The organism is Haloarcula sp. MBLA0138, assembly GCF_055632455.1.
The window spans coordinates 720,262-831,101 of record NZ_CM145746.1; the positions used below are offsets into that span (position 1 = coordinate 720,262).

Here is a 110,840-nt window from a genome sequence, read left to right on the forward strand (position 1 = left end):
GCGCCAACTTCAACTACCACCTGCAGAAACTCACCGGCCACTTCATCAAGCAGACCGAAGACGGCTACGAGTTCCGTCACCCCGGTCGGAAAGTCGTCAGCTCGATATTCGCCGGGACGCTGACGGACCGCGCCCAACTCGGCTTCTTCCCCGTCGCCGGTGCCTGTCACTCCTGTGACGCGGACCTCCACGGGTGGTACGTCGACGAAGTCCTCACGATTGCCTGCGTCGACTGCGGGACGGTTCTCGTGAAGTATCCGTTCCCGCCGGGGGGCATCGACGAGCGAACGCCCGAGGAACTCCTCCAAGCGTTCCACCACTACGTCCGCCACCACTACTGCATGGCCGCCGACGGCGTCTGTCCGGAGTGTACCGGGCCCGTCGAGACGGAACTGGTCCGCGACCCGACGGAGAGCAACGACTTCGACGCGACCGTCGAACACACGTGCCGACGATGTGGCTACGAGCTACAGTCGAGCGTCGGTGTGAACCTCCTCGACAACGCCGAGGTACTCCTGTTTCACTCCGAGCGCGGTATCGACCTGAGTACGGAACCGTTCTGGCACTTCGATTGGTGCGTGAGCGATGCGCACACGGAACTCGTCTCCGAGGACCCGCTCCGCCTGCGAATCGACATCCCGTGTGCGGGAGACGAACTGCGCGTCGTGCTGGACGACACCCTCTCGGTGACCGAGACGGCGAGACACGAACAGCTCTCGTACTGACCGCTGTCGTTTCGGTCCCCCGATTCGGCCCCGGTCAGCCGGGAGGCCTATGTTGATCCCCGCATAGTATCAGACGATGGACGATACCTCCCTTCAAAAGCGGCTTGACATCGCTCTCGTCCTATTAGTAGGAAATCTGCTGCTATTGATGGGTATCGGACTTCAATATGCGACCGAAACATCGGTCGGCATACTTGTGCTTATGCTCTTGATTGGATACGGGTTCCTACGGGGGGACAGTAGCCCAGAGGATGAATAGTTAATCCTGCTACTGTAATGATCAAACAGATGCTAAGGCCCCGTGAATAGAATCGCCCTATTCACAACAACTGATATATCGCGTACCGAACCGTGACCGGGCTCGGGCGGTCACCCTGTCCGAGCGCGGATAGCGAAACTGCCCCGACGAACGACCGGACGCGCCGATAGCCACTCGTCACCGGCGGGACGACCCTCCGCAGCGCGGCCGCCGGACGGGCCCCGGTAACCGGCAGCTACGGACGCGAATCCCGCCGGCGTACCGCTCAGACGCCGCTCGGTGTTCCGGCCGGCTTCCGTACGGCGCGGCCGCGCCTTCGAGGGCGGTACCGACAGTCGACCGCGTTCCAGTGTTGACCACAGAGACCGTCCACGCACCGAGTACGGCGTTTCGCTCTCGACCCGGCGTCGGCTATAGTAGCCATTGAAAATCAATACACACCCGACCGCACGACGGCAGTGCGGTCGGTGTGTAAATCGTTTCAATTGTTACTATAGTCTGCGCGTATGCGACACAAGGTTGCGATGAACTATACCCGCTCTGTGTGGCAGCTAGCAGTACTCTCTTTCACGCCGATGTCCGACCCGAACCGACAGTCCGAACCGATATACACGGAGCCTATCGAGTACGCGGACCCCGAAATCGACAGGCGAGCCCGTCGACTCGACGCACAGCCTATCGCCGACCGGGCCCGCCTGCGCTCCCGCACGTGGCCCCGGTTGGCAGCACTCGTTCTGGGGTACGCGGTCGTCATGCTCGTGAGCGTCACCGTCACCGGCAGCGTCGGGATAGGGGCCGTCACGAGCCTCTTCTTCCCGGCCGTTTTGCTGGCGGGGTTCGCCTTCGAGACGCTCGACTCCGCTTCCGGGATGGGGTTTGGCACGTCGCTGGCTCCGCTGCTGTTCTCGATGGGGTACACGCCGTTGGAAGTCGTTCCGACCCTGTTCCTGACAGAGACGGTCAGCGGCCTGCTCGCCGGCGGGCTCCACCACGAGTTCGAGAACGTCCGGTTCTCGGTGACGCCGCCGCTGACCGAAGCGACGAAGGCGGTCGTCTTACTGGCCGGCGTCGGCATCGTCGGCACGCTGGTTTCGGTTCTCGTCGCCTATCTTCTCGTCGACCTGCCCGAACGCGCCATCGAGTTCTACGTCGCCGGACTGGTCATCACGATGGGAGTCGTCGGACTCCTCCGGCAGTTCCTGCCCCGAGGACAGACGTATCGTCCACGCCGACTCGCCGGGTTCGCGCTGCTCGCCGGTGTCAACAAGGGTATCTCGGGAGGCGGATACGGCCCCGTCGTGACGCTCGGGCAGATATTCTCCGGCGTCTACGAGAAGACCGCCACCGCCATCTCCTCGCTCGCCGAGGGCCTCGTGTCTGGCGTCGGCGCACTCGCGTACGTCGGACTGCTCGCCGCGGGGTTCCCCGTCGAGTACAGCCTCTTTCCGTCGCTCTTTACCGGGGCGTTCTTCGCGGCCATCGTCGCCCCGTACCTCGTCCGCGTGCTTCCCGGGCGCGTTCTGGAGTACGTCATCCCGGTGTACGCGTTCGGCATCGGCGCCGTTGCACTCCTGCAGTTGCTCGGCTGAGTCGCAGTTCCGTCGGTCCGACCGGGACGAACACGCCGATGTACCGACGCCGGTCTCCGGTCACTGTCGTACGCCGAAACGGATTCGACCGGTGATGCCCACGGTCGAAAACAGGGAGTTTGCCTCTCGGCGGGTCGCCTATTCGAACAGCTGCACGGCCTCGTCGTACCGGGAGCCGGGTTCCTCCCAGTCGACGACCTCGAAGAAGGCGTCGATGAAGTCGCCGCGGGCCGGGCCGTAGTCGTAGTAGTAGGAGTGTTCCCACACGTCGAGCGCGAGGACGGGGTGGCTACCCCAGAGCGCGCCTTGGTCGTGCTTGTCGACCGCGACGTTGCGCAGTTGGTTGCTGACGCTGTCGTAGACCAGCAGCGCCCAGCCGCCAGCGGCGGACGCGGCGGCCTCGAACTCGCCCTTCCAGGCCTCGTAGGAGCCGAAGTCCTCCTCGATGCGGTCCCGGAGGTCGCCCGTGGGCTCGTCGCCGCCCTCGGGGCTCATCGACTGCCAGAACAGGTCGTGGAGGATGTGCCCGGAGCCGTTGTGGGTTACGTCCCCGAGCGCGCCGGCCGTCGAGGAGAAGTCGCCGGACTCGCGGTTCTCCGCGAGCGTCTCCTCGGCGCTGTTCCAGCCGTTGACGTAGCCCTGATGGTGGGTGTCGTGGTGCCACGTCAGCACCTGTTCGCTGATGTGCGGTTCGAGTGCGTCGTAGTCGTACGGGAGCGGCGGAAGTTCGTAGTCTGCCATTGGTATCGACAGTACAGACCACGGGCGAGAGGGACATGAGCGTTTTCTGTACTGCGATACGGTAGCGCTTCTATCACGTCTCCGAAACCCGCGGCCGTCCGCGCGCCGACGGTTGTGTCGGGCCCGTACGGTGGTGTCGATTCGAGCGACGCCGCGAGACGTACGAGCGGGAGCGCCGGCGAACTGATGCGGAACTCGGTCGTGACCGTCATCGAGCGGCGGGTCGCTCCACGCGCAGTTAACGCTCTGGATGCGCCGGTGGCTGCGACGACTGGGGTTCGGAACGACGCCGTCCCCTCTCGGCCGGGCAACCGGACCCCGGAACCGGGACGGGCCGCGCCGAGAGCCGCAAATCGGGCGGAACGCGGCCGCTGTTCCGGACCCGCTGACCGCCCATTGGTATATTTGTTATCGTCACATGCGATTTACGAGATGCGCCGCAACCGCGTTCGGCCCGCGAGGGACGCCAAACGGTAAGTCGTCGGGAGGCGTCCGGTCGGCCATGACACTGCGGGAACCCCCGCTCACCGCCGTCCACGGCGACGCCGGCGCGACGTTTACGGACTTCGGCGGCTGGGAGATGCCGGTCGAGTTCGACTCCATCCGTGCCGAACACGAGGCCGTCCGGACCGCGGCGGGCAAGTTCGACGTCTCGCACATGGGACAGGTCACCGTCGACGGCCCCGACGCCGCGGCGCTGATGCAGTCGCTGACCACCAACGACGTGACCGAACTGGACCCCGGCGAGGCACATTACGCCGCCATCACCGACGAGGCGGGCGTCATGCTCGACGACACCGTCGTCTACCGGCTCCCCGACGCCGACCCCGCGGCGTTCCTGTTCGTCCCCAACGCCGGCCACGACGGGGAGATGACCGACCGCTGGACCGACCACCGCGACGAGCGCGGGTTCGACGCGACGGTGACGAACCGGACCGAGGAGTACGCGATGCTGGCCGTTCAGGGACCGGACGCCCCCGACGTGTTGGCTCCGGCGACGGACGTGGCGCTGGGCGACCTCGCGCGGTTCGACGTGGTCGCCGGCACCGTCGCCGGGACGGACGCGCTCGTCGCGCGTACGGGCTACACGGGCGAGCGCGGGTTCGAAGTTCTCGCGCCGTGGGCCGACGCCGAGGCGGTCTGGTCGGCGCTGGACTGTCCGCCCTGCGGGCTCGGGGCGCGGGACACGCTGCGACTGGAGATGGGCTTTCTCCTCTCCGGACAGGACTTCCACCCCGAGGACAACCCCCGGAACCCCTACGAGGCGGGCATCGGGTGGACGGTCGACCTCGACACCGAGTTCGTCGGCCGCGACGCGCTGGAGGGGGTCGACGTGGAGGGGCCGGCCGAGAAACTCGTCGGCCTCGAACTGGTCGACCGGGGCGTCCCGCGCCACGGCTACGAGGTGCGAACGCCCGACGGCGACCGCTTGGGAACGGTCACGAGCGGGACGATGAGCCCACCGCTCGGCGAGGCCATCGCCGTGGCTTACCTCCCCGCCGAGTACGCCGACCCGGACCGGTCGGTCCGCGTGGTCGTCCGCGGCGAACCGAAGAAAGCACGTACCCGGACCACGCCATTCCTCGATAGATGAGCTTCGACGTACCCGACGACTGCCGGTATCTGGCGTCCCACGAGTGGGTCCGGGTCGACGACGGGACCGCCCGCGTCGGCGTCACTGACTTCGCGCAGGACGAACTCGGCGACGTGGTGTTCGTCGAACTGCCCGACGAGGGCGACGCCCTCACCGCCGACGAGGAGTTCGGCGTCGTCGAGTCGATAAAGGCCGTCTCCGACGTGTACGCGCCCGTCTCGGGGACCGTCACCGCGGTCAACGAGCGCCTGTTCGACGAACCGGAACTGCTCAACGACGACCCCTTCGGCGATGGGTGGATGCTCGAACTCGACCTCGCCGACGAGGGCGAACTCGACGACCTGCTCTCACCCGCGGCGTACCGCGACCAGATCGCCTGAGACCGGCGCGAACGGTCTCGCCGCGGTCCGGGCAAGGAGTAGGCTAATGTAGGCCCCGTCGTTACCCTCGTATCATGTTCGTCCGCGCGGTCGGACGCTGTCACCAATGAGCGAGAGAGACACATCCAAGCGGAGTCCGTACGCCCCGCACACGCCGGCTGAGACGGCCACGATGCTCGACGCCGTCGGGGCCGACGACGTGGCGGAACTGTTCGACGTACCCGACCCGGTCGCCTTCGACGGTGAGTTCGGCATCGAGCCCCGGAGCGAGCGCGAGGCCCGGCGCGAGGTCGCCGGCCTGCTCCGGCGCAACGACGACCTGACGGAGTTTCTGGGCCGGGGCCACTACGACCACTACGTCCCGTCGGTCGTCGACGACCTCGCCTCGCGCTCGGAGTTTCTGACCTCCTACACGCAGTACCAACCGGAGGTCGCACAGGGGTTCCTGCAGGCGCTCTTCGAGTACCAGTCGATGCTGGTCGAACTGACCGGGCTGGACGTGGCGAACTGCTCGATGTACGACGACGCGACGGCGCTGGGCGAGGCCGCCACGCTCGCCCGGCGCGTCCGGTCGGTCTCGGGCGACCGGGTGCTGGTCCCCGACCACCTCCGGACGGGGAAACGCGCCGTCTTGGAGAACTACGCCGACGGCCCCGGCCTCACTGTCGAGTCGTATCCGATGGCCGACGGCGCGGTCGATACGGACGCGCTGGCCGCGGCCGTCGACGGCGACACCGCGATGGTGTACGCGGAGACGCCGACGGTCCGTGGCGTCGTCGAGGAGTCGCTCTCGGCGGTCGGCGACCTCGCGGCCGCCAACGACGCCCTGTTCTGTCTCGGCTCGGACCCGGTCGCGCTGGCGCTGCTGGAGCGGCCCGCCGACGTGGGTGCCGACGTGGTCGTCGGCGACGCCGCCTCGCTGGGGACCGGCACCGCCTACGGCTTCGGTCTCGGGATGTTCGTCACCCGCGAGGCGCACCTCCGGCAGGTGCCGGGCCGCCTCGTGGGGGCCAGCGAGGACGCCGACGGCCGGCGGGCCTACACGCTGACGCTCCAGACCCGCGAGCAGCACATCCGCAAGGAGCGGGCCACCTCGAACATCTGTACGAATCAGGCGTGGGTTGCCCTGCGGGCGGCGATGCACGCGGCGTGGCTCGGCCCCGACGGCCTCGTCGACCTCGCCGAGGACTGCGTCGCTCGCGCCCGCGCCATCGCGGCCGAACTGGACGCCATCCGCGGCGTGCAGGCTCCGGTTCACGACCGCCACCACTTCCGGGAGTTCGTCGCCCGGACCGACCAGCCAGCCCCGGCCATCGCCGACGACCTCGCGGCGCGGGGCTACGCCGTCCACGCCGTCGACGACCACCTCGTGCAGGTGTGTGCGACCGAGACGACCGCCGAGGCCGAGGACGCCTTCGTCGAGACGTTCGCGGAGGTGGCCCGATGAACTACGACCAAGCGCGCTGGACCGACAGCGAGGAGCGGTACGAGCCGCTTCTCTCGGAGAAGGGCGCTCGGGAGGTCAGCGTCGAGGACGGACCGCTGCCCGACGACCTGACCCGCGACTCGCTGACACTGCCCGACCCCGCGGAGCCGGAACTGGCGCGTCACTACACCCGGCTCTCGCAGATGAACTACGGCGTCGAGAGTGGCCCCTTCCCGCTTGGCTCGTGTACGATGAAGTACAACCCCTCCTTCACCGAGGACATCGCCGCCCGGCCCGAGGCCGCCGTCCACCCGGATCGGCCCGACAGCACGGTACAGGGGACGCTGGCGCTGTGTCACCGCCTGCAGGACTATTTGGGGCGCGTCGGCGGGATGGACGCCGTCACCCTCCAGCCCCCAGCCGGCGCGGCCGGCGAGTTCACCGGCATCCGGATAGCGAAGGCCTACCACGAGCACAACGGCGACGACCGCTCGGAGGTGGTCATCCCCGACTCCGCCCACGGCACCAACTTCGCCACGGCGGCCATGGCCGGCTACGACGTAGTCGAACTCCCCAGCGGCAACGACGGCCGGGTCGACCTCGACGCGCTCGAAGCCGCCGTCGGCGACGAGACGGCGGCGCTGATGCTCACGAACCCCAACACGCTGGGCCTGTTCGAGCGCGACATCGAGGCCATCGCCGACATCGTCCACGACGCGGGCGGGCTGCTGTACTACGACGGCGCGAACCTCAACGCCCTGCTGGGGCGCGCCCGGCCGGGCGACATGGGCTTCGACGTGATGCACTACAACGTCCACAAGACGTTCGCCACGCCCCACGGCGGCGGCGGGCCGGGCGCGGGTCCGGTCGGCGTCACCGAGGAACTGGCCCCGTTCCTGCCCGCCCCCCACGTCCGGGCAGTCGACGGCGGCTACGAGCACTACGACCCCGACCGCACCATCGGGAAGGTCCACGGCTTCTACGGCAACTGGCCGGTACTGGTCAAGACCTTCGCGTACATCGCTCGACTCGGTGACGACGGCCTGCGCGACGCCAGCGCCAAGGCCGTCCTGAACGCCAACTACCTCGCCGAGCGAATCGACTACGAGGTGCCCTTCGGCCCGTTCCACCACGAGTTCGTCGCCAGCGCGGGCGAGCAGGACGCCGCCGACGCCGCCAAGCGGATGCTCGACTACGGCGTCCACCCGCCGACGACGAAGTGGCCCGAAATCGTCGACGAGGCGCTGATGACCGAGCCGACCGAGGCCGAGAGCAAGCGCTCGCTGGACCAGCTCGCGGCGGCGTTCGACGCCGTCGCCGCCGAGGACGACGCGACGCTGGCGGCCGCCCCGGAGCGGCCCGCGGCCCGCCGCATCGACCAAGTGAGCGCCGCCCGGGAGCCCCGGCTCTCGTGGCAGACCCTCGACGACCGCTGAAGACCCCGCATTCTCGGGGTCAGGCTCGCCCCAGTTGCCAGCGCTGATAACCGACCGCAGGGCTTACCTTATCCGCCGCGTTAACCGTGATAGTTCGATACGAATGCCCGGTGCCACTGCAGTCGTGTACGTCCGTCCGGACACCGCTGGCGACGGTGCCCCGCCGCGCTCGCTCGGCGACGGCGGGCGGCTCTCCGTGACGACGGTAACGTCTCCCGACGCCCTCTGGGACGCGCTCGGCGACTCGAACGCCGTCGTCGTCTGCGAACAGGACCTCGGTGACGGGCCGACCGGTCTCGACGTGTTGGAGGCGGTTCGGGAGCGGCGGCCGTCGCTTCCGGTCGTCCTCTGTACCACCGAGCCCGACGGTACCGTCGCCGCCGCGGCGACCCGCCTCGGCGTGACCGAGTATGTCCCGCGGTCCGAGGGCGACCTGACCGACCGCGTCCTCGCGGTCGCGGCCGACCACGCCGACGACACTCGGAGCGAGCGCGGTATCCGCGCGAACAACGACTCGCTGCAGGCGCTGACGCGCCTCACCGCGAGAGAGGACCTCTCGAACGCCGAAACCATCGACCGCGTCCTCGAACTCGGGGCCGACAGGCTCGGGATGTCGCTGGGGTATCTCACGCGCGTCGACGGCGACGAGTACGAGGTCGAACGGGTCGTCGGGGAGCACGAACTCATCACCCCCGGGCAGTCGACGGACGTCTCGAACACGTACTGCCGCCGCGTCGTCGGTACCGACGAACTGCTGACGATACGGGACGCGCCAGCCGAGGGGTGGGCGGAGGACCCCGCCTACCAAGCCAGCGGCCTCGCCTGCTACGCCAGCGGTGCCATCCGCGTCGACGACGAGCTGTACGGGACGCTCTGTTTCGCCGACTCCGAGCCCCGCGAGGAACCGTTCACCGAGTCCCAGCGGACGTTCATGGAACTGCTCGTCGAGTGGGTCGGCCGCGAACTCGAACGCCGCTCGCGCGAGGCGGAGTTAGAGCGCTACGAGAACATCATCGAGGCAGTCGACGACGGCGTCTACGCCCTCGACGACGAGGGCAACTTCACGTTCGTCAACGGCGCGATGACGGACCTCACCGGCTACGACGAGGACGCCCTGTTGGGCGAGTACACCGGCGTCGTCAAGACCGACGAGATAGTCGCCCACGCAGAGTCGGTCCTCCGGGAGATGCTGTTTGGCGACCGCGACGACGAGGCGACCTTCGACCTCGAACTCCAGCGCAGCGACGGCACCGGCTTCCCGGCCGAGGACCACATGACGCTGCTGTACGGCGAGGACGACGAGTTCGTCGGCAGCGCCGGCGTCGTCCGGGACGTCACCGAGCGCAAACAGCGCGAACGGAAGCTCCGAGAGGCCCACAACCGAATCGAGCAGATTCTCGACCGCATCGGCGCGGCCTTCTTCGCCGTCGACGACTCGTGGGAACTGACCTACTGGAACCACCGGGCCGAGGACGTGTTGGGCCGGTCGGCCGAGGAAGTGATGGGGGAGAACCTCTGGGACGTGTTCCCCGACGCGGTCGGGATGACGTTCCACGAGGCCTACCACGAAGCGATGGAGTCGCAGGAGCCGGTCGCCTTCGAGGAGTACTACCCGCCCGTCGAGAAGTGGTTCCGGGTCAACGCCTATCCATCGGAGAACGGCCTCTCGGTGTACTTCCACGACATCACTGACCAGAAAGAGCGCGACCAGAAGCTCTCCGCGCTGCTCGACACCACCCGGTCGCTGATGCAGGCCCGGACGCCCGAGGCCGTCGCCGGGACGGTCGTCGACGCCGCCCGCGACGAACTGGGGTTCGCCTACTCGCTGGTCCGACTGCACGACCCCGACGACGACGCGCTCGTCCCGGTGTCGAAGACCGACGACGTCCCCGACCGGCCGATATACGACGCCGACGAGGCGTTCCCCGGCGAGGCGTTCCAGCGCGACGAGACGCTCCTGCGGGACTTCGCCGACGTCGACGGCTACGACGACCGGGACATCGAGAGCGTCATGTACGTCCCCATCGGCGACCACGGCGTCCTGAGCGTCGGCTCGCCGGCCACAGACGCCTTCTCCGAGGCGGACGTGTCGGTCGCGGAAATCCTCGCCTCCAACGCCGCAGCCGCGCTCGACCGCGTCGAGCGCGAACAGGAGCTCCTGCGCTACGAGACGGTCGTCGAGAACGTCCGCGACATGGTGTACGTCCTCGACGCCGACGGGCAGTTCCGGCTGGTGACCGACCAGCTCGCCGACTGGCTGGGCTTCGACCCCGAGGCGATGCTGGGCTCTCACCCCGGAAACGTTCTCGACGCCGCGGCCGTCGAACACTTCGAGGACCAGATACGACAGCTCAGGGCCACCGACACAGACGGGACGAAAGTGGAGACGGAACTGCGGACCGCCGACGGCGAGGACCGGCCGGCCGAGATAGAGATCTCGCTGCTCGACGGCGAGGTGTTCCGCGGGACGGTCGGCGTCGTCCGAGACCTCACCGAGCTAAAGCGGGCCCAAGAGCGGCTCCGCGACGAGCGCGACCGCTTCTCGTACCTGTTCAACAACCTCCCCGACCCCGTCGTCGAGTCCTCGTTCGGCGAGGAGGGGTCGGCCGTGCGCTCGGTCAACCCGGCTTTCGAGGAGGTGTTCGGGCTCAGCGCGGCCGAGGTGGTTGGCGAGGACCTCGACGACTACTTCCTGCCGCCCAACGAGGCGGCCGTCGAGGCGGCCGAACACCTCTCCGAGCGGGCCGCCGCGGGCGAACCGACGGAGGCCGAGGTCAGGCGTCGGACCGACGACGGCTTCCGGGACTTCCTGTTTCGCGGCGTCCCGTACCGGCGCGAGAACGACGGCATGCACAGCTTCGGCATCTACACCGACATCACCGACCAGCGCGAGCGCGAGCGCCGGCTGGAGGTCCTCAACCGCGTCCTGCGCCACAACCTCCGCAACGACCTGACCGTCGTCATCGGGCTGGCCGACGAGGTCTCGGACCGCCTCGACGACGACGCGCTGGTCGACCTGCTCGACCGCCTCCGGACGAAGGCGACCGACATCTCGTCGCTCTCGGACCGCGCCCGCGAGATAGAGCGCTCGGTTCGCCGGGACGACCACGGGACCGACCCCATCGACGTGCCGACGGCGGTGGCCGACCTCGCCGAGACGTATCGCGAGCGGACCGGCGTCGCGGTCGACACGTCGCTGCCCGACGCGTCGGTGACGGCCGGCGACGGGCGGTTCCGGCGCGTCCTCGACGAGCTGTTCGAGAACGCCGCCGAGCACACCCCCGACGGGACGACGGTTACCACGACCGTCAGCGTCGAACCCGAGACGGTCGCGGTGACGGTCGCCGACGACGGGCCGGGCATTCCCGCCCACGAGCGGGCGGTCCTGACCGGTGACGAGCCCATCACGCAGTTGAGCCACGGGAGCGGGCTGGGGCTGTGGCTCGTCACGTGGGTCACGGAATCCTACGGCGGGACGGTCGAGTTCGGCAAGTCGGCGGCCGGCGGGGCGGCGGTGACGCTGCGGCTCCCGCGGACGACCGGTTAGACGGCCTCGCGGACGTGGTCGGCGAGGACGCCGTACTGCTCGGTGCCGGTCCCCTTCTGGACGACGCTGGTAACCCCGGCGGCCTCGGCCTCGGACGCGACGTCCTCGCGTTCCCGGGCGGTAAACAGGAAAAACGGAACGTCCGGGTGGGTCTCTCGGAGGGCGCTACACAGTTCGAAGCCGTCGAGGCGCGGCATCTTCAGGTCGCTGACGACCGCGTCGAACCCTCCGCTTCGCGCCCGCTCCAGCGCCCGCTCTGGGTCCGGCTCCGCGGTGACGTCGAAGCCGTCCTCCTGCCCGAGGAACGTCCCGACTATCTCGAGTACGTCCTCGTCTTCGTCGACCAGTAGTACCTCGACGCTCATTACCTACTACTGTGGCCGTCGTCTGTTAAAAACCACGGTTACCGGGCGTCGTGCAGGTCGACGACGACGTCTCGGTCGACGCTCAGCCACGTCGACATCCGCGCGACGCTCGACAGCCCCGGCGGGTAGACGGTGCAGCGGTCCGGGCCGTCGCTGTACTCCACGACGGTCGACTCAAGCCTGACCCCGTTCGTGGCTCCCCCGTCCCGACGGTCGCCGTCGGCGACCCAGTCCGGCTTCGTGCTCATTGTCTCCACGTGGGCGCTCGACCGAGGCCGGTAAAGATGCTGCTAAGAACTCTCCCGAGCGCTATTGAGAACTCCGTTCAGGCGGCCTGTCCGGTGTCGACCTCGCTGTCGATGCGGACGAACCCGTAGTCGCACTCCGGGCAGTGCCACTTCACTTTCCGCCCCAGATGCATCGACGTGCTGGCGACTTTCCAGAACTCGCGGTACTCCTCGCACTCCGGGCAGTAGTGTTCGAGTTCGAGGCTCATACGCGGTCTTTTCGGCCGGCGCAATTGAAGCTCCCGGTTTCGCCCGCGCCGACGGACACAAACCCGTCCGGTCCTTCCCTCGCCCATGCGCGACTCCGAGACGGCCGACCGGCACACCGCCGAACTGGAACCCGACGCGACGGCACCGCCGCCCGGCGAGACGGCCACCGCGACGTTCGGCATGGGCTGTTTCTGGAGCCCGGACGCTCGCTTCGGCGCGACGCCGGGCGTCGTCCGGACCCGTGTCGGCTACGCCGGCGGCTCCGACCCGGACCCGAGCTACTACGCGCTTGGCGACCACACCGAGGTCGTGCAGGTCGAGTACGACCCCGACGCCCTGTCCTACGCCGACCTGCTGGAGCCGTTCTGGGCGAACCACGACCCCTTCTCGACCCCGCACAAGCGCCAGTACCGCGGCGTCGTGTTGGCCCACGACGACGCCCAGCGCGCGGCCGCCGAGCGCTCCCGGGACGCACTCGAAGACAGGACCGGGACGACCGTCCGGACGCCGGTCGAGTCGCTCGACGGGTTCACGCTCGCGGAAGACTACCACCAGAAGTACGAACTCCGGTCGACGCCGGTCGTCGGCGACGAACTCGCCGCGCTGTGTGGCGACGCCTTCGTCGACTCGACGGTCGCGGCGCGGCTCAACGGGTTCGTCGCCGGACACGGCGACGACCGCCAGCGACGGGCGTTTCTCGCCGACGTGGCGCTCTCGCCGGCGGCGCTCTCTGAGGTCCGCCGGCGGCTCTGAGGCCGCCCGTCGGTGTCCCGGTCCCGCCGCGGTGCCAATCCGTTTCGCCCACGGCTATAAGAGCGTGGCAGTGCCACGTCCGGTATGACCATCTACACCGGGCGCGGCGACCAAGGGCAGACGGACCTCCGGACCATGGACCGCGTCTCGAAGGACAGCCGGCGCATCGAGGCCTACGGCACCGTCGACGAGGTCAACGCCCTCGTCGGCGTCGTCCGCCCGACCGGCTACGACGACATCGACGACAACCTCCGGGCGATACAGAACCACCTCCACATCGTGCAGGCCGACTTCGCCAACCCACAGCCCGAGGAGGGCGACCCCCGACTGACAGAGACCCACGTCGACGCCGTCGAGGACATCATCGACGACGCCGACGCCGAACTCGACCCGCTGGAGTCGTTCGTCCTCCCCTCGGGTTCGGAACCCGGCGCGAAGCTCCACCACGCGCGGGCGGTCTGTCGCCGCGCCGAACGCCGGGCCGTCTCGCTGGCCGCGGAGGAGGCCGGCGTCAACGAGACGGCCATCGTCTACCTCAATCGCCTCTCGGACGCGCTGTTCACCCTCGCCCGCCTCGTCAACAAGCGCGAGGGCGTCCGCGAGGAGAACCCCGAGTACTGACCCGCGACGCCGGCGGTTCGCGCGGTCACTCCTCGTCGTTCTCGCCGTCAGCCGTGTCGTCGTCCTCGTCCAGCGACGCGAAGGGGTCGTCTGCCCCCTCGCTCGCGCCGTCGTCTACCGTTCCGGCGTCCTCGTCGAGTTCGCTCTCGAAGGGGTCCTCGTCGCCGTCGGTGTCCGCCGCCTCGCCGAGTGTCTCGAAGGGGTCGTCGCGCGATTCGTCCCCGCTCGGTTCCTCGCTGTCGCCCAGTTCCGCGTCGAACGGGTCGTCGGAGTCGGCCGCTGCGTCGCTGTGGCGCTCGTCGGTCGCCGCACCGTCGGCGGTATCGCCGTCGCCCGGCGCTTCCTCGACCGCGTCGCGCTCGGCCTCCCGTGCCGTCACTTCTTCGCCGTCCGGCGTGACACCCCCGTCGTCGGCCGGTGTCTCCTCGCCGTCGTCGTCCCACGCCTCCTCCCAGTCGTCCGCCCCGTCGGCGGCGTCCGCGTCGCCGTCGGCCGCGTCCTCGGCGGTCGTCGCCGCCGGGACTGCCGGGATGTCGAGGGCGTGGAGGTCGGCCCCGTCGCTGCCCGCGCCTTCGACGACGAGCGCCCGGAGTTCCTCGCTCAGTTCGTCGAGCCTGTCGGCGACGGCGTCGAGGTCCAGCAGCCGCGGCGCGAGCGTCAGGTACTGGTCGCCGTCGTCGGTCACGAGGTCGGCCTCGGTCAGGCGGAGGCGGTCGGCCGCGTCGGCGTCGAACCCCTCCGCCGGGCCGAACCCGCGGACATCGACCGGGGACTCCAGCGTGACCGAGCCGTTGGCGATGGCCTGCGGGAGGACGACGGCCGCGTCGTCGAGGGTGGCCTCGGTCTGTGACTTGAACGTGTGACAGACCGTCCCCGACAGGTCGAGCCGCCGTTCGCCGCTGACGACGCCGAGGACGGTGCAGTCCGACAGCCGGACCTCGGTCCCGACGACGTTGCCGCGGACGACGCAGTCCTCGAGTTCGACGTAGCTCCCGGTGACGGTCCCGTGGACGTGGGCACCCGCCCCATCGACCGTTCCCGGCGTCCCCACGTCGCCGTCGACCTCGCAGCCGTCGAGTTCGACGCCCTCGCTCGCCATCACCGACGCGCCGACGACACAGTCCCCGAGGTCGACCGTCTCACCGTAGACGCCCCCGGTGACGACGGCCCCGTCGCCGACCCGGACCGGCCGGTCGAGTTCCGCCTGTTCGGTCGGGATTATCTTCCCGCGGTAGGTCTCGTCGGCGTCGACGAGCGCCCGCGTCTGCTCTATGGTCGCCATCTCACTGCTCCTCCTGTATCGTCAGGCCGTCGCCGGTCGCCCCCTCGAAGGCGCTCTCGTAGGACACCAGCCCGAACAGCCCGTCGCGGCCGTACTCCTCGACCGTCGAGGCGACGAGGTGGTCCTGTGCCTTCCGTGGGGTGGCGTCGTCGAGCGTGGTCTCGGCGACCCGCTCGGCGGGCGTCTCCAGCCCGTCGACGGGGTCCAGCGTCGCCCCGAACCAGCCGTCGTCGCTGGCCTCCACGTCTGCCGGCGGGACGACGACCTCCTCGTAGACGCCGTCGCGCTCGACGCCGACGACGTAGAAGGGCACTTCGACCGGTTGGGGCTCCTCGGCGTCGGTCATCACGTCGGTCCGGTGCTGGTCGATGTCCGAGAGGAGGCGCTCCCGGTCGTCGACGAAGCCGTCTATCGCCGACCGCGCGCCGTCGAGGGCGGCCGTCAGACCCGCGGCCCGCTCGTCGCCGGTGCGCTCGGCGTGGCTCCGCAGGTCGCTCCACGTCCCCGAGACGTGCTCGACGAACGGCCGCTCGATGCCGTCCTCGAACTCCTCCTCGTCGACGCGGAAGATGTGCTCGCCGAGGTCCCGTATCCGGCGCTCGGCGCGCTCGTTTAGCTCCGCGTGTTTCTCCGCGAACCGTTCCCCGATGTGGTCCAGTTGCTCGTCCAGTTCCCGCTTTTCCTCCGCTATCTGGTCGTGCTCGGCCTCTATCTGGGGCTTGATGCTCGTCACCTCCGCCATGTGCTCCATCAGCTTCAGCTCCGCTTGGGCCTGCGTGTTCCTGTCGACGGCCTCCTGCACGTTCTCGAAGCCGAGCTTGAGCGTCTCGATGACTTCGTCGAACCGACCCTTGATGGCCCGAAGTTCCTCGACGACGGTCCCGAGCCGGTTCGAAATCTGGCGGGTCAGCGCGTTCTCGTCGGCCATCCTACTGCTCCTCCTGCTGGGTGGCCCGCAGCATCATCTCGTTTTGGGTGTGAATCTGCTCGGCGACCATCGCCGTCGCCTTCGCGTCCATCAGTTGCGCGGCCGTCGCCTCCCGGTGGCGGCGCTCCTCCTCGGCCCGCCGGAGTTGGGCCGCCTCCTCGACTTCCTCCTGTGCCTCCTCTAGCTTCTGTTGGTTCAGGTTGCGCGTCTCCTCGATTATCTCGTCGGTGCGTTCGCGTATCCGCGCGCGCTCGGCTTCGACGTCGTCGACGAACTGCTGGCGGCGCTGTCGTCCGAGGTGGTCGTACTCGACCATCTTCGAGGAGATGGCGTCGATAGAGCCCTCGCCGGCCTTGGCCTGCGTCTCGAGATCCCGAATCTTCGAGCGCACGTCCTTGATACGGTCCCACGCCGTCCGTATCTCCTCGCGGCGCTGCTCGAACTCCCGCTCTTCGAGGTCGGACTTCTGGTCCTCGATGTTCTCGTACACCTCGCGGCGCTGGTCGTCTTTCTCCACCCACAGCGCGTCCCAGATGTCCTCGACGAGGTCGTCCCGGACCCGGTGTTTGGCGATGACGGCCTCCTCCTCGAACTCCTCGTGGCAGGTCGTACAGGACCACGTGACCGTCTCGCCGGCCCGCACGTCGAGCGTCGAGTCGACGCCGTCCTCGTGGCAGTTCGGGCAGTAGAAGACGTACGTCGGCAAGGAGAGCGTGTTGCTCGCCGAGCGTATCTGCTCGTCCAGTAGGTCGACCGCCTCCGACTGGGCCTCAGTCAGCGTCTCGACGGTCTCCTCGGAGGTCTCCTTGACGGATTCGAGGGTCTCCTCGGTGTCGTCCTCGACCACCGCCCGCTCCAGCGTCTGGAGCTTCTCGACCTCCGCGGCCGCGCTCTCCTCCGTCGCGTCGTCTCGGGCCGCCGTCGGTTCGGCGTGGCGTTCGAGGCGGCGCAGTCCGCCCGCCAGCGCGTCGTCGCTCGCCACGAGCGGGGCGGTGACCTCCGTCTCGTCGGCCGCCTCGACGACCGATTCCACGTCGGCGAGCGCGTCGCGGACGGTCGCCTCGATGTCGTCGTCACGGGCTTTCACCATCGGGAGGTCGTCGGTCGCGTCCAGCGACGACGCGGCGGCTTCGAGCGGGTCCCGGTCGGGAATCCGCCGGAGCGTGAACGACGAGTCCGAGAGGACGCCCTCGCCGTCGTAGACGACCGTCCCGTCGGCCGTGGGGAACAGGTAGCCGGTCCAGTAGCGTCGTTGGACCGACTCGACGCTCACGTCCGGTTCCTGTCGGCGCGCGTACATTCCGACGCCGCCCCCGGTCACGACGCCCAGCAGCGCGATTCCCAGCCCCACCGACGCCGGGCCGAGACCGACCACGAGCAGGCCGAGTACGAGGCCGGCGACCCCCACGCTGACGGCGACGGAGAGGAGTCGCCGCTGTCGGTCGAGGTGGTCGTCGATGTCGTCTGCGATGGCCATACCGACCGCGAGTCCGACCTCGCTGCCGTGGTCGAGGGGCCCCCGGTCCGAGAGAAGCGTTCCTGTCACTCGCATTCGTACTTGTCGTGTATGTGTCGTATCACGAATAAGAGTACCGACGCCGTTCGCAATTGCAAAGTAACCGGCCCGGAACGGTGGGATATGAAGGCGACAGCGAAGGCCCACCCGATTCAGGGGTTGGTCAAGTACCACGGGATGCGCGACCCGGAGCTTCGGCTCCCGTATCACGACAGTATCTCCGTCTGTACGGCACCGAGCCACTCGAAGACCACGGCGGCCTTCGAGCCCGACCGGGACGAGGACGTCTACGTCATCGACGGCGAGACAGTCGATGGACGGGGCGCAGAGCGCATCGACGCCGTCGTCGACCACGTCCGCGAACTGGCCGGCATCGACCACGGCGTCCGCTTCGAGTCGGCCAACGACTTCCCGACGAACATCGGCTTTGGCTCCTCGTCGTCGGGCTTTGCCGCCGCCGCGATGGCGCTGGTCGAGGCGGCCGGCCTCGACATGACCCGGCCCGAAATTTCGACGGTCGCCCGTCGGGGCTCCTCGTCGGCCGCGCGGGCGGTCACGGGGGCGTTCTCCCACCTCCGAACGGGGATGAACGACAAGGACTGCCGCAGCGAGCGCATCGAGACCGACCTCGAAGACGACCTGCGCGTCGTCGCCGGGATGGTCCCCTCCTACAAGGAGACCGAGGAGGCCCACGCCGAGGCCGCCGACAGCCACATGTTCGAGTCCCGGATGGCCCACATCCACGGCCAGATCTCGGACATGCGGGACGCGCTGTACGACGCCGACTTCGAGCGGACCTTCGAACTCGCCGAACACGACTCCCTGTCGCTGGCCGCGACGACGATGACCGGCCCCGCGGGGTGGGTGTACTGGCAGCCCCGGACCATCGAGATATTCAACGCCGTCCGCGCGCTCCGGAACGAGGAAGACGTTCCCGTCTACTTCTCGGTCGACACCGGCGCGAGCGTCTACGTCAACACCACCGCCGACCACGTCGACCGCGTCGAGGGCGTCGTCGCCGACTGCGGCGTCGACACCCGCGTCTGGGAGGTCGGCGGCCCCGCGCGGGTCCTCAACGACGACGAAGCGCTGTTTTGAGCGTCGCCGTCGAGTTCTGACGGGGCGCGGACAGGGTTTTCCCCGTCCGGCCCGACAGTCCGGTATGCGCGTCGCCGTTCTCGGTGCCGGTTACGCCGGCCTCACACTCGCCCGGAAACTCGACCGAACGCTCCCGGACGACGCGGACCTCGTCGTCGTCGACGAGGCCGCCGACCACGTCGTCCAGCACGAACTCCACCGGGTCGTCCGCCGGCCCGGTCTCGCCGACGAGATAGCGGTCCCGCTGGCGGACGTACTCGACTGCGACCGCCGGCGGGCCGAGGTGGTCGACGTGGACCCGGACGCCGGCGTCGCCGAACTCGCCGGCGGCGACCGCCTCGACTACGACGTGGGCGCGGTGTGTCTCGGCGCTCGAACGGCTTTCTACGACCTCCCCGGCGTGCGCGAGCACGCCACGCCGCTGAAACGGCTCGCCCACGCCGAGCAAATCCGCGCGGACTTTCTCGACCTCGACGACGGCGACCGCGTCGTCGTCGGCGGCGCGGGCCTCTCGGGCGTACAGGTCGCGGGCGAACTCGCAGCGCTGGGCGACGAGCAGGGGATCGACGCCGAGGTCGTCCTGCTCGAACAGGCCGACGCCGTCGCCCCCACCTTCCCCGAGGCCTTCCAGCGCGCGGTCCGCGACGCGCTCGTCGACGCCGGCGTGACCGTCCGGACCGGGACCGCCGTCGACTCGGCGGACGCCGCGGCCATCGCGCTCGCCGACGGCGAGTCACTCGACTACGGCCAGTTCGTCTGGACGGGCGGCATCGCGGGGTCGCCGGCGCTCGACGGCGAGCGACCGGTCGTCAGGGCTGACCTCCGCTTGGGCGAGCGGACCTTCGCGGTCGGTGACGCCGCCCGCGTCGTCGACGGCGACGGGCAGGCCGTGCCGGCCAGCGCCTCGGCGGCCATCCGCGCGGCCCGGGTCGCGGGCGAGAACGTCACGGCCATGGCCCAACACCTCCGCGACGGCGACGACGGCTTCGAGCCGCGACTGGCCCGCTACACGTTCGACGTGCCGGGCTGGCTGGTCTCGGTCGGTGACGACGCCGTGGCGAAGGTCGGCCCGACGGTACTCACTGGCCGGCCGGCGCTGGCGCTGAAGACGACGGTCGGCGCGGGCTATCTCTCGACGGTCGGGGCCGTGGAAAACGCCGTCGACCTCGTGCGCGAAGAACTGGGCGTGGCCGTCGACGCGGACGCCGCGCCCGACGACCTCGGCGACGGCGAGTGAGTCAGTCCTCGCCGTCCTCGGCGGTCGCCTGTCGGAGCGCGTCGTCCGGTTCGACCCAGATGACGAACTGCTCCTCGTCCTCGCGGTCGACGACGCCGTTGATGTACTCCGCGTCGACCGGCGGGACGTTGACCTCGTCCTCGTAGACCGGGACGACCTGCCGGACCTCGTCGACTATCCAGCCGACTGCGCCCTGCTCCTCGAAGATGTCCGGGTCGAAGACGACGACGAGGTTCTGGTCGCCGGGTTCGTCGATGTCCATCATCGCCGTGGGGTCGAGGATGGTGGTAATCTGGCCCCGGAGGTCGACGACGCCCTCGACGTAGTCGGCGGTGTTTGGGACCCGCGTGATGGCGTCGCGCTTGACGATCTCCTCGACGTACTCGATGTCGAGACAGTAGTACTCCTCGCCGAGCGCGAACTCGAGGACGCGGGCCACCTGCTCGCGCGATTTGGTCTCCTCCTCTTGGACCGCCGCCGCGCGAGCGCCGCCCTCGGTCCCGGCCGCGCCCGTCGCCATCGCCTCGTCGAGCAGCTCTTGGTCGGGGAGCGCCACCCCGGTCGGCCCCTGCATCGGCTGGGCCGTCGCGGAGACGTCGCCGGTCTCGGTCGACCCGCCACCGGTCTCGCCGGCGGTGCCGGTCACCTGCGCGGCGGCCTCCGCGGCCCGCTGTGCGGCCGCCGCCGCGTCGGCGCTCCCCTCGTCGACTGTCTCGTCGGCCGGCGCGTCGCCGGTGTCGTCGGCACCGGCCACGGCGTCGGGTCCGTCCGACGCGGCGTCGTCGCTCGTGTCGGTGTCGTCTGCCGCATCGGCCGCGGCAGTCGACGTGGCGTCGGTGCCGCCGGCGTCGGTGTCCGCGGTCTCGTCGGGACCGCCGTCGGCGACGCTCTCGGCGTCGTCGGTCTCGTCTTCGTCTCTGTTCCCCTCGCGCATCTTGCGGATGCGCTCCGCTCGGTCCATACGGTCGTCGTCGTCACTCATGCTGTCACCTCGGTGTCGGCGAAGCCGAACTGCCTGTCGCACTCGGCGGCGATGTCCTCGAAGACGGCCGCCATGTCGCACTGCTCCTCCGTGGCGAAGACGGACCGCCCGGCGCTGAACGCCCGCTGGAGCGCGACGCGCTTGCGGACCTCCCAGACCGGGCTCTCCGGGAACGCCATCTCGAACCACTCGAGCATCGTCTCGTCCTCGGCGGTGGTCTCGACGCGGTTGGCGACCACGCCGAGCGTCCCGACGCTGATGCCGGTTTGGGACTCCAGCGCGGCCATCTGGTCCATCAGGAGTTCGATGGCCCGCTCGGAGGTGGCCTCCGTCAGCGCGGGAATCAGGATGCGCTGGGCCGCGTAGACGCCCGCGTCGGTGAGTTTACCGTAGAACGGCGGCGAGTCGATGACGACGTAGTCGTAGTCGTCCTCGACGGTCGCGAGCGCGCGGTCGAGCACGTCCAGCGCGTGGTCGCCCGTGACCGTCTCCGGTCGGACGTTGAGGGCGAACGAGGCCAGCGCCTCGGGGTCGATATCGCGGTTCCCGGCGCGGACGCGGGCGATGAGGTCCGCTATCGTGAGTTCGTGTTCCGCCTGCAGCATGTCGATGCTCGCTGGAATCACGTCCATCTCCGGGTGGTCGACGACGAGGTCGCCCGCCAGCGCGGGGTCGTCGGTCAGCGCGTCGAACAACGTCGGCGGCTCGGCGTCGTAGGCGTCGACGAGGCCCAACCCCTCCGTGGCGTTGCCCTGCGGGTCGAGGTCGACGAACAGCACGTCCCGTCCCCGGTCGTTGAGCGCACCGGCCACGTTGATGGCTATCGTCGTTTTGCCGGTCCCGCCCTTCGCGTTGGTCACGCACAGCCGCGCGGTCCCGGACCCTGATTGCCGGCTCATCGTCGAACTGTCCGCATGTCCGTCCCGCCCACTCTTAAAAATACGCCCCCGATTATCAACCGCGTAATTCGGTGCCGCTGCCCCGACGCAGCCCAGAACCGGCGAATGCGCGTCTGACGACCGTCGGACGCGGTGCAAGATTTATCAGCTAGCAGTAGAAACAAGGAGGTATCATGACCATCAACCCGCGCGACTACGACTTGGACGAGTTGCGCAAGATGGCTCGCCAGCGCGGCGAGCGCGGCAACGGGTTGGCCGACGACGAGGACATGCCGGACCCCGCGAACATCGACATGGGACTCGACGACGAGGACGAGGAGGTGCTCGCCGGCAGTTCGTTCCGGGCCGGGCTCTACCGCGAACTGCTCCCCTTCCTCGGCGGCGACGCCGCCGAGAAGCCGTACCTCGACCACCTGCCGGAGAACTACGCCGCCGAGTTCGTCGTCTTCGAGTGGCTGGAGTTCCTGCTGATGCACTCGGGGTATCAGGGGGCCGACGAGGCGCTGGAGTACTACGCCTCCATCGACTGGATAACCGAGGGCGTCCAGTCAGACCTCTCGGACTACCTGCTGGGTATCGACGAGTCCGCGACCAACGACGACAACGACCTCGACGTCGACGACCACATGCTGAGCCTCGTCTACGTGGCGAAGCTCACCGGGATGCAGTAGCCGGGCGGCTATCAGAGCTGATTCTTGACGAGAGGTTATATACCGGGGCGGCGTCAACACGCCACCGTACATGAGTGACGACGACGCTGCGGACGCGGCCGAGGACGAGCCCTCGACCGGCGGGGCGACGGTGCCGGTCGGCGTCAAGCTCGGCAGCACGCGGACGGTCATCGCCCTCCCGGACGACCACGGGACCGAGAACCGCATCATCAAGACGCTGACCTGCATGGCGACCTACGAGGACGCCCTCACCGGTGAAGAGAAGGTCCTCTACGGCGAGGAGGCCGCGCGGGAGTACCCCGACCGGGTCCAGTACATGCTTCGTTCGGGGCTCCCCGAGGACGAGGACCGCGCCGAGATGACCAAGACGTTCTTCGAGGCCATCATCGAGGAACACGACATCCCGGCCGACAGCGGGGTCGTCTACGCCATCCCGACCATCGACAACCCGCAGGGATTGGAGAACCTCCGCGGGGTCATCGAGGACTCCAGCATCGGTCTCTCGCTGGTCGAGAGTTACCCCGAGTCCCTGTGTGGCTCGATACCGGCCTTCGGCGACGACCTCGAAGCCATCGACGAGATATTCCTCGCGGTCAATATGGGGTCGACGAACCTCGAAGCCTCCGCGTACCGCCGTGGCGAACAGCTCTCGCCGTTCACCACCGGGGCCGTGACGGGCAACGAGGTCGACCGGATGATAGCAAACTACGTCGAGGAGGAGACCCAAGGCCGGGTCAACATCGACACGCAGACCGCCCGCGAGTACAAGGAGGAACACGCCGACTTCGTCGACTTCGAGCCCTTCACCGACATCATCCAACAGCCCGGCGGCGGCTCTCACGAGTTCACCATCGAGCGGTCGGTGATGGACGCCGTAGACGAGTACCTCGACGACGTAGTCGACGAACTCGCCAACACCTTCCTGCCGGAACTGGCGAACGACTACATGAAGGTCTATCAGCTCGCGCTGGACCGGCCCATCGTCCTCACCGGCGGGATGGCCTGCATCCCCGGCGTCGTCGAGGAGTTCGAGGAGCGGCTCAGCGCCGAACTCAACCGCGAAATCGAGGCGATAGCCGCCGACCAGCCGGACGTGGCACCGACGGTCGGCGCACAGCGCATCGCCGCGCGTCTGGCCGGCGACTAACCGCTCCAGCAGTCCAGCCAGCGCTCGATTCTAGACTGTTTCCCGCTCCCGGCCGCGTGTGCGGTCCTCGAGAGGACGGCGAACACGTCCGTGTCGATGCGGGCGATGTAGTCGTCCGACCGGCCCCCGGCCAGCGACTGATCCGGCTCGCGGCGATGGGTCTCCTCGGCCGTCCGCTCGGCCACGTCGAGTCGTACTCGCGGCATGGACTGGCGTTCGACGGCGTGATTCCTAAAGCTCAGTCAGACGCCCGTCTGCCGCTCCCGCTGTAGCCCCGTCGCGCCTCTGTCGCCCGCGCTCGCCGGCAGCCGAACGTCGCGCTATCGTCTCCCGATAACGGGGCCGAAGGCTTATGACTCGGCGCGGAGTATAATTAACTATAATGTCGTACTGCCCCACCTGTGGGACGCGGATGACATACAACGACGAGACGACGAAGCTCACGGAGTTCGTCTGCCCGGCTTGCCACGAGACGATCATCGACTGGAAGGCCGAGGCTCGGGGCGAGCGACTCGCCTGACGACGCCGGTCCACAGGTTCCCGTTCGCGGCCAGCGATTCGCGGTGACTCGCGGCATCGGCCGGCCGCCGCGACACGTTCGCGCAGGAACAAGCACGAACGATTGCCGAATGTTTTTATATTCGAGGGGCAGAGAACCGTCCGATGAACGCGTCGCCCCGAGCGGGCTGTCTGTTCCTCGACTCGGTCTCCGACGAACAGCGGGCCGCCTACGAGTGGTGTGAGACGGTCCTCGACGCCGAGACGGTCGCCGTCGACGCCGTCGACCCGTCCTCCTACGACGTTCTCTGGTGGCACCGAACGGAACCGCTGTCGGCCGACGTCCTCCCGGCGGCCGCGTGGGACCGCCTCGGCGAGTGGGTCCGCGACGGCGGCGGGATGTTGTTGACCCTCGGCGCGCTGACGGCGGTCGAGGCGCTGGGGTTCGACACCGTCGGCCCGGACGCCGTCGGCTGGGAGGAGGCCGACGTGCCGGTCGGGCCGCTCTGGCGGTCGCTGTACGACGACCACCCGGTCCGCAACCCGTTCGACACCCTGCGCGTCCACACCCGCGGGCCGGGCGTGACCGTCCCCTACGCCCGCTACGAGCGGGTCGCCCCCGCCGAGGGCGACCTGCTCGCGAGCACCGTCTGGGGCGACGCCGACGTGGTCAAACAGCAGTCGACGGTCTCGTGGCAGCCCGGCGACGGGATGGCCCTCGGCGTCGGTGCGGCCGTCTCGTTCCGACAGCCGACCCACGAGGTCTGTCGGTCGAACCGCGAGTCGCTCGTCGCCGGCGCGCTCGACTACCTCGCGGCCGGCGAGCCACACGCCCTCGTCGGCCGCCCGAAAGACGCCGCGGCCTTTGCCGAGACGCGCGCCCGGCTCGCCGACGACTCGCTGCGCCCGAGCTACCACCTCACGCCGCCGGCCAACTGGCTCAACGACCCGAACGGCCTCATCCACTGGAACGGGCGCTACCACGTCTTCTACCAGTACAATCCGGTCGGCCCCTTCCACAACACCATCCACTGGGGCCACGCGGTCAGCGACGACTTAGTCCACTGGGAGGACCGCCCCGTCGCGCTGTCGCCCGACCCCGACGGCCCGGACAGAGACGGCTGCTGGTCGGGCTGTGCCGTCGACGACGACGGGACGGCGACGATTCTCTACACCGGCGGTCGGGACAAACACCAGTTGCCCTGTATCGCCACGGCGGCCGACGACGAACTCACCGGTTGGGTGAAAGACCCCGCCAACCCGGTCATCGAGGAGACGCCCGCGGAGCCGGAAATCCTGCGGACCGAGGACTGGGAGGGGGAGTTCCGCGACCACTGCGTCTGGCGCGAAGACGACACGTGGTACCAGCTCATCGGCGCGGGCATCGAGGGCGGCGGCGGGGCGGTGTTGCTCTACGAGTCCGAGAACCTGCGGGACTGGGAGTACCGCGGCCCCATCCTTACGGGCGACCGGGACACCGCCGGCACCGTCTGGGAGTGCCCCGAACTGCTCGATTTCGGCGACCGACAGCTACTCCACGTCTCGAACTACGAGGACGTGGTCTACTTTCTGGGCACCTACACCGACGGCTCCTTCGAGGCGATGCGGCGGGACAAGCTCGACCACGGCGATTTCTACGCCCCCCAGTCGATGTGGACCGACGACGGGCGCGTCCTCACGTGGGGGTGGGTGCCCGAGGCCCGCGACCTGAGCGCCCAGTGGGACTCCGGTTGGGCGGGCGCGATGTCGCTGCCCCGAGAGCTGTCGCTGGCCGACGACGGCGGACTCTGTCAGCGCCCGGCCCCGGAACTGACCGCGTTGCGCGGAGCGAACACGCACCGCGACCGCGTCCGACTGGACGACGAGCGCCGCGAACTGGATGTGACAAGCGACGCGTTCGAACTCCGGGCGACGGTGCGGTTGGAGGACGCCGAGGCGGTCGAACTGTCGGTGTTGGAGACCGACGACCGCGCCGAGCACACGCCGATACGCTACGGCCGGAACAGCGAGGTCACCGTCGACCGCGCGCCGGCCAGCGCCGACCCCGAGGCGACCAGCGACACCCAGCGGATGCGGGTGACGCCCTACGACGCGCCGCTGTCGCTGCGGGTGTTCGTCGACGGCTCTATCGTCGAGGTGTTCGCAAACGAGCGTCACTGCCTGACCAGCCGCGTCTATCCGACGCGGGACGACGCCGCGGGCCTCTCGCTGGCCGCCGACGGCGGCCGGGCGACCGTCGCGTCGCTGGACGTGTGGGAACTCGACGACGCGTGGTCGCGGTGAGCGCTCGTCGTTACTCGTCCGTTCGAGCCCCGTAGCCCGACGTCGGCGCGTCCTCGGTGCGGCGCTTTCGGCGCCGAATCAGTACCCGGTCGGTGGGGGGCAGTTCCTCGCCGGTCGTCGGCACCTCCCAGTGGCCGAGTTTGCCGACGATGCGGGTTCGTGCTCCCTCGGCGTCGAGGCGTAGCGTCGGTGCGAGCGTCCCGCCGAAGCGCCGCATCTGCTCGGACTCGGGGAGGTGGGCTATCTCGTCGAGCGTGTCGCCAGCGAAGTCGAAGTAGTTGAAGAAGCTCTGGACCAGCACCTCGCCGCCGTGGGGGAAGGCCATCCACGAGTACGACTGGAAGGGCGCGTTCGCGGGGTTGGTCACCACCAGCCCCGACTCGTTCAGCGGGACGTAGTCTCCGCGTAGCTCCTCGGCGACGAAGCCGTAGAGGCCGTCGAACCCGTCCAATCCGGGCGCGAACGTGTGGAGGTGGCTGGAGACGAAGAGGTAGTACAGGCCGTCGCGGTAGACGACGTGGGGGCGTTCGAGTTCCTGATTGACGCAGACCGCGTCCAGCAGCGGGTCGGACAACTCCCACGAGAGCGGGTCGCCGCTCGGTGAGCGCGCGAGGCCGACGCTCCCGTTGAACTCCCGTTGGGCGGCGTCGCCGCCGCAGGCGTCACTGTCGTCGGGAACCGGAGTGTTCGCTTCGAACAGGAGCCACGTCTCGCCCGTCGCGGGGTCCTCGAAGAACCACGGGTCCCGGAACGTGTATATCATCCCGCGGGACTGCTCCTCGCGCTCGTAGCGCTCGCCGTCGGGCCGGAGGAGTTCGTGGTGGCTCCACGGGCCGCGCAGGTCGAAGCCGCCGGCGGTGTCGATACTGCCGCCGCCGGCACCGACGATGCGCTGGGTGTAGGTCAGGTCCTCGGCCCCCGCCTCGCCGGCGGCGGTGTAGTAGACGTAGACGTCGCCGTCGTCGTACAGGGCCGACCCGGCCCACTGGCGCTGGCCCAGCGCCGACTCGAAGACCGGACCGGCGTCGTGCCACTCGCGGCCGTCGGGGGAGTAGAAACAGCGGATGGTCGCCACGTCGTGGCGCTTGCCCGGTAGGAGGTCCGACGGGGCGGTGAGCGAGAAACAGACCCGGTAGCCGTCGACCGACGCGAGCGTGCCGTCCCGCTCGCGAAGGAACCACGTGTCCCAGATGTGGACCTCGGGAATCTGGTCGTCCTCGGGCGGGTAGACGACGGGTGCGACCGTCGCCGCCGTCCGCTCGATTCGCCCCGCCTGCTCGCGTGTCCAGCCGGCGCGGGCACCGAAACCGGCCGCTCCCGGGCCGAGTGACTGGTCGTCCATGCTACTCCGTCCGTGGACCACCGACAAAAGTGTTTGTAACGGACTACTACGGCTGTTGTATGAGATTTAGCGTACTGGTTCGTCGCCGGCGTGGCCCGCTCACTCGCTCGACGTGTCCTCGTCGCTCTGGAGGTCGACGCCCTCGGGCGCGCTGATGTCGAGCGGGCGTATCCACTCCATCCATATCAGGACGACGCCGAGCCCGTAGCCGAGCGCCCAGACGGCGCTCCCGACCGTCGGGTAGCCAAGCGCCCCGATACCCCAGTTGGCGAGTCCGGGGACGACGACGATGGCCAGCACCGTCGCGCCGAAGGCGACCGCTTCGCGCCCGTTCATCCGTCGGTCACCGCCGCGGACAGATAAATCATGGTCGTGGGTAGGGACGCGGGTCGCTTAGATGTGCTGTTTCGGCACCCGTAGCCGTCCCATTTTTATCACAGTACGCCCTACGCCGGGTGTCGGGAATGTCTCAGAACCACACTGACCGGTCGCCCCCAGACGACATCGAGTGGTGCTACGACGCCGTTCATCGAGTGTCGCGGACGTTCAGTCTCACGATCGCCGAACTCGACGAGCCGATGGCGCGCAACATCTGCGTCGGCTACCTCCTCTGTCGCGTCGCCGACACCATCGAGGACGCCGGTCACATCCCGCCCGCGGTCCAGTCCGAGCTACTGCGGACCTACGACCGGGTCCTCGACCCCGGCGCGGAGACGACCGTCGGCACCTTCCGCGAGGCGGTCGACGAGTGGATTCCCGCCGACCGCAACGACGACTGGCGGGTCGTCGACCACGCCGACCGAGTCGTCGACGTGTTCCGGACGCTGGACCCCGATTCGACGGGGACCATCCGGGGTCCGGTGAGCGAACTCGTCGACGGAATGGCGATGTTCGTCGACCGGTACGCCGACCAAGGGGGCCTCCGAATCAAGACGCTCGAAGAACTCGAGGAGTACTGCTGGTACGCCGCCGGAACCGTCGGCACGCTCGTCACCGGGTTGGTCTCTCACGACGCGACCGACGAGCAGGTCGCACAGATGGAGGCAAACGCCCGCGCCTTCGCCCTCCTGCTCCAGTTGGTCAACGTCGCCAAGGACGCGGCCGCGGACAAACAGGAGGAGGACAACGTCTACCTCCCGCTGGAACTGCTCCGCGAGCAGGGCCTCGACCACGACGATGTGGGACGGGCCGCCAACGCCGAGCGCGTGGTGCCGGTCATCGAGCAGGTGACGGCCCGCGCCGAGGGCTACCTCGACGGCGCGCAGGCGTGGCTCGAAGCGATGCCCGAGGCCCGCGGGAACACGCTCTCGGCGTGGGCTATCCCCTTCCTGCTCGCGGTCGGTACTATCCGCGAACTCCGGGAGCGGCCCGCCGACGTGGTCGAGCAGGGCAACGTCAAGATAACCCGCGACGAGGTTCACGCCGTCTGCCAGCAGTTCGTCGGGAGCGACACCCCCGACGTGGCGACGCTCCGCCGGCGGATTCGACAGCGTCCCCTCCACGAGTACTGACGCCCCGCGTGGTTCTGGGTCCGTTCTCGTTTCTCCCCGTCGTCCGCCGACGGGCTGAAACCGCTGGCGGTCGTACGTTGGGTGTGACCCGCACGCTGGAGCTTCCGAACGGCGACGTGGTCGACGCCGACGACGTGTTCCTCTACAACGGCTACCCCTACCGCGTGGTGTGGGCCGACGACCCCGAGTACGCCTTCGAACTCTCGCCGCTGTATTGGAGCGGGGGCGGGATGGACGTGCCGTTCCACGACCGCGAGGCCCTCGTCGACCAGTGGGAGACGGACTCGCGGGGGCTGCTCGACCCGGCGGCGTGGGACCGCTGGCTCGACGAGGCGGCCGACGACGACCGGTTCGACGACGAGGAGGTCGCGGCCCTCGCCGCGGAGCTACCGACCGACGCGGCTGGCGGCGACGCCGACACCGGCCGCGGCCTGCTCGACCGACTCGGCTTCTAACCGCGCGGGCTTACCTGACCGTCGTCCGACCCGCCGCCCACTCCCAGGCGAGTTCCAACGCGAGCCACAGGGCGACCCACGTCGCCACGAAGGCGAAGACGAGTACGGTCGTGGACAGCCACTGTAGGCCCGCCGTCAGCGCCAGCAGGGTGGAGTAGAGCACCACGAACGACGCGACGGCTAGCAACATCCCGGCAAGCCCGCACGTGTAGTGTTCGACGGCCGGAACCGTCGAGCCCGGCTGTCCGACTTCCTCCTCGCCGAGCGGTCTGCCCGGGCCGGGTGACTCCTGTGCAGCCATGGTTGGTAATACCTAGCATAAAATCGAGGCAGCGGCGGCTTATGTGTTACTGTTTTTTCAGGATTCCGAGAAAGCGAATCTTCCGGACCGCTCAGGTGTGCAGCGCCGGCCCCGGCTTCCACGTGTTCCCTTCGAGGACCACGAGGTCGTAGCGTTCGAGTACCTGCATCGTCTCGACGACCGCCTCGGCGTCGTACTCCACCGCCATATCCGACGGGAGGTGGTCCGCGATGGCGCTCCGGGTCCCACCGTCGATGCGGACGACCGTCTCCAGCAGCGTCTCGACGTCGTCGGCCAGTGGGACCAGCGTGTCGGGTTCGGACTCCTCGTCACGGAGCTTCGATACTACGTCGCTGTACGGTCCCGAAAGCTCCATCGACACGGTCACTTGGTCCGCGTCTGCGTCTGTCTCCTCTGACATACGACCGAGTACAGACGTTGTGACCAAAAAACCTCCCATCCAATCACGGATTCCCGGTCACCCGTGGCGGATGTCGCCCTCACTGCCGGCAGTCACAGCCGCCGCGGTCGAAGAACTCCGCGACGGCGTACTGCGTGCCACACTCCTGACAGAGGACTTGGAGGTCGAACAGTATCTCGAACTCCCCGGCGTCGATGCGGTCCGTGTCCCGTAGCTTCTCGATGCGCCCCTCCGCCACCGACTGCGTTCGCGTCATCAGTCGCTGGATGCTCTCTAGGTCCTTCTGGACCTTCTCCGCGTCGGAGACGCCCTCGTACTCGGCCCCGCGGTAGGACTTCAGGTACGACCGTATCGCTTGATACGTGACGAAATCGTCCTCCAGCGCGTCGGTGTCGATGTCGTTCTCCGCGAGGCGATTCCGCGTATCGGTCGCCACGCCGGCGCTGACGTCCCCGTCGGTGAGGTTCTGGTAGACCGTCTCGACGTCCCGGTCGAGCGCCCCCATCCCGGCTTCGAGCAGTCGGGCTTCGAGCAGCCGCTTGTTGAAGTGGTCCGCGAGGTCCCGCAGACTCATTCGCTCGACGCCGTCGCCGGTCCAGCGCGCCTCTAGCTCCGCGCCGAACCCGTCGAGTTCGTACTCCTCGATGAGCCGCGCGACCTTGCTGGAGGGGCGTCCGTCTGTCGTGTTTGCCATGGTGTGTCAGAGCCGTCAGATTTCCGTGATTCGGGTGTACTGGTCGTCCAGCGCCTGCGCGTCCTCCGGGAGGAGCGCGACGACGAGGTACTGGGCGTAGTCGGCGAAGTAGTCGACCAACGCGGCGATGCGGTCGGAGTCGATGGCCTCCAGCGAGTCCAACAGCATGAACGGGACGGTCTCGTGGAGGTCGTGGACCAGATAGCCCGCGAGCGCGAAGATGAGCCCGGTCACCTCGCGCTCGCTCTCGCTCAGGTGTTCGATGGTGTCCTCGTAGGCCGCGCCGCCCTCGGTGGTCCGGACGATGTGGAGTTCGAACACCGTCTTGTCGACCTTCTGTCGTCCTTCGCGGACCGTCTGCTCGACGCGCTCTATCCAGATGCGGTCGAGGTTCTCGTAGCCGAGGATGTCGAGGATAGCGTCCATGTGGTCGTTGAACGACTCGACCGCCTCGGCCTCTATCTGGTCTATCTTCGTGCGCTTGTCGGTCAGTTCGTCGACGAGTTCGTCCCGCTGTTCGCGGAGGTCGTCGGCCTCCGCCACGAGGTCCTCTATCTCGCCGATCTCGGTGGTCACGTCCTCCAAGTCGGATTCGAGGCTGTCTATCTCGAACTCCAGTTGGTTGGCCTCGCGGTGCAGCGAGAGGACGTCGTCGAAGTCCTCGGATTCGAGGTCGTCGACGGTCGATTCGAGCCGCTCGACCTCCTCGGTCAGCTCCTCGCGCTGGCTCTTCAGCGACTCCGTCTGGTCCTCGCGGCGCGCTATCTCGTCGGCGAGTTCGTCGAGTTGGCGCTCGATCTCCTCCCGGCGGTTCTGTGCCTGTTCGCTCTCGCGCTGTTCGGACTTGCGGGAATCGAGGTCCGACTTGACCTCGTTGAGTTCGCTCACCCGCTCGCTTCGCAGCGACTCCAGCCGATCGACTGTCTCCTCTATCTGGTCGCGGTCGACCGTCGAGCCACAGGTCCAACAGACCACGGAGTCCTCCTCTGCCGTCACCAACTGGTCGGTGACGCCGCCGGCGGCGTCCGCGTCGCCGTCCTCGGCGTCGCTGAGCGTCTGTAGCACGTCTTCGCTCCCGTCCTCCAGCTGTTCGCGGTTGTACTGGATGAGGTTCTGCAGCTCTGATATCTCGGTGTTGAGGCGCTGTCTGCGGCTCCGGAGCTCCTCGATCTGCGCTTCGAGTTCTCGGTGCTCTCCCATTGGAGCGTCCGGTAGGTCGTCGAGTTCGCTCTCCAACTCCGAGCGCTCCTGCTTGAGTGAGGCGACGCTGTCCTCCTGTCGCTCGATACGCGTCCGAACGGACTCGATTTCCGAGCGTGTGTCCCGAAGCTCTTCGAGCTTCTCCTCTAGGTCGGCCTTCTCTTGTCGACTCTCTTCTATATCTCTACTTTCCGACTCTATATCCTCTTCTTTTTCTGCTAGCTCTTCCTTTTTCTCTTTTATCTCTTCTTGTATATTGTTCTTTTTCCGTTCGAGGTCCGGGAGGTCTCGCTTCCGGTCTTCGATATTGGCAATCCGCTCGTTTATATCGCCTTTCTCTGATTCGAGGTCGCGTATCTCCCGGCGTATCTCGTCGGTGTCGACCGGGCGCATGATTATCTCCCGGAGGTCGTCGACGCGGGCGACCGAGCGCCGGGCCTCGTTGTTCTCCAAGAGGAACGCGAAGAGGTCACCGACCTCGGGGTCGTCGAGGTAGCTCTCGCCGTCGAACTGGATGGCGTTGCCGGCCCGCTTCAGTGTCCGCTCGTACGTCTCGCCGTCGATTTCGAGTTGGACGCGCCCCTCGTCGGCGTCGCCCTTGAGCGTCGCCTTGTCGCTGCCCATCGCGGCCATGACGGACTGCAGGAACGACGTGCGGTTGGTCGCGTTCTTCCCGGTGAGGACGGTGACGCCCGGCGGTAAGTCCAGCGACGTCTCGTCGATACCGCCCACGTTCCGCACCGCAAGGTGGGCTGCCTCGGTGGTCGGTTCGGCCGTTGTCATTACACGCACTTACCCACGTGTTCTGATAAATATTTCCTCTCGACTGTATCAACTGTTTCCCGCCGTTCGGTGGCACTTCGCCGCCGCGCGTACGGCGCACCTGTCGCCCGGGGGCTCACACAATAACCTTCGTACATCTGTTATTTTGTCCCGCTTTATGCCGCGCAGCACCGCTGGCACCCACGTGTCGCCCGTGTTCTGGACTCGGCGAAACGAGCTCTACGCTGTCCGATAATGCACGTATAGCTTCGAAATCTATTCCTGTAATAGCCAAATATGGTAGTAAAATACAAAACATAATGATGGAGGTGGCACAGTTAGATAAATAGATTCCAGTACGGGCCAAAAAATGCATTTATGGACAGGGAATATCTATTACGAACACAAGTATCGGGGATATAGTGATAGAGGTGCCGGAGAGCTGGCGTCGAGCGGCCGCTTCTCGTCCGCACCGCCCCATTCCGCCCTGTTTATTCGGTAGTGACGAATATCGGGGTACGCGACTGTCCCATCGTGCAACGTCCGAGTGGGACGATACGTACGTCGTCTCGAACGGTTCACCACTCACCGAGGTTTGCCCACCGGTAGGTACCGGAGGACCACAATCCCTTTGTATATTTAGGCTGGCCTAAACAATATGGCGCGTGACTCACCGCAACGCGAGGCTCCGACGCGGCGTGAATACGTGAGATACGGCGGCGCAATCGTCGGTGGCGGTTTACTCGCCGGCTGTTCGGGTGGTGACGAGAGGGGGACCGAATCCGCGGACACGACGCCCGACGCGGGGACCGAAGATGCCGCCTACTCGGCGACGTTGGCCCCCGCGGGCGAAGTCGACTTCGACGGGCCCCCGGAGGAGGTGTTCACGATTCTGGCTCACCACGCCGACATGGCGCTCGCGCTCGGCTACGGCGACGCGCTCAACGCGATGCACGCTCCGGAGTACTATCAGCCGCTGTGGCGGACGGTCACCCACCACCTCGACGGCGTCTCCGTCGACTGGGAGGGGCTGTACTCCTCGTGGCCGCCCGACACGGAGACGCTCTACGAACTCGACAGCGACGTTCACCTCGCCGACGCCGTCACCGGCGAGTTCGACGCATGACCACGTCCGCGACGACCGAACGCGGGCCGTTCGACCGCGATGTCGCCGTCGTCGGCGGCGGTCCGGCGGGCTGTGCCGCGGGCGTACTCACCGCTCGGTACGGCCTCGATACGTGTGTCTTCGACCGCGGGCGCTCCTCCATCCAGCGGTGTGCCCACTTGGAGAACTACCTCGGGTTCCCCGCGGGCATCGACATCGAGACGCTCTACGCGCTGTTTCACGACCACGCGACGACGGCCGGCTGTGACATCGCAGCCGACCACGTCGAGTCGGTCGAGCGCACCGCCGACGGCGACGGGTTCGTCGTCAATCCGCAGGAGGGCGGTCGGGTCACCGCACGCCGCGTCGTCGCGGCCACGCGGTACGGCGGCGAGTACATGCGCGGGCTCGGCGACGACGCGGCGATGTTCGAGACCCGCGAACACGACGGCGAGGTGACCGAGAAATTCGACAAGCACTACGCCGGAAGCGACGGCACGACGCCGGTCGACGGGCTCTACGTCGCCGCGCCCTACGGCGAGACCGGCTATCAGGCGAGCATGGCCGCCGGACGCGGTACCCGGGTCGGGATAACGCTCGTCGAGGACGTGCGCCGGGACCGGGGCTACCCCGAGACCATGCAGAACTACTACGACTGGATGCGTCGGGAGGCCGGACTCGACGACGAGTGGCGCGACCGGGACCGCTGGCGCGAGCACTTCCGCGAGCGGTTGCCCGACGACCACGGCCTCGACGACGACCGACTCGCCGACCTCCGCGAGCGGGAGGTCGACCGCCGGCTCGATACGTATCTCGCCCGCGACGAGGTCGAACGCCGGCGCGAGCGAGGCCATCGACGACTCCTCAACCACATCGACGACGACCTCGTCCTTGAAGCCGCGCGCGAAATCGAGGCCGAGCGCGAGGCGGCGGGACCCGAGTGAGTGCGGCCGGCGAGGCGCGGCGGGCGCGATTTCGCCCCGCCACCGGCGCTCAGCGCTGGACCGGGAGCGAGATACGCGACGCCCGGTCGGGAGCGTGGTGGAGCGTCTGTGTCGCCGTCTCCATGTCGGACGCGGTCGCTTCGGCGACGGGCATCATGACGTTGGGGTTGCGGTCCTGTTTCGGGAAGTTGCTGCTCGTGACGTCGACCCGAACGCGGTGGCCGGCCGGGAACGTGTGTGCGACGTCCCGGAGGTCGATTTCGAGTTCGTAGACCTGTCCGGGAGTGACGGCCGCTGGCTCCTCGAATGAGTTCCGGTAGCGCATCCGAAGCGCGCCCTCCGTGATGTTCGCGGCGTACCCGTCCGGGTCGACATCGACGAGTGTCACCATGAAGTCGGTGTCAGTCCCCGTCGTCTCGACGAACAGCGACGCGGTCACGTCGCCCGCCAGCGTGAGCGGTTCGGACAGTTCGTCGGAGGTGTACACGAGCACGTCGTCACGCTCCTCGACCGGCGTCTGGTCGCGGACGCCGGCCGTGAGCGTCCCGCCCATGTGGAGCGGACCGCCCCGCGTCGGCACGGGGTCGCTGGGGTCGTAGTCGTAGCTATCGCTGGTGTCACCCGCCGGTTCGGCCGTGGACAGCACCCCGTCGCCGCTCGCCGTGTTCGCGTTCCCGTCGCTGTCGAGATAGTAGTTCGTCGGCGTGACGCCGGCCGGCGGCCACTGGTCGGCGGACCGCCACTCGTCGTCGCCCATCTGGAAGTACTGGACGGACGGAGCCGACGTGATGCCGGTGTCCCGGTCCTGCAGCCAGTGGTCGAACCACGGGAAGACGAGTTCCCCGGCGATGTCGTATCCCGCGTTCGCACCGAAGTCGCGGTCGCCGACCGGCTCTGCGGAGGGGTAGGTCGGATGCGACCACGGACCGATGACGAGTTTCTGGTTCTCCCGGACGACGTCCGTCCCCTCTTCCTCGATGGTCTCGTAGCCCCACACGTTCCCGCGGAGGAAGATGTCGTACCACCCGCTTGCTTGGATGACCGGAATCGAGATGTCGGGAATCTCACTGAGGACATCGAGGTTCTTCCAGAACTCGTCGTAGGTGGGGTGGTCGTGCCAGTCCTGCCAGAGGGGACCGACGCCGTCGTCGAACGCGGGCTGGTCGATGGTCGGCAGGCGGTCCGCGCTCTCGGGGAGATTGCCGAGGAGCGCGCCGAGTTCCGCCCGGAGTTCCTCGGCCTCCGCTTCGGAGACGTCGAGACGGGGAATCTGCGAGAACGAGTTCGCGGCCAGCCACGCCAGCGAACTGCCGTAGTTGTCGGCACCCCCCATGTACTGGAGGTCGCCGTAGAAGTTCGTCGGCGAGACCAGCGGCGCTGCCGCGACGAGCGGTGACGGGTCCTCCTTGATGGCCTGCCACGTCGCCATCCCGCGGAAAGAGGTGCCGTACATGCCGACATCGCCGTTGCTCCACTCCCGCTCGGCGATCCACTCGATGGTGTCGTAGCCGTCGGCCCCCTGATCGAACCCTTGGAAACTGCCCTCGGAGGCGAACCGGCCGCGGAAGTCCTGTTGGACGACCGCGTAGCCGGCGTCGACCGCGGCTTGAACGCCCCCGATGGGTTCCTCGTCGGCCTTGTTGTACGGTGTCCGATTCAACAGCGCGGGGAACGGCCCGTCCCGGTCGACCGGCCGATAGACGTTGGTGGCGAGTCGGACGCCGTCCCGCATCTCCACCATGACGTCCTCCTCCGCATCGTACGACTGCGCGTCGGTCGCGGTCTCGGTGGCCGTCTCGGGCGCGTCGGCAGTCGGTGGAGCGGTCGTCCGTGGTGTGGGCGTGTCGGTATCGGATAGCTGGTCGCAGCCCGCGAGGCCGCTGACCGCGGCGGCCGCGATAGCGAGGAAGGCTCGCCGTTCGAGGTTTGTGTCATCGCTTGGCATGCACGTCCGACTCTAGGATGAACTATTATAAACATTGCCCGGAAATTAGGAAACAATGTTAGCTATGAACTGAGTAAGGGACACATGTACTATCTTTCGCCCCGGACGGCGCTTCATCGAGAGTCGCGCGGTGACAGTTCGGCGGCGTTGCGCTCGGTCCGAGCGCACTCGCCTCGACCACTTCGCCGAACGCTCGCAGGTCCTCCACTGCGACGGCCTCGCTCGGTTCGAGATAGACGACGAACACGCGGGCGTCGTGTTCGAGACAGAGCCCTGTACACACTCGAACTGGTTCGTGTCGAGCGACTCTGCGAGGCTGGCGGAAGGGATGGTGAACCGATGCGAAACTCGGTCGTGACTGTCATCGGTGCAGTCCACGGAGTTAGCGGTTGTCGTGACGGCGGTCCGAGGCGAGCGCTCAGTCACGCTCGGCAGTTCACACGTGATTTACGTCACTCCCCGGAACACGCCGCGTCTTCCTTTCGATTCGGGAAGAGAACGGATGGGTTGGGGCGGATTCTCACCGACTGAGGACTCGCTTCGCTCGTCCTCCGGGGTCCGAATCCGCTGGACCATTCTGCTCCTCACGTCCGTTCGTCGCAAGAATGGGTTGGGGCGGATTCGAACCGCCGACATCCTCCGTGTGAAGGAGGCATCATAACCGGGCTAGATCACCAACCCGACACTCGTGGCTATTCGACGGGATGTCTTAAGAATTGCTTTCCGGTTACGCCTCCGTCTTCGAGTTCTGCCGGTAGGCCTCTATCTTTTCCCGGGCGTCGGCGATGGCCGTCTCGGCCTCGCCCTCGGCTTGTTCTTGGAGGTCCTTCAGGTCGGCCTTGACGCGGTCGAGCCGGCCCGGCTCGGGCGCTCGCTCCCGGCCGGTCAGTTTGCGGAACCGCTCCTCGACGGGGTCGAGTTCCTCGCGGACGCCTTTCGTGGCCGTCTCGCCGGCGCGCTTGAGGTAGTACCGTGCGTCTTCGAAGTGCTTGTTCATATCTGTCCCTTCGCCGAGGTCGGATAAATCCTTTGTGCCCGGCCGGTGTGTAGTCACCCCGGACTCGCTGGCGGCGTGTCGGCCGGACGTCTAAACGAAACACAACCGGGTGCGCGTGTGCGAACTGTTTTCAGCGGTCACGGAGTACACCGGCGGTATGTTCACACGGCTTTCGATACCGACGCCGTTCCAAGTCGGGCCGGTCAACGCGTACGTCGCTGGGCGGACCATCGTCGACCCCGGTCCGGAGAGCGAGGAAGCGTGGTCGCGGTTGCTGGAGACGCTGGAGGCACGCGAACTCGGGCCCGGCGACGTCGAGCAGGTGCTCATCACGCATCCGCACCCGGACCACTTCGGCCTCGCAGCGCGCTTTCGCCGGGCGGGCGCACGGGTGCTCGCCAGCCCCGGCGCGGCCGACATCGTGGCCGACTTCGGCGCGCGCTTGGACCGCGAGCAGTCGTACTTCGCGGACTTCTTCGAGCGCTGCGGAATGGGCCGCGAGACGGCGGCGACGGTCACACAGCTCCCCGAGGCCTTCCTGACCTACACCGAGGACGTGACCGTCGACCGGGAACTCGACGCCGGCGACACGGTCACCGTCGACGACGAGGCCCTCACGGTCGACGCCGTCGCGGGCCACGCCGTCGGCGAGCGGATATTCAGCTACGACCGCGAGGGCCGGCGCGAGGCTATCGTCGGCGACAACGTGCTGGGCGACATCACGCCCAACCCCTTCCTCCAGCCGCCGGTCGACGCCGGGGGACAGCGCCCCCGCGTCCTCCCGGCGTTCAACGACTCGCTGCGGTGGCTGCGTGGGCGCGGTCACGACCGGTTCCTGACGGGTCACCGCGAACCGGTCACGGACCCGCCGGCGCGCATCGACGCGATACTCGACGAACACGACGGCCGAAGCGCCGAGGTCCGCTCGATAGTCGCTGAGGGGCCGAAGAACCCGGTCGACGTGATGCACGCGCTGTTCGGTGACCTCCCGGCGACGGAGTACTTCGCGGGGATGAGCGAGGCCGTCGGCCACCTCGACGTGTTGGAACGACGCGGCGCGGTGACGCGCCGCGACAGCGGCGGCGTCTTCGTCTACGAACGAACAGAGTAGGACCGCGTTACAGCAGCGCGACGGCGCGGAAGGCCAGACTCGACACGTAGTCGAAGCCCGGCACCAGCAGGACCGTCACGATGGCCGCGGTGACGACGGCAGTGTACAGTCCCGTCGGGTAGGACTCGATGGACCGCTCGCCGTTTGGCTCCTCTATCCACATCGCCTTGACGACCCGCGAGTAGTAGTACAGGCTCAGCGCGCTGTTGACGACCAGCGCGGCCGCGAGCGTCCACGCGCCGACGCGCACGGTGGCGAGATAGAGGTAGAACTTCGAGAAGAACCCGGCACCGATGGGGAGGCCGGCGAGGCTGAACAGGAACACCGTCATGGCCGCACAGGCCAGCGGGGCCTCTCGTCCGAGACCGTTGTAGTCCTCGAAGCGGCGGCCGACGCCCCAGTACTCCGCCAGCGCGATGAACAGGAACGCGCCGGTGTTCATGAAGCCATAGACCAGCAGGTGACTCATCCCGGCCGAGAGGCTGAAGGCCATGTCACCGCCCGCCGACAGCGCCGCGAGGCCGATGAGGACGTAGCCCGCGTGGCCGACGCTGGAGTACGCCAGCATCCGCTTGACCTTCTCCTGTTTCGCGGCGGCGAAGTTCCCGACGAACATCGTCGCGATGGCCAGCACTTGGAAGGCGACGACCCAGTCGATAGCGCCCGTATCGACGAGCGAGGAGATCGGGAAGGCGACGGCGAACGCGCGGAACGCGAGCACGAAGCCGGCGGCCTTCGACGCCGAGGAGAGGAACGCGGAGACCGGAGCGGGCGCACCCTCGTAGGCCTCCGGGGCCCAGAAGTGGAAGGGGACGGCGGCTATCTTGAACGCGACGCCGCCGATGAACATCAGGATGCCGACCCCGAGGATGGACATCGGCACAGCCGGCTCGCCGGCTTGGGCCTGAACCGTCCCGTCGACGACGGTCTGTGCGGTGCCGCTGGTGACCGCCGCCGCGACGCCGTCGAACCGGAGGACGCCCGTGGCGGCGTACACCAGCGAGATGCCGTACGCGAGCACGGCCGAGGAGACCGCGCCGATGAGGAAGTACTTCAGCGCCGCCTCGACGCTGCCGCGGTTCGTCTTGAGGAACGCGACCAGCGCGTAGGACGGCAGCGAGACGAGTTCGAGTGCGACGAAGGCCGTCGCCAGCGAGTTCGCGGCGCTCAGGACGGACATCCCCGTCGCGGCCAGCATGACCAGCGAGTAGAACTCGGCTTGGTAGCTGTGGTCGGCGACGTAGTCGTAGCTCGCCAGCGTCACGAGGGCCGTGACACTCGCCACGATGACCATGAAGAACAGGGCCAACTGGTCGACGACCAACTGGCCGCTGAACAGCCGCGTCGCGACCTGTCCGCTCTCGTCGGGCAGGCCGGTGCCGGCGACGACGTACCACGCGGCGAACGCGAGCGACGCCAGCGAGCCGACCACGGAGATGCCGGCCAGCAGGTTCGTGTTCGTCACGTCGGGGTCGACGCTGTCGACGAGCAACAACACGAGCGCCGTGACGCCAAGCGCCAGCGCCGGGGCGAGCGACGCCCACAGCGGGAGTTGGGCCATCTATACACCACCTCCGAGTTCGAGAACCGGCACAATCGAGTCCTGTATCATCGTGTAGGAGAGGTCGGGCGCGACGCCGAGCAGGATGACCAACAGGAGCAAGACGACCAGCGGAGCCACGTCGTGGAACGCGGCCGGGGTCACCTCGTAGTCGGTCTCCGAGCGGAACGAGCCAAACAGCGTGCGCTGCATGGCCCACAGCAGGTAGCCGGCGACGACGACGATGCCGAACATCGCCGCCGCGGTCAGCACGGGTGCGGCACCGCCCAGCGTGGCGGCGTCGAACGAGCCGACGAACACCAGATACTCGGCGGCGAAGCCGGACATCAGCGGCAGGCCCATGTAGCCGAAGGCCGCGGCGACGAAGACGCCGACGGTCCACGGCATCCGGTCGGCCAGCCCGGACATGTCCCCGACCATCCGCGTGTGCGTCGTGTTGTAGATGACGCCGACGGACATGAACATCAGCCCCGAGATGAGGCCGTGGGATATCATCTGGAAGGTCGCCCCGCCCATGCCGTGGGGGGTGAACGCGACCAGTCCGAGGATGACGTACCCCATCGAGGAGATGGAGGAGTAGGCGACGATGCGCTTGAGGTCGCGCTGGGCCAGCGCCAGCATCGCGCCGTAGATGACGCTGACGACGCCGACGATGGCGAGGGGAACCGCCAGCGCCCGGGCCGTCTCGGCGAGCATCGTGAAGTTGAACCGCAGCAGGGCGTAGGTCCCCATCTTCAGGAGGACGCCGGCCAGCATCACCGACACCGGCGTCGGGGCCTCGACGTGAGCGTCGGGCAGCCACGTGTGCAGCGGGAAGACGGGCACCTTCACGGCGAAGCCGAAGAACATCAGGACGAACGAGACTGTCGCCAGCCCGACGCCGCCGATGGTCGGGAGGTTACTCGCCGACCGGAAGGCGTCGGCCATCGCCGGCAGGGCCAGCGAGTCCAGCCCCGTGGCGAACACCAGCGCGAACAGCCCGGCGAACATGACCAGCGAGGCCACGTTCGTGTAGACGAAGAACTTGATGGCGGCGTACTTCCGCCGGGGGCCGCCCCAGACGCCGATGAGCAGGTACATCGGGATGAGAACGCCCTCCCAGAAGACGAACCAGAGGAAGAAATCCAGCGCCGCGAAGACGCCGATGAGGCTCGTCTCCATGAACAGCATCAGCCCGTAGAACTGGGACTGACGCTCGTCGATGGGCGTCCACGCCGACACGATGGCGAGCGTGGTCAGCACCGTCGTCAGCACGAGCAGCGGCATGCTCACGCCGTCGAGGCCGACGTAGTACGACACCGACAGGCCGCCGAGTTCGAGCCACGGAATCTGCTGGGCGAAGGCGATGTCACCCGGCGAGAGCAAGGCGTTGCCCGTCCCGGCGAACTGCGTGGTGTACACCCAGTACATGTAGAGGCTGGCGAGCGCCGGGACGGCGCTGACCGCGGCCGCGAGCTTCCCGGCGTGGCGGTCCGGCGCGAGGAAGACGACGCCCGCGCCGGCGAGTGTCACCGCGAGGAGCGCGGCGACCCACATTCAGAACCACCCTCCCATGAGGCCGAAGGCGGCGAGCAACAACACGAGCCCGAGCGTCAGCAGCGTCGCGTAGTTGCTGACGACCCCCGACTGGATGCGCCGGATGCGGCTCCCGCCGAACAGGCTGACGCTGGAGACGCCGTTGACGACGCCGTCGACGACGCCTTGGTCGAACTTGTCCATCGCGCGGGCGAGCGGGTAGGTGACCCCGGTCGCCAGCCACACCTGATACTCGTCCTGATAGTAGTTGTGCATGAGTAGCGTCTTCAGACCGCCCAGTTTGTCCGTGTGCTCGACGGGTTCGGCACCGCCGTAGAGGCTCCGGGCCAGCAGGACGCCCGCGAGCGCGAGGCCGAGCGAGACGGCGGCCGACGCCAGCAGCGTCGGGACCTCGCCGCCGAGCGGATAGCCCGCGGTGACGTGTGAGACGTCGTGGAGCAGCTCTTCGTAGCGGACGAGACCGGTCCCGAGCTGCGCCGGCCAGCCGCCCTCGTCGGGCCCGTGGAGCCACGCGTGCAGGAAGTCGATGTGCGCACCAGTCAGCGTTGCGACTGGCTTCATGTTGATGAGCCCGACCGTCGCGGCAAGTACGCCCAACACTGACAGGGGTCCCTTGACGTTCCAGCGGACCGGTTCGGGGTCGCGCGCCGTCTCGGAGCGCGCGTCGCCGTGGAAGGTCAGGTAGACCATCCGGAAGGTGTAGAAGCCGGTGAAGAAGACGGCCAGCAGCCCCATCGCGTAGGCCAGCAGGTAGGCCGTCCCCAGTCCGCCCTCGCTGCCGAAGCCGTGGATGAGCGCCTCGTACAACACCTCGTCTTTCGACCAGAAGCCGGCGAAGGGGACGATGCCGGCAAGCGCCAGCGACCCCGAGAGGAACGTCCAGTAGGTCACCGGCATCCGCTCTTTCAGGCCACCCATGTCCCACATGTTCTCGTTGTGGTGCATGGCGATGATGACCGACCCGGCACCGAGGAACAGCAGCGCCTTGAAGACGGCGTGGGTGGTGAGGTGGAAGACGGCGGCGACGTACCCGCCCGAGCCCAGCGCGAGCATCATGTAGCCGTACTGGGAGATGGTGGAGTACGCGAGCACCTGCTTTATCTCCTGTTTGACCAGCCCCATCGTCGCCGCGAACAGGGCCGTGAAGCCCCCGACGAGCGCGATGACCGCGAGCGCCGTCGGCGAGATGGCGTAGAAGCCGTACATGCGCGCGACGAGGTAGACGCCGGCCGCGACCATCGTCGCCGCGTGGATGAGCGCGGAGACGGGCGTCGGACCCTCCATCGCGTCGGGGAGCCACGTGTGCAGCGGGAACTGCGCGGACTTCCCGATGACGCCGCCGAGCACCAGCAGCCCCAGCACCGTGAACCACGCCTGCGGGGAGAGCCCGACGGTGTCGAGCATGGCGATGCCGGCGGTCTCGCCGTCGACGACGGCGTGTTCGGCCAGCGTCGGGAAGCTCTCGGCGACCACCTCGCCGCCCTGCGTGATGGGGGCGAACAGGCCCGTCCCGAAGGTGGCGAAGATGCCGACGACGCCGATGAGGAAGAAGTAGTCACCGAAGCGGGTGACGAGGAACGCCTTCTTCGCGGCCGACGGCGGGCCGTCCTCGCGGAACCAGAAGCCGATGAGGAGATACGAACACAGGCCCACCAGCTCGAAGAACATGAACGCCATCAGGAGGTTGTTGGCGACGACGAACCCGAGCATGCTCGCCGTGAACAGGCCCAGGCCGGCGTAGTACCGCGGGAGCCCGGTCTCCCCCTCGTCGTTCATGTATCCCAGCGAGAAGACGTGGACGAGGAAAGAGATGAGCGTCACGATGAGCAGCATCAGCGCCGACAGCGGGTCGAACAACAACCCGAAGTTGAGTGTCACGGACTCGACGCCGGCCACCCACGTGTAGAGCAGTTGGTTGTACGACGTGGCCGGACCGATGACGCCGGCGACGGTCAGCGCGACCCAGATAGAGAGCAGGAGCGAGCCGCCCGTCGCGGTGATGCCGGCGAGCGCGCCGCCTTTCGGCATCCGGTCGCCGGCAAACAGCGCGACGAGGAACGATACGAACGGTAACAGGACGATAGCGGGAGCGTATGTGTATGCAGACATGGTGTTACCACCTCATCGTCGTCGCTTTCGTCACGTCCACGTCGGTGAAGTTCCGGTACAGCACGAGGATGATACCGATACCGATGGCGACCTCCGCGGCGGCCAGCGCCATCGTGAACAGGCTGAACACCTGCCCGGTGAGGTTGCCGTGCTGGAGCGAGAACGCGACGAAGTTGATGTTGGCCGCGTTCAGCATCAACTCGACGGACATCAGGAAGACCAGCGCGTTCCGTCGCGTGAGAATGCCGAACAGCCCGATACAGAACACCGCTGCCGAGAGCAACAGGTAGGTCTGGGCGGGAATCACGCCCCGTCACCTCCGTCGTCGGCCCGCTCGCCGCCGTCGGCGGCGACAGCCGGGTCGTCCTCGTCCTCGACGCTCGTGCCGAGGCTCACCGTCTCGCCGTGTTCCTCGCGGCGGGCGAGCATCACCGCGCCGACGAGCGCGGCGACCAGCACGACGTCGATTATCTCGAACGTGACGAGGAAGCCCTCGCCGGGCACCGCCGTCTCGCCCTCGCCCATCAGCTGACTGGGGGCGATGTCGAACATGGCTGCGCCCAGACTCTTCGTGATAGCCGCGGACTCGCCGAAGCCCGCGGGTGTTGGAAACGACGTGGTCACGAAGACGGCTCCGAGCACGACGAACAGCGCGACGGCCGCGAGGCCGGCCACGAAGTTCCCCTCTCGGGTGAGCTCTGGCTTGGTCGTCATGGTGTCACCTCGACCACCGACTCGTCCTCACGGGTCAACATCACCGCGAAGGTGATGAGGATGAGGACGCCGCCGACGTACACCAGAATCTGCATCGTGGCTACGAAGGCAGCCTGGTTCATGACGTAAAACACCGCGACGCTGACAAGCGACACGCCGAGCATCAGCGCCGAGTGCCAGACGTCCCGAAGTAACACGACGCCCGTCGCGCTGCCAACCGTCACCATGGCGAACAGCGCGAATGCGATTGACTCGTACAGTCCCATCTTACTTGAGAACTCTTGCCGGCGGCCCTTTGAAGATTCCTCTTTCGTCTCGTCAGCGTTGCCGGTTTGTCAGGCGATGACACCGGAGCGAACGGTGGCTGGACGGGCGAGGCCGACCGCTCGGCGCGCCACACACGACGTAAAAAGGCGGCGACGAACGTAGTTCGGGACCGAACGCTGTATCTCCGAGGCCGACGACTACTGGTAGTCGACTTCGCCGTCGCCTTCGCCGATCCACGCGCCCCGGTCGGGTTCGCGGGACTCCAGCGGGTCGATGTCCTTGTACCACGGGACGTTCTTCAGTTGCTCCTTGTTGTAGGCGAACTCGTCTTTGGTGTCCGCCGTGAACTCGAAGTTCTGGGTCAGCAGGATGGCGTCGGTCGGGCAGACCTCCTCACAGAGCCGGCAGTAGATGCACTGGCCGATGTGGAGGTTGTACTGCTCGCCGTTGCGCTGCTCGTCCATCACGATCTGGATGGTGTTGTTCGGGCAGACGTTCTCGCACTGCCGACACCAGATACACCGCTCTTGGCTCCACTTGTGGACGCCGCGGAAGCGGGGGCTCACCTCGGGGGCCACGTCCGGATACTCCACCGTGAACGTCTCCCCGTCGAGGGCGTGTTTCATCGTCGTCGCCATGGATTTGAGGATTCCAATCATTGCGTGTCACCTCGGAGGTCGCGGCCGCACGCGGTCATCAGGCGACCACCCCGACGATGACCGCAGTCAGCAGGAGGTTCGCCAGCGACAGCACCAGCATCCCCTTCCAGCCAATTTCGATGAGTTGGTCGATGCGCACGCGCGGGACCGCCGAGCGGGCCCACTGCGTGAACAGGAAGACGCCCCATATCTTCAGCATGAACCAGACGAAGCCGGGCAACACCGGCCCCGCCGGACCGCCAAGGAAGATGGTGGCGATGATAGCGCCGCCGAGGAAGATGTGGATGAACTCGCCCAGATAGACGAGCACGAAGTACACCGAGGAGTACTCGGTCTGGTAGCCGGCGACGATTTCGGTCGGTGCCTCCGGGATGTCGAAGGGGTTCCGACCGACCTCGGCGAGGTTCGCCAGCATGAACAGGACGAACGCGAACGGGTTCACGAACGCGTACCACGACGGCAGCGGCCCGATGAGGCTCTGTTGCTGGGCCGCGACGATTTCGCTCATCTGGAGCGAGCCGGCGAAGATGACCACCGACGCGCCCGTGAGGATGAGCGGAATCTCGTAGGCGAGGTTCTGGGCGACCGCCCGAAGCCCGCCGAGGAACGAGTACTTGTTGTTCGACGCGTAGCCGGCCATCACCAGCCCGATCGAGGCCATCGACGCCGTGGCGAAGACGTACGCCAGTCCGACCTCGGGGTCGGCCAGTTGGATGCCGTTCCCCATCGGGATGACGGCGAAGCCAAGCAACGCGGTGCTGGCGATGATGAGCGGCGCGAGGTCCCACGCCGGGCGGTCGACGCCCTCGGGGACGATGAGCTCTTTCGACAGCAGGCGGACCGCGTCGGCCACGATGATGAACAGGCCGAACGGCCCGATGCGGTTGACCGCGATTCGGTCGGTGAAGGCGGCGGTTATCTTCCGCTTGGCCCACGGGCCGGCAAGCGCCGTGTTCGTCATCATCAGCGTGCCGATGAGGGCCGCGCCGACGAGACTGGCGACGATGGCGACCGGCGTGCTGTCGGGGTTCAGCCCGACGAGGTTCGCTATCGTCTCGGGGAGCGGCGCGGACTGCATCAGCGGTCGACCTCCCCGAGCACGATGTCGAGGCTCCCGAGCGAGGCGATCATGTCGGGGACGTACTCGCCTTGGGACATCTCGGGCATCGTCTGCAGGTTCGAGAAGCACGGACTCCGAATCTTGAAGCGGGCCGGCTTGTCGGTGCCGTCAGAGCGGATGTAGATGCCCAGTTCACCCTTCGCGCCCTCGACCGAGCGGTATATCTCGGTGTCGGGGTCCGGACGGAGCGTACGCGGGACGTTGGCCTGAATCTCGCGGTCGTCCTCGGGCCACTCCTCCAGCAGGTCGACACACTGCTCGATGATGCGGGCCGACTCCTCGACCTCGCGCATGCGGACGAGGACGCGGCTGAAGTTGTCACAGCCCTCCTCGGTGACGACGTTCCAGTCGAGTTCGTCGTAGTAGCCGTAGGGGTCGTCCCGTCGGAGGTCGTAGTCGACGCCCGAGCCACGCGCCACGGGGCCGGTCGCGCCGTACTTCTTGACCTGCTCCGGCGAGAGGACGCCGGTGTCGACACACCGCATCTGGAATATCTCGTTGCCCGTGACGAGGTCGTGGTACTCCTCCAGCTTGTGGGGGAGCCCGTCGATGAAGTCGCGGGTCTTCTCGAAGAACTCCTCGCGGGGCTCGGGCAGGTCCCACGCGACCCCGCCCAGCCGCAGATAGTTGAACATCAGACGCTGGCCGGTGAGGTCCTCCAGCAGGTTCTGGACTATTTCCCGGTCCCGGATGCCGTACTGGAAGACGGCGGTGAAGTCGCCGAAGACGTCCAGTGCGAACGTCGCCAGCGCGAGCATGTGCGAGGCGATGCGGCACATCTCGGCGGACATCGTCCGGATGACCTGCGCGTACTCGGGGACCTCGATGTCGGCGAGGTCCTCGGCCGCACGCGCGTACGCCCACTCGTTGAGGATGCCGGCCGAGATGTAGTCCCACCGGTCGGGGTAGGGCATTATCTGGTGCCGGTAGGTGCCGTTCTGGCACATCTGCTCCTCGCAGCGGTGGAGGTAGCCGATGTCCGGTTCGAGGTCGGCTATCTGCTCGCCGTCGAGAACCGTCTCGACGTGGAGGACGCCGTGGGTCGCCGGGTGGTGCGGGCCGATGTTGACGAACATCGTGTCCGGGTCGTCCTCGCTGCGGTGGTCGTCCTGCAGCGGGTTGGCGTTCTCTCGGAGGGTGACGACCTGTGGCTGCTCCTGGTCGTAGTCCATCGACAGCGGGTGGCCCTGCCACGTCTCGGGCAGCAGGATGCGCCGGAGGTCCGGGTGGTCGTCGTAGTCGATGCCGACGAGGTCGTAGGCCTCTCGCTCGTGCCAGTCGGCCGTGTCGTAGACGCGGGCGGCCGACTCGCTGGTCGGGTCGTCTTTCGTCGTCGGCACGACGACCGACAGCTCCTGTGTCGGGTCGTCGTACTTCCGGAGGTGGTAGATGGACTCGTAGCGGTCGGCGTACTCCTGTGCGGTGACACAGGCGCAGTGGTCGAAGCCGGCCTCCGTCCGCAGCGTCGAGAGGACTTCCTGTACCTCGTCCGGGCGAATAATGAACGCCTCGGCGTTGATGTGCTGTTCGCGGTCGAGTACGTGGCCGCCCAGCAGGTCAGCGAGACGGTCGTAGTCCAGCCCGTTCTCGGCGACGCCGACGTCGCCCGCCGTGTCCGGTGTTGGTTCTTCTAAGCTCATGGTCAGGGCGAATCGTTCCAGTTGTACCGCATCACGAGGTCCTCCTCGTCGATTTCGGCCGCGAGCTTCGAGACCAGTTCGTCCTGTTCGAGGTCACCGAACTCCTCCAGTTCGTAGGGCTTGACCGTCACCGGGGAGGACTCGCCGTTGGCGACGCGCTCCTGTAGCTTGGCGACGCCGTAGATGAGCGCCTCGGGACGGGGCGGACAGCCGGGGACGTGGATGTCGACCGGGATGACTTCCTCGGCCCCCTTGATGACGTTGTACCCCTCTTGGAACGGACCCCCAGAGACGGTACAGGACCCCATCGAGACGACGAACTTGGGCTCGGGCATCTGGTCGTAGACGCGCTTCATCCGCGGGGCGAACTTCGAGACGATGGTCCCCGGGACGATGATGACGTCGGCCTGTCGGGGCGACGCCCGCGGCACACCCGCGCCGAAGCGGTCCAAGTCGTGCTTGATGGCGTAGGTGTGTATCATCTCGATGCTGCAGCAGGCGATACCGAACTGCAGCATGAACATCGAGGAGCCCCGGACCCAGTTCATGAACTTGTCGAACTTGGTCAGGATGAACGGCGTGGAGCCGAACGCTTCGCGGAGTGTGGAGTTGAAGCGGTCGTCGGCTCCCTCGCCCATCCGAGCCTCCTGTGTCGATACGTCCTCGACGGCCGGCGGTGTCTGGTCACTACTCATATGTATCTGCCCCTTTCGTCACGCTCGGATTGCGCACCCAGCGGACTGCGCCGTTGCGCCACGCCCAGCCGAGTCCCACGACGAGGACGCCGATGAACGCGACCATCGGCAACAGCGCCTTCGACATGCCGACCGCGCTGACGGCGTCGCGGTAGATGACCGTCCACGGGAAGATGAGGACGGTCTCGATGTCGAAGATCACGAACAGCAGCGCGACCATGTAGTACTGGATGTTGAATCGGATTTGTCGGCTACTGCCGGTCGGCACCTCGCCGGACTCGTAAGTGGCCCGTTTGCCTTGTTCAGGTACGCTCGGCCGTAGCAGGCTCGACACCGCCATCATACTCACTGGGATGGCGAGGCCCACGACCGCCAGCGCACCGATGGCAATCCATGGATTACTCATTCCGGAATCTCCTATCGTACGACGGTTAGTAGTACTGGCATATAAGGGTTGATAACCGCTCCGGCACCCGAATTCGGGCGATTCGCCCGGTCTCCGGCCCGGCCCCGAATCCGGGGTGTCGAGACGGTGGCGTGATAGGGCGAGACCGACGGCAGACCGGGCTATTCCTCGCCCCAGTGTTCGGCCTTGAACCCCGGCGTCCCGAGTTCGTGGAGGTCGCGGGAGACCTCGCCGACCTCGGTCTGGAGGCCGCGGTGGTACTCGACGAGGCGGTCGCGCAGTTCGCCGTGTTCGCGCGCGAGAATCTGGGCCGCCGACAGCGCCGCGTTGAACGACTTGCCGGCGTCGACGGCCGTGATGGGCGCGCCCTGTGGCATCCCGATGACCGAGTCGACGGACTTCTCCTGGACCGGGACGCCGATGACCGGCAAGGGGTAGGCGATACTCGCGGTCATGTTCGGGAGGTCGGCGGACTTCCCGCCCGCGCCGGCGATTATCACGTCGATGCCGCGGTCGGCGGCCGTCTCCGCGTACGCGTACATCAGCTTCGGCGTCCGGTGGGCCGAGACGACGAACGTCTCGAACGTGAAGCGGGCGTCGGGCGCGTCGGCGTAGTCGGTCTGTTCGACGAAACCGAGTTCGTCGGCGAGCGCGGCCGTCGCGCCCGGGCGCTTTCCCTTGCCGCCGGCCATCGTGACGAGGTCCGAGTCCGACCCCATGATAACCCCGATATCCGGTGTCGCCTCGGCCGGCCGGTCCATCTCCGCTTCCTCGTGTAACTGGTCGACGAGCGACTGGACGCTGTCTGCGGGCATACCGGCGACTCCGGTCGGCGGCGCTGTAAGTGTAGGCGGTCTCGGTCGACGGGTCCGAGTCGGCTCCGAAAGGAAACGCCTTTGCCCCGTACCGACACACCGTTCCGTATGAGCAACGGGGACGACGAGTCCGCAGACGACGGCGAGACGACCGACGGCGGGGACGGCGGCGCGTCCGCCGAGGAACTCGAATCGCGCCTCGACGACGCCGCGTCGGCGCTGGAGGCGGCCGAGACGGAGGCCGACCTCGACGACGCCGAAGCCACCCTCGACGAGGTCGAGAGCGACCTCGAGGCCGCCGACCTGCCCGAACCCGACGAGGACGACGAGGACGCAGAGGACCCCCGCGAGGAACTGGAGTCCCGGCTCTCGGACCTGCGCGACGACCTCGAAGAGCAACGCGGCCCCTACGCCGACGACGTGGTCGACATCGTCGAGGCGGCACAGGGGACCGTCGCCGACAGCGAGTGGACCGACGACGGCGAGGGCGACGCCCACGACGCCGTCGTCGCCTTCCTCGCTGACTCGGCCGAACACGTCGACCACGACGCGGACGCCGGCGACGACCTCGAGACGGCCGCCGACGCGCTCGGCACCGTCGCCGATGCCATCGACGTGGCCGGACTGGACGCCGACGACGACGCCGAGACCATCGCCGGCCTGCTGGCGGCTGCCGAGGAACTCGAAGACGCCCTCGACGACGCCGAGGTGTGGGACGACCTCACGGTACAGGAGCAACTGGACGCCAAGGGGTTCTACGACGTTCTCGACAGCGAGAACCGCAAGGACTTCCCGCCGGAGTGGAACGCCGCAAAGCTCCACGCCGAGGAAGGCAACCACGACCTCGTCCTCTTCGCGTTCGAGACGCTGGGCTCGGAGTTCATGGACGAGTACATCGTCGACATCTACCACCGGCTCGGCAGCGACGCCGAACCCGCCTTCGACGCGATGCACCAGAAGGCCCAACGCCGGGAGAACGGCCCCATCGAGGTGCTCGGGAAGATAGGCAACGCGGAGGCCGCCGAGACGCTGCACGACTTCATCGACGGGGACGGCGACCCCGCGCTCCAGCGGGTGACGCTGCGCGCGCTGGGCGCTATCGGTAGCCCGGAGTCGGTCCAGCCCGTCGCGAACAAACTCGCCGCGGACAACGAGGACGTGCGCTCGGTCGCCGCCCGCGCACTGGGGCTGCTCGGTGACACCCGCGCCGTCGCGCCCCTCGCCGACATCCTCGCGACCGACGACAGCGACCAAGTCCGCGCCTCCGCCGCGTGGGCGCTCCGACAGATAGGCACCGAGGACGCGCTCGCGGAGGCCGCCGAGTACGTCGAGGACCGCTCGTATCTCGTGCAGGCCGAGGCCGAGAAGGCCGCCAGCGCGTAGGCGAGCCCTTTTGTGCGAACGGGCGACCACCCCCGCCAATGCGGTCGCCCATCCCCGTTCCCGTTCACACGTTCGTCGCCGTCCTCGTCGCCGCGCTCGCAGTGAGCGGGTCGCTCGCCGCGCCGCTCGCGGTCGGCCGGCCCACCGCTGCGTCGCCCGTCAACGATGCCATCGCTCCCTCACCAGCCCGCGCCACGTCCGTCCCCGTCGCCCCCGGCCCAGCGCTCCAGTCCGACGACGCGACGGGACCGTACATCCACGCGCTCTACCCCGACCCCGTCGCGGGCGGCGACCGCGGGGAGTTCGTCGTTCTCGCCGTTCCGCCCGGCACCCGCCTCGGGGACTACGCCGTCACCGACGGCCACACCACCGCCGCGCTCCCGAACCGCACCGTCGGCGGCCGCGTCGTCCTGACCGCCGCGCCGGACCGCGTCCGCAACCTGACCGACGGCACCGTCGTCGCGCTTGCCGACTGGCCGGCGCTGGCAAACGGCGGCGACACGTTCGCGCTCCGGCGGGCCAACGCGTCCGTCGACAGGGTCCGCTACAGCAGTGCCGAGGAGGGAAGTCTGGCGCTCGCGGCCGGCGCTGGCGTCCGCTGGCGACCCCTCGGCGCGACCGACCGGTCGGTGGTCACCGGCGAGGCCGGCACCGTCCGGGCGTTCGTCCTCCCGGACGCTCCGGGACCGCCGGTCGCACCCGTCCGCGCCGCGGACGACCGGGTCCTGCTCGCCGGCTACACGCTCTCCTCGCCCCGCGTCGCGGACGCCCTGCTCGCGGCCGCCGACCGCGGCGCGACCGTCCGCGTCCTGCTGGAGGGTGAGCCGGTCGGCGAGCGGACGCGGGCCGAAGCCGAGACGCTGGACCGGCTCGCCGACGCCGGCGTCGAGGTCCGACTCGTCGGCGGCCCACACGCCCGGTATCGCTACCACCACGCGAAGTACGCCGTCGCCGACGGCCGAGCGGTCGTGATGACCGAGAACTGGAAACCCGCCGGAACCGGCGGCAACAGCAGCCGCGGCTGGGGCGTCGTGACCCGGCAACCCGCGGTCGTCGACGGCCTCGCCGAGACGTTCCGGGCCGACGCCGGCTGGCGCGACGCCCGTTCGTGGGAACGGGTCCGCGAGGGCAGGCAGTTCGAGCGCGCCGGCCGGGCGCGCGGCTCGTACCCCTCCCGGTTCGAGCCCGAACGCGTCGCGGTCGAGCGGACCGACCTGCTCGTGACGCCCGACAACGCCCAGTCCGAACTCGTCTCGACGCTCGACGCCGCCGACGAGTCGGTCGCGGTACTCCAACCGACCGTCGGCGACTGGGAGAGCCCGCTCCTGCGGGCGCTGCGCCGGGCCGCGACCCGCGGCGTCGAGGTCCGTCTGCTCCTGAGCGATGCGTGGTACGCCCGCGAGGAGAACCGGCGGACGGTCGAGCGGTTCAACGCGTGGGCCGACCGAACCGACGTGTCGCTGACTGCCCGCGTCGCCGACCCCGGCGGGCGCTACGAGAAGATTCACGCGAAGGGCGCGGTCGTCGACGGCGAGCGCGTCGTCCTCGGGAGCCTCAACTGGAACGAGCAGGCGGCGACGAGCAACCGCGAGGTCGTCCTCGTCCTCCACGGGAACGAGGCGGCCGACTACTACGGTCGGGTCTTCGACGCCGACTGGCGTGGGGGCCGGTCGCGGCTCCCGCTGGGACTGGTCGCGGCCGTCCTCGGCGTCCTCGTCGTCGGCGCGCTCGCGGCCCGCCGCGTGGCGTTCACCGAGTGAGTCAGGCGTCGTCGGGCAGCGCGGTCGAACTGCCGAGCGCCTCGTCGATTTCGGCGTCGGCCATCTTCTCGACCAAGGCGTCGAGTACCGCGTCGCGCCGGCCGGAGACGAACTTGATAGAGCCGACGACGAGGTGGCCGCCGCCGGAGACGCCGCCGCCGTCGACCTCCTCGGTGAGTTCGGTGACCATTGTGGGGATGTCGAGGCGGACGCCGTCGGAGCGCAACACCGCGAAGTCCGGGCCGTAGCCGATGGTGATGACGGGGTCGCCCGTCTCGGCCACCTTCCGGTCGTGAATCTCGCCGGTCGTCTTGCCGGGGGCCGGGTAGGTGAAGCGGTGGGCGTGGTTCTCAACGTCGACGCGGTAGAGGTGCGCGCCGTTGTCGAGGCGCTCGTGTTCGACGTGGGCCATCGCGGCGTCGAGCTGCTCAGCCACGTCGCGTTCGGCCTTCTCCGCAAGGCGGTCGACGACCTCCTCGTGGCGCGCCCGGTCGTCGCAGTCGACGTTGAGCACGTCGGTGATGAGCTGCTCGCCCGAGTCGTAGCGCAGCCAGTGGGTCGCGTAGTCCAGCGCCTCGCCGATGTCGCGCAGGTCGCTCTCGTCGTACCCCTTCTCGGCGGCCAGTTCGAGGTAGTCGGCCATCGCCTCGCCCTCCGAGCGGTCCGAGAGGCCGGCGACGGCGGGGACGTGCGTGAGGTCGTCGCTCAGGTCGGGCGCTATCATCCGGGCGAGTTCGACACAGAGCATCCCGGTGGTGATGCGGTAGTCCTCGTCGTGGAGGTAGGGGTTGACGTGTTGCTCGATGAGCGGCTCGACCGCCTCGGGGTCGGGGTGATGGTGGTCGACGACGACGACCGGGATGTCGTAGTGCCGGAGATTCCGGTAGGCCGGGGTGTCCTCCTCGGTCGAGCCGTTGTCGAGCATCAACAGCATGGGGAGCTTCTGGCCGTGGCGGGTCCGGTCCTCCAGCGCGAAGTTCAGGTCCCGGGTCACGTCCTCCATCTCGTAGTACGGAGCCTTGCTCGGGAGGCGCTTGAGGAGGTGCCGGGGGGCGTCGTCGTCCTCGTAGTGGTCGGCGATGAACCGCTCCAGCGCGACCTGTAGCGGGACGCTCGCACAGAGGCCGTCGCCGTCGGCGTGGTGGCGCATCCGGATGGGCCGCCCTTCGAGTACCGTCCGGCGGAGTTCGGCTGCCACCGCCCGGAGGTCGTCCCGGAGCTTCTCGAAGGCGGGCCAGTCGACAAGCGGTTCCACGTCGGCGGGCTCGGCGGCCGCGGCGACCGCGTCGTCGATGTCGGCGCGCACGTCGGCGGCGTCGTCGCCGTCGAGCGCGGTCAAGGAGTCGACTTCGACCTGCGTCCCGCCGTCGCGCTCCTCGGCGCGGCCGCCGATGCGGACGACATCGCCGATTTCGACGGCCGGGTGCGCGCGGACGCCGGCCTCCTCGAAGGCGGCACAGGGGACGACGCCGGTGCCGTCCCGGACCTGAAAGACCGTCGGGCCGCCGGTCTGGCGTATCTGGACGACCTCGCCCTCGACGACGACCGAGTCGCCGGTGGCGTCCGCGAGGTCCGTGACGGCCGTGGCGGTCCCGTGGGGGACGTGTTCGCGCTCGTAGTCGCCCAGCCGGACCTCCTCGAAGCTGAGGTCGCCGTCGGGGCGGACCTCGCCCAGTTCAACGACGAGTTCGTCGCCCACGTCGTACTGCCCGAGCAGGTTCGAACTGTGGACGAGTCCCGAGACCGAGGTAGAGAGGTCGACGAAGACGCCGTACTCGACGACGCCGTTGACGCTGGCGGCGTAACGCGCTCCCGATTCGAGGTCGTCGGACGTACACTGTGCCGCGAGATCGTAGACGATGGGGGTTCCGTCGGAGACCGCGGCACCGTCGTCGGTGCCAGTTGGCGAAGACATTTGGCGTCACTTCGGCACTGCGCCGTTTGTACTCTTCGGAATCGCTGGTCGGCTGTCGGCGGAGCAGTGCCGGGAGCGGAACCCTTAGAACGCGCCCCGCCCGAGTGGGTGATAATGGGGCTGTTTCGCTCGGGCGGTATCGTCGGCATCGCCGAGTCCGCGCTGGAGTTCGCACTCGCCGCGTCGGAGGACGCCCACCCCGACGAGTACATGGGGCTGCTCCGGGGCGACGACGCGGCCAAGTTCGGCCTCGACGCGGACGGGACCGCCCTGACCGACGTACTCGTCATCCCCGGTACGGAGTCGAACCCGGTCAGCGCGACGGTCAAGACGAGCATGGTGCCCAACGACCTGCGGGCCGCGGGCTCGATTCACTCCCACCCCAACGGCGTGCTCCAGCCGAGCGACGCCGACCTCCAGACGTTCGGCCGGGGCGACGTCCACATCATCGTCGGCTACCCGTACGGGACCGACGACTGGCGGGCCTTCGACGACGAGGGCGAGACGGTCGACCTACCGGTGCTGGACGTGGAGCCACCCGAGGAGACCTTCTTCGATTTCGACCAGTCGGACATCGACGCCGAACTGCGCGAGGAGGAGTTCGACACGTGACCCGCGTGGTCGCCCAAGGCACGTTCGACATCCTTCACCCCGGCCACGTCCACTACCTCGACGACGCGGCGGCGATGGGCGACGAACTCCACGTCATCCTCGCCCGCTCGGTCAACGTCACCCACAAGGAGCCGCCGGTCGTCCCCGGGCCACAGCGCCGGGCGATGGTCGCGGCGCTCAAGCCGGTCGACGAGGCCCATCTGGGCCACCCCGAGGACATCTTCGTCCCCATCGAGCGCATCGACCCCGACGTCATCGCGCTGGGGTACGACCAGCACCACGACGAGGAGAAACTGGCCGCGGCGCTGGCCGACCGCGGCATCGACTGCGAGATACGGCGGGCGACGCCGCTGGAGCGCGACGACGCCGACCGACTCCTCTCGACGGGCCAGATAATCGACCGCGTCCTCGAAGAACGGGGCTGAGACGCGGGCGTCGTCGTTCGTGCGGCGGTCGCGGCGTCGTTCGTGCGGCGAGAGGCGACTGAAGCGACGCGGTTCTTCAGATGAGGTCGTGGTCGGCCAGCCGGTCGACGGCCTCCTGCAGGCGCTCCTTGCTGTTGGCGTAGGAGATGCGGGCGTAGCCGGGCGTCCCGAAGGCGCTACCGGGGACGGTGGCGACGTGGGCCTCGGAGATGGCGGCGTCGCACCACTCCGTGTCGTCGCCGTCGGGCGCGATTTCGGGCATCATGTAGAACGCGCCCTGTGGCTCGGGCACGCGGACGCCGTGGTCCTCGAACAGGTCGATGAGGAACTCCCGGCGCTCGGCGAAGGCATCGCGCATCTCCGTGACGGCGTCGTCGGTGTTGCGGATGGCCTCGACGCCGGCGTGCTGGACGAAGTTCACCGCACACGAGACGGAGTGGGAGTGGACCTTCCCGGCCTGTGCGACCAGTTCCTCGGGGGCCGCGAAGTAGCCCAGCCGCCAGCCGGTCATCGAGTAGGCCTTCGAGAAGCCGTTGAGCGTGACCGTCCGGTCTTCCATCCCGTCGAGCGTGCCCAGCGAGACGGCCTCCGCGCCGTCGTAGGTGATCTCCTTGTAAATCTCGTCGGAGATGACGGTGATGTCGTGCTCGACGGCGAGGTCGCGGACCCCCTCCATGGCCGCGCGGGAGTAGACCGCGCCGTGGGGGTTGCCCGGGGAGTTGACCACGAGCAGTTCCGTCTCGTCCGAGACCGCGTCCGCGAGGTCGTCGAGTGCGCCCTCCAGTTGGAAGTCGTGGGCCGCCGTGTCGACTCGGGTGAGAGTACCGCCGGCGAGCTTCGCCATCGCCTCGTAGGAGACCCACGCCGGGTCCAGCAGGGCGACCTCGTCGCCGTCGTCGATGACGGTCTGGAACACCTCGTAGAGGGCCTGCTTGCCCCCCGGCGTGACGATGAGGTTGTCCGGACCGTACTGCGTCAGCCCGTCGTCGTGGAGTTTGTCGACGAGGGCGTCTTTCAGTTCGGGGATGCCGTTCGAGGGCGTGTAGCCCGTGTGGCCGGCGTCCAGCGCCGCCTTGGCGGCGTCCTTGATGTTCTCCGGCGTGTCGAAGTCGGGTTCGCCGACCGAGAGGTCGACGACGTCTATCCCCTCGGCCTCCAGTTCGGAGGCCTTGTTGCTTATCGCGAGCGTCGCGCTCGGCTCTACACGTTCGACCCGTGCTGCGAAGTCCATGGTCATGGTAGTTCGGTGGCGAGTTCGATAGCGCTGGTGACGGCCTGTGCGCCCTTGTCGGTGCGCGCTTCGGCCTCGTCTTGGCTCATACCCGGGCCGATGATACCCAGCGTGACGGGGGTGTCCCGCTCCAGCGAGACCTCCGTCAGTCCCTGTGCGGCGGCGTCGCCGATGACGTGGTCGTGGTCGGTGTCCCCGGCGACGATGGCTCCGAGGACGGCGACGGCGTCGACGTCGTCACGGCGCGCCAGCCGGTCGGCGGCCAGCGGCGTGTCGTAGGCCCCGGGGACCGCGACCGACGCGACGATCTCGGCGTCGAGCTCCGTCGCGGCCGCCCGCGCCGACTGTTCCATCGCGTCGATGACCGCCCCGTGTTTGTCGTACTGGGCGACGACCAGCCCGAGCTGCACCATACCAGACGCCGAGAGGGGCGCGGGTAAAGTACTACCGTTCCACGACGGAAACCAGAAGGATTCTAACCCCGACCGTGCTTGCCTCGGACATGGAAGGGTCGTCGCTGGTGGCCGCCCTCCGAGACGCCAGAGACAGCGCCCGGTCGTGGGTCGACGGGACCGACCACGCCGTGACGAAGGCAGTCGTCGGCGTCACGGTCCTCTCGCTGGTGTTGCGGCTCGCGTGGCTCGGGCGGCGCGTCGCCCACTACGACGAGGGGCGGGTGGCGTACTGGGCGCTGCATCTCGCCGACGAGGGGTCGTTCGTCTACCGCCGCATCGTCCACGGACCCCTGCTCCAACACGTCGACAGCTGGCTGTTCCCGCTGCTGGGGGCGACCGACTTCGCGATGCGGCTCCCGGTCGCCGTCGTCGGCGGCCTGTTGCCCCTGACTGCGTTGCTGTTTCGCCGGCACCTCCGGGGCAGCGAGACCGTGTTCGCGGCGCTGTTGCTCGCGGTCAACCCCGCCCTGCTGTACTACTCCCGGTTCATGCGCAGCGACGTACTCGTCGCGGCGTTCATGTTCACCGCCTTCGGCCTGCTCGTCCGCCTCTACGACACCCGGCGGCCCCGCTACTTCTACGGCGTCGCCTTCTTCGTCGCGCTCGGGTTCGCCTCGAAGGAGAACGCCATCGTCTACGTCCTGACGTGGCTGGGCGCGCTCGGACTGTTGGCCGCGAAGGTCGTCGTCCTCCCCAACGGCTACCGCGACGCCGCCGCGTTCCTCCGGTCGCGCCCGTCGCCCGGCGAAATCAGGGCCCGCGTCGTCAGCCGCGTGAAAGCCGACGCCTACTGGCCGGTCCGCTACGCCCGCTCGCTGCGGGCGCGCCACGACAGCCTCGTCCGGCTGTTCGGTGCGTACGCGGTCCACGCGCTCGCCGCCGTCGTGCTCTTTCTCGGCGTCGGCCTGTTCCTCTTTGCCGCTCGCGGGTCGGCGCTGGGCGTCGAGTACAACGTCTTCGCGGAGCCGCGGACGCCGCTCACGCTGGGGCAGGCGCTCTCGGACCCCTCGCAGTTCCCGCAGTTGTTCGCCGAGACGCGCCGGTACGTCGTCCACGAGTACGCCGCGTGGTTCGACCCGGCCGCACAGAAGACCGCCGACGGGACCGAGGCGGGCGGCGTGGTCGCGTCGGTGACCGGCATCGTCGAGGAGTCCCGTCGCCACTACGCCGTCCTGCTGGAGACGCTGGGCTACGCCTGCGCCCCGCTGGTCGCCTTCTCGGTGTTCGGCTACGCGCTCGACAGGCTCGGGGCGGTCGAGTCCCGCCACCTCGTCCCGTTCGTCGCCTACGGCGGCTTCGTCTCCGTCGTCGGCTACCCCATCGGGACCGACATCGGCGCGCCGTGGCTCGCGGTCCACGTCGTCGTCCCGCTGGCGATTCCGGCGGCCGTCGCGCTGGCGGCCGTCCTCCGCTGGGGGCTGGACGGGCTCGACGACCGCGACACGACGAGCGTGGCCTTCGCCGGGATGATACTCCTGTTGGTCGCCCTGCTGGTCGCCAACGTGGCGGTGACGAACGTCTACACGAACACGACCGCCGACGAGAACCCGCTGGTCCAGTACGCACAGCCCCAACAGCCCCTCCGGGCCGACCTCGCGGCGATGGACCGTATCGCCACCGAGAACGCCGCCGGGCCGGACGTGGTCGTCTACCACGGCGAGACCGGCGACGCCTACGACGAGTCCAACGCCTTCGTCGAGCAGGACCGGGAGGGGTGGGACCAGTCGTTCTACCCGAAGGAGCCGACCTGCCTGAAGTGGCACAACACGCTGCCGATGCCGTGGTACTTCGCCGCCGGCGACGTGGACGTGGCCTGCGAGAACCGGCCGACGGCGCTGTCGGTCCGGGCCGAACAGGACCGGCCGCCGATGCTCGTCACGCAGGCGTTCGACTCGACGGTCCCCAGAGACCGACTCCGGGCGGCCGGCTACGTCGAGCGCACTCGGCGACTGCGCACGAGCGGCTACACGAACGTCTTCACGGTCTGGGTACACGAGTCACACGTCGACGGAGAAACGAACGCTTAAGCGCGCCGCTGGGGTAGCGCGGCCTATGACGCGCACGCCCGGTCTCACCGTCGGCGTCGTCGGCGGTGGGCAACTCGGTCGGATGATGGGAGAGGCAGCCGCGCCGCTGGGGGTCGACCTCGTCGTGGCCGACCCGACGCCGGACTGTCCGGCGGCCCCGGTCGTCCGCGACCAGCTCGTCGGCGGGTTCGACGACGCCGAGACGTTCCGCGACCTCGCCGAACGTGTCGACGTGCTCACCTTCGAGATAGAACTGGCCGACCCGGACACCCTCGAACGGGTCGCCGAGGAGACCGGCACGCCGGTCCACCCCGCGCCCGAGACGCTGCGGACGATTCAGGACAAGCTCGTCCAGAAGCGGACGCTCTCGGAGGCCGGCGTTCCGGTCCCCGAGTTCCGGGCCGTCGACGACGCCGCGGACCTCCGGGCGGCCTGTGACGAACTGGGCTACCCGGCGATGCTGAAGGCCCGGACCGGCGGCTACGACGGCCGCGGGAACGTCCCCGTCGACGGCCCCGAGGACGTGGAGACGGCCATCGAGGACGTGGCCGGCCCGGCGATGGTCGAGGAGATGGTCGACTTCGAGCGCGAACTGGCGGTGATGGGCTGTCGGGGCGACGGCGAGCGCGACACGTTCCCGGTCACCGAGACCATCCACCGCGAGGAGATACTGCGGGAGACGGTCGCGCCGGCCCGCGCCGACCCCGCGGTCCGCGAGCGCGCCCGCGAGGTCGCCGGCGACGTACTCGACGCGATGGACGGCCGGGGCGTCTTCGGTATCGAACTGTTCCAGACCAGCGACGACCGGATTCTGCTGAACGAGATAGCGCCCCGCCCGCACAACTCCGGGCACTGGACCATCGAGGGGTGTCACACCTCGCAGTTCGAGCAACACGTCCGGGCCGTCGCCGGCCTCCCGCTGGGGACGACCGAGCGCCGGTCGGCGACCGTCTCGACGAACGTCCTCGGCGACGTCGCGGAGCGCCAAGCGGCCAGCCTCTCGGGCGCGACGGGCGTCCTCGAAACCCCGCAGGCCCACCTCCACTGGTACGGCAAGGACGAGGTCTACCGCCTGCGGAAGATGGGCCACGTCACGCTGACCGGCGACGACGACGCGCGCGAGGCCCTGCTCTCGCGGGTTCGGGACCTGCGGGACGGCCTCACGTTCCGGTAGCCGGCCCAGACCGAGGCGTCTTTGTCCGTCGAGTTCGGAGCGGCGGGTATGGAGCGACGGGCCTTCCTCCGGGCGAGTGGCGCGGCCGCGACGGCCGCCCTCGCCGGGTGTATCGGCGGCCGCGGCGCGAGTCAGGAGTACGACGTGGGGATGGGCGCGAAGGTGTTCCGCCCGCGGGAACTCCGCGTCGAACCCGGAACGACCGTCCGGTGGCTGAACACGAGCAAGCAGGGCCACACCGTCACCGCCTACGAAGGCGGCCTGCCCGAGGGGGCCGACTTCTTCGCCTCCGGCGGCTTCGACTCCGAGGACGCCGCCCGCGAGGCGTGGGGCAACAGCACCGACGGGACGCTGTTCGAGGGACAGGCCTTCGAACACACCTTCGAGGTCCCCGGCGAGTACCCCTACTTCTGCATCCCTCACGAGCGAGGCGGGATGGTCGGGACCGTCGTCGTCACCGACGACCCGGCGGCGACGACGGAGGCGTAGCCGCGCCCGTCACCCGCCGTAGGGCCACTCGCCGGTTATCCGCATCCCCTCGGCGAGCCCTTGGGCTTCGAGCGCCGCGGCGATGGTCGCCGTGTCCGCGCGCTCGGGTGCGACGCCCTCGCGAGCGAGGTCGACGGCCAGTTCGGTCAGGACGAGCGCCTGCTCGCGGAACGTCCGCACGTCGAGTTTCTCCAGCGTGTCCGCGTGGGTGTGGCCCCACCCCCGCCCCGCGCCGGACTCGCTGGTGACGTGATACCCCGGGACGCCCCGCTGGACGAACGGCCAGTGGTCGCTGTGGGGCCCTTGCTCTGGCGTCGTCACGACCGGGTGGTCGAACCGGTCGGCGGCGCGTTCGGCCGCCGCCTCCAGCGCCGCGAAGCCGTGGGTGAAACACTTGAGGTCGCGGGCCGCGACGACCCCGTCGAAGTTCAGCACGGCCGCGACCGCGTCGGGGTCGACGCGGTCGGCGAGGCGGTGCGAGCCCACGAGGCCGACCTCCTCGGCCCCGAAACAGACGAACTCGACCCGCGTGTCCAGTTCGGTCTCGCGGGCGGCCAGCGCCCGGGCGACCTCGACGACCATCCCCGTGCCAGCGCCGTTGTCCATCGCGCCCTCGGCGATGTCGTGGGCGTCGACGTGGCTCGTCACGAGCAGGCGCTCGTCCGTGTCGGGACCGAGTTCCGCCCGGACGTTCTGGCTCGTGGCCGCGGGCGTCTCGCAGTCGACGGCGACGGTCACCGGCACGCCCGCGAAGCGTCGGGCCAGTTCCGCGCCGGTCTCGTTCGAGACGCCGACGGCGGGAATCTCGCCCAGCGGGCCGTCGCGGCCGCCGACGCTGCCCGTCGCGGGCAGACAGCCGTCGAGGTGGTTGCGGTAGACGAACGCGGCCGCGCCCGCCTCGACGGCGTGGTGGTACTTCTCCCCGCGGTGGATGTAGCGGTCGTACCAGTCGGGCACGTCCGCGCGGGCCAGCACGACCGCGCCCTCGCAGTCGGCGTCGGCGAAGTCCTCGGGCAGTCCGTGGCCCACGTCGACGAGGTCGCCGGTCACCGCGGCAGCGGGCGACCGCGGGAGCGCGATGACCTCGTGGGCGGCCGTCGCCACCGCCTCGCCGTCGGCCCGCAGTTCGCTGTCGCCCCGCTCCCAGCCCTGTATCTCGAAGCCGTCGACGCGAGCGTCGCGGGCGTGAGCGGCTAGTGCGTCCCGGGTCGCCTCGGCCGCCGCCCGCTCGCCCTCGCTGCCGGCCATCCGGTCGCCGATGTCGACGAGAGTTTCGAGGTGCGACCAGCCCGCGTCGCTCGTTACCGTCTCGGCTATCCAGTCGGCTGCGTCTGCCATACTGCCTGTGGGACCGGCGACGTGTTAACCCCCGTGGACGGCGTCGCCACTCGGGGGCGGGACCGAAAAAACGTCGTGGCGGCGTCGTGACCGAATCAGTCGTCGGTCTCGACGTCCACGTCGTCCTCGTCGACGTCGACGGCGGTCTCCTCTTCGGCGGCGACTTCCTCGGGGCGCGCTTCGAGGGTGGTCTTCTGGACCTCGACCCGCCGCAGCGGGTAGATGTCCTTGGCCTCGCTGTAGATGGCCGAGGAGAGGCGGCCCTCGACGACGGAGTCGACGAGTTCCTCGAACGTGTGTTCCCGCGCCGTCTCCTCGACGAGGTCGATCATCGTCCGGCGGATGGCCTTCTCTTGGGAGGCGTCGGCCTTCTTCGTGGTGACGGCGACCGGCTGGACCTGCACGCGGTAGTCGTCCGTGGTCAGCACGGTCACGTAGGCGGCGACCTTCGAGGAGCCGCGGCGGACGAGCGAGCGCAGGTAGTCCCGCGTCAGCTCGTGTTTGACGAACTCCGTGTAGGCGGAGTCGCTGGCGACCTCGTTGATCTTGAAGGTCAGCTTCGTGTTGTTCTCGCTGGCGTCGTTTTGCAGTTCGCCGAGCGTGGTTTCGACGGTGCGACCGAGCACCTTTTCCGGTTCGTCTGCCGTGGTGCGGCCGAGCTCTTCCCGGTCGAACTGCTCGGGAGCGAGCACGGTGTACCACCGCTTTTGCTGTGCGCGTTTCGAGACGCTTCGTTCACTCATGGTTGGGTTCTGTGGGTTGGTCTGCGAGCTGTGCTGCGACCCGGAGGTTGACGACGTAGTCGTCGACGGTGGCGTGGAGGCCGCCGGTGGTGTCGCGCTCGACGGTCGTGACCACGGCGTCGCCGTCGACGCGGGTGGTCATCTCGTCGGTGTTGTCCGGCGACAGGGCCGCCGCGATGCGCTCGGCGGCGGCCGGCGAGCCGTGCGTGGTCCGCAGTTGTGCCCGCCTCATGTCGCCTCCCGGAACGCTTCGATGAAGTCGGCGGTCGAGGCGTCGAAGCGGGCGCGCGCCCGGCTTCCGGAGCCGACCGCGTCGCCCCCGACGGCGTCGGTGGCGGCCGCCGTCCGCTCGGCGACCGCGTGACCGTCGACGCCGCGAGCCGCGGCCCCGCCGTCCGTGACGACGAGCGTCACGGGCTCGGGCGACCGGAAGTCGGCGACGAGTCGGGCGACGGTGTCGACCGGCATCGCGTCGCCGCGGGCGACGAACAGGCCGTCGTACCGGCCGGTCGTCGCCGCCGCGACAGCCTCGTGAGCGCGGGTCGCGTGGGTCCGCCACGCGTCCAGTGCGGTCTCGCGGACGGCCTCGTGACCGAGCGCGAGCGCGACGGCGGTCCCGGGTCGTTCCCGGGCCGCGGCGTCGAGCACGTCGGCGTAGCCGCCGACCGTCTCGAACGGGCCGCCGGCGTACGGGCGAAGCGCACGCTCGATGGCGTCGGCCGTCCGCGGCGAGGCGTCGCCGCCGGTGGCGGCGAGGGCGGCCAGTGAGGCGACTCGCCGGTACTCGTCGTCGCCACACTCCGCCGGCAGGTCCAGTTCGGCCAACGCGGCCCGCGCGCGCTCCTCGTCGCCCGAAAAGGGCGCGGACAGCAGCGTCGAGTGGGCCAGCCCGTCCGCGAGGTCCGCGACCGGGACGGCGACGCCGGGCCGGCGGGACAGGCCCGCCCGCTCGGCGGCGTCCGCGAGCGCCCCGTCGACTCGCCCGCCGGCGACACCGCCGGCGAGCGCGAGCGTCGGTGAGGCCGCGGCGTCCAGTTCTCGCGCGGCCGCGAACGCGGCCGCTGGGGCGTCCGCGACGAGCGACACGTCGGCGGCCGGCCGTTCGCGGCCGAGCGCGACGGTCGCGTCGGCCTCCGTCGAGCGGTCGGGGTCGGCGAAGGGACCGACCACGCTCGCCTGAAACGGCGTGTCGCGGTCGGCCAGCGCCCGGGCCAACACGCCGGTCGCGGCGACGGCCTCGCCGGTCGCGTCGCTGACGAGGCGGACGAACGCCGCATCGCGGAGCGTCGCGGCGGCGTCGCTGGCCGCGGGGGCTGGTGCCGAGTCCCGACCGGTCGTCGACATCGGTGTGTTACTCGTCGTTCAGCAGCTCGACGGCGGCGTCGTAGCTGTAGGTGAAGTCCTCGTCGACCTCGTCACCGCGGTAGTAGTCGACGAGCCGCCGAATCTTGGACTGCGTGTTCTGGAGCGCACGCTTGTTCTGGTAGTCCGTCTGGTTCTCGTCCATGTGCTCGCGGAGGCGCACGGCGCGCTCCATCAGGTTCCGGAGGTCCTCGGGGAGGTCGGGGTCGGCATCGTTGTCCTCGAGAATCTCGGTGACCTTCTTGCCGGTGGCGAGCTTGACGTTCGGGACGGGCGTGCCTTGGACGCCTTCGTCGCGCAGTTTGAGGCCGATTTCGCTGGGCGAGTGGCCCTGTTCGGCGAGTTCGACGACGCGCTCCTCGACGGCGTCGTCGTCGACGTCACTCCACTCCGGGGGTTCGTCTGCCGCCGGCTTGTCCGAGTCGGACGAGCCGCGACGGCGGGTGTGCATTCGTGCCATAGTTGCTGGTTGGAACCGCACGAGCCGCTAGCGAAGCGTATCGGCAGCGAGTGCTGCCGGACACGGCCGCAATCCCAAGTCACGGAAGTCCGCGGCGAGTCAGATTTGCGGTCGTGCTGTTCCCACCGACTATCGCCGGTCGCGGGATTAAACGGTTTCCATCTGTGTACGGCCGCCGGCGCGGGCCGCCTCGGTCACCGCGTCGGTGCGGCGAGATGACGGCGGGTCTCACCCCTTATCGATTATCGATTTTGATATTTTGATCGGGCGAACTATCCCCCTCACCGCACAAAGACGGTCGAAAATGGGTCTCGTGGCCGGTTCGTCGGACAGGCGTGGGCAGACCGCTCCGCTCGGTGCCGCGCTCATGTTCGCGGTCGTGATAGTCGGGACGGCCGTCGTCGTGGCTATCGGGGCCGGTGCCGTCACGTCCACCCAGTCACAGCTCACCGCCGAGCAGGCACAGAAGGCGATGACGGAACTGGACTCCCAGACCGCGCTGGTCGCGCTCGGGCGGACCCGAACTCAGACCGTCGACCTCTCGACGGTCGGGGCGAGCCAGTACCACGTCGTCAGCGGTGCCGAGGGCGGGACGATACGGGTCGAAGTCGAGGGCGAGCCCACGCCCGTCGTCGAGCGGGAGGTCGGGAAAGTGGTGTTCGAGGGGAGCGAGGGGACGACCGTCGCGTATCAGGGCGGCGGCGTCTGGCGGTCCGACGGTGACGGGAACGCGGTGATGGTGTCGCCGCCGGAACTGCACTACCGGAACTCGACGCTGACGCTCCCACTCGTCACCGTCTCCGGCGACCGGTCACTGGGGAGCGCGGCGGTCGTCAGCGAGAACGGCTCGACGCTCGCGTACCCCAACGCGTCGCTCGGCCGCGCGAACCCGCTGGGAAGCGGCGAAGTCCGGATTGTCGTCCAGAGCGACTACTACCGCGCGTGGGCGGACTACTTCCGCTCCCGGACCGACGGCGGCGTCACAGTCGACCACGCGAACCGCGAGGCGACGCTGACGCTGCTGCGACAGGACGAACGGACGCTCTCGAACGCCATGTCCGTCGGCGGTGCCGGCGGCGGCACGCTCACGATACAGTCGGGCTCGACCGTCGTCGTCGACAGCTACAATTCGACGGTTGTCCCGGACGACCGGAAAGCCCCACCGGCGGCCGCCGCGGGACCCTCCGACGTGCGGACCGCGATGAGCGTCAACTTCAACGGGAACTCCGCCATCACGGGCAACCTGACGACGGCCGGCTCCGCCACCTTCGGCGGCGGGATGTCCGGCCTGAGCGGGAACCTCCGCTACGGGCAGGGGACCGTCTCTTCCGGTGAGTGTGCGACCCACGTCGGCGGCTGGTGCAACGACAACGCCTCGTTCGAGACGGCGCAGCCGGTCGACAACGAGATAGACGACGCGATAGCGCGCATCGCGGCCGACAACGACAACGCCGACGAGGCCTGTCTCAACGCCGCGCAGGGTCTCCGCTACTCCGGGTGTGGCACCGGCGAGATAACGCTCGGTGCGGGGAGCTACTACGTCGACAACCAAGACCTTCAGGTCAGTGGCGGCGAGAAACTGATTCTCGACACGCGGTCCGGCGACGTGGAAATCGCACTCGATAACGGGCGGGCGCTCGACATCGGCGGGAACGTCACAGTAGTCGGCGACGGACGGGTGAGCGTCTACACGACGGACCAAGTCACCGTCTCGGGCAACGACGCGAGGGTGTGGAACCGTGGCTGGGACGCCCGGCAGTTCTGGATATACTGTGACGCCGGCTGTCAGATAGACGTGACACAGCAGGCGACGTTCAACGGCATCGTCTACGCGCCGCCGGGTCCCGGCGGGAGCAGCGGAGATGTGGAGGTCCGCCAGCAGGCGGCGGTTTACGGCTCCATCGTCGCCGGCGGCAGTTCCAACGCCCAGTTGGGACAGAACTCCGAGATACACTTCGACCGCACCCTCAAGTCCACGAACGTCTTCGGGCGGCCGACGGTCCCCAGCATCTCGTACCTCCACATCTCGGTCAACCGGGTCAACGTCACCGGCAGGTGACCCCTGCCGTTACCGGGCGATGGCGACGCGGATGTCGTGGTAGACCACGTACGCGCGGTCGATACCGTCGGGGTCGTCGACGGCACAGCCGACGGCGGTGCGGTTGATGCCGTCGCAGTCGAACCCGCGCTGCTCGTAGGCGTCGGCCCACAGGCTCGCCCGCGGCGTGTCACTGACGACGACGCGAATCTCCTCGGCGTCGGCGCTCCGGTTATGGTACACGACGGTCGCCGTCCGCTGTGTCAGCCGCACGAGGGCGGTCGACCCGCCGAAGCTACGAGCCGACGGGCGGTTGACGCCCACGACCGGCACGAGGACGCGCTCGTCGTCGGCGACGACCGGCGGGGTGCGGACGACGACCCCGCCGTCGGGGTTCGTGCGGAACACGGCCCCCGCGGTGTAGACGACGCGGCGCTCGCCGCTGCTCTCGTAGACGACGGGTCGGACCCGCCAGTCGCGCTCGCGGATGACGCCGCCGCTCCCGTTCGCGTAGACTGTCATCGTCACGTTCTCCGCGGTCCGGAGCTGTGACTCCCCGAGTTGTATTTCCGTCGCGCGGCTGGGTGCCCCGCGCTCGTATACGTCCGCCGCGTTGTCTGCGAGCACGTCGAACGCCCGCTCGGCGTTCTCGGCCCGCTCGCCGTCGCGGACCTCTTGGAGGCTGTCGAGGCCGCTCACCGAGACGAGAGAGATGGAGGCGATGATGAGCGTAAAAACCAGCGCGAAGCTCAACACCTCGCTGACGGCGCGGTCAGACATCCCGAATCACCAACTCGCTCCCGGTGTAGGTCACCCGTATCGTCCCGCCGTCGGCCGACGAGTCGGCGACGCTCGTCGACACCCGGACCGGGACGGTGACCCGGACACTCACCGCGCTCGCAGTCAGGACGAGGTCGCCGCCCGCTATGGAGACCCGGTAGCTGGTGCCCGACACCCGCTGGGGGAACGTCTGGTCGATTCGGACCGTCGGCGACGACTCCGCCGCGGCCCGGACCAGCCTGTCGGCCTGCCCGAGGTCGGCGGCCACCCGCTGGCCGACGACGGTCAGTTCGTCCCTGACGACCTGCTCGCGCTGGTCCTCGACGAAGCCGCTCCCGGCGACCAACAGCCCGGTGACCAACAGCGTCGCTATCGCCAGCGTCAGCGTGTAGGAGATGGTCGTCGAGACCGCCCGGGCGCGCTCACTCCCCATCCGGCTCACCCGGTGCGACCCGTACGTCGGCGACGTACCGCAGGTCCGGCGCGGCGTAGCTGTACTCGACGGTGACGCTGTAGTACCCCGTCGTCTCGTAGGGCTGGCTGTCCGGCCCGCCCGGGCCGGCGTTGACGTGTGTTCCCGGGACGGAGACGGTGTTGACGACCGCCGAGAAGTTCCCGCGAATCCCGTCGGCGTTCCGGAACTCGATGTCGTAGTCGTCGCCCGCGCCGGCCCCGAACTGAAGGTTCTCGCCGTCCATCCGGACCCCCAGCGCGTCACACCGCGTCCCGTTGACCAGCCCGCTCGTCAGGTCGACCGTGACGTGTGGCCCCGTCGAGGCGACGCCACAGGTCTCGACGACCGGCGACTCGCCCACCGCCTTCTTCACCGTCCGGACCCGCACCTCGCCGGACTGGCGATAGACGTGGGCGCGCCACGTGTTCTCGTTCCCGCCGGCGGACGTGTCGTTGGCGACGACGACGAACGCGCTGCTGTTGCCGGTCCCGAGTGCCGTCGCGTTGAGGCGGAACGCGCGGGTCCCGTTGGCCCCCGACTCGCGGTCGACGCCACGTGCGACCGTGTAGTCGGCCGCGCCGGCCGCGGACGCGAACGTCGGCCGCGGGTCGGCCGTGCTGTTCTGTGCGATTCGTCGGCCGCGCTCGCGCTCGCCGTACCGGTGCGTGGCGTTCACCACCCGTCCCCGGAGAGCCTGCTGTTGCTCGGTCTGGGCGCTCGTGGCGTTGATACTGCGGTTGAGCGCGTTGTCCAGCGCGACGGTGGTCGTGTGGTTGTAGGCGTTGGCCGACCGGAGCGCGTCGCCGACGTTGCGCTCGACCATCGCTCGCATCGCCAGCGCGTCGTCGCTCCCCGCCGTCTCGCCCCGGCTGGCGAGGTTCTCCGTGAAGACGGCGGAGTTGACCACGAGCGCCAGCGCGACGAACGTCACCGCGAGGACGAACGCTGCGAGGAGGATTATCTGCCCGCGGTCCCCGCGGCTCAGATGCGCCACGCGACCACCTCCACCCGGACCGTGTTGAACACATTCGACGACAGGTTCGGCATCGGATAGGTTGTGTTCCGGTGGCCCAGTCGCGTCTCGTTGCGCGTCCCGTCGGCGTCGTAGAGGTGGTCGTGGTCCATCAGCGTCACCGTATGCCCCGCGCTGACCGCGTTGTCGGTCGGGACGCCGTTGTAGACGTACCGACGGCTGACGACCTCGCCGCCCTCGTCCTGATACCGGAAGTAGACGTTGTAGGCGATGCCGCGCCGGTCGAACGAGCGATTGAGCATCGCGCCGAGTTCGTTGTCCGGCGGCGCGCTCGCGTAGTACCCCGCGTCGTCGGCGTCGTGGAACGACCGGGTGCTGTTGTTCCAGTACAGTACCGCCGGCTTCAGCGAGTCGGCCCGGGCCGCCGCCGCAAGGACGCCGTTGCCCGTGGCCCGCTGTTGGTTCTCGATGTGCTGGCTCGACGTGCTCGCCGACAGCGGCGTCACGGCGGTCATCTGTAAGGCGATGACCAGACTCGACAGCAACAGCAGGCTCGCCACGATGGCTTCGAGGGTGTGTGCTTGCCCGCGCATCCTACCACAACTCCACCGAGACCGTCACGTCCCGACCGTTCAGCGAGACCACCCGCAGCGCGGTCACCGACCCGTCGCTCCCGCCCGGCGGGGCCGGCCCGCGGGTCAACACCGTGTCGCCGCCGTCGTCACAGCCGTCCGGGCCGGCCCCGGTGTCCGTCGCGTTGACGAGCGCGTCGGCCCCGCTGTCCCAACAGAGGATTTCGTCTCTCGCACCCCCGTCCGTGACGTTCCCGCGGACCGTGACGTTCACGCTCCGCCGGTCGCCGTCGAGGCCCAACTGCGTCTCGACGGCCGTCCCACCGCTCCAGTCGCCGCTACACCGACCCGGGGCGTCGTCGTTGCCGAAAAACGCCACCGTGCAGTACCGGTGTATCGTGTACGGCTCCTGTGGGTCCCCGAGCGTCGCCTTCGTCAGCCGGTCGGCGACGCGGTCCGACGCCACCGTCTGGCCCTCCGCGCCGCCGGTAAACGGCGCGAGCAACCCCGGGACGAACGTGAAGACGAACAGCAACACTGCGAGGAACACGCTCATCCCGATGGCGAAATCGAGCGTCGTCTGCCCGCGGTCGCCGCTACGCGACCCCGCGGTTGCGTGCCCGTCCGCGCCTGTGACCCTGACCATGACTCTCCGCGTGACCCGCGACCCGCGTTCTTCAAACGGTGGCGCTCGACCGGCTTATCTATTGTGGCAGATTCGCACGGACTGCGGGACGGCACCGACTCTCACCCCTGAACCGCTTCGATGGGTTTAAGAAATGGCACCGGAAAACTGGAACTGCGTCGCGGGCTCGTAGATCAGGGGTAGATCACTCCCTTGGCATGGGAGAGGCCCCGGGTTCAAATCCCGGCGAGTCCATCCGAATTTTACCGGCGTAAACAGGGAAGTCGCAACTCCGCTAGAATCGTTCTCCATCCCGAAATCGCCGTTCGGTAACTCCCTCCCGAGGAGTTGCTTGAAGAGATGGATACTCAGGCTGATGTAGAGACGGTGGCAGAAGTCTGTGACTCATTGGCGGAAGTCGATGAAATGGAACCTAGTGGCGGAAACGAACACATGAGGACATTCGGGTAAGTCCTCGCGCACCGGAGGCCTGATAGTTCAGGGAAAACTCGTGCCACCGTAGCTCTGTCGCCAAAAACCGCCAGACGGAACCGGAAATTTCGATGGTGACTACATTTGGTCCACGCGGAGAACGCGTTTCATCAACTGAAGAAGCTCGCTATCTTTATGTGGGATGGATAAATGATTACGACTATATGGACGGGGAAGGGACGAAGTGGGCGACCAACGACAGGGCTATCTCGGACATCCTCAGTGTCACTGTGCTGTTCGGGATGGTCGCCGTGGGGGCAATCCTTGTCGTCGTCGTCGGCAGTTCGGCTGTCGGAACAGTGCAGCAAGAGACGCAGGCGGGGCTGACCGAAGACTCCGTCGCCGAGGCCGGTGCGAGGCTGACCGCCCTCTCACAGCGCTCGACGCAGGCCACCCAGAGCTTCCGCATTGCCGGGCAGTCCGACGGAAAGTTGACCGTCGACGACACGACGCGGATGGAGATACGGGTCGACGGCAACGGGGTCTGTCGCGCGAGCCGGGAGATGGGGACGATAGTCTACGCGGGCGAGGACCGACGGGTCGCCTATCAGGGCGGCGGCGTCTGGCGCCGAACCGACAGCGGGTCGGTGATGGTGTCGCCGCCGTCGCTGACGGTCTCGGGCGACAGCATCGACCTCTCGCTCGTCGACGTGAACAAGCAGGAGGCTCTCTCGGAGGACAGAGAGATCGTCGCGTCAAACGACGTCGGCACCTCCCGCGAGGCCACCCGGCGGATGGTCGAGCAGCTACGGAGCTGTTGGACCGACGGCAGCGGCAACTTCCGCGAAGTCGACATCACCATCGAGATAACGAACACCCGGTACGCGGGGGCGTGGGCCCGTTACGCCGAGACGGAATTGGGCGCGACCACCAGCACGGGCTCGAACTCCGTCGAGATGACGTGGTCGGACCTCGAAGGCTCGGGGAGCGCACCGAGCGCGTCCGGCAGTTCGAGTTCGTCGAGTAGTTCCAGTAGCTCGTCGAGTAGTTCCAGTAGTTCGTCCAGTGGCGCTTCGTCCGGCAGTTCGGGCGGGGCGGGGAGTTCCGGCGGGTCGAGCGGTACCACTGGTAGTTCCAGCGGCGCGGCCAACGCGACCACGGGTGGGTCCGGTACCACCGGTGGCGACGACGACCGCGGGCACGGTAACGAGTGCGACAACTACGACGAGCAAAACCCCGGCAACAGCAACGGCCCGCAGAACCGGAACAACAACCCGCACTGCTCGGACGGCACCGATGCGACGGACGACACGGCCAGCGGTGGGGCGGACGCCTCCGGGTCCGGGTCGAACGCGGGCACGGCACAGACGCCGCCGCTGACGCTCGACGGCGAGACGGTGGTCGTCGAAGGGACCGCCGCGAACGTCGAATTCCTCGGCGCGCAGGTCGGGACCGAGAACGAGTCCGAACACGAGGTCGTCGCCGAACAGTACCGCGCGCCCATGGACGTCTCGTTCGTGCTGGACGAGACCGGGTCGATGGTCCAGCCCAACTACATCGGCAGGATTCGGGGCCCGACCGAGTACACGGTTCCCGACAACCGGATACTCCGATACTACGACGGGCGGTACGGTGAGGAGCTGTATTACCCGGGTGAAACGGTCGAAATCGGCGGCTACGATTCCGCATTCCTCTACAATCAAGGCAACGACCCCGACGGGGAGCGCATCGACGCGACTCGCTCGTTCATCGGGCAACTCAACGACACGATGGACCGGGCCGGCGTCGTGCAGTTCGACTCCGACGCCGAGCAGACACACACGGTCTCCGGTGACTTCGCGTCGGTCAACGAGTCGCTGGCGACCGACGCCGGCGGCAGAACGGACATCTCGGCTGGTATCTACGAGGGAATCGAGTCCCTCGATTCCTCGTCGAACGAGCGCGTCATGGTGTTGCTCAGCGACGGCATCCACAACGAGGGCGAGCCGTCTCCGACCGAGGCGGCCCGCGAGGCGGCCCGGCACAACATCACCATCTACACCATCGGGCTGGGGTCGGGCGTCGACGCCCAGCAACTCCAGCGCGTCGCCGAGGAGACCGGCGGGAGCTACTACCACGCCACGAACGCCAGCCAACTCGAACCAGTGTTCAAGCAGGTCGCTCGCGAGAGTCGGCTGACGCAGGTTCGGCGCATCGACCACGCGCCGGTGACCGTCCAGACAACCGTCGGTGGACAGACCCACCGGCTGCTCCCCGACGGGACGACGGCACAGTCGGCCGGGACGACCGCGAGCACGCTCAACGCCGCCGGGCGGGAGCCCCAGTCCCGAACCTACTCTATCGTCGGTCTCGACCCGGGAACGTCGGTGGCCCTCACCGGCCAGACGTGGCGCTGTGGCGACTACAGCGCGTCGGGCCGGTCGCAGACCCACGGCAACGAAACGTTCACGCACATGACCTGTGACGACGCCGGAGACGCCCTCGAAGCGGTCGGGCCCGGAACGGACTCCTACACCGTCTACACGGACGGCGACACGCTGTCGGCCGGCAACGCCGCGTGGTGGCAGGACGGCCAGCAGGCCCTCGTCGGCTCGCAGTACCTCGACGGTGACACGGTCGCGGTCGGTGAGGACAAGGCGCTCGTCGTGATGCACTTCGACGACGGGGTCGACCACGGCCACGCCGCGGTTCTCGTCGACGTGGACGAGTCGACGGTGCCAGACCCACCCGACGACGGCTCCGGTTCGTCCGGTAGTTCCGGCTCCTCTGGCGGCGCGTCCAGCGGCACCTCGGGCGGTGCGTCCAGTGGCTCCTCGGGCGGTTCGAGCGGGACCGGCTCGACGGGGAGTTCTACCGGGTCCTCCGGGACCGGGTCGTCGAGCAGTTCGAGTAGCTCCGGTTCATCCGGTAGCTCCGGTTCCTCCGGCGGCGCGTCCGGCGGCGGCGTCGAGCTACCCATCGACATCGACGTGACGACCGTCGACCTCGAGAGCGGCTGAGCCAATATCGTCCGCTTTTCCGACGGGCGCTCGTCTCGCTGTCTCGCCCCCGTCGACACGTCCGGCACTCGCGGGACACCGTGACCGCCGGGGCGTACGGTTCGCGTCGGCGGGTGCTGGGGCGGCCGTCGGTAGGCACAAATATCGGCGGTGACTCCATCCGAACCGACCGATGCTCGCCCTCCACGCCCTCCGGAGCCGCGTCCGTCTCCTCGCACTACTGGTCGTCACGGCGTTCGTCGTCGCGGCGACGTACTTCGAGTTCGTCTACGCCGGCCCGCCCAGCGTCTACGACATCGTCCTCTGGATACTCGTCGTCCCGTGGCTCTTCGCCGAGACCGTCGAGGGAGTCCGTAACGACCCGCGGTATCAGCCCGTCGCCTACGGCGTGATAGCCGCAGTCGGCGTCCTCCAGTATCTCGACGGGGAGTGGCGGTTGCTGTCGGGCGTGTTCGTGCTTGCCGGTGTCGCCGGACTGGTCGTCGAACTCGGCCTCTGGCGGCGAGTCACGTCGACCTGATGGGGGAGCCGCCGGACGCCGCCCCCGTTGGGCCGGCCCGGTCAGGTCTGTCGCAACTCCACGCCGGTCACGCGGACGAGGACCGTGTTGGCGTCACAGTAGAACCGGTCGTCGTCGCTCGGAGTCTGTGTCCAGCCGCTCTGTCTCGCGAAGTAGCGCCGCCAGTGGGCCGGCATAGCCGTGTCGGACACGTCGACGGTCACTCGCTCCGTCGCCGTCGCGTCGTGGTAGTTGTGGGCCAGTTCCGTCCCGGTCCGCTCGGCGGTCAGGCCCACGCGCCCCTCGTCGCTGACGGCGACCGACCCGTTCGGGAGCGAATCCGGACCCACGTCCTCGACGCGGCTCTCGCCGGCACCCAGTGCGATGTCGTAGGTGCCGTTGGTGAACGCGACCAGCGAGACGACCGCCCGGTCGTTGCGGCAGTACACCGTCGGTGACCGGCGAGCGGTACCGCCGTTCGACCGGAAGACGGCACCGTTCTCGTAGACGACGCGCTCGTCGGCCAGCCGGTGTTCCAGCGCCATCACGGTCGGGTCGAGTTCCGGCGCGGGGCCGCCCTGCCAGTCGACCCCGAACGACGACTGCGTGAGGTACAACTGGCCGCCGCTGACGGCCAACTGCGCCCTCCGCTGGGGGGCGTCGCCGTGCTGGATGTCGTCGAACTTCTGGCCGAGCCCCTGCATCCCCCGCTCGGCGCTGTTGACCTGCTCCGTGTTCCGGAGGTCGGTCAGCGTCCCCAGACCGGCGGTGGCGACGATGGCGACGGAGGTGATGACCAGCGCGAACGTCAGGACGAACGCCACCGTGTCGGCGACGGCACGGGTGTCGGTCACGCGCAATCACCGTCGATTGTCAACTGGTCCGGCCCGCTGGGGTCGGGACAGAACCGGACGACGAGGTTCTCGCTGGTCACGCGCTCCGTCCCCTCGAAGGGCGTCGTCGTCCGCAGCGGCTGGGTCACCGTGACCCGCGAGCCGTCGGCCGTCAGCCGGAGCCGCGGGGACGAGCCGCTGTCGTCCAGCGTTATCCGGTAACTCGACCCGCCGACAGTCCGGGGGTGGTCGGTCCGGCGGACGACGCTCGTCGACGAGTCGCCGGCGAGTTCGTCGACCTGCTGAATCTCGGTCAGCACCTCGCCGGCGATGTCGGTGAGTTGGATGCGGACGGCCCGCTCCTGCTGGCGGTCGTACATCGTCCCCGCGCCGACGAGGAGGCCGGTGATGAGGATGGCCGTGATACCGATCGTCATCGCGTGCGTGACTGTTATCGACGCCGCGCGCTCGTCGCCGGCGAAGGTCGCTCCTGTCATGGTCGCGTGGTGTTGTACGTCTGCATGGTCGTCTCGTAGTGCAGGGCCGCGCTGTCGTAGGTCAGCCTGTACGCGGGGTTGACGACGACACCGGGTTCGGCGTCGGGCACTGCGCTCGCCTCGACGCCGCCCGTGCCGCCGGCGACCGTCACGTTGTATCGCCCCTTGGCGTGGTGGCTGTCGTTGAACACCACGTCGTACTCGCCGGAACCACTGAACGTCGGCGTCACCCGGAAGGGACGGCAGTCGACGTCGCTGTCGTTGGTGGCGATTTCGCCGTGGTTCCCGCTGATGCGGACGTGGACGAACGCGTCCGAGCGGATGGTGCCGGCGGGACCACACGGGCGAAACGCCGGCCCGCTCTCGGGGACGACTTCGACGCTGCCGTCCCCGACGCGGAGCAGCCACGCGTCGCCGTCGTCCGGGTCCGCGTCGGTGATGTTGAACACGAACGTCCCCGCGCCCGGCCGCCGGGTGAGGTTGAGGTCGGCGACGACGACGCGGCCGATGTCGTCGGCGATGGCTCTGTCCCGCTGTGTGGGACCGGGTGACGGCGGTGGGTCCGTCGCCGCGAACGACTGGACATCGCGCGAGCGGGCCACGTCGCCGCCAGCGGCTGCGCTCGGGTCGTACTCGACGGTGACCGCGGCTGGCGACCGCGCCCCGACCGTCTCCCTGAGTGTCGTCTCGTACTGCTCGGTATCCAACTCGGTGGAGCCGGTGACGTACGGCGAGGGCGCGGACCCGGCGACCCACAGTAGCCGCTGTGTGTCGGCCCGGACCGTCCGCTCCAGTCGCTCCGGTCCCGGCTCCGTCGCCAGTCCGCTCTCCGCGCCCACCTGCTCGGTGTACTGGATGCCGTTGAGCAACACGACCATCGAGACGATGACCGTCGCGATGACGACCGCGCCGACGAGCAGCAACTGGCCGCGGTCGCGCGTGGGGCGTCCCATCCGTCACCCACCCCTCCAGACGGTGATGTGGACGTCGACGACGTTGTGGACCGCCGTCTCGGAGCCGGTCGGGTCCACGTCCTTGACGTAGAACGGTGTCGAGCCACTCGCCGGCTCCAGCGGGACCGACGGCTCCTCGCAGTCGGCCCCGGTGTAGGTCCGCTCGCCGTCGTACAGCGTGACGGACTCGCTGACCGTCACGGCGCTGCTGCCGGGGTTCCCGCTGTCGAGAACCGACACGTGCTGGCGGCCGCTCGCCCCCGTCCCTGCCCCGGGCCGGTAGTAGAAGTCGACGTCGTACTTGTAGCCGACGGTGCTGAACGTGCTGTTGAGCAGCCACCCGAACGCCGTGGCGTTGCTCGGGTCGCCGGGGTCCGGGTCCGACCCCAGTCCGATGTAGTCGTTTGGCGACCCCTCGGGGTCGCTCCCGCTCGTGGCGTGACAGCGGACCACCCGCTCCAGGGCCCCCTGTTCTTTGGCGAGTGTCAGCGTGTCGCTGGCCTCCTGTCGGAGCAGGTCGGTCGATATCTCGTCGGTACCGCCGGTGTAGGGGGCGGTGTCGACCGCCTGTAGCCCGTACAGGACGGCGGTGATGACGACGATAGCCCCGATGACGCCCTCCAGCGTGTACGCCTGTGCGCGGCTCATCAGTTCCTCCACACCCTGACGACCAGTCGACACGACGGGTCACACGCGTCCCGGCGCGCGAACGTCACCACACGGACGCTCTGGGCGGCCGCGGCGTCGCCGTAGTAGGCGTCGTCGTCGTCGAAGCCGCCGTCGCCGGTCACGTTCTGGTAGGCGTGCCACCGGTCGGCGTCCTCCTCGTAGCGCTGGAGCGAGACGTTCGTCTGCGTGTTCGCCGGGATGTCGGTCTGGGCGACGAGGCCCGCGTACCGGCCGTCGCTGTCGGCGGTATCGGCGAAGACGCTCTCGGTCCCGTTGACGAGTACGTCGGAATCGAGTACGTTCTCCCGGCCGGGAACGGCGGCCGCCTCGAGTATCTCGTCGGCTAGTTCGTCCGCGTTGCTGTACTGTGCCGTCGAAACCGGGTCTTCGAACGGGACGAAGATGCCCGGGATGAACGCGAACACGCCCGCCAGTACGACGACGAGGATGCTCACGCCGGTCAGATAGTCTTGCGTCGTCTGTCCGCGAGTGCTGTCTCCGTGTGTCATAGGTCCCCACCCGTGTGTCAGCTCAGCCGACCGCTATCCAGACCACCAAGGCGATAGTCGGTAGCACGACGGCGAACTTCAGTCCTGCCACTAGTTTCACCTCACGAATATATCCTGCGATGAACGACGACAGGAGCGCCTGCAGCGTCACCGCGTGGAAGAACAGCATCGACAGCAGGTCGGTGTCGACGTTGCCGCCGAAGTTCCCGCCGGGCGCGCTGCTCCCCCCGCTCGCGGCCTGCGTCGCCAGTCCGGCCATCACGTCGAGGAACTGCGTCTTCAGCAGGGCCATCACTCCCAGTAGCGTGAGGTAGGTCATGATGATGATGACCGTCTGCATCCGGGTGCGAGACTTGCGCTCGCGCTCGATGTCGTCTTGGTTCTCGGAGGCCTGTGCGGCCGTCGAGAGCACGTCCTGAATCTGGCTCGACGCCTCTTGAGCCTCGGCGATGAGCTTCACCGTCCGGGCCAGACGCGGCACGTGGTACTTGTTGTTGAACTCCCGGAGGGCGTCCTTGAGGCTGGTCCCGTAGTTGACCTTGGCGTGCATCGTCTCGAACTCGTCGGAGAGCTTGCCCGCGGAGGTCTCCGAGACGACCTTGATGGATTCGAGCAGGGTCATCCCGGTGTCGTTGGCCGAGGCCAGTTTCCGGAGGTTCTCCGAGAGGTTGCCGATGATGGCCTTCCGCGAGCGGACGTTCCACTCGTAGAACACCGTCAGCGGGAGGAAGTTGATGTACATCGGGACGTACACCCACAGCACCGTCCCGCGGACGGGGTTGCGTATCATCCCGTCGAGCGTCAGCGGTGCCCACCCGAGGACGACGAAGGTCACGGCCGCGAGGACCGAGACCGGCACCGTCAGCCCGAGAACGAGCAGCGGGTGGTCCCGGAAGAAGAGGTCGGGCCGCTTGAGTATCTCCATCAGCTCGTGGGTCCCTTCGCGGCTCTTGATGCGGTCGAAGACGCCGAACTCGCCGGTGTAGCGCTCGACCAATCCGAGGTTGAACACGCCGACACCCTCGTCGACGACGAGTTCGCCGCGGTCGCCCGCGTCGGGACGGAGGTAGCCGTCGCCGACGGCGTCCTGCGTGACCGTCGAGACCAGCACCAGAAACCCCATCCCGGTCAGCGGGATGAGCCCGTAGACGGTCCCGTAGATGAGCCGCGTCTGGGCGTTGCCCATCATCGACATGATGACGAGGATGATGATGAGCAAGAGCGGGAACAGCGAGAGCGTCATGTACATCTCGCCGAACAGCTCCAGCGTCTCCAGTTGCTTGTCCTGCTCCTGTTTGGCGGTCCGCATGTGCTTTTCCTTCTGGTCTTCGAGGAACGAGGTCATGTCCCCGCCGGAGTTGATGATAGAGAGCATGTCCGTCAGGAACTGCGAGAGCTCGTCGGAGGGGGTCTGGAGCGCTTGGTTCCGAACGGCGGTCCGGTAGTCCGTGTCGAAATACTCCGTCTCCAAGACGATGGACTGGAACTCGCGGGCCACCTCGCCGTACGTGTCGTCGGCCGTCGCCATCGCCTGCAGAATCTCCAACTGGTTCAGCCCGCCCACCGAGAGCGCGTACATGAACGAGATGGCGTCCGAGAGGAGGACGTTTATCTCCCGCTCGCGGGCATTGGCCCGGAAGTACGGGATGGAGACGAGCGAGCCGAAGCCGACGGCGAAGCCGATGGCTCCGAAGACGAGCCCGGTGACGAGGATGAGCAGCGGTAACTTCACCACGTCGAGGATTCGGGACACGTTGTCGGGGACGGGGATGCCGATGAGCGTCGGTGCCGGCCCGCCGGCGAAGAAGATGTCCACGAGGATGACGCCGAGGAACGTCCCCACGAGCCACAGGGCGACGCCGGCGATGACGCCGACGGCCAGCGCCCGCGCGAGGAACATCTCGACGTTGTCGGCCATCCGGGCCTGCGCGAGCTTGTCCTCGATACTGCTGACGAAATCGCCCTCCTCGTCGAACAGCATCCGGTAGGCGGGATAGAACGTGTCGCCGAGTGTGCCGCCGCTCCCGAGTTCCTGCTCCCCCCTCGTGTCGAGGCTCATCCGCCGTCGGCCTCCTTCCCGGCCTTCGGAACGAACTGCCCGAAGTCGACGGCGTCGTCGGTCTCGTCCTCGTCGGTGCCGTCCATGAGCGCCGAGACGATATCGGGCGTCTCGCGGCTCTTGAACTGGTCGAACAGCGGGCCGGCGTTGTCGAGTACTTCCTTGGTCTGTTCGACCATCTCACTCGGCGGGTCCGGCCGCGGGACCATCTCCTCTTTCTCGGGGTCGATGTCTATCTTGACCGACTCCATCTCGCGGAGGTCTTCGAGCGACGTCTCCAACTGGTCGTTGGCGATGAGCGTCAGGATGGTGTCGGGGTCGTTGATGAACGCCTGCACCGTCGCCGCCACCTGCGTGTAGGTGTTCAGCCCCTGCTCGATGAGGTAGGCCAGCACGACCTTGCGCTTGAACAGTTCCTCGTCGAGTTTCTCCTGTGTCCACCCGCGGTCGAACTTGATCTCCTCTAAGGTGTTGGAGTTGCCCATCTGGATGAACTCGTCCGTCTCGGCGCGCCACTCGTAGACGTCCCGGACGTTAATCTCGTCGTTCTCGGCGGAGTACTCGTTTATCTCGGTCAGGGACTTGTTGCGCCGGACCTTGCTGCCGTCGACCCGAGTCTGGGTCTGGATGGAGACGAGGTCGAGCGCCGTAAACAGCGTCTTCGAGACGTTGATGGGCTCGGTCGTGAACCGCTTGATGACCTCGCCGACCGAGTCGGCGTGGAACGTGGTGTAGGTGGTGTGGCCCGTCGACATGACCTGAAAGAGGGTGCGCCCCTCCTCGCCGCGTATCTCGCCCATGACGATGTAGTCCGGGCGCTGACGGAGCGCGGCCTCCAGCAGGTCGAACTCGTCGACGTCGCCCTTGTCGTCCTCGCCGAAGGAGGGGCGCGTGACGCTCGCCACCCAGTTGCGCTGGGGCAGTTCGACCTCGCGGGTGTCCTCGATGGAGACTATCTTGGAGTTCGACGGGATGAACAGCGAGACGGCGTTCAGGCTGGTCGTCTTCCCCGACGCGGTCCCGCCCGCGAAGATGAGGCTCTTGTTGTTCTCGATGCAGAGCCAGAGAAACGCCATCTCGTCCAGCGAGAAGGTGTTCCAGTTGATGAGGTCGATGGGCGTGAAGGGGACGTCCTTGAACTGCCGGATGGTGTAGTTGGTCCCGTGGTCCGACACCTCCCGGCCCAGCGTCAACTGGGCGCGGGAGCCGTCCGGGAGCGTGGCGTCGACCTGTGGCTGGCGCTTGGAGATACCCTTCCCCGAGCGTTGAGCGAGTTTGACGACGAAGTCGTCGAGTTCTGTCTCCCCGTGTTCGACGTTGGAGATGACCTGCTCGTAGTCGGTGTGGTAGACGAACACCCGCGAGTTGTAGCCGTCACAGGAGATGTCCTCGACGTTGATGTCGTGTTTGACCGGGTCGATTCGGCCGTAACCGATGAAGTCGCGCTTGAGCCGATACAGCAGCTTCTCGACCTGATACTCGTTGAGGGTGTCGGGGTCGTCCTCGATGATGGCCGGCTCCGGCCGGGCGGCGATACCCGTCAGTTGGCCGTCGGCGTCTTCCTCGTCCGCGCCGAGTCCGAATAGCTCCTTGAACTGGCCGAGGATACCCTCGCCGCTGCCGGCGTCGCCGGCGACGCTCCCGTCGTAGAGGTCGTAGCGTGACAGCAGGTTCTCGGCCTCGCGCTGGATGACCTCGGCGCGGTCGGCGTCGGAACCCTGTACGATGACGTCGTCCTCGGAGTACTTGATGGCCGTCTTGAGCTTCCCCGAGAGGAACTCCGTCACGTCCCCCTCGATGGGATTCAGGTACGGCTCGACGACGTAGTACTTCTTCTCGTTTTCCTTCCGCGAGTGAAAGAGGAGGACGCAGGCGTAGGGCTTGTTCACCCAGTAGCGCTCTATCTCCTTGAAGTGGGACTTCTTTATCTCCGGCACCGCCTTCTCCACGTCGTATCTGTTCACGACCGTCGTGTGGCCCTCTCGCGTCGAGAAGAACTCGTCCTCGTCGAGGTCGGGGTTCACGTCGACGGTGTGTTCGTCGACGAACGACTGCAACTCCGCGGCGATGTCCTCGCCCTGTGAGAGTTTGTTCTCGGTGTGGTCCGGGTCGAACCCGAGGTGGTCGGCCGGCTCGAACGGGACGATTTCACCCTCGTCGTCCCGGGGCTGGGAGCCGTCCGCCTCGTAGTAGTACTCCTGTTTGAAGTGCTCCCACGTGTAGCCGTCCTTGACCACCGGCCGCTCGCTCGGGTCGAGATAGCGCTGGAAGGGGTCGTCGAGCGTCTTGGCGGCGCTGGCCGCGTCCTCCAGCCGTCCGGCGAGGTCCCGGGGCTCGAAGCCGAGATACTCGCTGCGGTCGAACCGCCCCCCGTCGTGGACCTCCCGCCTGAGGTCGTCCCACGTGTACTGCCCCACCGTCGCTGGCTCCCCGGACGGGTGGTCCCCACTGCCGACCCGCTCGGAGCCGCCCCCAGTGTCATCGATTGCCATTGTAGTTCATCTACCGGTTAAGGTGAAAAAAGCTTACGGCAGTCGTCTCGGCATGGATGCCGCGCCCGCGGGCGGTCGAGTGCCCCGTATCAGTCGAGGAAGGCCTCGAGGCGCGCCATCGCTTCCTTCAGGTCGCCCAGCCCCGTCGCGTAGGAGACGCGGAGGTGCCCGTCGCCGCCCTCGCCGAAGGCCGTCCCCGGCACGACGGCGACGCCTTTCTCCTGTAACAGCGCCTCGGCGAACTCGCCGGCGTCGTCCCACGGGCACTCGGGGAAGGCGTAGAACGCCCCGGCGGCCGGGAAGCAGTCGATGCCCATGTCTCCGAACCGCGAGAGGACGTACTTCCGCCGGCGGTCGTACTGGTTCGTCATCTCCTGTACGTCGTCGATACAGTCCTCCAGCGCCTCGATGGCCGCGTACTGGGCCGTCGTCGGGGCCGACAGCATCGTGTACTGGTGGATGCGGTTCATCGCGGTGATGGCCGTCTCCGGCCCCATCGCGTAGCCCAGCCGGAACCCGGTCATGGCGAAGGCCTTCGAGAAGCCGTTGAAGACGACGGTCCGCTCGCGCATCCCGGGCAGGGTGGCGATGGAGGTGTGGTCGTGGCCGTAGGTGAGGTCGGCGTATATCTCGTCGGCGAACACCAGCAGGTCGTGCTCCCGGCAGAACGCCGCCACGTCCCGGAGTTCGTCCTCGGTCATCGTCGCGCCCGTCGGGTTGTTCGGGTAGCAGTAGACCAAGGCGTCGGCCGCGGCCGCACCCGAGGCTTCGAGCACGTCGCGGGTCAGCTTGAACTCGTCCTCGACGCGCGTGGGAACGTCCACGACCTCCGCGCCGGCGAAGGTCGCGCCCGGCACGTAGGAGACGTAACACGGCTGGGCGATGGCGACCGCGTCGCCGGGGTTCAGCAGGGCGCGGAAGGCGAGGTCCAGTCCCTCGCTCGCGCCGGCGGTCACCAGTATCTCCTCGTCGGGGTCGTAGGCGAGGTCGTGCTGTGTCTCCTCGTAGCCGGCGATGCGCTCGCGGAGTTCCCGCTTGCCGCGGTTGGCCGTGTAGGAGGTCCGGCCCCGCTCCAGCGAGGTGATGGCCGCCTCGCGGGCCGCCCACGGCGCGGAGAAGTCGGGCTCGCCGACGCCCAGCGAGATGATGTCGTCCATCTCCTCGGCCAACTCGAAGAACCGCCGGATACCCGACGGTGGCACGGCGTCGACGCGGTCGGCTGGCTCGAACGTCATGGCGAGACCGAGAGGCGGTCGTCGTCGTCGCGGTCGTCGAATGTCATCCCCTGTTCCTTGTACGACTCCATGATGTAGTGGGTCACCGTCTGGGTTATCTCGGGGATGGGCGCTATCTCGTCGCTGATGAAGTGGGAGACCTCCCGCATCGAGTCGCCCTCGACTTCGAGGTCGAAGTCGTAGTCGCCGCTGACCAGTCGCAGCGAGGTGACCTCGGGGAACTTGGCGATGCGCTCGGAGATGTCGTCGTAGTTGGTCTCGCGGTCCAGCGAGACGTTCAACTCGACGGTCGCGCGGACCCGCTCGTCCTCGGTCTCGGCGGCGTCCCAGTCGACGACGGCCTGATAGCCGCGGATGACGCCCGCCTCCTCGAACTCGGCGATGGCACTCTCGACCTCGTCCTCGTCGAAGTCGGTCAGCCGAGCGATGTCCTCGGTCGTGTAGCGGGCGTTCTCCCGCAGGAGCTCCAGAATCTCGCGGCGGCTCATACGGGAAGGCGGGCGGTAGGCGACAAAAACTTTGCTCACCGCCGGGGGCTACGACCGGCGGCGACGGTGTGGCTGTTCCGGGCCGCCCGGACGGGTCGGGGGCTCCGTCGGGCTACCGGACGACGATGCTTCCCTTCATGTTCAACGCCTTGTGGGGGGTACAGTAGTAGTTGTAGACGCCGGTCTCCTCGAACGTGTGTTCGAACTTGACGCCGGTGCCGGCCTCGGACGTACCGGAGTCGAACGCGCCCTCCGTCGCGACGACGTTGTGGGCGGCCCCCTCCCCGGTCCACTCCCACCGGACCGTGGTCCCGGTCGACACCGCGACTGCGGCCGGCGAGTAGGCGTAGTAGCCGTTGTTGCCCTCCGCGCCGACCAGTACGGTGGCGCTGTCCTGCTCAGTCGCGTCCTCGACGCTCCCGTCGAAGTTGCTGGTGTCGCTGAGATACGAGGAGACTGCCGATGGAACCGCCGAGCCACCGGACGACTGGGTCTGTGTGGCGGTCGGTGTCGCCGTCTCGGTGGTCGTGGGAGTCCCGTCGGCCGGTTGGCCGCTCGTCCCGGACTCTCCGCCGGAGCCGTCACTGGGTGCCGAACACCCGGCGACGGCCGCGCCGGCGGCTATCGCACCGATACTCGAGATGAATCGTCGTCGGTCGAGGGGGTCTGTGTCGGTCATGATATCGTCGTGGCTTTTCGCTCGGATAGCGGGACTGCCGCTATCGACGTGGGGCCGCCCGGGGCCGCTCCCCCGGCAGTGTGACCCACCGACAACTAACGCCGTCGGGTGGATAACCCCTTACGCACGTTCCCACCTCCTGAAAACGCCCGAGAGGCTGGACACCGCTGGCGTCCGTTCTGGTTGCCGGCCGTCGAGGCCCCTCGCCGGCCGTGTCGGTGCGCCCGGGAGCTATAAGTCCGTGTAGCGAGAGCGAACACGATAGATGTACGACGAGGCCGGCGCACGCGCGGAATCGGACTCCGGATGGGCGCGTATCGCGACGCACGACGACGCCGCGAGGGTCATCGACGCCGTGTTACGGCTCGACGCCGACGAGCGGTACACGAAGACGGAACTGAGCGAGGCCGCGGGGGTGGCGCTGAAGTCGCTGTACCTCGACGGGACGCTCGACGACATCGCCGACATCGGCCTGCTGGAGAAACACGACGCCGACGGCGAGGAGACGACCTTCTCCGTCGCCGAGGACAGCAAGGTGTACGCCGCGGCGGAGGCGTTCGACGACGCCGTCCTCCAACAGCGCCAGTCGCCCCCCGAGGAGTAGTGGCGGCGCGCTTCGCGCCCGGTGGCGCGTCGCTCTCGGCCCGATGCGGCGTCGCTCTCGGCCCGATGCGGCGTCGCTCTCGGCCCGATGCGGCGTCGCTCTCGGCTCGGTGCCGGCCCGTGTCGCGTCCCGCCGAATCCCGCCGCCCCGTCGCCGGTATCGCGCCGCTCTTGTACCAGCGGCGTGACGCTCCACTGTGGTCTCGGACGCACAGTCCCGGCTCGTCGTGACGCTCGTCGGCGGCTCCCACGTCGTCAACCACGCGTATTTCATGCTGCTGCCGCCGCTTTTCGGCCCGCTTCAGGCGGACCTCGGGCTGACGCCGACGCAGATAGGCATCGCCTTGGGCGTCGTCGGCGTCGTCGTCAGCGGTCTGCAACTCCCCTTCGGCTCGCTGTCGGACTCGTGGGGCCGGCTCCCGATTCTGGCCGTCTCGCTGACGTTCGGGGCCGTCGGCGCGGCCCTCACCGCGACGGCACAGAGCTACGCGTGGCTGCTCGCCGCCAGCGTCGTCACCGGCGTCGGCATCGCGGGCCACCACCCGGCCCACTACCCGCTCATCGGCGCGGCGACGACGCCCGAGACGCGGGGGCGGGCCTACAGCGTCCACGGCTTCACCGGGGCCGTCGGGTTCGCCGCGCCGCCGGCCGTCGTCGCGGCGTTCTCCACCGCGGGGCTGGACTGGCGGCTCGCAATCGGCACCATCGCCGCCGTCGGCGGCCTCTACGGCGCGGCCTGTCTGCTCCTGTTCGACCGCCGGGTCGACGACGCGGTCACCGACGCGCCCGCGACGGCCGACCCCGGCGACGAGTCGCTGGCCGCCCGCGCTCGCCGGGAACTCCGGGACCTGCTGTCCTCGCCGGCCATCGTCGCGCTGACCGTGCTCTGGTTCGTCACCTCGATGGCGGGCTGGAGCATCAAGCAGTACACGGCGGCGCTGCTGGCCGAGGGCTACGCCTTCGCCGACGCGACGGCGAACTTCACCGTCTCGGCGATGCTCGTCGTCGGCGCGGTACTCATCTTCGCCGGCGGGTGGCTGACCGACCGCCACTCGCCGCCGGCGGTGCTGGTCGGCGGCTACGCCGCCCTCGTCGTCGTCGCCGGCCTCCTCGCGTTCGGCGGACTGCCGACGGTCGCCGCGCTGGCGCTGGTCCTCGTCCTGAGTGCCACCGTCGACGGGGGACGGCCGGCCCGCGCGGCGCTGGCCGACTCGCTCTCCTCGGACGACGACGCCGGGAAGAACTTCGGCCTGCTCACCATCGGTATCTCCGGCGGGGCTGCCGTCGCCCCGCCCGTGATGGGCGTCGTCGTCGAGTCGATGGGTGTGGGAGCGGCCTTCTGGGGCGTCGCCGCCTTCGGCGTCGTCGCTATCGGGCTGACCGGTGTCGTCCTCGCCGTCGGTGGAGGGCCGTCGGTCGCCACGCCGGAACCGGGTGACTAACCGGCGCTCCGTCCGGTGGCTTTTAAGCTCCCGAGACGTAGATTGACCCGATTATGGTCGAACTCGACTCCGAGTCGGACGTGCTCCAGCGGGGCGACGCCGCACCGTCGTTCGAACTCCCCGGCGCCGACGGCGAGACGCACGCGCTGTCGGAGTTCGAGGGCCACGACGCCCTGCTCGTGGTCGTCACCTGCAACCACTGCCCGTACGCGAAGGCGAAGATGTCGGAGTTGAACCGCCTCGCCGCGGACCACGACGACCTCGCGGTCGTCGGCATCAACCCCAACGACGCGGAGGCGTACCCCGACGACTCCCTCGACCGGATGCGGGAACTCGTCGAGAGCGGCGAGGTCGCGTACGACGCCTATCTCCGCGACGAGGACCAGTCCGTCGCGGCGGCCTACGGCGCGCGCTGCACGCCCGACCCGTTCCTGTTCCGGAACGACGGCGGCACCTTCCGATTGGCCTACCACGGCCGCCTCGACGACGCGCCGGGGCCCGACGACGAGCCGAGCGAGCGCGAGATGGCCGCCCACGTCGAGACGGTGCTCGACGGCGGCGAGGTGACCGCCACGGAGAAACCCTCCCGTGGCTGTTCCATCAAGTGGCGCGAGGGCAACGAACCGGACTACTGGGACCAGTAGCGGCCGCCGGCCTCTGGTTTTAATCGGCCGCCCCTCGACTGGTCGGTATGGACGAGTCGCCGCTGCCCGCCGTCACCGAACAGTTCGCCCGGACGCTCGCGCCCGACCCCGACCCCGTCGTCGCGGAGATGGACGCGAAGGCCGACCGCGAGGGGTTCCCGACCGTCGGCCCCGCGGTGGGCGCGTGGCTCCGCCTGCTCGCGCGCATGGTCGATGCCGAGCGGGTCTTCGAGTTCGGTTCCGGCTTCGGCTACTCGGCGTACTGGACGGCCCCCGCGCTCCCCGAAGACGGCCAAATCGTCCTCACGGAGGTCGACGCCGACGAACTCGACGAGGCCCGCGCGTACCTCGACAGGGGCGGCTACGCCGACCGGGCGGTGTTCGAACACGGCGACGCCATCGACATCGTGGCCGACTACGACGGCCCCTTCGACGTGGTGCTGGTCGACAACGAGAAACACCGTTACGTCGAGGCCTTCGAGGCCGTTCGCGAGAAGGTCCCCGTCGGCGGCGTCGTCGTCGCCGACAACGCCATCGAGGCCGGGCCGCTCGACTTCGGGGACGTGCGCGCTCTGCTCGCCGGCGAGAGCGTCGACGCGAACGCCCACAGCCGCGGCGTCGCCGACTACCTCCGGCGGGTCCGAGACGACCCCGACTTCGAGACCGGGCTCCTGCCGCTGGGCGAGGGCGTCGCGGTGAGCGTCCGTATCGAGTGAGGGGCGTCCGCCGTCGCGGTGCCACGGTCGTTACCCCCGGCTCCGATTTTCGCAGGCGAGAATGGGGGTGCATAGCTTATGTGGGAGGGCGGGGAAGGTGGCCCCAACGCTGAGTCTCACATGAGTCTGATGATAGACATCCGGAAGCTCGGGTTGTTCAACAAGATGGCGAAAGAGGGGGGCAACACCGTCGCCAACCACCTGAGCCAGATGACGGGGATGCAGACGGAGATGGAGATAACCAAGATAAACTTCATCGACATTCCCGACATCAAGACCCACGTCGGCGACGAGAAGCAGATCGGCATCTCCATCCAGATGGTCGAGAAGCCCCACGGCCACATCCTCTTCCTGTTCAACGCCCAGAGCGCGAAGGAACTCGCTCACGGGATGGTCGGCGACATGGGCGAGACCAACCCCGACGCCGAGGGCTTTACCGACATGGAGCGGTCGGCCATTCAGGAGATAGGGAACATCATGACCTCGGGGTTCATCGACGGGTGGGCCAACGTCCTCGAGACGACCATCGACATCTCGACGCCGAACTTCACCTTCGGCCCCGGCAGCGGGATGGTCGACCAGTTGGTCGGCGACCGCGAGAACGAGATGGCGCTGATGTTCGACTCGCGGGTCCACGCGCTGGAGTCGGACATCAATGTGAAGGTGTACACGTTCCCCGAACTGGAGGAACTCGTCGAACTGATGCAGGAAATCGAGGTCTGAGTCGCTCCCGACTGACTACTCGACGCCGGCGACGAGGTCCCGGACCTCGGTGCGGTACCGCTCCGGCGTCAGGCCGAGGTCGACGTCGACGGTGACGGTGATGCCGCCGCTGAGTTCCTCCTCGACGGTCGTGGCGAAGTTCTCTGCCGGATAGGCCCCGCCGGAGACGAGGACGTAGTCGCCGTGGTGCCAGACCGCCAGCAGGCCGGTCACGTCGATGTCGGCCGGTGGGACCTCGACGGCGGCCCCTTCGGCGACGGTAAACGCCATCCCCTCGAAGGGGTAGGACCCGGCCAGCAGGTCGGTTGCGGCCGTCTCGCCGGTGTCGACGTCGATGCTCCCCTCGCCTGTCTTCTCGACGCCCGTGACTCCCTGTGACTCCATCTGCGCGACGAACTGCTCGCGGGCGTCGGCCCGCACCTGCCCGACGATTTCGGCCTGCCCGAGTCCGCCCGGGAGGTTGTCGAGGTTCGGACTGAAGTCGATGCGCGTGGCGAAAAACACCGCAAGCGCGGCGTCTACCTGTCCCAGCGTCTTCTCGCCGATAGCGTCCGCCAGCGACGCATCGGCGTAGCGGTACGTGTGCTGGACGCCGGTGACCGTCACCGGGCCGTAGGCCCGCTCGAACGCCGTTCCGGACGTTTCGGCGGTGCGTTCCCATCCGCCCTCGGCGAGGCGCTGCTGTGGGACCGCCGGCGGTGGCGTCTGGGCCGCAGCCGTGAACGAACACCCCGAAAGCGCCGCCGTCCCGATGCTCGCGCCCGCCGCGAGGTACGTCCGTCTGTGCATGCCTCCCGATTGACGAACAGGGACAATAACGTACCGGCCGCCGTGGCGGACAAACAACTCCCGAGACGTTTGCGCACGTTCCACGAGTTATATGATAACGCCACCCTTGCGTGGGGTATGGAGCTACTCTCCGACCACGTCGTGCCCGAGCACGCCCGCGAGGTCAAACAGGAGGCCCGCGAGTTCGCACAGGAGCACATCGCGCCCGTCGCCGCCGACTACTACGCCTCCGGGGAGTACCCGTGGGAGGTACTCGAAGCGGGGATGGACGCCGGCCTCGTCGGGCAGGACCTCGGCGAGGAGTGGGGCGGGAAAGGATACGACCTCCACCAAGTGCTGGCTATCGCCGAGGAGTTCTACCGCGCCGACGCCGGCATCGCTCTGACCCTCCAACTCGCCAGCTTCGGGGCCGAAATCGTCGAAGACCACGGCGACGAGTGGCAGAAAGAGACGTTCCTCGAACCGGTCGCCGCCAACGAGCAACTGACCGGCCTCGCCGTCTCCGAACCCGAGACGGGGAGCGACCTCGCCGGCATGACCACCGCGGCCGAGAAGGAGGGCGACGAGTGGGTCCTCAACGGCGAGAAGTACTGGGTCGGCAACGCCGTCGAGGCCGACTGGCTCACCCTCTACGCGAAGACCGGCGACGACGAGGACAACCGCTACGGCAACTACTCGATGTTCATCGTCCCCACCGACGCGCCCGGCTACGAGGCCGAGCACATCCCCGAGAAGATGGGCTTTCGCGCCTCGAAACAGGGCCACATCGTGCTGGACGACTGCCGCATCCCCGAAGACCATCTCGTCGGTGCCGAGGGCGCGGGCTTCTACATGCTCGCGGAGTTCTTCAACCACGGCCGAGTCATCGTCGGCGGCCACGGTCTCGGGATGGCCGCGGCGGCCATCGAGGAGGCGTGGGAGTTCGTCCACGACCGCGAGGCCTTCGGGCGCACCGTCGACGAGTTTCAGGCCGTCCAACACAAGCTCTCGGAGATGCAACTCGAGTTCCAGTCGGCGCGCTCGCTCGTCTGGGACGCCGCCGAGCGCGTCGCCAACCAAGAGGACGCCGGCTACTGGGCCGCGCTGGCGAAGACGAAGGCCACCGAGGCCGCCACGGACTGCGCCGAGATGGGCATGCAGCTCCACGGCGGCCGCTCGGTGCTGACCGAGAACCGCATCGCGCGGGTTTACCGCGACGTGCGCATCCCCGTCATCTACGAGGGCGCAAACGACATCCAGCGCAACCTCATCTACAACCAGACGCCGCAGTAATCCACACGGTCTGTTGTGGCGACGTATCGGGACGCCCCGACCCGCGACGGGGCTACCGGGAGACGGCCCACGTCCGCATCAGGCCGCCGGCAGCGTGAGCCGGACCTCCCCGCTGTCGCCGTCGCCGAACCCGATACTGCCGCCCAGTTGCTCGACCGCGGCCTTCACGACCCACAGCCCCAGCCCGGTCGCGTGCTCCAGTTGCGTCCGCTCGCGCTCCCCGGTCAGCACCAGCCGCTCGGTTTCGGGGATGCCCGGCCCGTCGTCCGAGACGGTCAGTTCGACCGTGTCGCCCGCTGCCACCGCCGAGACGCGAACCACGTCGCTGTCGGTGTGGACGACGGCGTTCTCGACGAGATGTGTGAGTGCCGTCGAGAGGTGGCGGGTCGCCCGGACCGACACGTCCGGCACGTCGGTCTCGACGGTTGCGTCCGGATGAGCGTCCCGGCAGTCGGCGACGGCGTCGTCCACGACCGCCCGGAGCGACCGCGGCTCGGGCCGTTCCCCTTCGTCGACGAGCGCCTGCATCTCCTCTAGGCGACGGCTCATCGACGCGAGGTTCTCGCCGACGGCGGCGACCCGTTCCCCGGCCGCCGCCCGCCGCTCCGCGTCCCCGTCGTCGACGAGGTCGGCCACGCCGGCGAGGACTTGGGCGTCGTTGCGGAGGTTGTGGCGCGCGAGGCGGTTCAGCACCGCGAGTTTCTCCCGTTCCCGGGCCAGTTCGGTCGCCCGGATTCGGCGTACGTCGTTGACGCCGATGAGGACGTGCGCGACGGCGCTCACGCCGAGGACGACGGCCGCGACGTTTGCCGGGAGCTCGACGGCACTGGTCAGCGCGGCCAGCCCGAGGACCAGTCCGAGGACCACGACGCCGAGCCCGTTCCAGCCCGCGACCCGGAGGACGTGGGGCGTCGTGATGTCGCTGTACAGCAGATAGGTCGCGCCGCCGACGAGCGCGAGGCCGACGACGGTCCCGAGCGCGGCGAGGGCGAGGCCCGCGAGGTCCGGCGCGTCCAGCACGCCCACCGCGTTCGGAACGGCGACGAGGACGCCGGTGACGGCGACGGTCGCCGACGCCACGATACGCCGGAGCGGAATCACGCGCTGACCCTCCCATCGACCCTGTTACGTGGGACCATACTGCATGACTATTCGCGTCGGTAAAACCCGTTACGGTCCCCGGAACGGACTGCCTCGGCCACAAACTGGCGAGTACCGACTGCTCGCGGCCCACACCGCACGTGGGTCACTGCGGGAGCAGTCCGTAGCTGGATTCGAGATGGTGGACGATGTAGTCGACCGTCTCCGGGTCGTACGTCCAGAAGCCATAGAAGGTGCGGGGCTCGCGCTCCTCGGCCAGCAGGGCACACTTCTGGTCGTCGTCGTCGCCGCCGTCGAAGACGACGAACCACGAGTCGGCTATCTCGCTCGCGCGCTCCAGATGAAGCGTGAACGCGCTGTCGGCCGGCGGGTCCACGTCGGGGACGGCGTAGGCGTGGACGTCGACGGCCGTCTCACCGAGACGTTCGTAGAGGTCGAGTTCGCCTTTTAGCGTCGAGAGCGTCTGGAACCCGGCGTGGAGCGACCCGACGCCGACCCGGAACGCCCGGTCCTCTATCTCCCGGGAGGCGGCCACCATCCGGTCGATGGACCACGACGTGAACATGGTCTCGTCGAGGTGGTCCAGTACCGGCCGGTAGGGACTTTCCGTCGGCGCGAACGACGGTTCGCCGCCGATGTTGTCGGTGAACGCTTCGATGCTCGTGGCGGCGACGACCTCCCCGTCGTCGCTCAGCGTGAGGAACTCGCCCGGGCGGCCGCTCTCGGTCCGCTCGGAGCGGACGCTGACGTTCCGGTCGGCGAAGTGGTCGCCGATGTTCCGGGTCACCGCCTCGTCGGCGTTGAAGACCGTCAGGGTCTTCTGGTGGTCTTCGACCCCGGCGACGAGTTCCGACAGTGACATGCTCGCTCTAGGCGAGGCCGCCGACGGGTTTCAAGCTTCCGGCGACCCCACCGAAACGTATGTCAGATAGTATACTTTCCTACGTCGGTCGCAAATAGCTACAACGGAACAAAAACCGGTCGAGCGCGGGAATAATAACGATTAATGGACCTTAATGTAGTGGAAAATCTTTAGTCACGCCCCTCCAATTGCCACCGTACGGCACCAGAGCTGGGGCCGAGGATTTCACCATGACAGACAACGAACTAATCTGGCGAATCGCTGGGGGTTCCGGAGACGGAATCGACTCGACCAGCCAGAACTTCGCGAAGGCCCTGATGCGGTCGGGACTTCACGTATTCACACACCGTCACTACCCGTCACGCATCCGCGGCGGCCACACGTACGTGGAAGTACGCGCGAAAGACGAACCGGTACAGTCCCGCGGCGACGGCTACAACTTCCTGCTGGCGCTGGGTGACTCCTTCGCCCGGAACCCGCAGGAGGAGGCCTACTACGGCAAGGAAGAGCTGAAGCCGCTGTACGAGAACTTCGACGACCTGCGCGAGGGCGGCGTCCTGCTGTACGACGAGGGGCTGCTCGACGAGGAGGATGTCGACGAGATCGAACTCGAGAAACACGCCGAGGAGAACGACTGGCACCTCGTCCCGATGGACCTCCGCGGCATCGCCAAGGAACACGGCCGCGAGATAATGCGGAACACGGCCGGTATCGGCGCGACGGCGGCCATCCTCGACATCGACACCGCGGAGTTCGAACAGCTCATCAAGCAGAACATGGGTGGCGACATTCAGGAGGCCAACCTCAACGTCCTTCAGGACGCCTACGACGCCGCCGCGGAACTCGACATCGACCACGACATCGAGGTCCCGAGCGGCTCCCACGACGAGGAACAGGTCATCCTCTCCGGGTCCAACGCCATCTCCTACGGCGCGCTCGACGAGGGCTGTCGGTTCATCTCGGGGTACCCGATGACCCCGTGGACCGACGTGTTCACCATCATGTCCCAACACCTGCCCGAGTTCGGCGGCATCTCCGAGCAGGTTGAGGACGAAATCGCGGCCGCGGCGCTCGCGCTCGGGGCTTCCCACATGGGCGTCAAGTCCATGTCCGGTTCCTCGGGCGGCGGCTTCGCGCTCATGTCCGAACCGCTCGGCCTCGCCGAGATGACCGAGACGCCTATCGTACTGGTCGAGGCGATGCGCGCCGGGCCGTCGACCGGGATGCCGACCAAGCCCGAGCAGGCCGACCTCGAACACGTCCTGTACACCTCACAGGGCGACTCCGCCCGGGTCGTGTTCGCGCCGGCGAACATCAAGGAGTGTTACACCCAGACCCGGAGCGCCTTCCGCATCGCCTACGAGTACCAGATTCCGGCCATCGTCGTCTACGACCAGAAGATTCAGGGCGAACTCCGGAACCTGCCGGCCAGCCACTTCGACGAGGAGCCAAACGCTGACCCCGGCTCCGTCCTCACCGAGGGCGAAATCGAAGAGGCGGCCCACCACGCCTCGGGCAAGTTCAAGCGCTTCCTCCACGACCCGGAGGACGGCTCGAACGTCAGCCCGCGCTCGGTCCCCGGCCAGAAGGACGGCCGCTATCTGGCGACCGGGAACGAGCACAACGAGGAGGGCCACATCAGCGAAGACCCCGAGAACCGCATCGCGCAGATGGAGCGTCGGCTGAACAAGCTCGACGACATCCGCGCGGACCTCGACGAGAACGCCGGCCACCAGAGCTATTACGGCCCCGAGGACGCCGACTACGGCATCCTCGTCTGGGGCAGCCAGCAGGACACCGTCTTCGAGGCCGTCGACCGCCTCAACGACGGGGGCCACTCCGTGAAGGCGCTGGGCGTCTCCGACATGTCCCCCTACCCCGTCGAAGAAGTCAGTGCGTTCCTCGACTCCGTCGACCAGGCGCTGGTCGTCGAGATGAACGCTACGGCGCAGTTCCGTGGCCTCACGCAGAAGGAGATCGGCAAGTACGGCGACAAGCTGTCGAGCCTCCTGAAGTACAACGGGAACCCCTTCGAGCCCGCCGAAATCGTCGACGGGTTCGAATCCAGCATCAACGGCGAGGAACTCGCCGCGAGCAACATGAAGTACCTCCCCGCGGCAGGTGACTAACAATGAGTGCATTCAGCGCCATCGGTGAAGAGCGCGAGATAGACAGAGATGAGTTCACGCCCGGTATCGAACCGCAGGCGACGTGGTGTCCCGGCTGTGGCGACTTCGGCGTCCTCAAGGCGCTGAAACAGGCCATGCCGGAGGTCGGCAAGAACCCCGACGAGGTCGCCCTCTTTACGGGTATCGGCTGTTCCGGGAAGCTCAACAGCTACTTCAACAGCTACGGCTTCCACACCATCCACGGTCGCTCGCTGCCCGTCGCCCGGGCCGCGAAGCTGGCCAACCCCGACGTGGAGGTCATCGCCGCCGGCGGCGACGGCGACGGCTACGGCATCGGCGGGAACCACCTCATCCACACGGCCCGTGAGAACCACGACATGACCTACATCGTGTTCAACAACGAGATATTCGGGCTGACGAAGGGCCAGACCTCGCCGACCTCGCCGAAGGGCCACAAGTCCAAGACCCAGCCTCACGGCTCGGCGAAGTCGCCCATCCGGCCGCTCTCGCAGTCGCTCAACGCCGGCGCGACCTACATCGCCCGCACCGCCGCCGTGAACCCGAACCAGGCCAAGGAGATCATCGCGGAGGCCATCGAGCACGACGGCTTCGCGCACATCGACTTCCTCACCCAGTGCCCGACGTGGAACAAGGACGCGAAACACTACGTCCCGTACACGGACATCCAGCAGTCCGACGACTACGACTTCGACACGTCGGACCGGCAGGAGGCCGCCGAGATGATGTTCGAGACGGAGAACAAGCTCTACGAGGGCGAGGTGCTGACCGGTCGGTACTACGTCGAGGACGAGCGCCCCTCCTACGGACAGGAGAAGCGCCAGATCGGCGAGATGCCCGAGGAGCCCCTCGCACAGCGGTACTTCGACGACGACGCCGAGTGGGAACGCACCTACGACAACCTGCTCGAACACCACAAGTAACCCGCTGGGCCGTCGCCCGAACCCGGGTTTCTTGTTCGGAAGATATTTTTTTGTCCACCGGAAAGAAACGTCTATGAGCGCCGAGTCCACGGAGCGTCGAATCCTCTCAGTCCTCGAAGAGGACGCACAAGCCTCGTACGCCGAGATAGCCGACCGCGCGGACGTCTCGAAGCCGACCGTCCGGAAGTACATCCAGAAGCTCGAAGACGAGGGTGTCATCGTCGGCTACTCCGCCGATATCGACCCGAAGAAGCTCGCGGGCCAGTCCATCGCGATGGTCGGCATCGACGTCGAGAGCGAGCGCTACGTCGAGGCCACGCGCCAACTGAAGGATATCCCGGCCGTCGAGGCGCTGTACACCTCCAGCGGCGACCACATGCTCATGGCCGAGGTTCGGGCCACGGACGGCGACTCGCTGGCCGACGTCATCGAGGACGACATCCTCGCGCTCGACGGCGTCACCGCCGCTCACCCCTCGTTCCTCCAAGAGCGGCTGAAGTAGCGGGTTTTTAGACGCTCCGGGACCCATCTCCGACAATGCGTTCTCGGCTGGTATTGGGCGCGGGTCCGACCGCAATGAGGCTTCTCGGCGCGCTGGACGACGGGAACGGCGAGCTACTGGTGGTCTCACCCGACGAGTACCGCGCCGCGACGCTCCGGGAAGACGGCGTCGACGTGACCGAGGCCGACCAGACCGACCCGGCCGTACTCGACGACCTCCCGAGCGACCCCGATACCGTCGTCGTCGCCAGCGAGGACCCCGAGACGAACCTGCAGGCCGCGGAACTGGCCGCCGACCGCTACGCCGACGCGTTCCTGCTGGCCTACGCCGGCCGGGCGGCGACCGACGACCAGCGCGAGCGGTTCCGGGCGCTGGCCGACCGGGTCGTCGAGCCCGAGACCGTCCTCGTCGACCGGCTGGAACAGACCGTCGGCGGCGAGGCCACCCGCATCCACCAGATTCAGCGCGTCCTCCGCGACATCGACCGACTCGCCATCGTCGCTCACGACAACCCCGACCCCGACGCCATCGCCAGCGCCGTCGCCCTCCGGGAACTCGCTCGACGCGCCGACTGCGAGGCCGACGCCTGCTACTACGGCGACATCTCCCATCAGGAGAACCGGGCGTTCGTCAACCTACTGGAGTACGACCTCACGGAACTCGACGCCGACGCGGAGACCGCGCTCGACGACTACGACGGCGTCGCACTGGTCGACCACTCCCGGCCGGGGGTCAACGACCAACTCCCGTCGGACCTCGCCGTCGACATCGTCATCGACCACCACCCGCCCCGGGTACCCATCGAGGCCCGCTTCGTCGACCTCCGGAGCGACGTCGGCGCGACGAGCACGCTGTTGGTAGATTACCTCCGCCGGTTCGGCGTCTCCGTCCCGGAGCCGGTCGCCACTGGACTGTTGTTCGGCATCCGGGTCGACACCGACGACTTCAAACGCGAGGTGTCGGTCGCCGACTTCGAGGCCGCGGCGTACCTGCTCTCGGCGGCCGACATGGCGACGCTGCGCCGCATCGAGGACCCGAGCGTGACCCCCGACACGCTGGAGACGCTCGGCCGCGCCATCGACAACCGCGAACAGGAGGGGGCGGTCCTCCTCAGCTGTGTCGGCCGGCTCTCTGACCGCGACGCCTTGGCACAGGCGGCCGACCGCCTGCTCGGACTGGAGGGCGTGCAGGCGACGATGGTCTACGGCGTCCGCGGCGACACCATCTACGCCTCCGCCCGCGCCCGCGGCGCGGACATCGACCTCGGCGAGGTGCTCCGGGACGCCTTCGGCCAGATAGGGTCGGCCGGCGGCCACGCCGATATGGCTGGGGCACAGATAACGCTCGGCGTCCTCAACGCCGTCGACGAGCGCGACGAGTCGCTCCACGCCATCGTCCGCTCGGTCGTCTCGAACCGATTCCTCGAAGCCGTCCAGTCGCGCTCGAACCGCCTGCTCGGCGGCGTCTACGCCAGTTCGGAGTACGGCCCCCAGTCGCTCCCGGCGAGCGCCGACCCCGTCCTCCCCGAGACCGACCCGGACCGCGAGGAGTGAACCGGGGTCGGCGGGAGCGGCGTGACCGGTCCCGGTAGGGGAACACTTATTTCTATTTCGGGACACATGAATTTATGTCACAGAGGCTGTACAGTATCGACGCGCTCAGGACCGTCGCAATCCTGTTCGTCGTGACGATACACACGAAACCGTTCGCGGGGATGGGCGTTGCGGGTGCGACGTTCGCGTTCGCCGTCGACGCCGTCGCCCGCTTCGCCGTCCCGTTTTTCTTCCTCGTCTCGGGCTACCTGTTTGCCACCAAGACGCGCGAACGGGGTGTCGCGTCGTACTACCCGCGGTACGCCAAGCGGGTGGTCGCCATCTACGCGTTCGGCCTCTGTCTCGCCCTGCCGGTCCACGTCTTTCAGGAGGCGGGCCGGGTCCTCCTGCTGGACGCCTCCGTCGCCGCCGTCGTCAGGGAGACGCTGTCGGTGCCGGGGCTCCTCTACTACGGCGACTCGGTGTCGGTCCCGCTGTGGTTCCTCCCGGCGCTGCTGTACGCGACAACGGCGCTCGCGGCGTTCCAGTATGTCGACCGTACGGCCGCGCTCGTCCCCGTCGCGTTCAGCCTCCATCTGGTCGGCATCCTCGACAACCTCCCCGGAATCGAACTCGTCCCGGTGCCGACGACGGACGCCCTGTTTTACGGCCTGTTCTACGTCGTCGTCGGGGCGATGCTCGCGGGGGCCGACGTCGAGACCGGCCGGCGGCGACGCTGGCTCTGGTTCGGCCTCTTTCTGGTCTCGTCGCTGGCACACGTCGCCGAACGCGCCCTCGTAGCCTACGTCTACGGGCCGTACGCGGACGTCACCGACGGCCTGTACGCGGCGCAGTACTCCCTGCTGACCGCTCTACCCCCGCTGTTTCTCGTCCTGTTCGCGCTGTCCTCGCCCGACTGGGGCCGAGACACGGTCTTGGAGTGGGTCGGGAAGTTCGCACTCGGCATCTACGTCGTCCACCCGCCGCTGTTGGGCGTGTTCAACGCCGTCCGGCGCGGTATCGGCGTCCTGTACGGCGTCCACCTGACCGAGACCGTCTACTGGCACCTCCTGAGTACGCCGACGGTGTTCGTCGGGTCGCTCGCGATATACGTCGCGCTCGGCCGCCTCGGCGTCGTCGACCGGTTCTACGCGTTCGAGGGGGCCAGCGACGCGCCGCTCGTTCCAGCCGGGGGGTACCGCGAGTGGGTCCGGGCCGTCCTCTCCTGACTGCCGGGCCCACGGCGGGTCGCGCGAACCCAGCGCTTTTGCCGTCCGCTCGCCAACCGTCGGTGATGGACGACTCCGGTCGACCCACCGTCGGCGAGTACATGACGCGCGAGGTGGCGACCGTCGACTTGGACGACACCGTCGCGGAAGTCGCGCGCCGCATCGCCGAGAGCGACGAGTTCAGCGGCTTCCCAGTCACGAAGGGCCGCCGCGTCGAGGGCTTCGTCAGCGCGCGGGACCTCCTGCTGGCGGAGGACCACGAGCCGATGTTCACGGTGATGACCGACGACATCCTCGTGGCTCACCCCGACATGGACGTACAGGCCGCCGCGCGCGTCATCCTCCGGTCGGGCATCCAGAAACTCCCCGTGGTCGACGACGCCGGCCACCTCGTCGGCATCATCTCGAACGCCGACGTCATCCGCTCGCAGATAGAGCGCGCCACGCCCGGCAAGGTCGAAAAGCTCACGCGGACGCTGGAGAACATCCACGACATCACGGCTCACGAGGAGCGACGCGAGGTGTCGCTGACCGACCTCGTGCCGACCCAGTCGACGGTCTACGCCGACGAACTCACCGGCCGGGTCTACGAACTGGAGCGCGGCCTCGCGGAACCGCTGGTCGTCATCGACAACGGCGGCGAACTCATGTTGGCCGACGGCCACCATCGGGTCAAGGCGGCCGCCCGCCTCGACGTGGCGGAGATGGACGCCTACGTCATCGTCCTCGACGGTTCCGTCGAACTCGGGATGGCCGCCACCGCGGCCGAGTCCGACCTCGAATCCATCGACGACATCGAGGTCGTCGACTACGCCCGCCATCCCCTCGTCGAGACCACCCAGCGGCTACAGGAGTAGGCCGGACCCGTCGTCGCCCGAACCTTCTTGCTAATTGATGACATACGACAGGGTATGTACGACGAGGCGGACCTCCGACGTATCCGCGAGTCGAAACGCGAGTGGGAGGCCGAGACGCTCGACCCCGCCCTCGACGCCCACGGCGAGCGCCGGGACCGGTTCGCCACGGTGTCGAACCACGAGGTCGAGCGGCTGTACACGCCGGCCGACGTGGCCGACCTCGACTACGACGCGGATCTCGGCTTCCCCGGCGAGGAGCCATACACCCGCGGCGTCTATCCGACGATGCACCGCGGGCGGACGTGGACGATGCGACAGTTCGCGGGCTTCGGCACCGCCGCGGAGACCAACGAGCGGTTCCACTACCTCATCGACGAGGGCCAGACCGGGCTCTCGACGGCCTTCGACATGCCGACGCTGATGGGGCTGGACTCCGACGACCCCATGGCCGCCGGCGAGGTCGGCAAGGAGGGCGTCGCCGTCGACACGCTCGCGGACATGGAGCGGCTGTTCGACGGCATCGACCTCGGGACGGTGTCGACCTCCTTCACCATCAACCCGAGCGCCCCCGTCGTCTACGCGATGTACGTCGCGCTGGCCGACCAGCGCGGTGTCCCGCGCGGGGAACTCCGGGGCACCCTCCAGAACGACATGTTCAAGGAGTTCATCGCCCAGAAGGAGTGGGTCGTCCCGCCGGAACCCTCCCTCAAACTGGTCACCGACGTCGTCGAGTACGCCAGCGCCGAGACGCCGAAGTTCAAGCCCGTCTCGGTGTCGGGCTACCACATCCGCGAGGCCGGGTCGACGGCCGTACAGGAACTGGCGTTCACGCTGGCTGACGGCTTCGCCTACGTCGAGGCGTGTCTCGACCGCGGGATGGACGTGGACGCGTTCGCCCCGCAGCTATCCTTCTTCTTCAACTCCCACAACGCCATCTTCGAGGAGGTGGCGAAGTTCCGGGCCGCCCGGCGTATCTACGCCCGCGTGATGGACGAGTGGTACGACGCCGACGCGGCCGACAGCCGGAAGCTGAAGTTCCACACCCAGACCGCGGGCCAGTCGCTCACCGCACAGCAGCCGCTGAACAACGTCGTCAGGGTGACGATACAGGCGCTGGCCGGCGTCATGGGCGGGACCCAGAGCCTGCACACCAACAGCTTCGACGAGGCGCTGGCCCTGCCCAGCGAGGAGGCGGTCCGGGTCGCCCTGCGGACCCAGCAGATAATCGCCGAGGAGTCCGGCGCGGCCGACATCGTCGACCCGCTGGGCGGGAGTTTCGCCGTCGAGGCGCTCACCGACGAGATAGAGTCAGCGGCGATGGACTACATCGAACACATCCGGAACGAACTCGGCGACGGCTCCGTCAGGGACGGGGTCCTCGCTGGCATCGACCGGGGGTACTTCCAGCGGGAGATACAGGACGCCGCCTACGAGTACCAAGAGCGCGTCGAGGACGACGCGGAGGTCGTCGTCGGCGTCAACGCCTACACCGTCGCGGAGGAGCGAGAGCCGGACGTGCTCTCGGTCGACGAGGACGTACAGGAGCGCCAGCGCGACCGCCTCGACACGGTGAAGGCCGACCGCGACGACGCGGCCGTCGAGGCGGCGCTGGACGACCTCCGGGAGCGCACCGCGGCCGACGACAACGTGATGCCGGCCGTCGTCGACGCCGTCCGAGCATACGCCACGATGGGCGAGATAATGACCGTGTTCGAGGAGGCCTACGGCACCTACCGAGAGACGGCCGGGGTCGCGTGAGTCGCTACCCGCCGACTGCGCCACCGATGCTCTGTGGCCGGGCGGCGACGACTCAGGGGAGGTCGGCCGACCGGAAGACGGCGTAGCCCACCCACGGCGCGAGCACGCACCAGACCAGCAGCGCCGCCCCGGCGAACCACACCGTCTCGCCGACGTACGGGACCGGTTCGCTCGGGACCGTGATGAGCGGCATGGACGCCTCGGGGTCGACGGCCGCCGCCGTCACCTTCAGGTAGGCGTTGAGCGGATTGAGCCGCCCCAGCGTGTAGTACCACGCCGGGCGGGGAGCCGACTGCGCGAGGTCCCACCGAGTCAGGCGGAGGCCGAGCCACTGTGCCGCGGGCCAGAGGGCCCGGAAAGTCAACAACACCCCGACGATGCCCGCGACGGCGCGGGTCTCCGTCCGGGCGCTGGCCGAGACGGCCAGTCCCAGCCCGACGAAGACGACGGTGTAGACGACCGACCAGCAGAGCACGCCGAGGAAGCCGACGAACGCGACCCCCGGGAAGACGAGCGCGGCCAGCAGCCACGCCGCGACGATACCGAGCGCGAGCGGCCCGGCGACCAGCAGCGACCGGCTCGCAAGCTTCCCGAGGTAGGCGTCGAACCGGGAGTTGGGCAGGCCCAGCAGGAACCGGACGCTACCAGTCCGGCGCTCGACGACGATGGCCCCGTAGCTCGCCACCAGCGCGACCAGCGGCAGCAGTATCGCCTGCATCACGGCGACGAACAACAGCGCGGTCCGGGCGTCGGGCAGGCTCCCGGTGGTCAGCGCCTGTATCCCTATCATACCGACGACGATTCCCACCGTCGAGAGCAACTGGAACGTACTCACCGCCCACCCCATGTTCGAGCGCCGGAGATGCAACAGGTCCCCGCGGGCCACGTCGCGCCAGCTCATGCCGCCTCCGTCGCCGCCGAGAACACGTCTTCGAGACTCGGCTCCCGCGTGGTGAAGTCCTCGAAGCCGACGCCGCCGCCGGCGACGCGGTCGAGGACCCGGACCTTCGCCGCGCCGCCACGACAGGTCACGGTCAGTTCACCGTCGGCGACGGCCACGGCCGAGACGCCGTCGACGGCTTGGAGGTCCGCGACGAGCGCGTCCGGCGTCCGCTCGACGTAGATGTGCATCGTCGTGTCGGCGTCGAGTTCCCCCCGCAGGTCGGCCACCGGCCCCTCGGTCACGAGCGAGCCGTTCTGGAGGATGCCGACCCGGTCGGCGACAGCCTCGACCTGTTCGAGGATGTGACTGGAGAAAAAGACCGTCGCGCCCCGGTCGGCCTCCTCGCGGACGACCCGGCGGAGCATCCGCGCGCCGTTGGGGTCGAGCCCGGTCGTCGGCTCGTCGAGGACGAGCAGCCGCGGCGACCCCACGAGCGCCGTCGCCAGCGCGAGGCGCTGTCTGACGCCCTTCGAGAGCTCTCCCGCCGGCCGGTCCCGTTCGGCGGGGTCGAGTTCCACCCGGTCCAGTAGACGTTGTGGGTCGTCGTCCGCGTCTTTCGTCCGAGCGGCCTGTTCGAGGTGTTCGACGGGCGTCAGGTGTTCGTAGACGCCGTAGCCTTCCAGCAGCGCGCCGGTCTGTTGTCGAATCGCGACGCTACGGCTCTCGGCGTCGAGGTCGAACACGGAGACCGTCCCGCTGGTCGGCGACATGAATCCGAGGACGACGTTGATGGTGGTCGACTTCCCCGCCCCGTTGGGGCCGAGAAAGCCGTACACTTCGCCGTGGTCGACGGCCAGTGAGAGCCCGTCGACGGCCGTCACGTCGCCGAACGACTTCGTCAGGTCGCGTGTCTGGAGGAGGGTCATACAGCGGGTCTGCCTGCCGGTTTCCCGGCCTCCCGAATAAAACTACTGACAGTTGTCACGCGTCGGCCGCGTCGGCCCGCCGCGAGACGTAGACGACGAGGCCGAGCAACACGCCCAGCCCGAGCCCGACGGTCACCATCCCGTAGACGGCGACGCCGAACGGCGTCGGCGGCAGTTGGAGGACGCCGAACAGTTCCGGGTCCAAGTCCTCCGGTCGGATGAGGCCGAGGACGAACCCCATCACGCCGGTCAACGCCACGATGATGAGGTACAGCCGTACGACGACGGTGTCGCCCGGCGTCCCCTCGCGCTCGCCGCTCATACGAAGCGATGGGGACCGGCAGACGATTAGCTTTTTCACTTCGAGCGCGAACGTCGGCTATGTCCCAGAAGGAGCTCCTCTTTCTCGTCCTCTCGGGAATCGCCCTGATGATGTTCGTCACCGCGATGGTGCTGGTCTCGGGCGCGAGCTGAGCCGTCGAAAAGAGAGCTATCGGTCGTCGAACGCGGTCGTGCGTCAGTCGTCGGCGGTCAGCGCCGACTGCTCTTCGTCCTCGCCGCCGTCCGTGACGGCCGTCTCCAGCTTCCGGTCGAACCACTGCCACTCGCGGTCGAGCATGCCGTCGCGGTCGAGGTTCCACGGGTCGCCGCTCTCGACTTTCGGGCCTTCGAGCCACGACTGGACGAGGTTCCAGACGAAGATGAGCTGGCCGACGAGGAGGATGACGGCCCCGACTGTGGCGAGCTGGTGGAACGTCTGGACCTGCGTCAGCGGAGCGAGCGCGCCGTCGAACTGGTAGGTCGCGTACCGGCGAGGCATCCCGAGATAGCCCAGCGCCAGCATAGCGAAGAACGTCAGGTTCGTCCCGACCATCGAGAGCCAGAAGTGGGCCTTTCCGAGGGTGCGCTGGTACATCCGCCCCGTGAAGACGGGGAACCAGTAGTAGATGCCGGCGAAGACGGCGAATCCGATGGCCCCCATCACGATGTAGTGGAAGTGGCCGACGACGTAGTAGGTGTCGTGCAGCACTTGGTCGACGGGGACGGAGGCGAGGAAGACGCCGGTGACGCCGCCGATGATGAAGTTCGAGACGAAGCCGATACAGAACAGCATCGGCGAGGTCAGGCGCAGGCGGCCGTTCCACATCGTCGTTATCCAGTTGAACGTCTTGACGGCGCTGGGGATAGCGATAGCCAACGAGACGGCCATGAACGAGGCCCGCAGGCGCGGGTCCATGCCCGTCGAGAACATGTGGTGGGCCCAGACGCCGAAGGAGAGGACGCCGATGGCCAGCGTCGAGTAGACGACGAACTTGAAGCCGAACAGCTTCCGGCCGGAGAACTTCGGCAGGATGAGGCTCACCAGTCCCATCGGCGGGAGCACGAGGATGTACACCTCGGGGTGGCCGAAGAACCAGAACAGGTGTTGCCACAGCAGCGGGCCGCCACCCTCCACGGCGAAGAACGTCGTCGCGAGGTTGCGGTCCATCAGCAGCATGATGAGCGCGCTCCCGAGCAGCGGGAACGCGAACAGGATGAGCGCCGACTGCGTGAGGATGGTCCACGAGAAGATGTCGAGGTTCGCCCACGTCACGTCGTCGTCGCGCTCAGTGAAGATGGTCGCGATGAAGTTGATGGCCCCCATCGTCGTCGCCACCCCCGAGAGGTGCAGCCCCAGCAGCATCAGGTCGACGCCAGGGTTGGTCTGTTCGACCGACAGCGGCGTGTACATCGTCCACGCGGTCTGGGCCGGCTCTATCATGTTGCCGGTTATCGGCGCGAGGAAGAACCCGGCCCAAATGAGGAGCGCGGCCGGCGGGAGGAGCCAGAACGCGATGGCATTGATGCGCGGGAACGCCATGTCGTCAGCCCCGATGAGAAGCGGGATGAAGTAGTTCGCGAACGCCGCGATTATCGGCGTCCCGAACAGGAACAGCATCGTGATGCCGTGACTCGTCAGAATCGAGTTGTAGGCGTTCACGCCGAGTACCGCACCGCCCGGCGTGACCAGTTGGAAGCGGATGAGCATCGCCATGATTCCGCCGACGGCGAAGGAGATGATGGCGAACACCCCGTAGAGGATGCCGATGTCCTTGTGGTCGACGGTGGTCAGCCAGCGAATGATACCAGCGGGTTTCTCTCGATGGACCACGGTCTCACCCGTGGCGGTCCCGCCGCCGGCGAGCGGCGTGTACGACCGCCAGTTCTCGATGCGCGTGAGAAGCGCGGCGATGCCGACGAGGAGGACGGCCATCAGCCCCGTCAGCAATAGGTCTCCTGCTGCCATGGACGGGAGTCAGGACTGGTCGATAATGAAAGGGTCGGTTCCACCTTCAATTCGAACCCGCATATGTGCGGGAGTACGGCGGTATCGGCGGAACGAGAAGCTGTCTCGGACGGGTCGAACGGAGCGAGCGGCGGATACCGTGGCGGCGGGTCCCGAGCGGTCAGGCCTCTGTGTCCGCGTCGCCGTCGGTCAGTTCGCCCGCGGGCTCGCTGTCGGCGTCGCCGGCCAGTTCGTCGGCGTCGGCGGCGTGCCCGGTCCCGGTGCGTTGCTCGGCGTTCTCTATCGCGCGGCCGGCCCAGTACGTGAGGACGGCGAGCAGGAGGAACATCGTCACCATCAGCGCGAACTGCAGTCCCGAGAACACCGGGTCGGTGCCGAACGCCGGAACGACGGCGAACGCGGCGATGAAAAAGAGGATGATACCCAGCGGGATGACGTTGACAGTGAGGTCGAGCAGCGTGTCTTTCTCGAACCCGAACAGTCCCATATGTACTTGCGATTAGTCGACCGCGGTAAATAGGCTGTTGGTTTCGCTCAGACCGCCGACCGTTCGAGCAGCGAGCCGACACTCCCCATCGCCGACATCACGACGCCGGCGACGACGACCGCGACGAGGCGCGTCAACAGCGGGTCCTCGCCGACGCCGGCGGGGCCGATGTCCGAGAACGGAATCTGCGTGACGCCGATGGCCGCGGCGGCGAGCGCGAGGATTACTCCCACACCCAGCAGCGTCGGCCACGGTCGGTCGGCGTAGCCCGACTCCGTCAGGATACCGGCGACGCTCCCCCCGAAGAGGATGAGGCCGAAGACGGCCACCGGAAACAGGCCGACGAACACGCCGACCTCCGACAGCGCGAGGCCGAGGGCGACGAACACCGGCCACGGACTCGCGGTCCGATACTGGTCGCTCAGTCCCGGTTGCTGTTCCATACTACGGCTAGCGACCGCGGCGGCATATGCCCATCGGAGTCGGTCTCGGCGACGCGGCGGGCCGCGAGCGACTACTCCACGGAAAAGTGTACGCGTTAGAGTACTTGTCTGACGAGGGCACAAACTATTTGTCCGCTATCCGGCTTGGTTGGTGGTAATGAGTACGCGTACGGTCGAGCGAATCGAGGAGTGGGACTCAGTCCCCTTCGCCGGCGGGTTCGAGGGCCTTCGAGCGCTCGCCGCCGACGAGTTCTCCGGGGCCGTCGTCTCCGGGCCGTCCCGGCTGTTCATGCTCAACGGGACGGTGGTGGGCATCCTCGATGGCGACATCGACGACTTCGAGGACGGTGGCGGCACGGCACGGGCGGCACCCCACGAGGCGCTCCCACTGTTGGCCGTGATGCAGGAGCGGGCCGACGAGGTCCGCGCCCAGTATTACACGCAGGACACGCCGGTCGCGGACGTGGACGGGACCCTCTCGGACGGCAACTTCACGGGGTTCGTCGAACTCTCCGAGAACGTTCTCTCCGGGGACTACTACATCGTCTATCATCAGGGGCGGTCGATGAGCGTCGCGTGGGTCGGGGCCGGCGAGCGCCTCATCACCGACGACGAGGCGTTCGAACAGGCCAACGACGAGGTCGGCATCTACGAGGTCAAGCCGGCCGCCATCGAGCCGATTTCGATTCCCGAGCCGCCGGAACCCGAACCGGAGCCAGAACCCGAACCGGAGCCCGAGCCGACCACCGACGCCACGGACGACGACACAGATGCCGAGCCCACGGCCGGGAACGCGCCCGAGTCACCGCCCGAGACCGACACCGGCGACGGAACGACCCCGGGAGATGCGTCCGACGACGGGGCCGCTGCCGGCGGAACCACCGACGACGGGACCGAGGCGCAGTCGCCCGATACCGCGTCGGCGGACTCGCCGCCGCGAACCGCCGGCGGCCCGCCCGGGTCCAAGGCGGCCGGCGCGGGCCACGGCGCGGCGTCGCGCCAGCGGGCCGACGACGAGGCGACGACGACGGAGCGCGACGGCGACGCCGCGCAGTCAGCCGCGAGTGCGACCGGCACGGAAGAGGACGCCCGCGAGACGCCAGAGGACGCCGGCCGACGCGGAGCCGACGCGGCGGAGTCCGGGGCTGTCGACGCCGCCGAGTCTCAGGCCGTCGACGCCACACGGACCGAACAGGCCGGCGGCGCGGCGAAGACCGACACGGATGCGACGGCTGGTGCGGCGGAGACCGACACGGACGCGACGGAGGCCCGGACCGACGCTGCGACGGACGTGTCCGGTGCCGACACGAGCGCCGCGGAACGCTCGCCGGCGGACGGCGATTCGGACGCCGTCGACACCGCGGGGACGACCGCGTCGGCCGACGCGGGCGGGAGTGCCGCCGCGAGCGGTGCCTCGCTGGAGACCCGCTCGATTCCGTCGCTCGACCCCGAACGCTCGGCCGAGTCGGAGTCCCAGTCGGCCGCGACGGCGACGCCGGACCGACAGCCCGACCGGCAGGCCCGCGGATCGGGTCGCGAGGCGACGCCGGACGGAACCGACGTGCCACGCCCCGACGAGGCCGAATCCGCGGACGCAGGTGCGGCCGAGCCCGCGAATTCGACGCCGGAGACGGCCGACACCGCCTCGAACTCGTCGGCCGACGACGGGCGCGTGGCGGACCTCGAAGCCGAACTCGACGAGAAGACGGCCGAGATAGCGGACCTCGAAGCCGAACTGGAGGAGGCGCGGGCAAGCGCCGAGGACGCACGCACCGAGCGGGACCGACTGGAGTCGGAGCTGGAGGAGGCGCGCGCCGAAATCGAGCGACTGGAGGCCCGCCTCGACGAGGCCGGCGGACCGGTCACCGACGGCCCGTCGCTGAGCCCGCTCGACGCCATCGACCAGACGAACCTCTTCGTCCGCTACCACTCCAAGGGCGAGGCGACGCTGGAGAAGGCCCACGACGGGGAGGCAGACCGCTCGACCGTCGCCGAGAACCTCCGACTGGAGTACCACACGCAGTTCGAGGCCGAGTCCGCGACGGTCGACGGGGCGGCGTTCGAGACGTTCCTCCACGAGAGCATCCAGTTTCGCTTCGTCGACTGGCTTGTCCACGACCTGCTCTACGAGATACGCGACACCGGTCACGCGGGCGCGATGCAGGACCTCTACGACGCGCTCCCGAAGGCCGACCGCGCGGAACTGAACGGGCAGGTGTCGGTGACCTACACCGAGGACGGCCAACAGCACCGCTCGCAGGAGCAGTTCGACGTCGTCGTCCGCGACCGGATGGGCAACCCCCTCGTCGTCGCCAACCTCAACGACTCCCGGGAGCCCGCCACCGACGGTCAGATGACCGACCTCGTCCGCGACGCCGAGCGGGTCGGCAACGCCTCGGAATCGCTGGCGGCAGCCTTCCTCGTGACGAGCAGTTTCTTCGAGCCCGAGGCGCTGGAGACCGCCGAAGAAGCCACGTCCAGCGGCCTACTCAGCCGCGACAAGCGAAAGAGCTTCGTGAACCTCTCGCGGAAGGACGGTTACCACCTCTGCCTGCTCGAAGCCCGGAACAAAGAGTTCCACCTCGCGGTGCCGGAACTGTAATCAGCCCTCTATCTCGGCCGCGTCCTCTATCTTCATCCCTTCGAGCTTCTCGATTATCTCGTCGACCTTCTCGTCGAGGTCGTCGACGAACTCGCCGGTCTGTTCGGTGGTGATGGCCCCCTGACTGGAGGGCTCGATGAGGTTCTCCTCCTCGAGGACGCGAAGCGA

The 110,840-nt window shown here is 68.2% G+C and carries 108 protein-coding genes and 2 tRNA genes (2 of these 110 only partly in view); 46 read left to right on the forward strand and 64 right to left on the reverse strand.

All coding sequences use genetic code 11. From position 1 onward, the window contains the following. From ACV7JO_RS03705 to ACV7JO_RS03715, 3 genes are all read left to right on the forward strand, one after another. Positions 1-725: the 3' portion of a DUF7351 domain-containing protein gene (locus ACV7JO_RS03705; protein ID WP_470354998.1), read on the forward strand. It extends 247 nt beyond the left edge of the window; only the last 725 of its 972 coding nucleotides appear in the window; its start codon lies off the left edge, out of view; it ends in the stop codon at positions 723-725. Between the two features lie 76 nt (positions 726-801). Next, positions 802-984, forward strand: coding sequence for a hypothetical protein (locus ACV7JO_RS03710; RefSeq protein ID WP_470354999.1), 183 nt, complete (start codon positions 802-804; stop codon positions 982-984). Between the two features lie 575 nt (positions 985-1,559). Continuing rightward, positions 1,560-2,573, forward strand: a complete 1,014-nt coding sequence (locus ACV7JO_RS03715) for a sulfite exporter TauE/SafE family protein (protein WP_470355000.1) — start codon at positions 1,560-1,562, stop codon at positions 2,571-2,573. Positions 2,574-2,711: 138 nt separating this feature from the next. On the opposite strand, the gene sod is transcribed toward ACV7JO_RS03715, so the two are convergent. Beyond that, positions 2,712-3,314 (reverse strand): superoxide dismutase, encoded by a 603-nt coding sequence (sod, locus tag ACV7JO_RS03720; protein ID WP_470355001.1) that lies wholly within the window; start codon positions 3,312-3,314, stop codon positions 2,712-2,714. A gap of 502 nt (positions 3,315-3,816) precedes the next feature. Between sod and gcvT the strand changes: the two genes are divergently transcribed. From gcvT to ACV7JO_RS03745, 5 genes are all read left to right on the forward strand, one after another. Then, positions 3,817-4,908, forward strand: a complete 1,092-nt coding sequence (gene gcvT, locus ACV7JO_RS03725; RefSeq protein ID WP_470355002.1) for a glycine cleavage system aminomethyltransferase GcvT — start codon at positions 3,817-3,819, stop codon at positions 4,906-4,908. After that, a complete protein-coding gene (gene gcvH, locus ACV7JO_RS03730) occupies positions 4,905-5,288 on the forward strand; it encodes a glycine cleavage system protein GcvH (RefSeq protein WP_470355003.1) in 384 nt (127 codons plus the stop codon). Before gcvT ends, gcvH begins: the two co-directional genes overlap by 4 nt. 106 nt (positions 5,289-5,394) lie before the next feature. Then, entirely contained in the window at positions 5,395-6,735 is a 1,341-nt protein-coding gene (gene gcvPA / locus ACV7JO_RS03735) for an aminomethyl-transferring glycine dehydrogenase subunit GcvPA (protein ID WP_470355004.1), read from the forward strand. Further along, positions 6,732-8,150 (forward strand): aminomethyl-transferring glycine dehydrogenase subunit GcvPB, encoded by a 1,419-nt coding sequence (gcvPB, locus tag ACV7JO_RS03740; protein ID WP_470355005.1) that lies wholly within the window; start codon positions 6,732-6,734, stop codon positions 8,148-8,150. Before gcvPA ends, gcvPB begins: the two co-directional genes overlap by 4 nt. 124 nt (positions 8,151-8,274) lie before the next feature. Beyond that, on the forward strand, positions 8,275-11,697 hold the full coding sequence (locus tag ACV7JO_RS03745; protein ID WP_470355006.1) for a PAS domain S-box protein: 3,423 nt from the start codon (positions 8,275-8,277) through the stop codon (positions 11,695-11,697). On the opposite strand, the gene ACV7JO_RS03750 is transcribed toward ACV7JO_RS03745, so the two are convergent. From ACV7JO_RS03750 to ACV7JO_RS03760, 3 genes are all read right to left on the reverse strand, one after another. Then, positions 11,694-12,062: a response regulator gene (locus tag ACV7JO_RS03750; RefSeq protein ID WP_470355007.1), complete on the reverse strand. Its 369-nt coding sequence runs from the start codon at positions 12,060-12,062 to the stop codon at positions 11,694-11,696. The two genes, ACV7JO_RS03745 and ACV7JO_RS03750, sit on opposite strands and share 4 nt — an antisense overlap. Before the next feature lie 38 nt (positions 12,063-12,100). Then, entirely contained in the window at positions 12,101-12,310 is a 210-nt protein-coding gene (locus ACV7JO_RS03755; RefSeq protein ID WP_470355008.1) for a DUF7511 domain-containing protein, read from the reverse strand. A gap of 77 nt (positions 12,311-12,387) precedes the next feature. Further along, positions 12,388-12,558 (reverse strand): DUF7838 family putative zinc beta-ribbon protein, encoded by a 171-nt coding sequence (locus ACV7JO_RS03760; protein ID WP_470355009.1) that lies wholly within the window; start codon positions 12,556-12,558, stop codon positions 12,388-12,390. 85 nt (positions 12,559-12,643) lie between these two features. Between ACV7JO_RS03760 and ACV7JO_RS03765 the strand changes: the two genes are divergently transcribed. Then, positions 12,644-13,312 (forward strand): peptide-methionine (S)-S-oxide reductase MsrA, encoded by a 669-nt coding sequence (locus ACV7JO_RS03765; protein WP_470355010.1) that lies wholly within the window; start codon positions 12,644-12,646, stop codon positions 13,310-13,312. Positions 13,313-13,396: 84 nt separating this feature from the next. After that, a complete protein-coding gene (locus tag ACV7JO_RS03770; protein ID WP_470355011.1) occupies positions 13,397-13,933 on the forward strand; it encodes a cob(I)yrinic acid a,c-diamide adenosyltransferase in 537 nt (178 codons plus the stop codon). Between the two features lie 25 nt (positions 13,934-13,958). Here ACV7JO_RS03770 and ACV7JO_RS03775 read toward each other — a convergent pair whose 3' ends face one another. Genes ACV7JO_RS03775 through ACV7JO_RS03785 form a run of 3 tightly spaced genes read right to left on the reverse strand, consistent with a single transcriptional unit; the run spans position 13,959 to position 17,695 of the window. Beyond that, positions 13,959-15,215, reverse strand: a complete 1,257-nt coding sequence (locus ACV7JO_RS03775) for a hypothetical protein (protein ID WP_470355012.1) — start codon at positions 15,213-15,215, stop codon at positions 13,959-13,961. A gap of 1 nt (position 15,216) precedes the next feature. Next, positions 15,217-16,143 carry a hypothetical protein gene (locus ACV7JO_RS03780; RefSeq protein WP_470355013.1) on the reverse strand — a complete coding sequence of 309 codons (927 nt, stop codon included), beginning with the start codon at positions 16,141-16,143 and terminating at the stop codon, positions 15,217-15,219. A 1-nt stretch (position 16,144) separates the two neighbouring features. Continuing rightward, positions 16,145-17,695 (reverse strand): hypothetical protein, encoded by a 1,551-nt coding sequence (locus ACV7JO_RS03785; RefSeq protein ID WP_470355014.1) that lies wholly within the window; start codon positions 17,693-17,695, stop codon positions 16,145-16,147. Positions 17,696-17,782: 87 nt separating this feature from the next. On the opposite strand from ACV7JO_RS03785, the gene mvaD reads away from it, so the two are divergent. Beyond that, positions 17,783-18,757: a phosphomevalonate decarboxylase MvaD gene (gene mvaD / locus ACV7JO_RS03790; protein ID WP_470355015.1), complete on the forward strand. Its 975-nt coding sequence runs from the start codon at positions 17,783-17,785 to the stop codon at positions 18,755-18,757. A 64-nt stretch (positions 18,758-18,821) separates the two neighbouring features. Beyond that, a complete protein-coding gene (locus tag ACV7JO_RS03795; RefSeq protein ID WP_470355016.1) occupies positions 18,822-19,994 on the forward strand; it encodes an NAD(P)/FAD-dependent oxidoreductase in 1,173 nt (390 codons plus the stop codon). A gap of 1 nt (position 19,995) precedes the next feature. Here ACV7JO_RS03795 and ACV7JO_RS03800 read toward each other — a convergent pair whose 3' ends face one another. Both ACV7JO_RS03800 and ACV7JO_RS03805 read right to left on the reverse strand, forming a co-directional pair. Beyond that, positions 19,996-20,976 (reverse strand): chemotaxis protein CheW, encoded by a 981-nt coding sequence (locus tag ACV7JO_RS03800; RefSeq protein WP_470355017.1) that lies wholly within the window; start codon positions 20,974-20,976, stop codon positions 19,996-19,998. Further along, the gene (locus ACV7JO_RS03805) at positions 20,973-21,875 is read right to left on the reverse strand and encodes a ParA family protein (protein WP_470355018.1); all 903 of its coding nucleotides are present in this window, start codon (positions 21,873-21,875) and stop codon (positions 20,973-20,975) included. The genes ACV7JO_RS03800 and ACV7JO_RS03805 overlap by 4 nt, the downstream gene beginning before the upstream one ends. Positions 21,876-22,048: 173 nt before the next feature. On the opposite strand from ACV7JO_RS03805, the gene ACV7JO_RS03810 reads away from it, so the two are divergent. Further along, positions 22,049-22,546: a FlaD/FlaE family flagellar protein gene (locus tag ACV7JO_RS03810; RefSeq protein WP_470355019.1), complete on the forward strand. Its 498-nt coding sequence runs from the start codon at positions 22,049-22,051 to the stop codon at positions 22,544-22,546. A 70-nt stretch (positions 22,547-22,616) separates the two neighbouring features. Further along, positions 22,617-23,693 (forward strand): hypothetical protein, encoded by a 1,077-nt coding sequence (locus tag ACV7JO_RS03815; protein ID WP_470355020.1) that lies wholly within the window; start codon positions 22,617-22,619, stop codon positions 23,691-23,693. On the opposite strand, the gene ACV7JO_RS03820 is transcribed toward ACV7JO_RS03815, so the two are convergent. Beyond that, entirely contained in the window at positions 23,690-23,899 is a 210-nt protein-coding gene (locus tag ACV7JO_RS03820) for a hypothetical protein (RefSeq protein ID WP_470355021.1), read from the reverse strand. The two genes, ACV7JO_RS03815 and ACV7JO_RS03820, sit on opposite strands and share 4 nt — an antisense overlap. A 176-nt stretch (positions 23,900-24,075) precedes the next feature. Between ACV7JO_RS03820 and ACV7JO_RS03825 the strand changes: the two genes are divergently transcribed. Beyond that, on the forward strand, positions 24,076-24,213 hold the full coding sequence (locus ACV7JO_RS03825; protein WP_470355022.1) for a hypothetical protein: 138 nt from the start codon (positions 24,076-24,078) through the stop codon (positions 24,211-24,213). 143 nt (positions 24,214-24,356) lie between these two features. After that, positions 24,357-26,474 (forward strand): GH32 C-terminal domain-containing protein, encoded by a 2,118-nt coding sequence (locus ACV7JO_RS03830; RefSeq protein ID WP_470355023.1) that lies wholly within the window; start codon positions 24,357-24,359, stop codon positions 26,472-26,474. A gap of 10 nt (positions 26,475-26,484) precedes the next feature. Here ACV7JO_RS03830 and ACV7JO_RS03835 read toward each other — a convergent pair whose 3' ends face one another. Then, positions 26,485-27,816 carry a glycoside hydrolase family 68 protein gene (locus ACV7JO_RS03835; protein ID WP_470355024.1) on the reverse strand — a complete coding sequence of 444 codons (1,332 nt, stop codon included), beginning with the start codon at positions 27,814-27,816 and terminating at the stop codon, positions 26,485-26,487. Positions 27,817-27,915: 99 nt separating this feature from the next. Continuing rightward, the gene (locus ACV7JO_RS03840; protein WP_470355025.1) at positions 27,916-28,152 is read right to left on the reverse strand and encodes a DUF7996 family protein; all 237 of its coding nucleotides are present in this window, start codon (positions 28,150-28,152) and stop codon (positions 27,916-27,918) included. A gap of 128 nt (positions 28,153-28,280) precedes the next feature. Here ACV7JO_RS03840 and ACV7JO_RS03845 point away from each other — a divergent pair, with 128 nt between their 5' ends. Both ACV7JO_RS03845 and ACV7JO_RS03850 read left to right on the forward strand, forming a co-directional pair. Beyond that, positions 28,281-29,327: a phytoene/squalene synthase family protein gene (locus ACV7JO_RS03845; protein WP_470355026.1), complete on the forward strand. Its 1,047-nt coding sequence runs from the start codon at positions 28,281-28,283 to the stop codon at positions 29,325-29,327. Positions 29,328-29,410: 83 nt separating this feature from the next. Then, positions 29,411-29,782 (forward strand): hypothetical protein, encoded by a 372-nt coding sequence (locus tag ACV7JO_RS03850; RefSeq protein WP_470355027.1) that lies wholly within the window; start codon positions 29,411-29,413, stop codon positions 29,780-29,782. Between the two features lie 10 nt (positions 29,783-29,792). On the opposite strand, the gene ACV7JO_RS03855 is transcribed toward ACV7JO_RS03850, so the two are convergent. The 4 genes from ACV7JO_RS03855 to ACV7JO_RS03870 form a co-directional block, all read right to left on the reverse strand. Then, complete coding sequence (locus ACV7JO_RS03855) at positions 29,793-30,083, reverse strand: hypothetical protein (protein WP_470355028.1); 291 nt, start codon at positions 30,081-30,083, stop codon at positions 29,793-29,795. 91 nt (positions 30,084-30,174) lie between these two features. Beyond that, positions 30,175-30,504, reverse strand: coding sequence for a hypothetical protein (locus ACV7JO_RS03860; protein WP_470355029.1), 330 nt, complete (start codon positions 30,502-30,504; stop codon positions 30,175-30,177). Positions 30,505-30,583: 79 nt separating this feature from the next. Continuing rightward, positions 30,584-31,198 (reverse strand): rod-determining factor RdfA, encoded by a 615-nt coding sequence (rdfA, locus tag ACV7JO_RS03865; RefSeq protein ID WP_470355030.1) that lies wholly within the window; start codon positions 31,196-31,198, stop codon positions 30,584-30,586. A gap of 15 nt (positions 31,199-31,213) precedes the next feature. After that, on the reverse strand, positions 31,214-33,181 hold the full coding sequence (locus ACV7JO_RS03870) for an archaea-specific SMC-related protein (protein WP_470355031.1): 1,968 nt from the start codon (positions 33,179-33,181) through the stop codon (positions 31,214-31,216). A 637-nt stretch (positions 33,182-33,818) separates the two neighbouring features. Between ACV7JO_RS03870 and ACV7JO_RS03875 the strand changes: the two genes are divergently transcribed. Then, on the forward strand, positions 33,819-34,286 hold the full coding sequence (locus tag ACV7JO_RS03875; RefSeq protein WP_470355032.1) for a hypothetical protein: 468 nt from the start codon (positions 33,819-33,821) through the stop codon (positions 34,284-34,286). Beyond that, positions 34,283-35,209, forward strand: a complete 927-nt coding sequence (locus ACV7JO_RS03880; RefSeq protein ID WP_470355033.1) for an FAD-dependent monooxygenase — start codon at positions 34,283-34,285, stop codon at positions 35,207-35,209. Before ACV7JO_RS03875 ends, ACV7JO_RS03880 begins: the two co-directional genes overlap by 4 nt. A gap of 49 nt (positions 35,210-35,258) precedes the next feature. Here the strand turns inward: ACV7JO_RS03880 and ACV7JO_RS03885 are convergent, their stop codons facing one another. The 3 genes from ACV7JO_RS03885 to ACV7JO_RS03895 all read right to left on the reverse strand — a co-directional run bounded on the left by ACV7JO_RS03885 (position 35,259) and on the right by ACV7JO_RS03895 (position 38,151). After that, on the reverse strand, positions 35,259-37,154 hold the full coding sequence (locus ACV7JO_RS03885; RefSeq protein ID WP_470355034.1) for a CocE/NonD family hydrolase: 1,896 nt from the start codon (positions 37,152-37,154) through the stop codon (positions 35,259-35,261). Positions 37,155-37,760: 606 nt separating this feature from the next. Further along, a tRNA-Val gene (locus ACV7JO_RS03890) sits at positions 37,761-37,835 on the reverse strand. 46 nt (positions 37,836-37,881) lie between these two features. Next, positions 37,882-38,151, reverse strand: a complete 270-nt coding sequence (locus ACV7JO_RS03895) for a DUF7553 family protein (RefSeq protein ID WP_470355035.1) — start codon at positions 38,149-38,151, stop codon at positions 37,882-37,884. Between the two features lie 157 nt (positions 38,152-38,308). Here ACV7JO_RS03895 and ACV7JO_RS03900 point away from each other — a divergent pair, with 157 nt between their 5' ends. Beyond that, positions 38,309-39,262 carry an MBL fold metallo-hydrolase gene (locus ACV7JO_RS03900; RefSeq protein WP_470355036.1) on the forward strand — a complete coding sequence of 318 codons (954 nt, stop codon included), beginning with the start codon at positions 38,309-38,311 and terminating at the stop codon, positions 39,260-39,262. A 7-nt stretch (positions 39,263-39,269) separates the two neighbouring features. Here ACV7JO_RS03900 and ACV7JO_RS03905 read toward each other — a convergent pair whose 3' ends face one another. The 12 genes from ACV7JO_RS03905 to ACV7JO_RS03960 all read right to left on the reverse strand — a co-directional run bounded on the left by ACV7JO_RS03905 (position 39,270) and on the right by ACV7JO_RS03960 (position 50,784). Beyond that, complete coding sequence (locus tag ACV7JO_RS03905; protein WP_470355037.1) at positions 39,270-40,823, reverse strand: NADH-quinone oxidoreductase subunit N; 1,554 nt, start codon at positions 40,821-40,823, stop codon at positions 39,270-39,272. Further along, the gene (locus ACV7JO_RS03910) at positions 40,824-42,359 is read right to left on the reverse strand and encodes a complex I subunit 4 family protein (RefSeq protein WP_470355038.1); all 1,536 of its coding nucleotides are present in this window, start codon (positions 42,357-42,359) and stop codon (positions 40,824-40,826) included. Then, positions 42,360-44,468 (reverse strand): NADH-quinone oxidoreductase subunit L, encoded by a 2,109-nt coding sequence (gene nuoL / locus ACV7JO_RS03915; RefSeq protein ID WP_470355039.1) that lies wholly within the window; start codon positions 44,466-44,468, stop codon positions 42,360-42,362. A gap of 4 nt (positions 44,469-44,472) precedes the next feature. Then, positions 44,473-44,775, reverse strand: a complete 303-nt coding sequence (nuoK, locus tag ACV7JO_RS03920; RefSeq protein ID WP_470355040.1) for an NADH-quinone oxidoreductase subunit NuoK — start codon at positions 44,773-44,775, stop codon at positions 44,473-44,475. Next, the gene (locus tag ACV7JO_RS03925) at positions 44,772-45,182 is read right to left on the reverse strand and encodes an NADH-quinone oxidoreductase subunit J family protein (protein ID WP_470355041.1); all 411 of its coding nucleotides are present in this window, start codon (positions 45,180-45,182) and stop codon (positions 44,772-44,774) included. Before ACV7JO_RS03925 ends, nuoK begins: the two co-directional genes overlap by 4 nt. Next, a complete protein-coding gene (locus ACV7JO_RS03930) occupies positions 45,179-45,448 on the reverse strand; it encodes an NADH-quinone oxidoreductase subunit J (protein ID WP_470355042.1) in 270 nt (89 codons plus the stop codon). The genes ACV7JO_RS03925 and ACV7JO_RS03930 overlap by 4 nt, the downstream gene beginning before the upstream one ends. A gap of 198 nt (positions 45,449-45,646) precedes the next feature. Beyond that, a complete protein-coding gene (locus ACV7JO_RS03935; protein ID WP_470355043.1) occupies positions 45,647-46,108 on the reverse strand; it encodes a NuoI/complex I 23 kDa subunit family protein in 462 nt (153 codons plus the stop codon). Between the two features lie 37 nt (positions 46,109-46,145). Beyond that, positions 46,146-47,186, reverse strand: a complete 1,041-nt coding sequence (locus ACV7JO_RS03940) for a complex I subunit 1/NuoH family protein (protein ID WP_470355044.1) — start codon at positions 47,184-47,186, stop codon at positions 46,146-46,148. Next, entirely contained in the window at positions 47,186-48,868 is a 1,683-nt protein-coding gene (locus ACV7JO_RS03945; RefSeq protein ID WP_470355045.1) for an NADH-quinone oxidoreductase subunit D, read from the reverse strand. The genes ACV7JO_RS03940 and ACV7JO_RS03945 overlap by 1 nt, the downstream gene beginning before the upstream one ends. Before the next feature lie 2 nt (positions 48,869-48,870). Continuing rightward, complete coding sequence (locus ACV7JO_RS03950) at positions 48,871-49,563, reverse strand: NADH-quinone oxidoreductase subunit B (RefSeq protein WP_470355046.1); 693 nt, start codon at positions 49,561-49,563, stop codon at positions 48,871-48,873. Further along, on the reverse strand, positions 49,556-49,969 hold the full coding sequence (locus ACV7JO_RS03955; RefSeq protein ID WP_470355047.1) for an NADH-quinone oxidoreductase subunit A: 414 nt from the start codon (positions 49,967-49,969) through the stop codon (positions 49,556-49,558). The genes ACV7JO_RS03950 and ACV7JO_RS03955 overlap by 8 nt, the downstream gene beginning before the upstream one ends. A 161-nt stretch (positions 49,970-50,130) precedes the next feature. Next, positions 50,131-50,784 (reverse strand): AIR carboxylase family protein, encoded by a 654-nt coding sequence (locus ACV7JO_RS03960; RefSeq protein ID WP_470355048.1) that lies wholly within the window; start codon positions 50,782-50,784, stop codon positions 50,131-50,133. A gap of 108 nt (positions 50,785-50,892) precedes the next feature. On the opposite strand from ACV7JO_RS03960, the gene ACV7JO_RS03965 reads away from it, so the two are divergent. Together ACV7JO_RS03965 and ACV7JO_RS03970 are read left to right on the forward strand one after the other, a co-directional pair. Beyond that, positions 50,893-52,167: a HEAT repeat domain-containing protein gene (locus ACV7JO_RS03965; protein WP_470355049.1), complete on the forward strand. Its 1,275-nt coding sequence runs from the start codon at positions 50,893-50,895 to the stop codon at positions 52,165-52,167. Positions 52,168-52,205: 38 nt separating this feature from the next. Then, on the forward strand, positions 52,206-53,927 hold the full coding sequence (locus tag ACV7JO_RS03970; protein WP_470355050.1) for a phospholipase D-like domain-containing protein: 1,722 nt from the start codon (positions 52,206-52,208) through the stop codon (positions 53,925-53,927). 1 nt (position 53,928) lies between these two features. Here ACV7JO_RS03970 and ACV7JO_RS03975 read toward each other — a convergent pair whose 3' ends face one another. Then, positions 53,929-55,842 (reverse strand): DHH family phosphoesterase, encoded by a 1,914-nt coding sequence (locus ACV7JO_RS03975; RefSeq protein WP_470355051.1) that lies wholly within the window; start codon positions 55,840-55,842, stop codon positions 53,929-53,931. Between the two features lie 114 nt (positions 55,843-55,956). Between ACV7JO_RS03975 and ACV7JO_RS03980 the strand changes: the two genes are divergently transcribed. After that, positions 55,957-56,454 carry a JAB/MPN domain protein-containing protein gene (locus tag ACV7JO_RS03980; protein WP_470355052.1) on the forward strand — a complete coding sequence of 166 codons (498 nt, stop codon included), beginning with the start codon at positions 55,957-55,959 and terminating at the stop codon, positions 56,452-56,454. Further along, positions 56,451-56,879, forward strand: coding sequence for an FAD synthase family protein (locus ACV7JO_RS03985; RefSeq protein ID WP_470355053.1), 429 nt, complete (start codon positions 56,451-56,453; stop codon positions 56,877-56,879). The genes ACV7JO_RS03980 and ACV7JO_RS03985 overlap by 4 nt, the downstream gene beginning before the upstream one ends. A gap of 76 nt (positions 56,880-56,955) precedes the next feature. On the opposite strand, the gene ACV7JO_RS03990 is transcribed toward ACV7JO_RS03985, so the two are convergent. Next, positions 56,956-58,116 carry a pyridoxal phosphate-dependent aminotransferase gene (locus ACV7JO_RS03990; RefSeq protein WP_470355054.1) on the reverse strand — a complete coding sequence of 387 codons (1,161 nt, stop codon included), beginning with the start codon at positions 58,114-58,116 and terminating at the stop codon, positions 56,956-56,958. Beyond that, entirely contained in the window at positions 58,113-58,523 is a 411-nt protein-coding gene (gene ribH, locus ACV7JO_RS03995) for a 6,7-dimethyl-8-ribityllumazine synthase (RefSeq protein WP_470355055.1), read from the reverse strand. Before ribH ends, ACV7JO_RS03990 begins: the two co-directional genes overlap by 4 nt. A gap of 89 nt (positions 58,524-58,612) precedes the next feature. On the opposite strand from ribH, the gene ACV7JO_RS04000 reads away from it, so the two are divergent. From ACV7JO_RS04000 to ACV7JO_RS04010, 3 genes are read left to right on the forward strand one after another with little or no spacing between them, the layout of a single operon-like run. Beyond that, on the forward strand, positions 58,613-60,592 hold the full coding sequence (locus ACV7JO_RS04000; protein WP_470355056.1) for a flippase activity-associated protein Agl23: 1,980 nt from the start codon (positions 58,613-58,615) through the stop codon (positions 60,590-60,592). A gap of 25 nt (positions 60,593-60,617) precedes the next feature. After that, positions 60,618-61,766, forward strand: coding sequence for a 5-(carboxyamino)imidazole ribonucleotide synthase (locus ACV7JO_RS04005; protein WP_470355057.1), 1,149 nt, complete (start codon positions 60,618-60,620; stop codon positions 61,764-61,766). Positions 61,767-61,814: 48 nt separating this feature from the next. Next, positions 61,815-62,255 carry a plastocyanin/azurin family copper-binding protein gene (locus ACV7JO_RS04010; protein WP_470355058.1) on the forward strand — a complete coding sequence of 147 codons (441 nt, stop codon included), beginning with the start codon at positions 61,815-61,817 and terminating at the stop codon, positions 62,253-62,255. A 9-nt stretch (positions 62,256-62,264) separates the two neighbouring features. Here the strand turns inward: ACV7JO_RS04010 and ACV7JO_RS04015 are convergent, their stop codons facing one another. The 5 genes from ACV7JO_RS04015 to ACV7JO_RS04035 form a co-directional block, all read right to left on the reverse strand. Next, complete coding sequence (locus ACV7JO_RS04015) at positions 62,265-63,593, reverse strand: M28 family peptidase (RefSeq protein ID WP_470355059.1); 1,329 nt, start codon at positions 63,591-63,593, stop codon at positions 62,265-62,267. A gap of 95 nt (positions 63,594-63,688) precedes the next feature. Continuing rightward, positions 63,689-64,336 carry a 30S ribosomal protein S3ae gene (locus tag ACV7JO_RS04020; RefSeq protein WP_470355060.1) on the reverse strand — a complete coding sequence of 216 codons (648 nt, stop codon included), beginning with the start codon at positions 64,334-64,336 and terminating at the stop codon, positions 63,689-63,691. Continuing rightward, positions 64,329-64,568 (reverse strand): KEOPS complex subunit Pcc1, encoded by a 240-nt coding sequence (locus ACV7JO_RS04025; protein WP_470355061.1) that lies wholly within the window; start codon positions 64,566-64,568, stop codon positions 64,329-64,331. Before ACV7JO_RS04025 ends, ACV7JO_RS04020 begins: the two co-directional genes overlap by 8 nt. Then, on the reverse strand, positions 64,565-65,680 hold the full coding sequence (locus ACV7JO_RS04030) for a hypothetical protein (RefSeq protein WP_470355062.1): 1,116 nt from the start codon (positions 65,678-65,680) through the stop codon (positions 64,565-64,567). The genes ACV7JO_RS04025 and ACV7JO_RS04030 overlap by 4 nt, the downstream gene beginning before the upstream one ends. Positions 65,681-65,687: 7 nt before the next feature. Beyond that, positions 65,688-66,158, reverse strand: coding sequence for a 30S ribosomal protein S15 (locus ACV7JO_RS04035; RefSeq protein WP_470355063.1), 471 nt, complete (start codon positions 66,156-66,158; stop codon positions 65,688-65,690). A gap of 367 nt (positions 66,159-66,525) precedes the next feature. Between ACV7JO_RS04035 and ACV7JO_RS04040 the strand changes: the two genes are divergently transcribed. Then, entirely contained in the window at positions 66,526-68,217 is a 1,692-nt protein-coding gene (locus ACV7JO_RS04040; protein WP_470355064.1) for a DUF7289 family protein, read from the forward strand. Between the two features lie 9 nt (positions 68,218-68,226). Here the strand turns inward: ACV7JO_RS04040 and ACV7JO_RS04045 are convergent, their stop codons facing one another. From ACV7JO_RS04045 to ACV7JO_RS04065, 5 genes are read right to left on the reverse strand one after another with little or no spacing between them, the layout of a single operon-like run. Next, on the reverse strand, positions 68,227-68,976 hold the full coding sequence (locus tag ACV7JO_RS04045; protein WP_470355065.1) for a DUF7289 family protein: 750 nt from the start codon (positions 68,974-68,976) through the stop codon (positions 68,227-68,229). After that, positions 68,969-69,409: a DUF7266 family protein gene (locus tag ACV7JO_RS04050; protein WP_470355066.1), complete on the reverse strand. Its 441-nt coding sequence runs from the start codon at positions 69,407-69,409 to the stop codon at positions 68,969-68,971. The genes ACV7JO_RS04045 and ACV7JO_RS04050 overlap by 8 nt, the downstream gene beginning before the upstream one ends. Next, positions 69,399-70,424 (reverse strand): DUF7261 family protein, encoded by a 1,026-nt coding sequence (locus ACV7JO_RS04055; RefSeq protein WP_470355067.1) that lies wholly within the window; start codon positions 70,422-70,424, stop codon positions 69,399-69,401. Before ACV7JO_RS04055 ends, ACV7JO_RS04050 begins: the two co-directional genes overlap by 11 nt. Continuing rightward, positions 70,412-70,996 carry a DUF7288 family protein gene (locus tag ACV7JO_RS04060; RefSeq protein ID WP_470355068.1) on the reverse strand — a complete coding sequence of 195 codons (585 nt, stop codon included), beginning with the start codon at positions 70,994-70,996 and terminating at the stop codon, positions 70,412-70,414. Before ACV7JO_RS04060 ends, ACV7JO_RS04055 begins: the two co-directional genes overlap by 13 nt. Before the next feature lies 1 nt (position 70,997). Further along, a complete protein-coding gene (locus ACV7JO_RS04065) occupies positions 70,998-71,621 on the reverse strand; it encodes a DUF7287 family protein (protein WP_470355069.1) in 624 nt (207 codons plus the stop codon). 162 nt (positions 71,622-71,783) lie between these two features. On the opposite strand from ACV7JO_RS04065, the gene ACV7JO_RS04070 reads away from it, so the two are divergent. The 3 genes from ACV7JO_RS04070 to ACV7JO_RS04080 all read left to right on the forward strand — a co-directional run bounded on the left by ACV7JO_RS04070 (position 71,784) and on the right by ACV7JO_RS04080 (position 75,551). Beyond that, a tRNA-Ala gene (locus tag ACV7JO_RS04070) sits at positions 71,784-71,855 on the forward strand. Between the two features lie 401 nt (positions 71,856-72,256). Further along, entirely contained in the window at positions 72,257-75,031 is a 2,775-nt protein-coding gene (locus ACV7JO_RS04075) for a vWA domain-containing protein (RefSeq protein ID WP_470355070.1), read from the forward strand. A gap of 172 nt (positions 75,032-75,203) precedes the next feature. After that, a complete protein-coding gene (locus ACV7JO_RS04080) occupies positions 75,204-75,551 on the forward strand; it encodes a DUF8064 family membrane protein (RefSeq protein WP_470355071.1) in 348 nt (115 codons plus the stop codon). Positions 75,552-75,592: 41 nt separating this feature from the next. Here the strand turns inward: ACV7JO_RS04080 and ACV7JO_RS04085 are convergent, their stop codons facing one another. From ACV7JO_RS04085 to ACV7JO_RS04130, 10 genes are all read right to left on the reverse strand, one after another. Beyond that, positions 75,593-76,384, reverse strand: a complete 792-nt coding sequence (locus ACV7JO_RS04085) for a DUF7289 family protein (RefSeq protein WP_470355072.1) — start codon at positions 76,382-76,384, stop codon at positions 75,593-75,595. After that, positions 76,381-76,860 carry a DUF7266 family protein gene (locus tag ACV7JO_RS04090; RefSeq protein WP_470355073.1) on the reverse strand — a complete coding sequence of 160 codons (480 nt, stop codon included), beginning with the start codon at positions 76,858-76,860 and terminating at the stop codon, positions 76,381-76,383. Before ACV7JO_RS04090 ends, ACV7JO_RS04085 begins: the two co-directional genes overlap by 4 nt. After that, positions 76,857-77,813 (reverse strand): DUF7261 family protein, encoded by a 957-nt coding sequence (locus tag ACV7JO_RS04095; protein ID WP_470355074.1) that lies wholly within the window; start codon positions 77,811-77,813, stop codon positions 76,857-76,859. The genes ACV7JO_RS04090 and ACV7JO_RS04095 overlap by 4 nt, the downstream gene beginning before the upstream one ends. A gap of 3 nt (positions 77,814-77,816) precedes the next feature. Continuing rightward, positions 77,817-78,461: a DUF7288 family protein gene (locus ACV7JO_RS04100; RefSeq protein ID WP_470355075.1), complete on the reverse strand. Its 645-nt coding sequence runs from the start codon at positions 78,459-78,461 to the stop codon at positions 77,817-77,819. Further along, positions 78,461-78,991 (reverse strand): DUF7287 family protein, encoded by a 531-nt coding sequence (locus tag ACV7JO_RS04105; RefSeq protein WP_470355076.1) that lies wholly within the window; start codon positions 78,989-78,991, stop codon positions 78,461-78,463. The genes ACV7JO_RS04100 and ACV7JO_RS04105 overlap by 1 nt, the downstream gene beginning before the upstream one ends. A 22-nt stretch (positions 78,992-79,013) precedes the next feature. Next, positions 79,014-81,050, reverse strand: a complete 2,037-nt coding sequence (locus tag ACV7JO_RS04110; protein ID WP_470355077.1) for a type II secretion system F family protein — start codon at positions 81,048-81,050, stop codon at positions 79,014-79,016. Continuing rightward, positions 81,047-83,542, reverse strand: a complete 2,496-nt coding sequence (locus tag ACV7JO_RS04115) for a type II/IV secretion system ATPase subunit (protein WP_470355078.1) — start codon at positions 83,540-83,542, stop codon at positions 81,047-81,049. The genes ACV7JO_RS04110 and ACV7JO_RS04115 overlap by 4 nt, the downstream gene beginning before the upstream one ends. 89 nt (positions 83,543-83,631) lie before the next feature. Then, the gene (locus ACV7JO_RS04120; protein WP_470355079.1) at positions 83,632-84,777 is read right to left on the reverse strand and encodes a pyridoxal phosphate-dependent aminotransferase; all 1,146 of its coding nucleotides are present in this window, start codon (positions 84,775-84,777) and stop codon (positions 83,632-83,634) included. Continuing rightward, positions 84,774-85,265, reverse strand: a complete 492-nt coding sequence (locus ACV7JO_RS04125) for an Lrp/AsnC family transcriptional regulator (protein ID WP_470355080.1) — start codon at positions 85,263-85,265, stop codon at positions 84,774-84,776. Before ACV7JO_RS04125 ends, ACV7JO_RS04120 begins: the two co-directional genes overlap by 4 nt. Before the next feature lie 112 nt (positions 85,266-85,377). Next, a complete protein-coding gene (locus ACV7JO_RS04130) occupies positions 85,378-85,944 on the reverse strand; it encodes a halocyanin domain-containing protein (RefSeq protein ID WP_470355081.1) in 567 nt (188 codons plus the stop codon). A gap of 265 nt (positions 85,945-86,209) precedes the next feature. Between ACV7JO_RS04130 and ACV7JO_RS04135 the strand changes: the two genes are divergently transcribed. From ACV7JO_RS04135 to ACV7JO_RS04155, 5 genes are all read left to right on the forward strand, one after another. Continuing rightward, on the forward strand, positions 86,210-86,548 hold the full coding sequence (locus ACV7JO_RS04135; protein ID WP_470355082.1) for a hypothetical protein: 339 nt from the start codon (positions 86,210-86,212) through the stop codon (positions 86,546-86,548). A 196-nt stretch (positions 86,549-86,744) separates the two neighbouring features. Then, positions 86,745-87,989 carry an MFS transporter gene (locus tag ACV7JO_RS04140; protein ID WP_470355083.1) on the forward strand — a complete coding sequence of 415 codons (1,245 nt, stop codon included), beginning with the start codon at positions 86,745-86,747 and terminating at the stop codon, positions 87,987-87,989. Positions 87,990-88,042: 53 nt separating this feature from the next. Beyond that, complete coding sequence (locus ACV7JO_RS04145; protein ID WP_470355084.1) at positions 88,043-88,633, forward strand: thioredoxin family protein; 591 nt, start codon at positions 88,043-88,045, stop codon at positions 88,631-88,633. Positions 88,634-88,680: 47 nt separating this feature from the next. Further along, complete coding sequence (locus ACV7JO_RS04150) at positions 88,681-89,349, forward strand: O-methyltransferase (RefSeq protein WP_470355085.1); 669 nt, start codon at positions 88,681-88,683, stop codon at positions 89,347-89,349. A 120-nt stretch (positions 89,350-89,469) separates the two neighbouring features. Then, positions 89,470-90,072 (forward strand): chemotaxis protein CheC, encoded by a 603-nt coding sequence (locus ACV7JO_RS04155; RefSeq protein ID WP_470355086.1) that lies wholly within the window; start codon positions 89,470-89,472, stop codon positions 90,070-90,072. Between the two features lie 15 nt (positions 90,073-90,087). Here ACV7JO_RS04155 and ACV7JO_RS04160 read toward each other — a convergent pair whose 3' ends face one another. Then, complete coding sequence (locus tag ACV7JO_RS04160; RefSeq protein ID WP_470355087.1) at positions 90,088-90,861, reverse strand: DUF6517 family protein; 774 nt, start codon at positions 90,859-90,861, stop codon at positions 90,088-90,090. A 117-nt stretch (positions 90,862-90,978) separates the two neighbouring features. Here ACV7JO_RS04160 and ACV7JO_RS04165 point away from each other — a divergent pair, with 117 nt between their 5' ends. Then, positions 90,979-92,133: an acyl-CoA dehydrogenase family protein gene (locus ACV7JO_RS04165; RefSeq protein ID WP_470355088.1), complete on the forward strand. Its 1,155-nt coding sequence runs from the start codon at positions 90,979-90,981 to the stop codon at positions 92,131-92,133. A 78-nt stretch (positions 92,134-92,211) separates the two neighbouring features. Here ACV7JO_RS04165 and ACV7JO_RS04170 read toward each other — a convergent pair whose 3' ends face one another. Both ACV7JO_RS04170 and ACV7JO_RS04175 read right to left on the reverse strand, forming a co-directional pair. After that, positions 92,212-93,234 (reverse strand): sensor histidine kinase, encoded by a 1,023-nt coding sequence (locus tag ACV7JO_RS04170; protein ID WP_470355089.1) that lies wholly within the window; start codon positions 93,232-93,234, stop codon positions 92,212-92,214. A 145-nt stretch (positions 93,235-93,379) separates the two neighbouring features. Then, positions 93,380-94,096, reverse strand: coding sequence for a DICT sensory domain-containing protein (locus ACV7JO_RS04175; RefSeq protein WP_470355090.1), 717 nt, complete (start codon positions 94,094-94,096; stop codon positions 93,380-93,382). A 230-nt stretch (positions 94,097-94,326) separates the two neighbouring features. Between ACV7JO_RS04175 and ACV7JO_RS04180 the strand changes: the two genes are divergently transcribed. The 7 genes from ACV7JO_RS04180 to ACV7JO_RS04210 all read left to right on the forward strand — a co-directional run bounded on the left by ACV7JO_RS04180 (position 94,327) and on the right by ACV7JO_RS04210 (position 103,044). Continuing rightward, a complete protein-coding gene (locus ACV7JO_RS04180) occupies positions 94,327-96,225 on the forward strand; it encodes a 2-oxoacid:acceptor oxidoreductase subunit alpha (RefSeq protein ID WP_470355091.1) in 1,899 nt (632 codons plus the stop codon). A 2-nt stretch (positions 96,226-96,227) separates the two neighbouring features. Then, positions 96,228-97,166 carry a thiamine pyrophosphate-dependent enzyme gene (locus ACV7JO_RS04185; protein WP_470355092.1) on the forward strand — a complete coding sequence of 313 codons (939 nt, stop codon included), beginning with the start codon at positions 96,228-96,230 and terminating at the stop codon, positions 97,164-97,166. Positions 97,167-97,239: 73 nt separating this feature from the next. Continuing rightward, positions 97,240-97,668, forward strand: coding sequence for an HTH-type transcriptional regulator LrpA1 (gene lrpA1 / locus ACV7JO_RS04190; protein ID WP_470355093.1), 429 nt, complete (start codon positions 97,240-97,242; stop codon positions 97,666-97,668). Positions 97,669-97,703: 35 nt separating this feature from the next. Then, positions 97,704-99,221: a DHH family phosphoesterase gene (locus ACV7JO_RS04195; RefSeq protein WP_470355094.1), complete on the forward strand. Its 1,518-nt coding sequence runs from the start codon at positions 97,704-97,706 to the stop codon at positions 99,219-99,221. Between the two features lie 74 nt (positions 99,222-99,295). Beyond that, the gene (locus ACV7JO_RS04200) at positions 99,296-100,429 is read left to right on the forward strand and encodes an acyltransferase (RefSeq protein WP_470355095.1); all 1,134 of its coding nucleotides are present in this window, start codon (positions 99,296-99,298) and stop codon (positions 100,427-100,429) included. A 65-nt stretch (positions 100,430-100,494) separates the two neighbouring features. Then, entirely contained in the window at positions 100,495-101,286 is a 792-nt protein-coding gene (locus ACV7JO_RS04205) for a CBS domain-containing protein (RefSeq protein ID WP_470355096.1), read from the forward strand. Positions 101,287-101,340: 54 nt separating this feature from the next. Next, on the forward strand, positions 101,341-103,044 hold the full coding sequence (locus ACV7JO_RS04210; protein WP_470355097.1) for an acyl-CoA mutase large subunit family protein: 1,704 nt from the start codon (positions 101,341-101,343) through the stop codon (positions 103,042-103,044). A gap of 52 nt (positions 103,045-103,096) precedes the next feature. On the opposite strand, the gene ACV7JO_RS04215 is transcribed toward ACV7JO_RS04210, so the two are convergent. From ACV7JO_RS04215 to ACV7JO_RS04240, 6 genes are all read right to left on the reverse strand, one after another. Further along, a complete protein-coding gene (locus tag ACV7JO_RS04215; RefSeq protein WP_470355098.1) occupies positions 103,097-103,945 on the reverse strand; it encodes an ABC transporter permease in 849 nt (282 codons plus the stop codon). Further along, positions 103,942-104,853, reverse strand: a complete 912-nt coding sequence (locus ACV7JO_RS04220; RefSeq protein ID WP_470355099.1) for an ABC transporter ATP-binding protein — start codon at positions 104,851-104,853, stop codon at positions 103,942-103,944. The genes ACV7JO_RS04215 and ACV7JO_RS04220 overlap by 4 nt, the downstream gene beginning before the upstream one ends. Positions 104,854-104,908: 55 nt before the next feature. Then, a complete protein-coding gene (locus ACV7JO_RS04225) occupies positions 104,909-105,175 on the reverse strand; it encodes a DUF7520 family protein (protein ID WP_470355100.1) in 267 nt (88 codons plus the stop codon). 195 nt (positions 105,176-105,370) lie between these two features. Next, positions 105,371-107,140, reverse strand: a complete 1,770-nt coding sequence (ctaD, locus tag ACV7JO_RS04230) for a cytochrome c oxidase subunit I (RefSeq protein ID WP_470355101.1) — start codon at positions 107,138-107,140, stop codon at positions 105,371-105,373. Between the two features lie 160 nt (positions 107,141-107,300). Further along, on the reverse strand, positions 107,301-107,627 hold the full coding sequence (locus ACV7JO_RS04235) for a DUF6684 family protein (protein WP_470355102.1): 327 nt from the start codon (positions 107,625-107,627) through the stop codon (positions 107,301-107,303). A gap of 47 nt (positions 107,628-107,674) precedes the next feature. After that, positions 107,675-108,070, reverse strand: coding sequence for a DUF7541 family protein (locus ACV7JO_RS04240; protein ID WP_470355103.1), 396 nt, complete (start codon positions 108,068-108,070; stop codon positions 107,675-107,677). Positions 108,071-108,227: 157 nt separating this feature from the next. Between ACV7JO_RS04240 and ACV7JO_RS04245 the strand changes: the two genes are divergently transcribed. After that, the gene (locus ACV7JO_RS04245; RefSeq protein ID WP_470355104.1) at positions 108,228-110,672 is read left to right on the forward strand and encodes a DUF7527 domain-containing protein; all 2,445 of its coding nucleotides are present in this window, start codon (positions 108,228-108,230) and stop codon (positions 110,670-110,672) included. Here ACV7JO_RS04245 and ACV7JO_RS04250 read toward each other — a convergent pair whose 3' ends face one another. Further along, positions 110,673-110,840: the 3' portion of a hypothetical protein gene (locus ACV7JO_RS04250; RefSeq protein WP_470355105.1), read on the reverse strand. It continues 138 nt past the right edge of the window; only the last 168 of its 306 coding nucleotides appear in the window; the start codon falls outside the window, past its right edge — the gene reads right to left on this strand; the stop codon is at positions 110,673-110,675.

Excerpts from the sequence above, each read along its gene's own strand:
- ACV7JO_RS04090 (WP_470355073.1), bottom strand. The coding sequence starts at position 76,860 with ATGACAGGAGCGACCTTCGCCGGCGACGAGCGCGCGGCGTCGATAACA.
- ACV7JO_RS04225 (WP_470355100.1), bottom strand. The coding sequence starts at position 105,175 with ATGAGCGGCGAGCGCGAGGGGACGCCGGGCGACACCGTCGTCGTACGG.
- ACV7JO_RS04235 (WP_470355102.1), bottom strand. The coding sequence starts at position 107,627 with ATGGGACTGTTCGGGTTCGAGAAAGACACGCTGCTCGACCTCACTGTC.
- ACV7JO_RS04240 (WP_470355103.1), bottom strand. The coding sequence starts at position 108,070 with ATGGAACAGCAACCGGGACTGAGCGACCAGTATCGGACCGCGAGTCCG.
- ACV7JO_RS03785 (WP_470355014.1), bottom strand. The coding sequence starts at position 17,695 with ATGCGAGTGACAGGAACGCTTCTCTCGGACCGGGGGCCCCTCGACCAC.
- ACV7JO_RS03780 (WP_470355013.1), bottom strand. The coding sequence starts at position 16,143 with ATGGCCGACGAGAACGCGCTGACCCGCCAGATTTCGAACCGGCTCGGG.
- lrpA1 (WP_470355093.1), top strand. The coding sequence starts at position 97,240 with ATGAGCGCCGAGTCCACGGAGCGTCGAATCCTCTCAGTCCTCGAAGAG.
- ACV7JO_RS03750 (WP_470355007.1), bottom strand. The coding sequence starts at position 12,062 with ATGAGCGTCGAGGTACTACTGGTCGACGAAGACGAGGACGTACTCGAG.
- ACV7JO_RS04030 (WP_470355062.1), bottom strand. The coding sequence starts at position 65,680 with ATGTCGACGACCGGTCGGGACTCGGCACCAGCCCCCGCGGCCAGCGAC.
- ACV7JO_RS03845 (WP_470355026.1), top strand. The coding sequence starts at position 28,281 with ATGTCTCAGAACCACACTGACCGGTCGCCCCCAGACGACATCGAGTGG.
- ACV7JO_RS04205 (WP_470355096.1), top strand. The coding sequence starts at position 100,495 with ATGGACGACTCCGGTCGACCCACCGTCGGCGAGTACATGACGCGCGAG.
- ACV7JO_RS03910 (WP_470355038.1), bottom strand. The coding sequence starts at position 42,359 with ATGTGGGTCGCCGCGCTCCTCGCGGTGACACTCGCCGGCGCGGGCGTC.
- ACV7JO_RS03940 (WP_470355044.1), bottom strand. The coding sequence starts at position 47,186 with ATGCAGTCCGCGCCGCTCCCCGAGACGATAGCGAACCTCGTCGGGCTG.
- ACV7JO_RS03965 (WP_470355049.1), top strand. The coding sequence starts at position 50,893 with ATGAGCAACGGGGACGACGAGTCCGCAGACGACGGCGAGACGACCGAC.
- ACV7JO_RS03855 (WP_470355028.1), bottom strand. The coding sequence starts at position 30,083 with ATGGCTGCACAGGAGTCACCCGGCCCGGGCAGACCGCTCGGCGAGGAG.
- ACV7JO_RS03990 (WP_470355054.1), bottom strand. The coding sequence starts at position 58,116 with ATGACCATGGACTTCGCAGCACGGGTCGAACGTGTAGAGCCGAGCGCG.
- ACV7JO_RS03895 (WP_470355035.1), bottom strand. The coding sequence starts at position 38,151 with ATGAACAAGCACTTCGAAGACGCACGGTACTACCTCAAGCGCGCCGGC.
- ACV7JO_RS04050 (WP_470355066.1), bottom strand. The coding sequence starts at position 69,409 with ATGGGGAGTGAGCGCGCCCGGGCGGTCTCGACGACCATCTCCTACACG.
- ACV7JO_RS04125 (WP_470355080.1), bottom strand. The coding sequence starts at position 85,265 with ATGAGCCGCCGCGAGATTCTGGAGCTCCTGCGGGAGAACGCCCGCTAC.
- ACV7JO_RS04095 (WP_470355074.1), bottom strand. The coding sequence starts at position 77,813 with ATGGGACGCCCCACGCGCGACCGCGGCCAGTTGCTGCTCGTCGGCGCG.
- ACV7JO_RS04165 (WP_470355088.1), top strand. The coding sequence starts at position 90,979 with ATGGAGCTACTCTCCGACCACGTCGTGCCCGAGCACGCCCGCGAGGTC.
- ACV7JO_RS04105 (WP_470355076.1), bottom strand. The coding sequence starts at position 78,991 with ATGACACACGGAGACAGCACTCGCGGACAGACGACGCAAGACTATCTG.
- ACV7JO_RS03975 (WP_470355051.1), bottom strand. The coding sequence starts at position 55,842 with ATGTCTTCGCCAACTGGCACCGACGACGGTGCCGCGGTCTCCGACGGA.
- ACV7JO_RS04115 (WP_470355078.1), bottom strand. The coding sequence starts at position 83,542 with ATGGCAATCGATGACACTGGGGGCGGCTCCGAGCGGGTCGGCAGTGGG.
- ACV7JO_RS03905 (WP_470355037.1), bottom strand. The coding sequence starts at position 40,823 with ATGGCCCAACTCCCGCTGTGGGCGTCGCTCGCCCCGGCGCTGGCGCTT.
- nuoL (WP_470355039.1), bottom strand. The coding sequence starts at position 44,468 with ATGTCTGCATACACATACGCTCCCGCTATCGTCCTGTTACCGTTCGTA.
- ACV7JO_RS04185 (WP_470355092.1), top strand. The coding sequence starts at position 96,228 with ATGAGTGCATTCAGCGCCATCGGTGAAGAGCGCGAGATAGACAGAGAT.
- ACV7JO_RS03950 (WP_470355046.1), bottom strand. The coding sequence starts at position 49,563 with ATGAGTAGTGACCAGACACCGCCGGCCGTCGAGGACGTATCGACACAG.
- ACV7JO_RS03820 (WP_470355021.1), bottom strand. The coding sequence starts at position 23,899 with ATGCCGCGAGTACGACTCGACGTGGCCGAGCGGACGGCCGAGGAGACC.
- ACV7JO_RS04180 (WP_470355091.1), top strand. The coding sequence starts at position 94,327 with ATGACAGACAACGAACTAATCTGGCGAATCGCTGGGGGTTCCGGAGAC.
- ACV7JO_RS03935 (WP_470355043.1), bottom strand. The coding sequence starts at position 46,108 with ATGATTGGAATCCTCAAATCCATGGCGACGACGATGAAACACGCCCTC.
- ACV7JO_RS03860 (WP_470355029.1), bottom strand. The coding sequence starts at position 30,504 with ATGTCAGAGGAGACAGACGCAGACGCGGACCAAGTGACCGTGTCGATG.
- ACV7JO_RS04155 (WP_470355086.1), top strand. The coding sequence starts at position 89,470 with ATGAGTCTGATGATAGACATCCGGAAGCTCGGGTTGTTCAACAAGATG.
- ACV7JO_RS04035 (WP_470355063.1), bottom strand. The coding sequence starts at position 66,158 with ATGGCACGAATGCACACCCGCCGTCGCGGCTCGTCCGACTCGGACAAG.
- ACV7JO_RS03925 (WP_470355041.1), bottom strand. The coding sequence starts at position 45,182 with ATGACGACCAAGCCAGAGCTCACCCGAGAGGGGAACTTCGTGGCCGGC.
- ACV7JO_RS04215 (WP_470355098.1), bottom strand. The coding sequence starts at position 103,945 with ATGAGCTGGCGCGACGTGGCCCGCGGGGACCTGTTGCATCTCCGGCGC.
- ACV7JO_RS03930 (WP_470355042.1), bottom strand. The coding sequence starts at position 45,448 with ATGGGACTGTACGAGTCAATCGCATTCGCGCTGTTCGCCATGGTGACG.
- ACV7JO_RS03775 (WP_470355012.1), bottom strand. The coding sequence starts at position 15,215 with ATGGCGACCATAGAGCAGACGCGGGCGCTCGTCGACGCCGACGAGACC.
- ACV7JO_RS03800 (WP_470355017.1), bottom strand. The coding sequence starts at position 20,976 with ATGAGTGACGACGACGACCGTATGGACCGAGCGGAGCGCATCCGCAAG.
- gcvPA (WP_470355004.1), top strand. The coding sequence starts at position 5,395 with ATGAGCGAGAGAGACACATCCAAGCGGAGTCCGTACGCCCCGCACACG.
- ACV7JO_RS03955 (WP_470355047.1), bottom strand. The coding sequence starts at position 49,969 with ATGAGTAATCCATGGATTGCCATCGGTGCGCTGGCGGTCGTGGGCCTC.
- ACV7JO_RS03900 (WP_470355036.1), top strand. The coding sequence starts at position 38,309 with ATGTTCACACGGCTTTCGATACCGACGCCGTTCCAAGTCGGGCCGGTC.
- ACV7JO_RS04195 (WP_470355094.1), top strand. The coding sequence starts at position 97,704 with ATGCGTTCTCGGCTGGTATTGGGCGCGGGTCCGACCGCAATGAGGCTT.
- ACV7JO_RS03810 (WP_470355019.1), top strand. The coding sequence starts at position 22,049 with ATGACCATCAACCCGCGCGACTACGACTTGGACGAGTTGCGCAAGATG.
- ACV7JO_RS04015 (WP_470355059.1), bottom strand. The coding sequence starts at position 63,593 with ATGGCAGACGCAGCCGACTGGATAGCCGAGACGGTAACGAGCGACGCG.
- ACV7JO_RS03715 (WP_470355000.1), top strand. The coding sequence starts at position 1,560 with ATGTCCGACCCGAACCGACAGTCCGAACCGATATACACGGAGCCTATC.
- ACV7JO_RS04120 (WP_470355079.1), bottom strand. The coding sequence starts at position 84,777 with ATGACGTTCGAGCCAGCCGACCGCGTCGACGCCGTGCCACCGTCGGGT.
- ribH (WP_470355055.1), bottom strand. The coding sequence starts at position 58,523 with ATGGTGCAGCTCGGGCTGGTCGTCGCCCAGTACGACAAACACGGGGCG.
- gcvH (WP_470355003.1), top strand. The coding sequence starts at position 4,905 with ATGAGCTTCGACGTACCCGACGACTGCCGGTATCTGGCGTCCCACGAG.
- ACV7JO_RS04080 (WP_470355071.1), top strand. The coding sequence starts at position 75,204 with ATGCTCGCCCTCCACGCCCTCCGGAGCCGCGTCCGTCTCCTCGCACTA.
- gcvT (WP_470355002.1), top strand. The coding sequence starts at position 3,817 with ATGACACTGCGGGAACCCCCGCTCACCGCCGTCCACGGCGACGCCGGC.
- ACV7JO_RS04065 (WP_470355069.1), bottom strand. The coding sequence starts at position 71,621 with ATGGTCAGGGTCACAGGCGCGGACGGGCACGCAACCGCGGGGTCGCGT.
- ACV7JO_RS03710 (WP_470354999.1), top strand. The coding sequence starts at position 802 with ATGGACGATACCTCCCTTCAAAAGCGGCTTGACATCGCTCTCGTCCTA.
- ACV7JO_RS03870 (WP_470355031.1), bottom strand. The coding sequence starts at position 33,181 with ATGACAACGGCCGAACCGACCACCGAGGCAGCCCACCTTGCGGTGCGG.
- ACV7JO_RS03885 (WP_470355034.1), bottom strand. The coding sequence starts at position 37,154 with ATGCCAAGCGATGACACAAACCTCGAACGGCGAGCCTTCCTCGCTATC.
- ACV7JO_RS04135 (WP_470355082.1), top strand. The coding sequence starts at position 86,210 with ATGTACGACGAGGCCGGCGCACGCGCGGAATCGGACTCCGGATGGGCG.
- rdfA (WP_470355030.1), bottom strand. The coding sequence starts at position 31,198 with ATGGCAAACACGACAGACGGACGCCCCTCCAGCAAGGTCGCGCGGCTC.
- ACV7JO_RS04150 (WP_470355085.1), top strand. The coding sequence starts at position 88,681 with ATGGACGAGTCGCCGCTGCCCGCCGTCACCGAACAGTTCGCCCGGACG.
- ACV7JO_RS03880 (WP_470355033.1), top strand. The coding sequence starts at position 34,283 with ATGACCACGTCCGCGACGACCGAACGCGGGCCGTTCGACCGCGATGTC.
- ACV7JO_RS03795 (WP_470355016.1), top strand. The coding sequence starts at position 18,822 with ATGCGCGTCGCCGTTCTCGGTGCCGGTTACGCCGGCCTCACACTCGCC.
- ACV7JO_RS04245 (WP_470355104.1), top strand. The coding sequence starts at position 108,228 with ATGAGTACGCGTACGGTCGAGCGAATCGAGGAGTGGGACTCAGTCCCC.
- gcvPB (WP_470355005.1), top strand. The coding sequence starts at position 6,732 with ATGAACTACGACCAAGCGCGCTGGACCGACAGCGAGGAGCGGTACGAG.
- ACV7JO_RS04005 (WP_470355057.1), top strand. The coding sequence starts at position 60,618 with ATGACGCGCACGCCCGGTCTCACCGTCGGCGTCGTCGGCGGTGGGCAA.
- ACV7JO_RS04010 (WP_470355058.1), top strand. The coding sequence starts at position 61,815 with ATGGAGCGACGGGCCTTCCTCCGGGCGAGTGGCGCGGCCGCGACGGCC.
- ACV7JO_RS03770 (WP_470355011.1), top strand. The coding sequence starts at position 13,397 with ATGACCATCTACACCGGGCGCGGCGACCAAGGGCAGACGGACCTCCGG.
- ACV7JO_RS04210 (WP_470355097.1), top strand. The coding sequence starts at position 101,341 with ATGTACGACGAGGCGGACCTCCGACGTATCCGCGAGTCGAAACGCGAG.
- ACV7JO_RS04100 (WP_470355075.1), bottom strand. The coding sequence starts at position 78,461 with ATGAGCCGCGCACAGGCGTACACGCTGGAGGGCGTCATCGGGGCTATC.
- ACV7JO_RS03840 (WP_470355025.1), bottom strand. The coding sequence starts at position 28,152 with ATGAACGGGCGCGAAGCGGTCGCCTTCGGCGCGACGGTGCTGGCCATC.
- ACV7JO_RS04040 (WP_470355064.1), top strand. The coding sequence starts at position 66,526 with ATGTTCGCGGTCGTGATAGTCGGGACGGCCGTCGTCGTGGCTATCGGG.
- ACV7JO_RS03825 (WP_470355022.1), top strand. The coding sequence starts at position 24,076 with ATGTCGTACTGCCCCACCTGTGGGACGCGGATGACATACAACGACGAG.
- ACV7JO_RS04000 (WP_470355056.1), top strand. The coding sequence starts at position 58,613 with ATGGAAGGGTCGTCGCTGGTGGCCGCCCTCCGAGACGCCAGAGACAGC.
- ACV7JO_RS03815 (WP_470355020.1), top strand. The coding sequence starts at position 22,617 with ATGAGTGACGACGACGCTGCGGACGCGGCCGAGGACGAGCCCTCGACC.
- ACV7JO_RS03970 (WP_470355050.1), top strand. The coding sequence starts at position 52,206 with ATGCGGTCGCCCATCCCCGTTCCCGTTCACACGTTCGTCGCCGTCCTC.
- ACV7JO_RS03760 (WP_470355009.1), bottom strand. The coding sequence starts at position 12,558 with ATGAGCCTCGAACTCGAACACTACTGCCCGGAGTGCGAGGAGTACCGC.
- ACV7JO_RS03835 (WP_470355024.1), bottom strand. The coding sequence starts at position 27,816 with ATGGACGACCAGTCACTCGGCCCGGGAGCGGCCGGTTTCGGTGCCCGC.
- ACV7JO_RS04220 (WP_470355099.1), bottom strand. The coding sequence starts at position 104,853 with ATGACCCTCCTCCAGACACGCGACCTGACGAAGTCGTTCGGCGACGTG.
- ACV7JO_RS04200 (WP_470355095.1), top strand. The coding sequence starts at position 99,296 with ATGTCACAGAGGCTGTACAGTATCGACGCGCTCAGGACCGTCGCAATC.
- ACV7JO_RS03805 (WP_470355018.1), bottom strand. The coding sequence starts at position 21,875 with ATGAGCCGGCAATCAGGGTCCGGGACCGCGCGGCTGTGCGTGACCAAC.
- ACV7JO_RS03875 (WP_470355032.1), top strand. The coding sequence starts at position 33,819 with ATGGCGCGTGACTCACCGCAACGCGAGGCTCCGACGCGGCGTGAATAC.
- ACV7JO_RS03765 (WP_470355010.1), top strand. The coding sequence starts at position 12,644 with ATGCGCGACTCCGAGACGGCCGACCGGCACACCGCCGAACTGGAACCC.
- ACV7JO_RS03830 (WP_470355023.1), top strand. The coding sequence starts at position 24,357 with ATGAACGCGTCGCCCCGAGCGGGCTGTCTGTTCCTCGACTCGGTCTCC.
- ACV7JO_RS04175 (WP_470355090.1), bottom strand. The coding sequence starts at position 94,096 with ATGTCACTGTCGGAACTCGTCGCCGGGGTCGAAGACCACCAGAAGACC.
- ACV7JO_RS04075 (WP_470355070.1), top strand. The coding sequence starts at position 72,257 with ATGGACGGGGAAGGGACGAAGTGGGCGACCAACGACAGGGCTATCTCG.
- ACV7JO_RS03755 (WP_470355008.1), bottom strand. The coding sequence starts at position 12,310 with ATGAGCACGAAGCCGGACTGGGTCGCCGACGGCGACCGTCGGGACGGG.
- ACV7JO_RS04130 (WP_470355081.1), bottom strand. The coding sequence starts at position 85,944 with ATGACCGACACAGACCCCCTCGACCGACGACGATTCATCTCGAGTATC.
- ACV7JO_RS04060 (WP_470355068.1), bottom strand. The coding sequence starts at position 70,996 with ATGCGCGGGCAAGCACACACCCTCGAAGCCATCGTGGCGAGCCTGCTG.
- ACV7JO_RS04020 (WP_470355060.1), bottom strand. The coding sequence starts at position 64,336 with ATGAGTGAACGAAGCGTCTCGAAACGCGCACAGCAAAAGCGGTGGTAC.
- sod (WP_470355001.1), bottom strand. The coding sequence starts at position 3,314 with ATGGCAGACTACGAACTTCCGCCGCTCCCGTACGACTACGACGCACTC.
- ACV7JO_RS03960 (WP_470355048.1), bottom strand. The coding sequence starts at position 50,784 with ATGCCCGCAGACAGCGTCCAGTCGCTCGTCGACCAGTTACACGAGGAA.
- ACV7JO_RS04110 (WP_470355077.1), bottom strand. The coding sequence starts at position 81,050 with ATGAGCCTCGACACGAGGGGGGAGCAGGAACTCGGGAGCGGCGGCACA.
- ACV7JO_RS04045 (WP_470355065.1), bottom strand. The coding sequence starts at position 68,976 with ATGTCTGACCGCGCCGTCAGCGAGGTGTTGAGCTTCGCGCTGGTTTTT.
- ACV7JO_RS03945 (WP_470355045.1), bottom strand. The coding sequence starts at position 48,868 with ATGAGCTTAGAAGAACCAACACCGGACACGGCGGGCGACGTCGGCGTC.
- ACV7JO_RS03980 (WP_470355052.1), top strand. The coding sequence starts at position 55,957 with ATGGGGCTGTTTCGCTCGGGCGGTATCGTCGGCATCGCCGAGTCCGCG.
- mvaD (WP_470355015.1), top strand. The coding sequence starts at position 17,783 with ATGAAGGCGACAGCGAAGGCCCACCCGATTCAGGGGTTGGTCAAGTAC.
- ACV7JO_RS04025 (WP_470355061.1), bottom strand. The coding sequence starts at position 64,568 with ATGAGGCGGGCACAACTGCGGACCACGCACGGCTCGCCGGCCGCCGCC.
- ctaD (WP_470355101.1), bottom strand. The coding sequence starts at position 107,140 with ATGGCAGCAGGAGACCTATTGCTGACGGGGCTGATGGCCGTCCTCCTC.
- ACV7JO_RS04145 (WP_470355084.1), top strand. The coding sequence starts at position 88,043 with ATGGTCGAACTCGACTCCGAGTCGGACGTGCTCCAGCGGGGCGACGCC.
- ACV7JO_RS04160 (WP_470355087.1), bottom strand. The coding sequence starts at position 90,861 with ATGCACAGACGGACGTACCTCGCGGCGGGCGCGAGCATCGGGACGGCG.